Raw genomic sequence first — 112,705 nt, 5'->3', positions numbered from 1 at the left:
CAGGCTGGAGAAAATCACATCGCAGCTGTTCGATTGCAGCGGCAGGCTTTCGGCATCCCCGGCAATAAAATGCTGCGCTCCGCCCAAGGGCCGGGCATACGCCAGCATGCCCTGGGCAATATCCAGCGCCAGCCCCTGGCTGTGGGCATAACGCTGGCCCAGCTCACGGCTGAAATACCCGGTGCCGCTGCCCAGGTCCAGCCAGCGCTGCGGGTTCAGGTGCTGGGGCAGGCGGGCCAGCAACTCATGGCCGACCGCCCGTTGCAGCTCGGCGACGCTGTCATAACTGGCGGCCGCCCGGGAAAACGAGACCGCCACCTGACGCTTGTCCGGCAAACCGGCTGCCAGCAGCGCAATACTCAAATCATTCATCGCCCGACTCGTGTAAAAAAGCCTGGATTGCCGCCGCCAGCTCGTGGGGGGCCTCCAGTAAAAAAGCATGACAGGCCTGTTCAATCAGACCCACTTCGACATCGGGTAACAGCGCCAGCACATCGCTCGCCGCCTGCACCGGCACCAGGGCATCTAGCCCCGCGAACAGGTGCAATTGCGGCCCGTTGAAACGCTGCAAGGCTGCCCGCGTATCCAGCTTGCCCAGCAGTTCAAGGCCGGCCAGCAGGGTATCGGGTTGGGCTTTTGGCGCGCCGCCCAGCAGCAACCCGGCCATTGCCCGGGCTTCGGCCGAGCCCTGGCTGCACAGCAGGCAAAAGCGTTTCAGGGTGGTGTTGGGAGCATCGCGAAAACCGCTCAGGAACGGTTCGAATGTGGATACCGGCATGGCGCTTGGCCAGTCCTCGCGGCTGACAAAGCTCGGGTTGCTGGCCAGGGTCACCAGCCCGCAGCAGCGATCGCCGCGGCGCGCAGCCAGCTCGCTGGCGAGCATCCCGCCCAGCGACCAGCCGCCCAGCCAGATGTTGTCGGGCAAGGTGGCGTCGAGTTCGTCGAGCCAGTCGTCAAGGTCGGCGGACAACAGCACCGGCAACGGTTCGATTTCAACCCGCAGGTGCTCGTCCAGCCCACGCAATGCCACGGCCAGCGGTTCCAGAGGTGACACCCCCAGGCCCCAGCCCGGCAGCAAAACCAAGCGATCACGCATGATCGGCCTCCAACGTGCGCCAACAGTCATCAAGTGCTGTTAACAATAGCTGCACCTGTGCTTCTGTGTGGGCCGCCGACAGGGTCACGCGCAGCCGGGCGCTGCCCGCGGGCACCGTGGGCGGGCGGATTGCGGTCACCAACAGGCCGCGCTCGCGCAACATCTGCGACAGACGAATGGCCTGGCCACTGTCACCGATCATGATCGGCTGGATCGGCGTGAAGCTGTCCATCAACTGCAGGCCGATCTGTTCGGCACCCCGGCGAAATTGCCCGATCAGGCTGTTGAGGTGCTCGCGGCGCCAATGCTCGGTGCGCAACAGCTCAAGGCTTTTGAGCGTTGCACAGGCCAATGCCGGAGGCTGGCTGGTGGTGTAGATATAAGGCCGGGCGAACTGGATCAGGCTTTCAATCAGCTCTTCGCTGCCCGCCACAAAAGCGCCGCTGGTACCAAAGGCCTTGCCCAGCGTGCCCACCAGCACCGGCACATCGTCCATGCCCAGGCCGAAGTGCTCGGCAATCCCGCCGCCAGTGGCGCCCAGCGGGCCAAAGCCGTGGGCATCGTCGACCATCAGCCAGGCCCCTTTGGCCTTAGTTTCACGGGCCAGCGCGGGCAGATCGGCAAGATCACCGTCCATGCTGAATACGCCATCGGTGACCACCAGCGTACTGCCGCTGGCCTTCTCCAGGCGCTTGGCCAGGCTGGTTGCATCGTTGTGCAAATAGCGGTTGAAGCGCGCCCCGCTGAGCAAGCCGGCATCCAGCAGGGAGGCATGGTTGAGACGGTCTTCGAGCACCGTATCACCCTGCCCCACCAGCGCGGTGACGGCGCCCATATTGGCCATGTAACCGTTGCTGAACAGCAGCGCCCGCGGGCGACCGGTGAACTCGGCCAGGGCTTCTTCCAGTGCGTGATGGGGGGTGCTGTGGCCAATGACCAGGTGTGATGCACCGCCGCCCACCCCCCAGTGCGACGCACCGGCCTGCCAGGCTTCGATCACCTGCGGGTGGTTGGCCAGGCCGAGATAGTCGTTATTGCAGAAAGCGAGCAGAGGCTGGCCATCGACCAGCACCTGCGGGCCTTGCGGGCTTTGCAGCAAGGGCCGCTGGCGGTAAAGATTTTCGGCACGGCGAACGGCCAGGCGGGCGTTTAGATCAAATGACATGCTGGCTATAATCCCTTGTAGCCGCTGCCGCAGGCTGCGATGGGCAGCGAAGCGGCCCCGGCTTCGGTATTGAAAGCGAAGGTCCTGCGGACCTTATCGCAGCCTGCGGCAGCGACTACAGGTCTACGCGGTGGTTAAACCACCGCGTTATAGAACTGCTCGCTGGACTTCTGATCCCGCAGTGCATGCTCGATCACCGCCTGATGCACCTCGTCGGCGTGGTCTTCACGTTCTTCCGGCAGGATGCCCAGACGACTGAACAGCTGCATGTCCTTGTCCGCCTGCGGGTTGGCGGTAGTGAGCAGTTTGTCACCATAGAAAATCGAGTTGGCCCCGGCAAAAAACGCCAGCGCCTGCATTTGCTCGTTCATTGCCTCACGACCTGCCGACAGGCGCACATGGCTCAAAGGCATCATGATTCGCGCTACCGCCAGCATGCGGATGAAATCAAACGGGTCGATGTCTTCGGCGTTTTCCATCGGCGTACCGGCCACTTTCACCAACATGTTGATCGGCACCGATTCCGGGTGCTCGGGCAGGTTGGCCAGCTGGATCAGCAGATTGGCGCGATCGTCCAGCGACTCGCCCATGCCCAGGATGCCACCGGAGCAGATTTTCATCCCGCTATCGCGCACATAGCTCAGGGTTTGCAGGCGCTCGCTGTAAGTACGGGTGGTGATGATGCTGGTGTAAAACTCAGGGGAGGTGTCGAGGTTGTGGTTGTAGTAATCGAGGCCGGCGTGGGCCAGCGCGGCGGTTTGCTCCTGATCGAGCTTGCCCAGGGTCATGCAGGTTTCAAGGCCCATGGCCTTCACGCCTTTGACCATTTCCAGCACATAGGGCATGTCTTTGGCCGACGGATGCTTCCAGGCCGCACCCATGCAAAACCGGGTGGCACCGATGGCCTTGGCCCGCTGGGCTTCTTCAAGCACCTTCTGCACCTGCATCAGCTTCTCTTTGGCCAGGCCGGTGTTGTAGTGACCCGACTGCGGACAATATTTGCAATCTTCCGGGCAAGCACCGGTCTTGATCGACAGCAGCGTCGAAACCTGGACCCGGTTGGCGTTGAAATGCCTGCGGTGAACGGTCTGCGCCTCGAAAAGCAGGTCGTTGAACGGCTGGGTGAACATCGCCCGGACTTCGGCTAATGACCAATCATGTCGCAAGTTGGCAAGGCTGCTGGCGCTCATCGGCGTTTCTCTTGTTTATGCTTTGACTAGAACCTGAGGGCGGATCCTCAGGCACGGCACGGATGTCGGCATGTTTAAGGATGTGACATGAACTGTCAACCACAATGGATAAAGCGGGTTTACAACTGGTTATTATCTGATCAATCGTGTTTGTTGTGCGACCTGCGCGCCGACACCGGGCTGGCCCTGTGCGTGGCCTGCGAGCTGGAACTGCCCTGGCTGGGTGACTGCTGCCAGCGCTGCGCTTTGCCGTTGCCGATGGCGGGGTTGATGTGCGGCCATTGCATCAGGCAGCCGCCCGCCTTTGCGCGGGTGCATGCACCCTGGGTATATGGTTTCCCTATAGACAGCCTGATCGTGCGCTTCAAGCACCACAGTAAATGGCCTTATGGCCGGCTTTTAGCCGAAATTCTTGGCCAATCGCTGCTTGATGACTTCAATTCGGGAGAGCCACGACCGGCCTTCCTGTTGCCAGTCCCCCTGTCCCGCAAGCGCTTGCGTGAGCGTGGGTACAACCAGGCAGGCATGCTGGGGGACTGGCTCGGCAAGCAACTGAGTATCCCCTGCCAGCCGCACTGGCTGCTGCGTACCCTGGACACCGCCGCGCAACAGGATCTGGACGCCAAAACCCGCAAACGCAACTTGCGCCACGCCTTTCGCCTTGCATCCGGGGTGCAGGTGCATGGCTTGCACCTGGCCCTGATCGATGATGTGCTGACCACCGGCGCCACGGCACAAAGCCTGGCACTCCTGCTACTCAAGGCCGGGGCACGACGGGTTGATGTGTATTGCCTGGCACGCACACCAAAACCCGACGGGCTTGCTTGACGCCACCCCGCGCAGCAGGCACTTTTCGGGCACGCCCCGCTTTGCGAACCTGCCTTCATGCACCTGCCTGCCCTGCTTGCCCAACATATCGTCCGCCGCCCGCAACGTATCGCCCTGTTGCAACACATCGCCGAACAAGGCTCGATCACCGCCGCCGCCAAAAGCGCAGGCATCAGCTACAAGGCAGCGTGGGATGCCATCGACGAGCTGAACAACCTGGCGCAAACCCCCTTGGTGGAGCGCAGCATCGGCGGCAAGGGCGGAGGTGGCGCCCGGTTGTCCGTGGCAGGCTTGCGGGTGTTGCGCCTTTATCAGCGCTTGCAAGCAATACAGGCCCAGGTCCTGGACGCTGCCGAAGACGCCCGGGATCTCGACCTGCTGGGCCGCCTGATGATGCGCACCAGCGCCCGCAACCAATTGCACGGCAGCGTTGTGGCCATTCACCCTCATGGCCACAACGACCTGATCGAACTTGAGTTGCCCGGCGGCCTGAGCCTTCGCGCGCAAATTACCCGCGACAGCACCCAGCGCCTGGAACTGGCCATCGGCAGCCCGGCGGTGGCGTTGATCAAAGCGGGATGGCTGCAACTGATCGACGCCACCCAGCCGCCCGGCCCGGAATACAACCACCTGCACGGGCACATCGAACAGATCCTGCACACCGAAGACGGCCCCAGCGAAGTGCGCATCAACCTGCCCGGTGGCCAGACCCTGTGTGCGCTGAGCGAACCGCAACACCTTGAAACACTTGGTCTGAGCGTGGGCAGCGCGGCGCAAGTGCAGTTCGCGCCGTCGCTGGTGTTGCTGGGGACAGCGCTCTAGTCCGGCCCCTCACCCCAACCCTCTCCCTTTGGGAGAGGGCTAGGGTGAGGGGCTTTTCAAACAAACACTGAAACATCCCTGTCATACCCGCTGCTTATGGTGTCTGCCAAAACCGTCAGAGCCGAGCCAGCCATGAGCCTATTAGAAGAACATCAACCCACCGACCTTGAGCAGATGGTTGGCCTCAGCCGACGTGGCTTTATCAGCGCTGGCGCCTTGTGCGGCGCAGCGATGTTCCTCGGCGGCGGCCTGCTCGGGCGCAGCGCACTGGCGGCGGGTGTCAGCGCTGCCAACAGTAACTTGCTGGGCTTTGACAGCATCAACGCAGCCACCACCGACACCATCAGCCTGCCACCTGGCTACCGCGCTTCGGTTCTCATCAGCTGGGGCCAGCCGCTGCAAGCCGCAGGCCCGGCGTTCGACCCGGCCGGCAACGGCACGGCCAGCGAGCAGGAAGTGCAATTTGGCGACAACAACGACGGCATGAGCCTGTTCGCCTTCCCCGATGACCCCAACCGGGCCCTGATGGCAATCAACAACGAATACACCAACTATCGCTACCTCTACCCCCACGGGGGCACGCCGGCCAGCGCCGAAGAAGTGCGCAAGGCCCAGGCCTCGGAAGGCGTGTCGGTGATTGAGATTCAGCGCAAGGGCAATGGCTGGCAGTTTGTCCAGGGCTCGCCTTTCAACCGCCGCATTCACGGCAACACCCCTATCCGACTCAGTGGCCCTGCTGCTGGCCACGAACTGCTGCGCACCCAGGCCGACGCCACGGGCACCCACGCCCTGGGCACATTCCAGAACTGCGCCAACGGCAAAACGCCATGGGGCACCTACCTGACGTGCGAGGAAAACTTCACGGACTGCTTTGGCAGCTCTGATCCCAAGCAGGCCTTCGACGCTGCGCAAAAACGCTACGGTGCCGTAGCTGCCAGCAAAGACATCAACTGGCACCAGCACGACCCGCGTTTCGACCTGGCACTCAACCCCAACGAGCTCAACCGCCACGGCTGGGTGGTGGAAATCGACCCGTTCGACCCGCTTTCCACGCCCGTCAAACGCACCGCCCTGGGCCGCTTCAAACACGAAAATGCCGCACTTGCCGAAACCGGCGACGGCCGTGCCGTGGTCTACATGGGCGACGATGAGCGTGGCGAGTTCATCTATAAATTCATCAGCCGCGACAGGATCGACCACCAGAACCCCAAGGCCAACCGCGACCTGCTCGACCACGGCACGCTTTATGTGGCGCGCTTTGACGGTGGTGACAGCAACCCCGATCGCCCCAAGGGCCACGGCCAGTGGGTTGAACTGAGCCACGGCAAAAACGGCGTCGATGCGACCAAGGGTTTTGCCAATCAGGCCGAAGTGTTGATTCATGCTCGCATGGCAGCCAGCGCCGTCGAGGCCACACGCATGGACCGCCCGGAGTGGATTGTGGTCAGCCCCAAGGACGGCCAGGTCTATTGCACCCTGACCAACAACGTCAAACGCGGCGAAGACGGTCAGCCGGTGGGCGGGCCCAACCCGCGCGAGAAAAACGTCTACGGGCAAATCCTGCGCTGGAACGCCCACAAGGGTGATCACGGCGCGGACACCTTCGACTGGGACCTTTTCGTCGTCGCCGGCAACCCGGTCGTTCACGGCCAGCAGGCCAAGGGCGGTTCGGCCAACATCACCGCGCAGAACATGTTCAACAGCCCCGATGGACTGGGTTTTGACGCCGCCGGGCGCCTGTGGATCCTGACCGACGGTGATGTCAGCAACGCGGGCGACTTCGCTGGCATGGGCAATAACCAGATGCTCTGCGCCGACCCGGCCAGCGGTGAGATCCGCCGCTTCATGGTCGGGCCGATTGGCTGTGAAGTCACCGGTATCAGCTTCTCGCCCGACCACAAGACCCTGTTCGTGGGCATTCAACACCCCGGCGAAAATGGCGGTTCCACCTTCCCCGAGCACCTGCCCAACGGCAAACCGCGCTCCTCGGTCATGGCCATCAGCCGTGAAGACGGTGGCATCGTCGGCGCCTGACGCCCGCTCCCACACAGGATTAAGTCGCCTTCCAGGTCCCGGTCTGCGTTAACATGCATGGCCGGACGCGGCAGCCTGCTGCGCGCAGGAGTCAGCATGTCTCATCCGTTTGCAACACTTACCCCAGATCTGGTGCTCGACGCCGTCGAAAGCATCGGTTTCCTGAGCGATGCCCGCGTGCTGGCGCTCAACAGCTACGAAAACCGTGTGTACCAGGTCGGCATAGAAGACTCGCAGCCGCTGATCGCCAAGTTCTATCGCCCTCAGCGCTGGACCAACGAAGCGATCCTCGAAGAGCACCGCTTCACCTTCGAACTGGCCGAATGCGACGTCCCGGTTGTGGCGCCGATGATTCACAACGGCCAAAGCCTATTCGAACACCAGGGTTTCCGCTTTACCCTGTTCCCGCGCCGGGGTGGCCGGGCGCCAGAACCGGGCAACCTCGACCAGTTGTATCGTCTCGGGCAACTGCTGGGCCGCCTGCATGCCGTGGGTGCGACCAAACCGTTCGAACACCGTGAAGCGCTGGGGGTGAAAAATTTCGGTCACGACTCGCTGACCACCCTGCTTGAAGGCAACTTCATACCGCGCAGCCTGCTCCCGGCCTACGAGTCCGTCGCCCGCGACCTGCTCAAGCGGGTTGAAGACGTCTACGCCGCCACCCCGCACACCAATATCCGCATGCATGGCGATTGCCACCCCGGCAACATGATGTGCCGCGACGAAGTGTTCCATATCGTCGACCTCGATGATTGCCGCATGGGCCCTGCGGTGCAGGACTTGTGGATGATGCTGGCCGGTGACCGTCAGGAATGTCTGGGGCAGTTGTCGGAACTGATGGACGGCTACAGCGAGTTCCATGACTTCAACCCCCGCGAACTGGCGCTGATCGAACCGCTGCGCGCTTTGCGCCTGATGCATTACAGCGCCTGGCTGGCCCGGCGCTGGGACGACCCGGCGTTCCCCCACAGCTTCCCGTGGTTTGGCAGCGAGCGTTACTGGGGCGACCAGATCCTGGCGTTGCGCGAACAGCTGTCGGCACTCAATGAAGAGCCGCTGAAGCTGTTCTGACCCCATCTATGTGGCTCTTGTGGGAGCGGGCTTGCTCGCGATCGGGTCGAATGCGGTTTAACTGACAGACCGCAGCGCCTGCATCGCGAGCAGCCCGCTCCCACAGAAAAACCGGGGCCGCTGCTGGTGCAAAAAAACATGTCCGCCTTGCAGATCTCCTGCACGACACGCCTGCAAAACCTGCTTACACTCTTGGCTTCTTCCGTGTCTGTTAGTTGCCTGAGCAAGGATTCTGCATGCAAGCCGCCAACCCGCGTCGCGGGTATATTTTAGGCCTCACGGCCTATGTCATCTGGGGTATTTTCCCGCTCTACTTCAAACTGCTGGCCAGTGTTCCGGCCGCCGAGATCATCGTTAACCGGGTGCTCTGGTCGGCCTTGTTCGGCTCACTGTTGCTGCTGGTGTGGAAGCACCCCGGCTGGTGGCAGGAGCTGCGCGACAACCCCAAACGCCTTGGCGTGCTGACCCTCAGCGGCCTGCTGATTGCCGCCAACTGGCTGACCTACGTGTGGGCGGTCAACAACGACCGCATGGTAGAAGCCAGCCTGGGCTACTACATCAACCCGCTGGTCAACGTGCTGCTCGGCATGTTGCTGCTGGGCGAGCGCCTGCGTCGCCTGCAGTGGATTGCCGTAGGCCTGGCCGCTGCCGGTGTGGCCCAGCAAGTGTGGCAAGTGGGCAGCCTGCCGTGGGTGTCGTTGGTACTGGCACTGACCTTCGGCTTTTACGGGCTGATCCGCAAACAGGCGCCGGTCAAGGCGCTGCCGGGGCTGGTGGTCGAAACCTGGATTCTGGTGCCCGTGGCTATTGGCTGGTTGCTGCTGCACCCCGAGGCCAACAGTGCTCATGTTGATTTCTGGAGCACCTCAGAAGCCTGGTTGCTGGTACTGGCCGGGCCGGCCACGCTGATTCCCCTGGTCAGTTTCAACGCCGCCGCACGGCATCTGCCCTACACCACCCTGGGCTTTATGCAGTACATCGCGCCGACGCTGGTATTGATGCTGGCGGTGTGGGTGTATGGCGAGCACTTGTCCGAAAGTACCTTGATCGCCTTTGCATTTATCTGGGCCGGGCTGGTGGTGTACAGCCTCGATGCCTGGTTCAGCATGCGCCAGCGCGGTTGAAGCTTACTCCTCGGTACTGAACTTGAGGTCCACCAGCAGTTCGTCGGCCAGGGTTTCCAGGCGCTTTTGCAACACATCCAGGGACAGGGTCAGGGGCACGGCCAGAATCGCCTCGGCATGAAACAGAGGCTCGTTGCTCATGGGCGCGGGCCGAACATCGGTCACCAGCCGCTCCAGGCTCACCCCCTGCTCCGTCAGCACCCGGGTAATGTCGCGCACAATACCCGGGCGGTCATTGCCCACCAGCTCCATTGCAATGGGCTTCCAGGTGCAGGACTGCTCGATGCCGCTCTCGGCAATCAATACCCGAATCCCTTCCTTGCCCAGGCGCTGCAACGCGTCCACCAGCTCATCGTGGGCTTCAGCGGGCACACCCACACGCAGGATCCCGGCAAATTGCCCGGCCATGCGCGACATGCGGCTCTCCAGCCAGTTACCACCATGCTCGGCGATGCACTGGGCAATACGCTCAACCTGCCCGGCCTTGTCCTGGGCAAACACCGTAATCACAAGATGGTTCATGGCGGGGGCTCTCTTATTAGGGGGTCGAATGAGTATAGGCAACACCCTCCTTTGTGGGAGCGGGCTTGCTCGCGATAGTCTCGCCACGGTTAGCCTGACAGACCACGTCGCCCGAATCGCGAGCAAGCCCGCTCCCACAGAAGCCATTGCAAATCACAAATTGTGTACTGTTTTTAGAATTATCTGGAACAACCTGCCCGTTTCTTGAGAACATCATGTTCTTGCGTGTGACCGTTAGCGTAAAAACGGTCGCAGAACGACGTGATCAGTCTGATTTTCACATCTGCAATTGATCATGTAGTATGCCTCGGCAACCACTACATAATTTGCAACATGGTCTGCCAAGGCGTCTGCAATCCCCGTACAAACCCGCTCTGGCGGTGTTTTGAGAAGCGCTCCAGGCTTTAAATAAAAATGAGTGAGGCAAGCAATGACTGAACACGTTCACGTCGGTGGCCTGCAGGTCGCCAAAGTCCTGTTCGACTTCGTCAACAACGAAGCTATCCCCGGTACCGGCCTCACCGCCGATCAGTTCTGGGCCGGTGCCGACAAGGTCATCAATGACCTGGCACCCAAGAACAAAGCACTGCTCGCCAAACGCGATGATTTGCAGGCGCGCATCGACGCCTGGCACCAGGCCCAGGCCGGCAAGGCCCATGACGCCGTGGCTTATAAGGCCTTCCTCCAGGACATCGGGTATCTGCAGCCAGAAGCGGCAGATTTCCAGGCAACGACGCAAAACGTCGATGACGAAATCGCCCGCATGGCCGGCCCGCAGCTGGTGGTGCCGGTGATGAATGCGCGCTTTGCCCTCAATGCTTCGAACGCCCGTTGGGGCTCGCTCTACGACGCGCTGTATGGCACCGATGCCATCAGCGAAGCCGACGGCGCCGAAAAGGGCAAAGGCTACAACAAGGTTCGCGGCGACAAGGTCATTGCCTTCGCCCGCGCCTTCCTCGACGAGGCCGCGCCCCTGACCGGTGCCTCGCATACTGATGCCACCGGCTACGCCATCGTCGGCGGTGCCCTGCAGGTAACCCTCAAGGGCGGCGCCAGCAGCGGCCTGCGTGACACCGCACAGCTGATCGGTTACCACGGTTCGGCCGCAGCGCCGACGGCTGTGCTGCTCAAGCACAACGGCCTGCACTTCGAAATCCAGATCGACGCCTCCAGCCCTGTCGGCCAGACCGATGCCGCCGGGGTCAAGGACGTGCTGATGGAAGCCGCCCTGACCACCATCATGGACTGCGAAGACTCGGTTGCCGCCGTCGATGCCGATGACAAGGTGGTGATCTACCGCAACTGGCTAGGCCTGATGAAAGGCGACCTCAGCGAGCAAGTGTCCAAGGGCGGCACGACCTTCACCCGCACCATGAACCCGGACCGCGAGTACACCGCACCCAACGGCGGCACCGTCAGCCTGCATGGCCGTTCACTGCTGTTCGTGCGCAACGTGGGTCACCTGATGACCATCGACGCGATCCTCGACAAAGACGGCAACGAAGTGCCTGAAGGCATCCTCGACGGCCTGCTCACCAGCCTGGCGGCGATCCACAGCCTCAACGGCAAGGCCACGCGCAGCAACAGCCGCACCGGCTCGGTGTACATCGTCAAGCCGAAGATGCACGGTGCTGAAGAGGCCGCGTTCACCAACGAGCTGTTCGGCCGCATCGAAGACGTGCTCAAGCTGCCACGCAATACGCTCAAAGTCGGGATCATGGACGAAGAGCGCCGCACCACGGTCAACCTCAAGGCCTGTATCAAGGCCGCCAGCGAGCGCGTGGTGTTTATCAACACCGGCTTCCTGGACCGCACTGGCGACGAAATTCACACCTCGATGGAAGCCGGCCCGGTAGTACGCAAGGCCGACATGAAAGCCCAGAAGTGGATTTCGGCCTACGAAAACAACAACGTCGATGTCGGCTTGAGCACTGGCCTGCAAGGTCGTGCGCAAATCGGTAAAGGCATGTGGGCCATGCCCGACCTGATGGCCGCCATGCTGGAGCAGAAAATCGCCCACCCGCTGGCCGGCGCCAACACTGCCTGGGTGCCGTCGCCGACCGCCGCCGCCCTGCACGCACTGCATTACCACAAGGTTGACGTATTCGCCCGTCAGGCCGAACTGGCCAAGCGCGCACCGGCCTCGGTGGACGATATCCTGACCATCCCCCTGGCGGTGAACCCGCAGTGGACTCCGGAACAGATCCAGAACGAACTGGACAACAACTCCCAGGGCATCCTGGGCTACGTTGTGCGCTGGATCGACCAGGGCGTGGGTTGTTCGAAGGTGCCGGACATCAATGACATCGGCCTGATGGAAGACCGTGCCACGCTGCGTATTTCCAGCCAGCACATCGCAAACTGGCTGCGTCATGGCATCGTCAATGAAGACCAGGTCATGGCAAGCCTCAAGCGCATGGCACCGGTGGTTGACCGCCAGAACGCCAACGATGCGCAGTACCGCCCGCTGGCACCGAACTTCGACAGCAACATCGCCTTCCAGGCGGCAGTCGAACTGGTGATCGAAGGCACCAAGCAGCCTAACGGCTATACCGAGCCGGTACTGCACCGTCGTCGTCGCGAGTTCAAGGCCAAAAACGGCCTGTAACCCGCAGCAATAAAAAAGCCCCGAATATTCGGGGCTTTTTTATGCCTGCAGGAACAAGCCCTAGATGCCCAGCTCCTGGCGGATCAGCTTGAGCAACTTGTCGGTATCAATGGGCTTGAGCAGAAAGTCCACCACGCTCAGGTGCATGGCATCGATGGCGTCACGCACATTGGCGTCACCCGACATGATGATGATCGGCAAGGCCGCCCGCTCGGACTCACGCACCTTGCGGATCAGATGCAAGCCATCGTGGGGCAGCATGCGCAAATCGGTGAGCATCAGGTTGATCGGCTGGCCCGCTGCCAACAGCGCCAGCGCTTCCTCTTCATTACTGGCCTTGAGGCACTCAATCGCGTTGAGCTCCAGAAACTCGGCCAACAACTCCCGCGCCACGGGGTCGTCTTCAACAATCAACACACATGACGAGGCCGAAGCAGGTGTCTGCATGACCTCTTGCAAGGCCTCTTTTTCGGCGTCAGTCAAAATGTCGTGTTCAGTCATAGGCTTCCCGGAAGCGGACTTGCAGGCGAAATATCCTAACAGCGTAGTCGGTTATCCATTACAGAATGCCAATGTGCGCTCAGCCGTAGGTATTTCCAAGCCTATAAGAACAAGAAACACACAAAAAACCTGTACGAATTTTCTAAAACAGTCATGGCCTGATGCCCCCTAGACTTACGTCCAATGGGCACCCGGACGCAGACCGCCGAGCATGAGGGATAGAAAAACACCACAGGGCGCAGCCCTGGCCGGTCATAACAACAACGGTTCACAACCCACCACGCGGTATCAGTAATGAGTAAATCGGATGCGTTTCTCCAGGCAGGGAAAACCGCGGTGTTGCAGAACATTCACGGCACCATGCAGTTTTTGCAGCGATTCCCGCCGTTCAACCAAATGGAAAACACTCACCTGGCGTACCTGGTCGAGCAGTGCCAACTGCGCTTCTATGCCCCGGGCGAAAGCATCATCCGACCGACTGACGGGCCGGTGGAACATTTCTATATCGTCAAGCAGGGTCGCGTGGTCGGCGAGCGTACCCACGAAGGCCGTGAAGAGGCCCAGACCACCTTCGAGATCACCGCTGGCGAGTGCTTCCCCCTGGCCGCGCTGCTGGGCGAGCGCGCCACCCGCACCGAACACCGCGCCGCCGAAGATACGTTTTGCCTGCAACTGAACAAGCCCGCATTTATCAAGCTGTTTGCCCTGTCTGACGAGTTCCGCGACTTTGCCCTGCGCGGCGTCAGCAGCCTGCTCGACAAGGTCAATCAGCAAGTGCAGCAAAAAGCCGCGCAAACACTCGGCACGCAATACTCGCTCAATACCCGCCTGGGCGAACTGGCCATGCGCCACCCTGTCACTTGCGCCCCGAACGTTGCCCTGCGCGAAGCCGTTCGGCTGATGCACGAACAGCAAGTGGGCAGCATTGTTGTGGTCGACGAGCACAAGGCCCCGCTGGGGATTTTCACCCTGCGCGACCTGCGGCAGGTGGTGGCCAATGGCATTGAGGACTTCGCGCAGGCCATCGATCAGCACATGACCCCCGAGCCGTTCTACCTGAGCCCCGACCACAGCGCTTTCGACGCCGCCATCGCCATGACCGAGCGGCATATCGCCCACGTGTGCCTGGTTAAAGATCAACGCTTGTGTGGCGTTGTTTCCGAGCGCGACCTGTTCTCCCTGCAACGGGTCGACCTGGTGCACCTGGCGCGTACCATCCGCCATGCCCCCCGGCTGGACACCCTGATCAGCCTGCGCGGCGAAATCGGCCAGTTGGTTGAGCGCATGCTGGCCCATGGCGCGTCTTCCACGCAGATCACCCATATCATCACCCAGCTCAACGATCACACCGTTTGCCGGGTGATCGAGCTGGTACTGGCCGACAAAGGCGACCCCGGCGTGCCGTTTACCTGGTTGTGCTTTGGCAGCGAGGGGCGGCGCGAGCAAACCCTGCACACTGACCAGGACAACGGCATCCTGTTCGAGGCCAGGGACGCAGCCGAAGCCGCCAGTATTCGCCAGCGCCTGCTGCCCATCGCCCAGCAGATCAACCAGCACCTGGCGGCCTGCGGTTTTACCCTGTGCAAGGGCAATATCATGGCCGGCAACCCCGAGCTGTGCCTGTCCCGTGCTGAATGGGCGCGCCGCTTTGGCGCCTTTATCCGCGAGGCCACTCCGGAAAACCTGCTGGCCAGCACCATCTATTTCGACCTGCGCGTGGTCTGGGGCGATGAACAGGGCTGCGCGCAGCTGCGCCGCGGCATCCTTGAGCAAGTGGCCGACAACCGCCTGTTCCAGCGCATGATGGCCGACAACGCGTTGCGTCACCGCCCGCCGGTGGGGCGTTTTCGCGAATTTGTGCTGGAGCGCAAAGGCAGCGACAAGGCCACCCTCGACCTCAAGGTCCAGGGCCTCACGCCTTTTGTCGACGGTGCGCGCTTGCTGGCGCTGGCCAACGGTGTCGAAGCCAACAACACCCTGGAACGCTTGCGCCAACTGGTCGCTCTGGACGTGATTGAAGCGCTGGACGGCGCGGCCTACGAGGAGGCGTATCACTTTATCCAGCAAACCCGCATGCAACAGCACCAGTTGCAAACCCGGGAAAACCGCCCGTACTCCAACCGCGTCGACCCCGACAGCCTCAACCAGCTGGACCGCCGTATCCTGCGTGAAGCGCTGCGTCAGGCCCAGCGTCTGCAAAGCAGCCTGGCCCTGCGGTATCAGCTATGAGCCTGTTGTCCTGGTTGTTGCCGCGCAAAAAGCCGCTGCTGAGCCTTGAACAGCAGCAACGCCTGCAGCAACTGGCGCCCGCCCCGGCGTTGAGCGAGGCGCCATTGCGCACGCAACGCTGGGTCGTGGTGGACCTGGAGACCAGCGGCCTGAACCTTAACCGCGATCAGGTGCTGTCGATGGGTGCAGTGGTCATTGAAGACGGCGCGATCGACCTGGGCCAGGCGTTTGAACGTACCCTGCAGCGTCCCGACAGCGCCCTGAGCCCCAGCCTGTTGCTGCATGGCCTGGGGCCTGCGGCTATTGCCGCAGGCAGCGACCCGGTGGATGCCCTGCTCGATTTCATGGACTTTGTGGGTGATAGCCCGGTGCTGGCGTTCCATGCGCCGTTTGACCAGCACATGCTCACCCGTGCGCTCAAGGACAGCCTGGGCTACCGCTTGCAGCACCCGTTTATGGATGTGGCGGCACTGGCTCCGATGCTGTGCCCGCAGGTGCATCAGCGCGAAGCCGGGCTCGACCAGTGGATCAATCACTTCAACCTGCAGGTCGAAGACCGCCACAACGCCAGCGCCGACGCCTTGGCCACTGCCGAGCTGGCGCTGATCCTGTTCAGCCGCGCCCGGGCACAGGGCATCGACAGCCCCCTGGCCTTGCAACAGCGGCTCAACCAGTGGCAGCGGCGCAAGCAGATGCACGGTTTTTAAGAGCCCCCTCACCCTAACCCTCTCCCGGAGGGAGAGGGGACTGACTTATGTTGTTGCACAAAATTGCTTTTGCCTTTAGCCCCCTCTCCCTCCGGGAGAGGGTTGGGGTGAGGGCAACAGACAACAACGTCCAAAAGTCATCCGATGAGCGTCAATTGCGTAGGACCATTCCCTCTGCCACAATCGCGAATAATTATCGTTAGTTAAAACTTGCAGTCGGTGATGCCCTTGTCGTCAGTCCAAAACCCCCACAGTGAGCTGGTTGGAGCGCTTTATCGCGACCATCGCGGCTGGCTGCTGGCGTGGTTGCGACGCAACGTGGCCTGCCCCCAACGGGCCGAAGACCTCAGCCAGGACACCTTCGTGCGCCTGCTGGGCCGCACCGGACTGCAAGCTCCACGCGAGCCCCGGGCCTTTTTGGCGGCCATCGCCAAGGGCCTGCTGTTTGACTACTTTCGCCGCGCCGCACTGGAACAGGCCTGGCTCAACGAATTGATGTTGATACCCGAGGCCGAGCAGCCTTCGCCCGAGGCCCAGCAACTGATCCTCGAAGACCTCAAGGCCATCGACCGCATGCTGGCCAAGCTGTCGAGCAAAGCCCGCGCCGCCTTCCTGCACAGCCGGCTCGACGGCATGACCCACGCCGAAATCGCCGAACGCCTGGGCGTGTCGGTGCCCCGTGTGCGCCAATACCTGGCCCAGGGCATCCGTCAGTGCTATATCGCCCTGTATGGCGAACCGACATGAGCCAGGCCAATACCAAACCGGTCTCGGCCCAGGTGCTGGACGCCGCCATTGCCTGGCAACTGTGCCTGGACTGCGGCAACGGCAGCGCCGTGGAACAGGCCGAATTCGCCAAGTGGTACAGCGCCAGCGAAGAACACGCCCGTGCCTGGTTACAACTGGGCATGCTCGACCAGCGCTTCAGCAACACCGGCATCCCGGCGCGCAACGCCCTGCTCAATGCCCGCAATGGCGTGCAGCAACGGGTACGCAAGCTCGGTAGTGGCCTGGCGAGTGTCGCACTGGTGTGCGGGCTGGCCCTGTTCGCCGGTAAAAGCTACCTGCCCATCGATTACTGGATGGCCGACCAGCGCACCGCCACCGGCGAACAACGCCAACTGCGCCTGGCCGATGGCACGCTGCTCAACCTCAATACCCATAGCGCAGTCGATGTGCAGTTTGACGACAGCACCCGGCGCATCGTCCTGCAAGAAGGCGAGATCATGGTCGAGACCGGCCACGGCGACCCTAGGCCCTTTATCGTGCAAACCCGCGATGGCAGCTTGCTGGCCCTGGGCACGCGCTTCATGGTCAAGCGTGAAGACGACGGCACGCGCCTGAGCGTGCTGCAATCACGGGTGCAGGCCCACCCCCAAGACAGCGGCGAACAGACCATCTACAGCGAAGGCCAGCAAGTGCTCATGCACCGCGACCGTCTGGGCCAGATGTATGCCGTCAGCCCCGGAGCCGATGCCTGGACACGGGGCATGCTGGTGCTGGACAACGTGCGCCTAGCCGACATGGTGGGTGAACTCAACCGCTACCAGCGCGGCCACCTGGGCGTAGCGCCTGAAGTAGCCGACCTGCGCATCACTGGCAGCTTCCCGCTGAACAATGTGGAGCTGGCACTCAACGCCCTGCTGCCGACCTTGCCGGTCGAGATCCGGCAACGTACCCCATGGTGGGTCACTGTCAGCGCCAAGCCTGCGGCGAACTGAATCTAAATTATTTTCAATCAGCCCTATCACTTTTCCAATCTCGTGCGGCAGATAGGCATTAAGAAACATTTCCATTCAGGAACCCGCCGAATGTCCCGCACCCTCGACACGTTTTTGCGTCCCAGCCTGTTGGCTGTCGCCATTGCACTAAGCGCCCCGCTGGCCAGCACCCCGCTGATGGCCGCCGAGCAGGCATCCTCTGCGCGCAGCTACAACCTGCCCGCCGGCCCGTTGGCGGCCACCTTGAACCAGATCGCCAGCCAGGCCGGCATCACCCTGGCCATCGACTCGTCCCTGCTGGCAGGCAAAACCTCGGCACCGGTCGAGGGCACGTTCGAAGCCACGACAGCGATGCGTGAAGCGTTGCAGGGGAGCGGGTTGCAATTGGTGCCGGGCAGTGCGGGCAGCTTCACGCTGATCGAAATCCCCCAGGGCGCATTGGCCCTGGGCGCAACGACCATTTCCGGCCAGGGCACTTACGAAAGTGCCTGGGGCCCGGTGGATGGTTACCTCGCCCAACGTACGGCGTCGGGTACCAAAACCGATACCTCGCTGGCTGAAGCCCCCCGCTCCATCTCCGTGGCCACCCGCAGCCAGATGCAGGATCGAGCGGTGCAGAACCTGGATGATGCGGTTCGTTACATGCCCGGCGTTACGGCCAGCAGCTATGGCAGCGACAGCCGCTCAGAGTGGCTTAAGGTTCGGGGTTTCGAACCGACCCAGTTTCTCGACGGCCTGCCGCTGCCCAAGGGCTCCTACACCATGCCCAAGCTGGAAACCTGGGACCTGGAGCGCGTAGCCCTGCTCCGTGGCCCAGCGTCATCGGTCTACGGCCAGACCCCTGCCGGTGGCTTGCTGGATATGGTCAGCCGTCGCCCGCAAGACACCCCGAGCCATGAAGTGCAGGTACAAGTCGGCAGCTACCAGCGCAAACAAATCAGCTTCGACAGCACCGGCCCGATCGATGATGAAGGCCGCTTTCTGTACCGCATCAGCGGCCTGGTACGCGACAGCAACACCGCGATCGATCACAACGAAGACAAGCGCTACAACCTCGCGCCCAGCCTGACCTGGAACATCGACCCGGACACCAAGCTGACCTTCCTCAGCCAGTTCAACCGTGACGACACGGGTATCACCAGCCAGTTCTTGCCGATCCAGGGCACCAAGGTCGACTCACCGGCGGGCAAGGTGAAGTATCACGAGAACCTGGGTGACCCGAAGTGGGAGTTCTACGACAAGACCTACTACGCACTCGGCTACGCCTTCGAACACCGCTTTGACGATGTATGGCAGTTCCGTCAGAACTTGCGCTACACCAAAAGCGACCTGTCGTTTCAGGGCATCACTGCAGGCGGTTACTACGGCTCCGTTGCCGACGACGGTACCGTGCAGCGCGGCGCCAATATCGTGAACGAAGACATCAGCCAGTTCGCCGTGGATAACAACTTCCAGGCGGACTTCAACACGGGAGCCCTCAAGCACACGGTACTGATCGGCCTCGACCACCAGCGCGTCAACACTAACTACAAATGGCAATACGGCGCCGCTCCGGCCAGCAACATCATCAACCCGATCTACGGGCAGGATTTCAGCAACGTCAAGTACACCGCTTATAACGACTACAACCAGAAAACCCGTGACACCGGCCTCTACCTGCAAGACCAGATGGCGCTGGACAACTGGCGCCTGACCCTGGGCGGGCGCCAGGACTGGCTGCACACCGACACCACGTTCTACAACGAGAACTACGCACGCGACAAACGTGATGACAGTGCCTTCACTGGCAATGCCGCGCTGAGCTATGTGTTCGATTCCGGCTTCACGCCTTATGTGTCCTATGCCGAATCGTTCCAGGCCGAGCCGGGTGGCTTTGGCGGCAAAGCGTTCAAGCCCGGCACCGGCAAGCAATACGAAGTGGGCCTCAAGTACCAGCCACCCGGCACCGAGATGCTGTTCACCGCTGCCGTGTATGACCTGACCCGCAAAAACATCGTGCTCAGCGACACCCTGGGTGTAAGCCGGCCACTGGGTGAAGCCAACGTGCGCGGCGTGGAGCTGGAGGCCGTGGGCAACGTCAACGAGAACCTTAAACTGACCGCTGCCTACACCTATGCCAACACCAAGATGACCAAGGTCTCCGACCCGCTGGACAAGAACCGTCCACTCCCCCTGACACCTGAACATCAAGCCTCGATCTGGGCGGACTACACCTGGCACAAAGGCGTACTGGATGGCTTCGGCGTCGGCTTTGGTGCCCGCTATATTGGCGAGACCGACAACATCGCAATCGGCAGCATGGCTTATGTGCCCGACGCTTCTTATGGCCACACCGACGCTTACACCGTCTACGACGCCGCGGTGCATTACGACTTGGGCAAGGTCAGTACAACGCTCAAGGGCGCCACGGTTTCTGTGAACGCCAACAACGTATTCGACAAGGAATACCTGTCGACCTGCGACGGTTTCTACTGCTACTACGGCGACCGCCGTAACGTCATGGCCAGCGTCAACTACAAGTGGTAACCCGCTAAGGGCTGCACCACCTTCCCCCTGTGGGAGCGGGCTTGCCCGCGATGGCATCACCTCGGTTTTTTCAGACACCCCGAGTTGCCTGCATCGCGAGCCAGCCCGCTCCCACAGGGGGTTTACGCATTCAGGATCTTCATGAAAAGCAAAACCATCCGCCGCTGGTCCTTTATCCACACCTGGACCAGCCTGATTTGCACCGCGTTCTTGCTGATGCTGGCACTCACCGGCCTACCGTTGATTTTTCATCATGAAATCGACCATCTGCTGGGCGATGCGCCGCAGGTCAAGGCGCTGCCTGCCGATACCCCGACCCTCGACCTGCAACAGCTGGTACGCGCCGCCGAAGCCCATCGCCCGGGCGAGGTCATGCAGTATTTCGGCTGGGAAGAAGACGAACCCAATGCCGTCCTGACCATCATGGCACCCACCGCCGGCACTGAACCCAACTCTTCCCACACCTTTATGCTCGATGCCCGCACGGGCGAAGCCATTGAGGTGCCGTCAGCCAATGGCGGGCTGATGATGGTCATGCTGCGCCTGCATGTGGACATGTTCGCCGGGCTGCCCGGCAAGCTGCTATTGGCCTTTATGGGGCTGCTGTTTGTGCTGGCGATCATCTCCGGCACAGTGCTGTACCTGCCCTTTATGCGCCGCCATGAATTCGCCACCGTGCGCACCGACAAATCCACCCGCTTGCGCTGGCTCGACCTGCATAACCTGATTGGCGCCGTGACCCTGACCTGGGCCTTGGTGGTGGGTGTGACCGGGGTGATCAGCGCCTGTGCCGACCTGATTATCGCCGCCTGGCGCAATGACAGCCTCAGCGCCATGATCGAACCCTACCGCGATGCCCCGCCGCTGACCCACCTGGCCCCGGCCAGCCAACTGCTGGAGATTGCCGCCAGGGCCGCACCCGGCATGCGCCCGGACTTTATCGCTTTCCCCGGTACGCGGTTCTCCAGCGAACATCATTACGCGGTCTTTATGAAAGGCAGCACGCACCTGACCTCGCACCTGCTGACCCCAGTCTTGATTGACGCCAGCACCCTGGAGGTCACCGCCGTGGCCGGACGACCGTGGTACATGGACGCCATGGGCATGTCGCAGCCGCTGCATTTTGGCGACTACGGCGGCATGCCGATGAAAATCCTCTGGGCAGCTCTTGATGTACTGACCATCGTGGTGCTCGGCAGCGGGTTGTACCTGTGGTGGGTGCGCAGACGCGCAGCCAAGGAGAGCGCACGATGAGGCCGCGTCAGTCGAACTTCTGGAAAGTGTTTGCCATCCCGTTAGCTATCGGGCTGGTCAGTGTGACGGGGCTGTTCAGTGCGCTATTGGGTGAAGGCGCCTGGGATGTGCTGAGCTGGATTGGCTTGGGGATTCCTGTGTGGATCAGTGTGCAGGGCTTGCTCAAGCGTTGAGGGCCACAATTGACACCCACAAAAAAGCCCGCATCGCTGCGGGCTTTTTAGTACGCGCCGGTCTTAGTTGACCTTGGCGTTCAGCTCACCCTTGAGGTAACGCTGGTACATGGCTTCCAGGGAGATCGGCTTGATCTTCGAAGCATTACCGGCAGTACCGAAGGCTTCGTAACGGGCAATACACACGTCACGCATGGCCGTTACGGTGGCGCCGAAGAACTTGCGCGGGTCGAACTCGCTCGGGTTGGTTGCCATCAGGCGACGCATGGCGCCAGTCGATGCCAGACGCAGGTCGGTGTCGATGTTGACCTTGCGCACGCCGTGCTTGATGCCTTCAACGATTTCTTCAACCGGCACACCGTAGGTTTCTTTGATGTCGCCGCCGTATTCGTTGATGATCGCCAGCCACTCTTGTGGCACCGAAGACGAACCGTGCATCACCAGGTGAGTGTTCGGAATGCGCTTGTGGATCTCTTTGATCCGGTCAATCGCCAGTACGTCGCCAGTAGGTGGCTTGGTGAACTTGTAAGCGCCGTGGGAAGTACCGATGGCTATGGCCAGGGCATCTACCTGGGTGCGCTTGACGAAGTCAGCCGCTTCTTCCGGGTCGGTCAGCATCTGGCTGTGATCCAGAACGCCTTCTGCACCGATGCCATCTTCTTCGCCAGCCATACCGGTTTCCAGGGAACCCAGGCAGCCCAGCTCGCCTTCAACCGATACACCGCAAGCGTGCGCCAGGGCAACAGTTTGCTGGGTAACGCGAACGTTGTAGTCGTAGTCAGTCGGGGTTTTGCCGTCTTCGCCCAGCGAGCCGTCCATCATCACCGAGCTGAAGCCCAGCTGGATCGAGCGCTGGCACACGTCAGGGCTGGTGCCGTGGTCCTGGTGCATGCACACCGGGATATGCGGGAATTCTTCGATTGCAGCCAGGATCAGGTGACGCAGGAAGGGAGCACCTGCGTACTTGCGCGCACCGGCCGAAGCCTGAACGATCACCGGGGAGTCGGTCTTGTCAGCGGCTTCCATAATGGCGCGCATCTGCTCAAGGTTGTTTACGTTGAAGGCTGGAACGCCGTAGCCGAATTCGGCGGCGTGGTCCAACATCTGGCGCATGCTGATAAGTGCCATTGTGTGTGTCTCTCCCGGACAAGGGTCGTTAATCGTGCAAGCCTGCCGTAGCGGCGGCTGCTATTCAAGTTATTGCAGATCGGGGGTTTGCCCCGATTTGCCCAGTTCGATTTAGCTGAAACGTTACAGCTTCAGCTATAGCTATGCGGCCCATCAAGTGGGCCGCATTTCAAATCAAGGGCACCCGCGCTCTTGTGAAGCCTTGGGCGACTCGTATTTTTCCAGCGCCTCAGGCCCTGAGCGTTTATTGACCAGCGGCACGCTTTGCGCCTGCCAGTCAGCCTGGTAGCAACCACTCTCTTCAGGGGTTGCAGCCTCGGGCGCCGGCTTGCTCGAGCCGGCGCAACCGGCCAAAAAGCCCGCGATCATCAACAGCGGTAACAACTTGACCATGTCCATGCTTCCTTTCAGGGCCTGAAACACCTTCAGGCTTTGGCGCGGCTTTCCAGGATCTCGACGGCAGGCAGTACCTTGCCTTCGACGAACTCCAGGAATGCACCACCGCCGGTGGAGATGTAGGAGATTTGATCAGCAATGCCGTACTTGTCGATCGCTGCCAGGGTGTCGCCACCGCCCGCAATCGAGAACGCTGCACTGTCAGCAATGGCCTGGGCCAGAACCTTGGTGCCGTTGCCGAACTGGTCGAACTCGAACACACCGACCGGGCCGTTCCACAGGATAGTCTTCGAAGACTTGAGCAGCTCGGCGAAATGCGCCGCGGTTTGCGGGCCGATATCCAGGATCATGTCGTCAGCAGCCACGTCGGCAATCAGCTTGACGGTTGCAGCGGCACTTTCAGCGAATTCCTTGGCCACTACCACATCAGTCGGCAAAGGCACGTTGACCTTGGCAGCGATGGCGCGGGCAGTTTCCAGCAGATCAGGTTCGTACAGCGACTTGCCCACCGGGTGACCGGCAGCAGCCAGGAAGGTGTTGGCGATGCCGCCACCCACGATCAGCAGGTCGCAGATCTGGCTCAAGCTGTTCAGCACTTCCAGTTTGGTCGATACCTTGGAGCCGGCAACAATCGCCGCCATCGGTTTGGCCGGGGCGCCCAGGGCCTTGCCCAGTGCTTCCAGCTCAGCAGCCAGCAAAGGGCCTGCGGCTGCAACCTTGGCAAACTTGGCCACGCCGTGGGTCGAACCTTCGGCGCGGTGAGCGGTGCCGAAAGCGTCCATCACAAACACGTCGCACAGGGCGGCGTATTGCTTGGCCAGCTCGTCGGCGTTTTTCTTTTCGCCCTTGTTGAAGCGCACGTTTTCAAACAGCACGATGTCGCCGGCTTTGACGTCGACGCCATTGAGGTAATCGCTGACCAGCGGCACTTCACGGCCCAGGGCCTTGCTCAGGTAATCGGCTACAGGCTTGAGGCTGTTTTCAGCAGAAAACTCGCCTTCAGTCGGGCGCCCCAGGTGCGAGCAGACCATGACCGCCGCGCCTTTTTCCAACGCCAGCTTGATGGTCGGCAGCGAAGCGAGGATACGCGCATCGCTGGTGACTACACCGTCCTTGACTGGGACGTTGAGGTCTTCGCGGATCAGTACGCGTTTACCTTGCAGATCGAGGTCGGTCATCTTCAACACGGTCATGGGTCGCAATTCCTGAGTTTCTAATGTTAGAGAACGGATTTTGGGTGGGTAACGTGCAAGTAGTGCTCTGCCACATCGATCATTCGATTGGCAAAACCCCATTCGTTGTCGAACCAGGCCAGCAGGTTCACCAGGCGGGGGCCGGAAACGCGGGTCTGGCTGGCATCGACTATGGCCGAATGCGGGTCATGGTTGAAATCACAGCTGGCGTGCGGCAACTCGGTATAGGCCAGCAAGCCTTTGAGCGGGCCGCTGGTGGCAGCCTCGCGCAGTATGCGGTTCACTTCTGCGGCATCGGTGTCCCGCGCCGTGGTCAGGGTGATGTCCAGGCACGACACGTTCAAGGTCGGCACCCGTACCGCTTTGGCCTGAATCCGGCCAGCAAGTTCCGGCAACAGGCGCTCGATGCCCTTGGCCAGGCCGGTAGACACCGGAATCACTGACTGAAATGCCGAGCGCGTACGACGCAGATCTTCGTGATGGTAGGCATCGATTACCGGCTGATCGTTCATCGCCGAGTGAATCGTGGTGATCGACACATACTCAAGGCCAAGGGCCTGATCCAGCAAACGCAACAGCGGCACACCGCAGTTGGTGGTGCAGGAGGCGTTGGAGACCAGGCGTTCTTCGCCGGTCAGGCTGTGCTGGTTGACGCCATAAACGATGGTGGCGTCGACATCGGCGTCGCTGGCCATCGGTTGCGAAAAGAGCACGGCGGGCGCCCCGGCATCCAGGAAACGCAGGCCGTCGGCGCGGGTGTTGTAGACGCCGGAGCATTCCAGCACCAGGTCAACACCCAGGGCAGCCCAGTCGATCCCTTCGGGGGTGGCACTGCGGAACACTTTCACGCAGTCGCCATTGATATGCAGGCAGTCGCCTTCGATCCGTATCTCGCCGGGGAACCGGCCATGAGTGGAGTCGAAGCGCGTCAAATATTCGAGACTGGCCATATCGGCCAGGTCATTGAGTGCAACAATTTCAAACCCGGCTTCTGCCCCTCGCTCAAACAACGCACGCAAGACGCAACGACCAATTCGGCCGTAGCCGTTGAGTGCAACTTTGTAAGGACGCGGTTGAGGCATGGGGGTTCTCTTGTTTTTACGGGTGAATCAGTCACCACAGCATCAATGCCACTTATGCCATCGCGGGCAAGCCCGCTCCCACATGGACAGTGCATATCCTGTGGGAGCGGGCTTGCCCGCGATGGAGCCAAGCGCTAATGCCGAATCAGTCTTCCAGCAGTTCGTCAGCCTGACCCAGGATGTTTTCCAGGGTGAAGCCGAACTCTTCGAACAAGGCAGGCGCAGGCGCCGACTCGCCGTAGGTGGTCATGCCGATCACGCGGCCTTCCAGGCCCACGTACTTGTACCAGTAGTCAGCGTGGGACGCTTCGATGGCGATACGGGCGCTTACCTGCAGCGGCAGAACCGACTGCTTGTAGCCTGCATCCTGAGCTTCGTACACGCTGGTGCATGGCATCGACACCACACGAACCTTGCGGCCCTGCTCGGTCAGCTTTTCCCAGGCCTGAACAGCCAGGCCCACTTCGGAACCGGCCGAGATCAGGATCAGCTCAGGCTCGCCTGCGCAGTCCTTGAGCACGTAGCCACCACGGTTGATATCGGCAATCTGGCCAGCATCACGGGTCTGGTGGTTGAGGTTCTGACGCGAGAAGATCAACGCGGACGGACCGTCGTTGCGCTCCAGGGCGTATTTCCAGGCAGCTGCGGATTCCACCGCATCGGCCGGGCGCCAGGTGTCCAGGTTCGGCGTAGTACGCAGGCTGGTCAGTTGCTCGATTGGCTGGTGAGTCGGGCCGTCTTCGCCCAGGCCGATGGAGTCGTGGGTGAACACATAGATCACGCGCTGCTTCATCAGGGCCGACATGCGGATGGCGTTGCGGGCGTATTCCATGAACATCAGGAAGGTCGCGCCGTAAGGCACCAGGCCGCCGTGCAGGGCAACGCCGTTCATGATGGCGCTCATGCCGAACTCGCGTACACCGTAGTACACGTAGTTGCCGCTGGCGTCTTCAGCCGATACGCCTTTGCAGCCTTTCCAGAGGGTCAGGTTGGAACCGGCCAGGTCAGCGGAGCCGCCCAGCAGTTCTGGCAGCAACGGGCCAAAGGCGTTCAGGGCGTTCTGGCTGGCTTTGCGGCTGGCGATGGTTTCGCCTTTGGCAGCGACTTCAGCGATGTAGGCGTTGGCCTTGGCATCGAAGTCAACTGGCAGCTTGCCGCTCAGGCGACGGGACAGCTCGGCGGCCAGTTCCGGGAACTCGGCAGCGTAGGCAGCGAAGCGCTTGTCCCACTCGGACTCAACCGCAGCACCGACTTCCTTGGCATCCCATTCGGCGTAGATGTCAGCCGGGATTTCAAACGGGCCGTGGTTCCAGTTCAGGGCCTTGCGGGTCAGGGCGATTTCGTCGTTGCCCAGCGGAGCACCGTGGCAGTCTTCCTTGCCCTGCTTGTTCGGCGAACCAAAACCGATGGTGGTCTTGCAGCAGATCAGCGTTGGTTTGTCGCTTTTGCGTGCGGTTTCGATGGCAGTCTTGATTTCTTCCGGGTCGTGACCGTCAACGTTGCGGATCACTTGCCAGTTGTAGGCTTCGAAACGCTTTGGCGTGTCGTCGGTGAACCAGCCTTCCACTTCGCCATCGATGGAGATGCCGTTGTCGTCGTAGAACGCGATCAGTTTGCTCAGGCCCAGGGTGCCGGCCAGCGAGCCAACTTCGTGGGAAATGCCTTCCATCATGCAGCCATCACCCAGGAACACATAGGTGTGGTGATCGACAACATTATGGCCAGGACGGTTGAACTGCGCGCCCATGACTTTTTCGGCCAGGGCAAAGCCCACAGCGTTGGCCAGGCCCTGACCCAACGGGCCAGTAGTGGTTTCAACGCCCGGCGTGTAGCCCAGCTCCGGGTGGCCCGGGGTGCGGCTGTGCAGCTGGCGGAAGTTTTTCAGGTCGTCGATCGACAGGTCATAGCCGGTCAGGTGCAACAACGAGTAGATCAGCATCGAACCATGGCCGTTGGACAGCACGAAGCGGTCACGGTCAGCGAACGAAGGATTGCTCGGGTTGTGCTTCAGATAATCGCGCCACAGTACTTCGGCGATATCAGCCATACCCATAGGGGCACCTGGATGGCCGCTGTTGGCTTTTTGCACGGCATCCATGCTGAGTGCACGAATGGCGTTGGCACGCTCACGACGGCTGGGCATCGCTGTTCTCCTGGGTATTGAAAGTTAAATCGAAACGGAAAAAAGGCGAGCATTTTCCCTCACCCACCCCCTTGGGGCAATGACAGATAGTCAGCTGAAACGTTTTTCCTTTGTTCAGGCGGCCAATCTGTTAAGGATCGGACATTTCATTTCGTTAATACGCACATCTGACCCGACAAACGCGCCATTTATCGACCAATATCAAAAAGTTTTGATATTGAACTTGCGGGGGCTTGAGCGGGTAACTAGACTGCGGCCCCATGAACTTACGCGTGCCTTCAATCCGCCATGACGATTGCGACGAGCTCTCCGCCCTGTGCAAGGCTGGAGGCGATCCGCTGCGACTCAATGTGCTGCGCGCGTTGGCCAACGATTCGTTTGGTGTGCTGGAGCTGGCGCAGATTTTCGCCACCGGCCAGTCCGGCATGAGCCACCACCTCAAGGTGCTGTCCCAGGCGCGGCTGGTTGCAACCCGGCGCGAAGGCAACGCGATTTTTTATCGCCGCGCCCTGCCCCATACCGAACAACTGGGCGGCAAATTGCATGCAGCACTGCTGGAAGAGGTCGATAACCTGACCTTGCCCGCTGAAGTACAGGCGCGCATCAGCGCCGTACACGGCCAACGTGCAGCCGCCAGCCAGGACTTTTTCTCACGCATAGCCGAGAAATTTCGCGCTCAACAGGATTTGATCGCTGGCTTGCCGCAATACCGGGACAGTGTTTTAACCCTGCTCGACAAGCTGAGTTTCAGCCCGGCGGCCACGGCCCTGGAAGTCGGCCCCGGCGATGGCAGCTTTTTGCCCGACCTGGCCCGCCGCTTTCAGCAGGTCACGGCGCTGGACAACAGCCCGGTGATGCTGGAGCTGGCCCGTCAGGTATGTGAACGCGAGTCACTGAACAACGTCAGCCTGATCCTGGCCGACGCGTTGCACGAAGCACCGCTGCAGGTCGACTGCGTCGTGGTGAACATGGTCTTGCACCATTTCGCCGCGCCGGCCGAGGCACTCAAGCAACTGGCAACCTTGCTGCAACCGGGCGGTAGCCTGCTGGTAACAGAGTTGTGCAGCCATAATCAGGCGTGGGCCCGCGAGGCCTGCGGGGATTTGTGGCTGGGTTTTGAACAAGATGATCTGGCCCATTGGGCCACCGCTGCGGGACTCGTTCCCGGGGAAAGCCTCTATGTAGGCTTACGTAATGGTTTCCAGCTTCAGGTCCGCCACTTTCAGCGGCCAGCTGGCGACACTCACCATCGGTAAATATTAGGAAACCGTCGAGATGAGCGAATACTCCCTTTTCACCTCCGAGTCCGTGTCTGAAGGGCATCCGGACAAAATCGCCGACCAGATTTCTGACGCGGTGCTGGACGCCATCATTGCTGAAGACAAGTTCGCCCGTGTGGCGTGCGAGACTCTGGTGAAAACCGGCGTAGCAATCATCGCCGGCGAAGTTACCACTTCGGCCTGGGTTGACCTGGAGCAGATCGTTCGTGACGTGATCACCGACATCGGCTACACCAGCTCCGACGTCGGCTTCGACGGCGCGACCTGCGGCGTGATGAACATCATCGGCAAGCAGTCCCCTGACATCAACCAGGGTGTTGACCGTGCCAAGCCTGAAGATCAGGGCGCCGGCGACCAGGGCCTGATGTTCGGCTACGCCAGCAACGAAACCGACGTGCTGATGCCGGCACCGATCACCTTCTCCCACCAGTTGGTGCAGCGCCAGGCCGAAGCCCGCAAGTCCGGCCTGCTGCCGTGGTTGCGCCCGGATGCCAAGTCCCAGGTCACTTGCCGCTACGAAGGCGGCAAGGTTGTGGCCATCGACGCCATCGTGCTGTCGACCCAGCACAACCCGGAAGTGTCGTACAAAGACCTGCGCGAAGGCGTGATGGAACTGATCGTCAAGCATGTGCTGCCAGCCGAGCTGCTGCACAAGGACACCCAGTTCCACATCAACCCGACTGGCCAGTTCATCATCGGTGGCCCGGTTGGCGACTGCGGCCTGACCGGTCGCAAGATCATCGTTGACACCTACGGCGGCATGGCCCGTCACGGTGGCGGCGCGTTCTCGGGCAAGGATCCGTCCAAGGTTGACCGTTCGGCAGCCTACGCCGGTCGTTATGTAGCCAAAAACATCGTGGCTGCAGGCCTGGCTGATCGTTGCGAGATCCAGGTTTCCTACGCTATCGGCGTCGCTCAACCGACTTCGATTTCGTTGAACACCTTCGGCACTGGCAAAATCAGCGACGACAAGATCATCAAGCTGGTGCGTGACGTGTTCGACCTGCGTCCATACGCCATCACCACCATGCTCGACCTGCTGCACCCGATGTACCAGGAAACTGCCGCTTACGGTCACTTCGGCCGCACGCCGCAGACCAAGACAGTGGGCAACGATACCTTCACCACGTTTACGTGGGAGCGTACCGACCGCGCTGAAGAACTGCGCGCCGCTGCTGGTTTGTAAGTAAAACCTGCTGCACCAAAAGCCCCGCACAGGCAACTGTTCGGGGCTTTTTGCTGCTGGCGGGCAACGCCCGACGGATTGCTTGCGTGCGGATGCTGCTAACATCCACGGTTTGGATCCGCCAAAACGCTCTTGTGTAGCGTTTTTTTCAGCCTTATTTAATTGTCATCTTTGGTCATGGAGCTATTTATGAAATTACTTTCACCGCTCGCCCTGTTTACTGTTTGCGGCCTGTTGGCTGCCCCGCTGATGGCCGCTGATGCAGCCCCGGAACTGACCGGCTGTGCGGCCAAGAAGCAGGCCATTACCCTGCAACTGGAGCAGGCGCGTGCCCACGGCAACAGCAACCAGGTGGCCGGTCTTGAAAAAGCCCTGAGCGAAGTTGAAGCCCATTGCACCGACGCGGGCCTGCGCAAGGAACGCGAAAACAAGGTGCTGGAAGCCAAGCATGAAGTCAGCAAGCGCCAGGCAGACCTGGACAAGGCCATGAAAAAAGGCGACCCGGAAAAAATCGACAAGCGCAAAAACAAGCTGGCCGAATCGCGCAAAGAGTTGCAGGAAGCGCTGGATCAGCTGGACAAGTAATACGCCCTGTAGGAGCGGGCTCGTTGTGGGAGCGGGCTTGCTCGCGATGGGATCGCTGCGGTCTGCCTGACAGATCGCGTCGCCTGCATCGCGAGCAAGCCCGCTCCCACAGCAGGTGGGTACCGGCTCAACTTTACTCAGTGATTCCTGAATGCCTTGTGGCACGCACTGCAGGTGTCTTCGACCTTCTGCACCGCCGGCATCAGGTTGCTGGCTTTGTAGGGCTGCACCTGGCTGGCGATCACCAGCTCACCCGTAGCAGCCTCCAACTGGCGCGCCAGCTCCTGAAAACGTGCCTGCTTTTGCCAGACATCATCAGTAGCGCTGGTTTGATCGCTCTCTTTGACTTGAGGGAAATGCTTCCACGGTTCGTAAGCCAAGGCATCCAGCTTGATCGCGCCCTCGGTAAAGCGCGGGCCATCGAACGGAATTCGACCCCGCAACATGCCGCCCAGGTCTTCACTGGTCTTTAGCATTTGCTTGAAAATCGCTTTACGCTGGCCCAGCGGCGAATCGGGATCAACCCCGCCACACGCCGTCAGCGTCAGGCAGGCCAGCACTACAACAGTCAATCGTTTAAGAGTCATGGTGGCTTCAGGTCACGGAAATCGGCCGCCAGTATCCTCGTGTCACCTGCAAAGACCAATACCCTTATTAAATATACGGTTTGCCTTGACGGCCATCAGACCTCGGCAGCCTTGAAGGAACAGCGTCAATGAACAGATTTTTCAAACCACTGGCCTGGGCGCTGCCCGTTGTCATGTTGCTGGCCGGATGCAACGGCACCGACAAGGACGCAGACAAGAATGCCGTCAAGCCTGTGCCGCACACCACCTACAGCAAAGCCGACTGGAATGCGCTGCCGGAAGTGACGGGCAGTGACCTGCAAAGCGGCTTCGCCTCTTGGCGCAGTGCCTGTACCCGCCTCAAGGCGGATGCCAACTGGGGACCGGTCTGCACCGACGCTGCGGCATTGCCTGCCAGCCCGAGCGTGGCCGAAATCAGCAACTTCCTGCAAACCCACCTCGACGTGTACAGCCTGCGCTCGGCCGAAGGCAGCAGTGACGGCCTGATCACCGGTTATTACGAACCCGTTTACCCGGGCAGCCTCAAACCCACCCAAGCGGCCAATGTGCCGATCTATGGCGTGCCCACTGACCTGATCGTGGTCAATCTGGACAGCATTTACCCCGAGCTCAAGGGCAAGCGCCTGCGCGGTCGCCTCGATGGCCGCGTACTCAAGCCTTACGACACCGCCGAGACCATCAACAGCAAAGGCCTGGACGCCCCGGTACTGGCGTGGCTGACTGACCCGATGGACCTGCAGTTCCTGCAGATCCAGGGTTCTGGCCGGGTCCAGCTCGACAATGGCCGTCAACTGCGCATCGGCTACGCCGACCAGAACGGCCACCCCTACAAACCGATTGGCCGCTGGCTGGTCGAGCAAGGCGAACTGAAGAAAGAAGACGTGACCATGGGCACCATTCACGCCTGGGCAATGGCCAACCCGCAGCGTGTCCACGAGATGCTGGCCAGCAACCCGAGCTACGTGTTCTTCACTCAGAACCCCGACAGCAACGAAGGCCCGCGCGGCTCGCTGAACGTGCCGCTGACCGCCGGTTACAGCGTGGCAGTTGACCGCAAGGTGATCCCGCTGGGCAGCCTGTTGTGGTTGTCGACCACTCAGGCCAACGGCCAGCCCATCGTGCGCCCGGTTGCCGCCCAGGACACCGGCGGCGCGATTGCCGGCGAAGTGCGTGCCGACTTCTTTGTAGGCACGGGCCCCGAGGCAGGGCAAATTGCAGGCGACATGAAACAGAAAGGCAATATCTGGCTGCTGTGGCCAAAAGGGGCGGCGTTGCCGTTGTAAGAGCACCTGCAGGCAATAGAATCCGACTTTTGTGGGAGCGGGCTTGCCCGCGATGCAGACGATGCGGTTCGCCTGATGCACCGCGTTGAGGCCATCGCGAGCAAGCCCGCTCCCACAGGCAGTGTGGAGATTGCGTTACATCGACACAAAAAAGAAGCTGACCACCAGCCCCATGCCGATAAACCACACGATCGAACGCAGCAGCGCCCAGTCGGCCAGGTAACAGATGATGTAGAGCATGCGGCTGGTGACAAACAACACCGCCAGCACATCGATGGTCACCGGCTGGGCGTTGCCCACGATATCGGCAATGATCACCGCCGCGGCAAACGCCGGGGTTACTTCAAAGCTGTTGAGCTGGGCACTGTGGGCGCGCTTGGCAAACCCTTGCAGGCCGTCGAGAAACGTACGCGGATCATGGTTCTGTTTAGGCCCGAACTTGCCATCACTGAACTTGGCAAACGCAGTGCACACATAGGTCAGGCAGAAGGCAATCAGTACACACCAGAAGGCAACCGTCATTGGAATTTCCTTTTTAGAGTTTCATCACGAGCATGCCGATCAGCACCAGCCCACAGGCTAAGAGCCTCGGTCCGCCGAAAGGTTCTTTGAGGTAACGCATACCGAACAGCACCACCAGAATCACGCTGACTTCACGCAGCGCCGCCGCCTCGGCAATCGAGCCCAGTTGCATGGCCCACAGCACCAGCGCATAGCTGGCCAGCACGCAAACCCCCACCGCCACACCCAAGCGCCATTGCGTGCGCCAGAACAGCTGGAACGCAGCACGCTTGCGGGTAACGGCCAACAGCGGAAACGGCCAGGCACTGAGCAATGTGACCCATACCAGATAATCCAGCGGATGGGGCCAGCGCCGGATCGCCTGCCCGTCCAGGAAGGTATAGCAACCGATGCACAGGCCGATCAGCGCCACCACCGGCAACATCGACCAGGGCAGGCGATCACCGCCACCGCCCTGCCACAACAAGCAGGCCATGCCGCACGGAATCAGCAGAATGCCAATGATCTGCTGCCCGCTCAGCACTTCACCGGCAAAGGTCAGGGTCAGCGCCAGCACCACCAGCGGCGAAAGCCCGCGCATCAACGGGTACACCAGCCCCAGGTCGCCCACCCGATAAGCGCGGATCAGCAGCACCCGGTACACCAGCTCGAAAAACACCGAAGCCAGAATCCACGGCCAGATATCCGCTGGCGGCCATTGCGCAAAACCCACCAGCACCGCCACGACCACCAGCGCCACCGTGTCCATGCAGGCGATCACCAGCAAACGCTCGCCGCTGAACTTGATCAGCGTGTTCCAGATCGCATGCAACACCGCCGCGACCAACACCAATACCGTTGCCAGCACCGCAGACTCCTTATTGTTATCAACCTGCGACAGCCGCAAGCGCCACCATGCAACCTCAGAGCTACATTGTGGTCAATGACCTCGCACTTCGCGTCCCTTTGCCACACCCCCGGGATGTGCCCCTGGTGCCCGTTTTTGCATCCAAACATGACCCGAACCCGTCGGGTTTCCATTCACTCTCGCCACCACAGGATCCCGGATGCTTGAGCTTGTTGCTGCGTTTATCTGCCTGACTTCACTACTGACTTATGTGAACTTCCGCTTTATCGGCCTGCCGCCGACGATTGGCGTGATGGTCACCGCCCTGATGTTTTCCCTGCTGTTGCAAGGCTTGAGCTTCCTCGGTTACCCGGGGCTGGAAGAGCGCGTGCAGGAGCTTATCGGCCAGATCGACTTCGGCGACCTGCTGATGAACTGGATGCTGTCGTTCCTGCTGTTTGCCGGTGCGCTGCATGTGAATTTCAATGACGTGCGCAGCTATCGCTGGCCCATTGGCCTGCTGGCCACGGTCGGCGTATTGATCGCCACCACGGTGATCGGCAGCCTGGCGTACTGGATTTTCGGCCTGTTCGGCTGGCATATCAGCTTCCTGTACTGCCTGCTGTTCGGTGCTCTGATCTCCCCCACCGACCCGATTGCCGTGCTCGGTGTGCTGCGCACCGCCAACGCTTCCAAGCCGCTGAAAACCACCATCGTCGGTGAGTCGCTGTTCAATGACGGCACCGCCGTTGTGGTGTTCACCGTGTTGCTGGGTATCGTGCAGCTGGGTGAAACCCCGAGCCTGAGCGCCACGGCCATGCTGTTTGCCCATGAAGCCATTGGCGGCGTGGTGTTCGGTGGCCTGATCGGTTACCTGGTGTACCGCATGATCAAGAGCATCGAGCAATACCAGATCGAAGTGATGCTGACGTTGGCCCTGGTGATTGGTGGCTCGGCTATGGCCAGTGAGCTGCATGTCTCGGCGCCCATTGCGATGGTGGTGGCTGGTTTGATCATCGGTAACCTGGGCCGCAACAAGGCCATGAACGAAATGACCCGTCGCTATATGGACGGTTTCTGGGAACTGCTTGACGACATGCTCAATGCCCTGTTGTTTGCGCTGATTGGCATGGAGCTGTTGCTGCTGCCGTTCTCGTGGCTGCATTTGCTGGCTGCCAGCGGCCTGGCCGTGGCCATTTTGCTGTCGCGCCTGCTGACCGTTGCACCGGCCATTGTCTTGCTGCGTCGCTGGCGCACCGTGCCCCGCGGCACCATCCGCATCCTCACCTGGGGCGGCCTGCGTGGCGGTGTTTCGGTGGCGCTGGCCCTGGCCTTGCCACTGGGCCCGGAACGCGACCTGATCCTGAGTATTACCTATATCGTGGTGCTGTCCTCGATCCTGTTCCAGGGTTTGACCATCGGCAAACTGGTCAAGCATGTGACCAAGGATGCGCCGGTGGAGGCTGAGCAGGCGCACTGACACTCACATTTCTTGTGGGAGCGGGCTTGCCCGCGATGGCAGCTACTCGGTCTGTCAAAGAGACCGAGCCGCCTGTATCGCGAGCAAGCCCGCTCCCACAAAGATTCCTGCGGTTTGCATCATCCCGGCGATTTCCCCCGCCTTGGCTACACTCACTCTCCGTAATGCCCTCGGGCATGTATCGCTAAGGAGAAAGGGATGAGTACTTCTGCTGCCTACGCACCGCCCAGGCGCCAACTGGGCGCCCATATCATGATCATCGCGGCTCTGGCCGCCCTGGCCATTACGGCAGGGCGATTCTTTATGCCCCTGTCCGGCGTGACTGGCTCCGGCGGAGCGATGACTACGATGTTTGCCGAATTAGTGTTGTTCGTTCTGGGCGTGCTGCTGGTCAAGACCGGTGCAGGCGGCTTGCGTAACTTCATCCTGTTCCTGGGTTGGGCCGGGGTCATCGGCACCCTTTTTGCCGCCAGCCTGCTGCATGGTTGGTGGACGGTGATCGCCCTGCTGGTCTACGCCGTGGGTGTTGTCATCGAAACCTTTGGCCCCAAGCCATCAAGGAGCGCGCTATGAACGGGATCAAGAAGCACTTTTTGACAGCACCGACACTGTGCTTGCTGGCCGGGGTATCCAATGCCTATGCCCAGGACACCTACACCGTACCGCCGCCGTTGCTGGCTCCGTCGAGCATATCTGCCGAAGCTGCCAAAATTCCGATCCCCAGCGGTAAAGAATGGGACAGCTTCCACGGCCAGCTCAGCTCGCAGAAGTACTCGCCCCTGACTCAAATCAACAAGGACAACGTCGGTAAGCTGACCAAGGTCTGGCAGTATTTTACCGGCGACATGTCCACCGGCACCGGCAAAATCCCGCCATCGGTGTGGTCTGCCACGCCCATTTTTGCCAATGACACGCTGTACGTCGGCACGCCGTTCTACCGGATCATCGCCCTTGAGCCCGAGACCGGCAAAGAGAAGTGGACCTACGACACCAAGTCGCCCCTGGTGGCCGAAACCCAGCCCGCGCTGAAGTCACGCGGCGTGGCCTACTGGCAGGAAAAAAACCCGCAAGCGGGGGTGGCCTGTCAGAAGGTCGTGTACCTGGGCAATATGACCGCGCAGCTGTACGCGGTGGATGCCGATACCGGCAAACCCTGCGAAGGCTTCGGCAAAAACGGCGTGGTCGACGTCAACCAGTGGAACAAGGTCAACGCCAAATGGCCGTTGTCGCAGCTGCAGCCACCCACTGTTATCGGTGACAAGCTGATCGTCGGCTGGGCCGGTAAAGACTGGGAATACGAAGTTGAATCACCGGGCTCGCTGTTTGCCCTCAATGCCCGTACCGGCGAGCTGGAGTGGGAGTTCAAGCCGATCCCGGATGAAGAGGCCGGCAAAACCGGTACCGCCAATATCTGGACCGCGATGTCCTATGACCCAGCCCTTGGCCTGCTCTACATTCCTGTGTCCTCGCCTTCGCCCAACTACTGGGGCGGCAACCGGGCCAAACCGATTCCGCTGGGCACCTCGACCACCGCGCTGGATATCAATACCGGCAAGGTCGTCTGGTCTCGTCAGTGGGTTCACCATGACCTGTGGGACTACGATATCAACTCCGCGCCGACGCTGATGGACATTAACGTCAATGGCAAGCCTGTAGCGGCGTTGGTGCAAGCGACCAAAATGGGCTTCCTGTTCACCGTTGACCGCCGCACCGGCGAAGACGTATGGCCGATCGAAGAGCGCCCGGTGCCAAAAGGCGACGCCGACGGCGAGGTGTATTCGCCAACCCAGCCGTTCCCGACCAAGCCTGCGCCGCTGCTGGACCAGTCGAAAAAACCGGCCATCTGGAAGATCGCCGACATCGTCGGGTTTGGCCAGTGCAGCAAAATGTGGGACGGCCTGGAATACAACGGCATGTACTCGCCGCCATCCACCAAAGGCAATGGCGTACTGGCCTACCCGGACAGCGCCGGTGGTGTGCAGTGGGGCGGTGTAGCGTTTGACCCGGTGAGTCAGGTGGCGATCGTCAACACCTCGCATATCGTGCAGATGATCAAGCTGTGGGATCGTGCTTCCTACGATAAACAGCCTAAAGATTCTGGCAACGAAAACGGCTTCTACCCACAGATCGGCGCGCCTTATGGCATGAGTTTGCTCAATGCGCAGAACTGGGCAGGCATGCCGTGCTGGGCACCGCCTTTCGGTGAAATCGTGGCAATCAACATGAACACTGGTGACGTGAAATGGCGTCGGCCGATGGGTGCCGTGCAGCAGTGGGGCTGGTACATGCCTGAAAGCATGGGCTCACCGACCATTGGTGGTCCTGCGGTGACCGCAGGTGGCCTGGTATTTATCGGCGCGTCGATGGATGCCAAGGTGCGCGCTTACTCCCTGGATGACGGCAAGGAGCTGTGGTCGGATATCGTCATGGCCCCTGCAGTCGCCAACCCCGCCGTGTATGAATACAAGGGCCGGCAGTACGTGGCGTTTGTGGCGGGTGGCAACTCGATCCTGAAAGATCAGGTGGGCGATCAGGTGGTGGTGTACGCCTTGCCGAAATAACTCCCGCCCCACCTGTGGGAGCGGGCTTGCTCGCGATGGTATCGATGCGGTTCAACAATAAAACCGCGCCGCCTGTATCGCGAGCAAGCCCGCTCCCACGAGGTTAATTCGCGTTATCAACCCGCCAACCGCTGCAACTGTTCACTGGCATGCTCTGCGAACAGTTGCAGCAACCCTTCCAGCGTATGCGCCGGGGCCTCATCGGCCCGGGTCAGCGCATACAGCGTAATCGGCAGCGCCGGGCTCAAGGGCCGGATCACGGTACTCGCCCGCGATGCACCCAACGCGGTAAACGGATCGATCACCGCCAGCCCCGCACCCGACTCCACCATCGCCCGCGCCAGTGAATAGGTCTGCACCGCAATGCTGATGCGTGGTGGCGGCTCCACCGCCTGCAGGTAATTGTCCAGACGGGCAAACAGCGGATCGGCACTGCTCAGCCCGATCAACGGCGCATCCGCCAACTCATTCAGGGCCAGGGGCAGGCCTTCGCTTTCATCCGCCCAGTAGCCCCGCGGGGCCAGCGCCACCAGCACACCGTGGGCCAACGCCCGAGCCTTGAGCCCGGGGTGATCAGGCAACTTGAAGGTCAGGGCCACATCCAGCTCGCGCATCAACAGGTTTTGCACCAGTTCCCGACTATGGGCACTGGCCAGCTCACAGTTGATATCGGGGTAACGCCGCGTCCACTCACTGATCACCGGCGGCAACAGCGCCAACGCCAGCGCCGGCGTACTGCCGATCCGCAAACGCTGGCCCGGCTCACGGCGCAGGCTTTGCGCCAGGCGCTGCACGCCTTGCAGGCTTTCGGTCACCTTGTCGACTTCGCGCTCCAGCAGCAGCGCCTCGGGGGTGGGCTGCAACTTGCCGCGCACGCGCAAAAACAGCGGGAAGCCCAAGCGCTGCTCGGCGTGTTGCAGCACCTTGCTCACCGCAGGCTGCGATACATGCAGCAACTGCGCAGCCGCACTGACAGAACCGGTTTGGCGAATCGCCTGGAACACTTCGATATGACGCAAGCGCATGGCAGCAGTCCATAACCTTTGTTTATGGGAGGTCCATCTTTATTCATTGTTCGCCGCCTGTCACCTGCCCCTACTCTGAAGCCCGAACAACAAGGGTTAAGGACTGACATGGCACAGCGAGTTTGCATCATCGGCGGGGGCGTCATCGGGCTGGCCACAGCGTATGCCCTGGTGCGCGACGGCTTTGAAGTGACGCTTATCGAGGCCCGACCGACCCTGGGCAGCCAGACCAGCTTCGCCAATGGCGGCCAACTTTCCTACCGCTATGTAGCACCGCTGGCCGATGCCGGCGTGCCGTGGCAAGCGATGGGCTGGATGTTGCGCGGTGACTCGCCCCTCAAGCTGCGCCCACGCATGGACCCGGCCCAATGGCGCTGGCTCGCCTCGTTTATTGCTGCCTGCCGTGGCTCGGTGAACCAGCGTAATGGAGCACATTTGCTGCGCCTGGCATTACTCAGCCAGGCCACGCTGCAACAATGGCGCGAAGAAGATCAGCTGGGCGATTTCGCCTGGCAGCGCAACGGCAAACTGGTGGTGTTCCGTGAACGCGGCAACTTTGAAAAGGCCCGCAAAAAAGTTATCCACAGCTCATTTCAACAGGCGCTGACTGCCGGCGAGTGCGCCAGCCTGGAACCCGGCCTGCAAGGCTCGGCATTTGTCGGCGGTATCTACACCCCCAGCGAAGAAGTCGGGGATTGCCATGCGTTCTGTCAGCAACTGGCCGCCCGTTTGCTGGCCAGTGGCCGTTGCACCTTTATGCTGGGCAAGACCGTTACCCGCCTTCGTCACGCCAACGGTGCCGTAGAGGCAGTAGAAATGGGCAACGAGGTTCTGCCCGTGGACCAACTGGTGCTCGCCGCCGGGCACAACAGCCCGGCCCTGCGCCTGCCGGGGCTGCACTTGCCGTTGTACCCGCTCAAGGGTTACAGCCTCACGTTGGCCCTGACCGACCCGCAAAAAGCACCACATGTGAGCATCACCGACTACGATCGCAAAATTGTCTATGCGCGTATCGGCGAACAACTGCGCATCGCCGCGATGGTCGACATCGTCGGCTTCGACCCCGCGCCGGACCCCAGGCGCCTGGCGCAAATGCGCCAACTGGCCAGCAGCACCTTCCCGGATGCGGGCAACTATCGAACCGCGATCGAATGGGCTGGCATGCGCCCTGCAACCCCCAGCGGCGTGCCCATCCTGGGTGCCAGCGGTTATCGCAACCTCTGGCTCAACCTGGGCCACGGCGCCCTGGGCTTTACCCTGGCCTGTGGCAGCGGGCGCTTGCTCAGCGAGCTGATTGCACAACGCAAAACCTCCATTGACATGCAAGGCCTGGCCGCCTGAGTGCGCCATCCCGTCCAGAAGGAAAGCCCTATGACCATTCAACGCATCAACAGCAATGACCGTTTGAGCGCCGCCGCAACGTTTGAAGCCCTGGTATTCCTGTCCGGACAGGTGCCCACGCAAAGCGAGGACATTACCGCGCAGACACAAGAAGTGCTGAGCAAGATTGACGCCCTGCTGGCCGAAACTGGCAGCGACAAAGACCACATCGTTAACGCCACCATTTACCTGCAAAACATCCAGCGCGACTTTGCGGCGATGAATGCCGTGTGGTCAGCCTGGCTGTCGGCAGGCAAGGCACCCACCCGCACCACCCTGCAGGCGGAGCTGGCGCGGGCTGAGGTATTGGTGGAAATCAGCGTGATTGCAGTTCGTCATTAACCTGAGTGAGGGGAAAACAACAATGAAAAAACTGACCTTGATCGGTTGTACTCTGGGCCTGTTGATCAGCCATACCGTGCACGCCAACGAAGCCCCGCTGCAGGGCACGCTGAAAAAAATTGCCGACTCGGGAAGTATTACCCTGGGTTATCGCGATGCGTCAGTGCCGTTCTCCTATGTCGGCGATAACAGCGGCAAGCCCATGGGCTATTCGGTGGAGCTGGCCAACAAGATTGTCGAACGCATCCAGCAGCAAGTCGGCGGCAAGCCGCTGAAGATCAAATACAACCTGGTAACCTCGCAAACCCGCATCCCGCTGGTGCAAAACGGCACTGTCGATCTGGAATGCGGCTCAACCGGCGTGACCGCCGAACGGCAAAAGCAGGTGGCATTTTCCTATGGCTTTATTTACGTCAAAGGCCAACTGCTGACCGCAAAGGACAGCGGCATCAAGGGCTTCGATGATTTGCGTGACAAAAACGTGGTGACAACAGCGGGCACCACCAACGAGCGCTTTATCAAAAGCTACAGCGCCGACCACAAAATGGGCATGAACGTGATCAGCGCCAAAGATCATGGTGAAGCCTTCAAGATGCTCGAAACCGGTCGCGCCGTGGCGTTTTATATGGACGATGCGCTGCTCTACGGCGAGCGGGCCAAAGCCCGTGATCCGCACAAATGGGTAGTTGTAGGAGATGAGCAATCCCGGGAAATCTACAGCTGCATGGTGCGCAAGGACGACCCGCAGTTCCTGGCCGTGGTCAACAAGACCCTGGCCGATCTGTATCAGTCCGGGGAAATCACCGGCATCTACCAGCGCTGGTTCGAACAACCTATCCCGCCTAACGGCCTGAACCTGGAGTTCCCGATGACCGCCGAGCTGAAGCAGATCATCGCCACACCGGTCAGTGATCCGGTGGAGTAGGTGTGAAGCTGAAAGGTGCAAGCGAGCGAAATCTTCTCGGATGCTTTACGAGAGTGAAGGCCACGCCTTTGTGGGAGCGGGCTTGCTCGCGATGCAGGCGCCGCGGTATGTCTGGATAATCGCGTCGATTCCATCGCGAGCAAGCCCGCTCCCACAAAAACAAAAAAACGCTAAGGCTGACTTAAAAGTCACCCCACAACTGCTGCGCCACGGCCAGGGCTACCACCGGTGCGGTTTCAGTGCGCAGCACCCGTGGGCCAAGGCGTGCAGGCTGGTAGCCGGCGGCCTGGGCCTGATCGACTTCGTTGTCGGTCAGGCCGCCTTCGGGGCCGATCAGGAACGCCAGGCGCGCAGGTTTCGCGTGGCTGGCCAGGGGTTCTGACACCGGGTGCAGCACCAGCTTGAGGTCGGCTTCGGTGGTTTTGATCCAGTCGCCGAGTAGCACCGGCGGATGGATCACCGGCACCCGCGAGCGACCGCATTGCTCACAGGCGCTGATCGCCACTTGTCGCCAGTGGGCCAGGCGCTTATCGGCGCGTTCGTCCTTGAGCCGCACTTCGCAGCGCTCGCTCATGATCGGGGTGATTTCAGTCACACCCAGCTCGGTGGCCTTCTGAATCGCCCAGTCCATGCGCTCGCCACGGGACAGGCCCTGACCAAGGTGGATGGCCAGGGGCGACTCGACTTGCCCGGCAAAGGTTTCGTCGAGCAGCACACGCACGCGTTTTTTGCCGACTTCCAGCAAACGCCCCAGAAACTCCTGACCCGAGCCGTCGAACACTTGCAGGGCATCGCCCTCGGCCATGCGCAGCACGCGGCCAATGTAGTGGGCCTGGGCTTCAGGCAGTTCGTGCTCACCGAGACTCAAGGGGGCGTCGATAAAGAAGCGGGACAATCTCATTTAAATTCTCTGAAAATTCGGGTGCTAATGTGGGAGCGGGCTTGCTCGCGATTGTATCTACGCGGTGATTCAAACACACCGCGCAGCCTGCATCGCGAGCAAGCCCGCTCCCACAGGAGATACAGTACGGCCCGGTTTAACCCGGATCGCGGAAGTCCGGGTGAAAGTTCGACGGCACGGCCACGCTGATGTCGCTGCGGGTCGCGATGTCGATCCCTTCACTGGCCACTTCGGCCAAAAAGTCGATCTGCTCGGGGGTGATCACGTATGGCGGCAAGAAATACACCACGCTGCCCAGCGGACGCAACAGCGCACCGCGTTCCAGGGCGTGCTGGAAGACTTTCAGCCCGCGGCGTTCCTGCCACGGGTAGGCGGTTTTGCTGGCCTTGTCCTGAACCATTTCAATGGCCAGCACCATACCGGTCTGACGCACTTCCGAGACATGGGCATGGTCTGCCAGGTGCGCCGTCGCACTCGCCATGCGTTGAGCCAGGGCCTTGTTGTTTTCGATGACGTTGTCTTCTTCGAAAATATCCAGCGTGGCCAATGCAGCTGCACAAGCCAGCGGATTGCCCGTGTAGCTGTGGGAATGCAGGAAGGCGCGCAAGGTCGGGTAGTCGTCGTAGAACGCGCTGTACACCTCGTCCGTGGTCATGCAGGCCGCCAACGGCAAGTAACCGCCGGTCAGGGCCTTGGACAGGCACAGGAAGTCCGGCGTGATGCCCGCCTGCTCGCAGGCGAACATAGTGCCGGTGCGGCCAAAGCCCACGGCGATTTCATCGAGGATCAAGTGCACGCCGTAACGGTCACAGGCCTCACGCAGCAGCGTGAGGTACACCGGGTGGTACATGCGCATGCCGCCCGCGCCCTGGATCAGCGGCTCGACGATCACCGCAGCCACCGTGTCGTGATTTTCGGCGAGCGTCTGTTCCATCGCCAAAAACATCGTGCGCGAATGCGCTTCCCAGCTCACGCCCTCAGGGCGCAGGTAGCAGTCGGGGCTCGGCACCTTGATGGTGTCGAGCAGCAACGCCTTGTAGGTTTCGGTGAACAGCGGCACATCGCCCACCGCCATCGCGGCCATGGTTTCGCCGTGGTAGCTGTTGGTCAGGGTCACGAAGCGTTTTTTGTTCGGCTGCTCGCGGTTGAGCCAGTAGTGAAAGCTCATCTTCAGCGCGACTTCGATGCACGACGAACCGTTATCGGCATAGAAGCAACGGGTCAGGCCTTCAGGTGTCATCTTGACCAGGCGCTCGGACAGCTCGATCACCGGCTGGTGGCTGAAACCTGCAAGGATCACATGTTCCAACTGATCGACCTGATCCTTGATGCGCTGGTTGATCCGCGGGTTGCAGTGGCCAAACACGTTGACCCACCAGGAACTCACGGCATCGAGGTAGCGCTTGCCTTCAAAGTCTTCCAGCCACACGCCTTCGCCGCGCTTGATCGGGATCAAGGGCAGTTGTTCGTGATCTTTCATTTGGGTGCAGGGATGCCACAACACGGCAAGGTCGCGTTGCATCCACTGGTTATTCAGGCCCATTTCCACTCTCCTGGCGCTGGCTCCCGGCGTGTGCGGGCAAACAAGAGTGCAAGCCTATGCAATGCGCAGGCGTGTAACAACCTATTACGTTTACTCCGTATTCAAAGACGGCCTTGGGCACCCACAGGCAACACAAATATTGTTAACGTTTGCTTAACGTTTGACTCTCAGGCTCCAGATCGTATTTATCGATAGCTTGCAGCAAAAAAATGCGCTTTCAATCGATAGGTAAACCATTAGTCTTAGGCCCAAGTTCCTACAGGATGTTGGTCATGCAGCTACGTAACTCTTCTTCTCGCTATGGTGCCGTCAGCATCTTCATGCACTGGTCTGTTGCGTTGGCGGTGTTCGGGTTGTTCGCACTGGGTTTGTGGATGGTCGGTCTGGACTACTACAGCCCTTGGCGCAAAGAAGCGCCTGACCTGCATAAAAGCATTGGTCTGACGCTATTCGCTGTAATGCTGCTACGCGTTGTATGGATCTGGTTCAGCCCGGCACCACCGGCACTGGCCAGTTACAGCCGGGCAACACGAATCGGTGCCAAACTCGGGCATGGTTTTTTGTATCTGGGTTTGTTTGCCGTGATGATCGCCGGTTACCTGATTTCCACCTCTGAAGGCGTGGGCATCCCGGTTTTCGGTCTGTTTGAAGTGCCTGCACTGATTTCTAACCTGCCTGACCAGGCCGATGTGGCGGGTGTCGTGCATCTTTACCTGGCATGGGCCGTGGTAATTTTTGCAGGGCTTCATGGTCTGGTTGCTTTGAAACACCACTTTATTGATCGTGATGCGACCCTGACTCGTATGCTGGGGCGCAAAGCCTGATGCTCAACCTCAACTCAAAAGGAATAGAACGCATGTTGAAAAAGACCCTCGCTGCGCTGGCTCTCGGTACTGCAATGCTGACCGCAGGTCAGGCCATGGCTGCTGACTACACCATCGACAAGGAAGGCCAGCACGCCTTTATCGACTGGAAAGTCAGCCACCTGGGCTTCAGCTTCATTCACGGTACTTTCAAGGACTGGAGCGGCACTTTCTCGTGGGATGCAGCCAAACCTGCCGACAGCAAGATTGACGTGACCCTGAAAACCGCCAGCCTGTTTTCCAACCACGCCGAACGTGACAAGCACATCGCCAGCAAAGATTTCCTGGACGTGAGCAAGTACCCGGAAGCAACCTTCAAGTCGACCAAGGTTGTGCCGACTGGCGAAAATACAGCTGACGTGACAGGCGACCTGACCCTGCACGGTGTGACCAAGCCTGTAACCTTCAAGGCAACGTTCAACGGTGAAGGCAAGGATCCGTGGGGCGGCGAGCGTGCTGGTTTCAACGCGACCACCACCATCAACCTGCAGGATTTCGGCATCAAGTCCCCAAGCAAGGACCAGACTCTGAGCCTGGATATCTCGCTGGAAGGCGTGAAAGCCAAGTAATAGCGCTTTTATACGGCTAAAAAAAACGCCCCGGCTTGTGAAAGCCGGGGCGTTTTTTTGTGCTGTCGTAGGAGCGGGCTTGCTCGCGATTGGATCGCCTCGGTGTAGCCGTTAACCCGAGGTGCCTGAATCGCGAGCAAGCCCGCTCCCACAATTTTTAGCGGTTGCGAGTCAGCAGCGCTGGCTTCTCGCCACGAGGACGGTTCGGCAGTTGATCGAGCTGCTCAGGCGTCGGGAAGCGATCGCTTTTCGACTCTTTGTGCATGATCTTTGGCTGGTTCTCGCGTGGGCCTTTTACCGCGGGCTCTTGACGGGCATCGTCACGGGCCGGGCGGTTTTCGCGACGGGCCTGGCCGTCACGTGGAGCGCCACTGCGTGGACCGCTGCGCTTGGCAGGCGGAGTGCCAGTGCTGGCGCCGCTGCCGGTACGCGGACCGTTCTGACGACCACCGGTACGACCAGCTGGCGCAGCGCCAGTACCTGTACCCTGTGCCGGCGCGCCCGGGCGACGGCCACGGCTCTGGTTGTTCTTGTTCTGGTACGGGCTGACGTAATCAGCGCGGTTACCAAAATTATCCACATCATCATCCCGGAACTCGTCCGGCGCGCGGTTGGCGTCGGCACGAGGGGTTGGCTGACGCTGTTCACGGGCAGGCTGAGCTTCGCGTGGCTTTTGCTCACGAGCTGGACGCTCGCTGCGAGCAGCTGCCGGCTTCTCTTTGCTCTTTTCCTTGCCCTTGTCCTTGCGGCCACCGCCGCCGCCATTACCCGGGCCATCACCACGCGGGCCGCGCGGCGGGTTGCGCGGGTTACGCACATCCGGACGCTCGCGCACTTCAGGCTTCTCGGCCTCAACGCTGCTGGCGTCAAAACCCATCAGGTCGCCATCGGCGATTTTCTGCTTGGTCATGCGCTCGATGCTTTTCAGCAGTTTTTCTTCGTCCGGAGCCACCAGCGAGATCGCTTCGCCCGAACGACCGGCACGGCCAGTACGGCCGATACGGTGAACGTAGTCTTCGTCGACGTTTGGCAGCTCGAAGTTGACCACATGTGGCAACTGGTCGATATCCAGGCCGCGAGCGGCGATATCGGTGGCTACCAGGATGCGTACGGAACCGGCTTTAAAGTCGGCCAGGGCCTTGGTCCGTGCGTTCTGGCTCTTGTTACCGTGGATGGCCACAGCGCTGAGGCCGTGTTTGTCCAGGTACTCGGCCAGGCGGTTTGCGCCGTGCTTGGTACGCGTGAACACCAGAACCTGTTCCCAGGCGCCAGCGGTGATCAAGTGCGCCAGCAAGGCACGCTTGTGCGTGGCAGGCAGGCGGAACACCCGTTGCTCGATACGCTCGACCGTGGTGTTCGGCGGCGTAACTTCGATGCGCTCCGGGTTGCGCAGCAGCTTGCCGGCCAGATCGGTGATGTCCTTGGAGAACGTCGCCGAAAACAGCAGGTTCTGACGCTTGGACGGCAGACGGGCGAGGACTTTTTTCACGTCATGGACGAAGCCCATGTCGAGCATCCGGTCGGCTTCGTCGAGCACCAGAATTTCAACGTGGGACAGGTCAACGCTGCCTTGGCCGGCCAGGTCGAGCAAACGACCCGGGCAGGCAACCAGTACGTCAACACCGCGGGCCAGGGCCTGAACCTGCGGGTTGGTACCCACACCGCCGAAAACGCAGGCACTGACGAACTTCAAGTCGCGGGCATAGAGCTTGAAGCTCTCGTGCACCTGGGCGGCGAGTTCGCGGGTAGGCGTCAGGACCAGCACGCGTGGTTGGCGTGGGCCGTGGCGCTGGGATTTGTCCGGGTGGCCATTGGGAAACAGCTTTTCCAGGATCGGAAGAGCGAAGCCGCCGGTTTTACCAGTACCTGTCTGAGCCGCAACCATCAGGTCGCGACCTTGCAACACGGCGGGAATGGCCCGCTGTTGCACCGGAGTAGGCTCGGTATAGCCCGCAGCTTCAATGGCGCGGACTAAAGCCTCGGAGAGACCGAGGGAAGCAAAGGACATGAGAAATCCTGTTCTAGTTAGGGCTTGGCCCAAAGGGATAGTCTTGCCTGGCGTGAATGGCGTTTAAGATGACGCAATCCCGTCCGGTCCTGCTCCAGTCCACAAGGCTCATTCGCACCGCTCGCGCGGGCAAGAGCTGCGCAGTAGCGGGGTTGAGTGGCTTGTACAAGGACGAGCGGCCGGGCGTAAGCCTGGCGGAAAACCCGGAGTATAACAGAGCAATCACGGCGCGCCGATTTCATGCTGCCCAACGGCTAATGGAGGTGATGGACAACTCCAGGAGCGGTAAGCCTTGTGGGAGCGGGCTTGCTCGCGATGCAGGCGACGCGATTCCTTGACAGACCGCAGCGATGCCATCGCGGGCAAGCCCGCTCCCACAAAGGCAGATCAGCGTGGCAGCTTGAGGTTGTTCCAGATCGCCAGGCTCGGATCAGCCTGGTTCAGGGTGTAGAAGTGCAACCCCGGGGCGCCGCCGTCGAGCAGGCGCTCGCACATTTCGCTGATGACCTGCTCACCAAACGCCTGGATGCTCTGCGTATCGTCGCCGTAGGCTTCAAGTTGCTTGCGGATCCAGCGCGGAATTTCAGCGCCACACGCGTCAGAAAAACGCGCCAGCTTGCTGTAGTTGGTGATCGGCATGATGCCGGGCACGATAGGGATCATCACACCGGCTGCTTCTACGCGCTCGACAAAACGGAAGTAGCTGTCGGCGTTGAAGAAGTACTGGGTGATCGCACTGTCAGCGCCAGCATGGGCCTTGCGCACGAAGTTGTTGATATCGTCTTCGAAGTTGCGCGCTTGCGGGTGCATTTCCGGGTACGCAGCCACTTCGATATGGAAGTGGTCGGCGGTTTCTTCACGAATGAAGCTCACCAGGTCATTGGCATAGCGCAGTTCGCCGCTGGCCATGCCCATGCCCGAAGGCAGGTCGCCACGCAGCGCAACGATGCGCTTGATGCCCGCGGCCTTGTACTGGGCCAGCAGGCCGCGCAAATCGGCCTTGCTGTCACCCACGCACGACAGGTGCGGAGCCGCAGGTACTTTTACTTCGCTCTCCAGCTGCAGCACGGTATTGATCGTGCGGTCGCGGGTCGAGCCACCGGCACCGTAAGTGCAGGAGAAAAAATCGGGGTTGTAGGTCGCCAGTTGGCGAGCCGTGCTCATCAGTTTTTCATGTCCAGCATCGGTCTTGGTCGGGAAGAACTCGAAGCTGAAACGACGGTCTTGAGACATGGGAATACCCTTGCGTACGCGAAGGGGGTCAGTACTAACCCCTGACGCTGAACTCACACACAAAAAAAAGGCGGTCAGTGCAAGCCTGACCGCCTTTCTTAATCAGTAACGGTAGGTTTCTGGCTTGAACGGGCCTTCGACGGTAACGCCGATGTAGTCAGCCTGTTGCTTGGTCAGTTGGGTGACCACGCCGCCGAAGCCGCGAACCATTTCCAGGGCTACTTCTTCGTCGAGTTTCTTCGGCAGGACTTCTACGGTCAGACGCTCGGCTTGCAGCTCGGCCGGCAGGTCAGCGTATTTCTGCGCGAACAGGAAGATCTGCGCCAGTACCTGGTTGGCGAACGAACCGTCCATGATGCGGCTTGGGTGACCTGTGGCGTTGCCCAGGTTAACCAGACGGCCTTCGGCCAGCAGGATCAGGTAGTCGTCGTTCTGTGGGTCGAATTCGCCCAGGCCAGTACGGTGAACCTTGTGAACCTGTGGCTTCACTTCTTCCCATGCCCAGTTCTTGCGCATGAAAGCAGTGTCGATTTCGTTGTCGAAGTGACCGATGTTGCACACTACCGCGCGTTTTTTCAGCGCAGCCAGCATGTTCTTGTCGCACACGTTGACGTTACCGGTGGTGGTCACGATCAGGTCGATCTTGCCCAGCAAGGCAGCGTCGATGCTGGCAGCGGTGCCGTCGTTCTGGCCGTTGATAAACGGCGAAACCACTTCAAAACCGTCCATGCACGCTTGCATGGCGCAGATCGGGTCAACTTCGGACACTTTAACGATCATGCCTTCCTGACGCAGGGACTGGGCCGAGCCCTTGCCCACGTCACCGTAGCCGATCACCAGTGCTTGCTTGCCGGACAGCAAGTGGTCAGTACCACGCTTGATGGCATCGTTCAGGCTATGACGGCAGCCGTACTTGTTGTCGTTTTTGCTTTTGGTTACCGAGTCGTTCACGTTGATCGCAGGGATCATCAGCTCGCCTTTGGCCAGCATGTCCAGCAGACGGTGAACACCGGTGGTGGTTTCTTCAGTCACGCCGTGGATCTTTTTCAGCATGGCCGGGTATTTCTTGTGCAGCAGCTCGGTCAGGTCGCCGCCGTCGTCGAGGATCATGTTGGCATCCCATGGCTCGCCATCTTTAAGGATGGTTTGCTCCAGGCACCACTCGTACTCTTCTTCAGTTTCGCCTTTCCAGGCGAACACCGGGATACCGGCAGCAGCGATAGCGGCAGCAGCCTGGTCCTGGGTCGAGAAGATGTTGCACGACGACCAACGCACTTCGGCACCCAGGGCAACCAGGGTTTCGATCAGTACGGCAGTCTGGATGGTCATGTGGATGCAGCCCAGAATCTTCGCGCCCTTGAGCGGTTGTTCTGCGGCATAACGGCGGCGCAGACCCATCAGGGCCGGCATTTCGGACTCGGCGATAAAGGTTTCGCGACGGCCCCATTGGGCGAGGGACATATCGGCGACTTTAAAGTCGTTAAAACCTGCAGGCGTGTTTACAGCGCTCATCAAGAGCCTCCATTCGTTTAATCGCGAATGGGCGCCGTTGTGCGTTTAGTGCCTGAACAGGGAGCCCTGAACAAACAACGCCCCATCCGAGCCTGACAGGTTGAACCTGCTGCAGCGCCCCTCGGACAGGTGGCGGGAACGGTACTGGGTAAATATGACCGTTTTGAAGCGGGGGTGATTATAGCCATCCGCGCCGATGTTCCCAAGGGTTTATCCGCGGCATTTTGATTTGCTTAATCGAGACCATAGTCGAAGCTCAATAGAGCTGAGTGCCGGTGTCTGACATCATGGTCGGCATCCAAGTCACGACGGTCAGGAGCGAATATGAATTTTCACACCCGCAAATGGGTTAAACCCGAAGACCTCAACCCCAACGGCACCCTCTTTGGTGGCAGCCTGTTGCGCTGGATCGACGAAGAAGCGGCGATTTACGCCATCGTTCAATTGGGCAACCAGCGCGTGGTCACCAAGTACATCTCCGAAATCAACTTTGTCAGTGCCTCGCGCCAGGGCGACATCATCGAACTGGGCATCACCGCCACCGAGTTCGGCCGCACCTCGATCACCCTGACCTGCGAAGTGCGCAACAAGATCACCCGCAAAAGCATCCTGACCGTGGACAAGATGGTCTTCGTCAACCTGGGCGAAGACGGCCTGCCGGCTCCGCACGGGCGTACCGAGATCAAATACGTCAAGGACCAGTTCCAGGATGACAGCCAGGCTTGATGCCGGGCTCCCATAACAGCTGCCGAAGGAACGAGGCTGCGTTCGCGTGATGCGGCACTCCGACGAAGCCGTCGCAAATCATATGGCGCGGTTTTACTGAAAATCCGTGCGTTCAGGTTCTGCGATCGCTTCGCAATCGAACGCAGCCTCCGGCAGCTGCTACGAGTTCCATAGTGAACAGCTACAGTCCATGCGTGTCGTACATGCACACGCCAACGGTTCTGGAGCCTTATGGACACTCAAAAATCAGGCAAGACCCCCAACCTGTCGGCTGAAGAAGAGCACGACGTCATCAAGAACCAGCCACCGCGCGCCGCGGTGCTGCACGAAATCATCCGCCAGCAGGGCGATCAGGAACTGGAACGCAGCATCGCCGCGCTGTTCTGGTCGGCACTGGCCGCCGGGCTGACGATGGGCCTGTCGCTGATGGCTATGGGCTTGCTCAATTCGCGCCTGCCCAGCGCTGAAGGCTTCAAGGTTATCGCCAGCTTCGGCTACTGCGCGGGGTTTCTGGCGGTCATCCTGTCCCGTCAGCAGCTGTTTACCGAAAATACCCTGACCGCCGTGCTGCCAATCATGAGTAAACCCACGCTCAAGAACGTCGGGCGCCTGCTGCGGCTCTGGACGGTGGTGCTGGTGGGCAACCTGATGGGCACCCTGCTGGTGGCTTATGTGATGCTGCATTTGCCGATTTTCGACACGCAGACCGACAAGGCCTTCCTGGAGATCGGCCGCAAGGTCATGGAAAACGACGCCAGCCAGATGTTCGCCAAGGGCATCATCTCGGGCTGGATGATTGCCACGATGGTGTGGATGATCCCGTCCATGGAAAGCGCCAAGATGTGGATCATCATCCTTATCACCTACCTGATGGCCCTGGGTGACTTCACCCATATCGTGGTCGGTACCGCCGAAGTCTCATACCTGGTTTTTGCCGGCGAATTGCCCTGGAAGGACTTCTGGCTGATCTTTGCCGGCCCTACCCTGGCCGGCAATATCATCGGTGGCAGTTTTATCTTTGCCCTGATCAGCCACGCGCAGATCCGCAGCGACACCCAAAAGCCCAAGCCCGAGGCGCAGTTGCCCTGAGTCAGATCACATAATGCGCGATGGCCACAAAATGCAGCAGGCTGCCGGCTATCACGAACAGGTGCCAGATGCCGTGGGCATGGCGCAGACGGTGATCGAGGGCAAAAAAGATGATCCCCACGGTGTACATCACCCCGCCGGTGGCCAGCCATATAAAGCCAGCGGTGCCCAGCGCCGCCAGCAACGGCTTGACCGCCACCAGCACAATCCAGCCCATCACGGCATAAATCACGATGGACAGGATGCGGGCTTCGGAACGTGGCTTGATCTCCTGCAGCATGCCGATCACCGCCATGCCCCAGACGATCCCGAACAACGACCAGCCCCAGGGCCCGTGCAGCGTGACCAGGCAAAACGGCGTGTAACTGCCGGCGATCAACAGGTAAATGGAGAGGTGATCGAACTTCTGCATGATCACCTTCGAGCGCCCGCGCACGCTGTGGTACACGGTCGACACGCTGTACAGCAACACCAGCGTGACCCCGTAGATGGCCACACTGACAATCTTCTGCGGGCTGCCATCGAGGCAGGCCATTACCAACAACCAGATACTGCCCACTGCTGCCGCCACGGCACCCACCAGGTGGGTCCAGGCGTTGAGTTTCTCCCCGTGATACATGTGCAAAATCCTCAAAAGCCGAGAGTGCGACTGTGTCACCTGGTTACGAGATAAGGGTCAGGGTTGCGAAGTTAAAGGGCAATGCGGCGTTCGTCGAGCAGGGCAACCTGCACCACCGCTGTGGGAGCGGGCTTGCTCGCGATAGCAGCACCGCGGTTTAACTGACTGACCGCATCGCCTGCATCGCGAGCAAGCCCGCTCCCACAAGTGCTGCTTAATCCGCGCTGCCCCGCACCAGCCTTTCCAGCGCCAGCAAGTCCGGGATTTTCGCCACATGATCGCCCACTTGCACCGCCGCTCGCTCCAGCGGGCACAGCGGTACGTCGACGAAGCTCAGTTGGCTGTCGACTTTGTAGGAACGCGGGATGCCCTGAACCACCATCGCCATGAATTTGAAATCCGGGTCACCGCCCAGGGTGTTGAGGATCACGATCCGCGCCCGTTCACCGATCACCAGCGGCCCGCCGCATGCGGCTTCAAAGCTGATCAGCGGCAGTTGGTGGTCGCGCCAGGTGATCTGGCGCAGGTGCCAGGGCGGGGAGTCGCTGCTGGGTTCGCCGAGCTGCCAGCCGATCAGTTCGGCGATGGCGACGTTGGGCAGCAGCAGGTAACGGTCGGCCAGGGGCAGCAACAGGGCGGTCAGGCTGCCCACGCGATGGTCAAGCATGGAAGTTGCTCCAGTAGGCGATGCGCTCCAGCAGCACCGACTCTTGATATGGCTTGCCCAGGTAATCGTTGACGCCAATGGCCATCGCCCGGTTCTGGTGCTTTTGCCCGGTGCGCGAGGTAATCATGATAATCGGCAGGTCCTTGAGGCGCGGGTCGTTGCGCACGCGGGTGGCCACTTCAAAGCCGTCCATGCGCGGCATTTCGATGTCCAGCAGCATCAGGTCCGGGATGTGTTCTTCCAGTACGCTCATGGCGTCGACCCCGTCCTTGGCCGTGATGACGTTCATGCCGTTGCGTTCGAGCAGGCGGCTGGTGACTTTGCGCACGGTGACCGAGTCGTCCACCACCAGCACCAGCGGCGGACGCACGGCCGGGGTGAATTCCAGTGCGCCGACGGCTTCATGATGCGCCCGCTGCAACGGCTGGCGCGCCTGATGGGCGCGGATATAGGCCAGCAGATCAAGGATCAGCACCACTCGCCCGTCGCCCAAAATGGTCGCGCCCGACAGGCCCTGCACCCCGGTAAACTGCGGGCCGAGGCTCTTGACCACAATCTCCCGTGAACCCGCCAGCGCATCCACCTGCAACGCTACGCGCTGGTCCTGGCAATGCACCAGCAGCACCGGCAGCGAATGGCTTTCGCCCACCAGCTTGGGTTTGCCCACGGTTTGCAGCAACTCGCCCAGGTAGCGCAGTTCGTAGGTTTGCCCGCCGTAGTGATACAGCGGCGGGTTGAGCTGGTAGTAGCCCTCCAGTTCGTTGGGCATGACACGCACGATGCCTTCAACGGTGTCCAGGGCAATGGCGTATTGCTCGTCTGCGCACTGCACCATCAAGGCCCGGTTGAGCGATACGCTGAACGGCAGGCGAATCTGAAAATGCACGCCCTGCCCGGCCACCGAGTCGATGGTCATGCTGCCGCCCAACTGCCGCACTTCTTCGTGTACCACGTCCATGCCGACGCCACGCCCGGAGATCTGAGTAATTTTTTCGGCGGTGGAGAACCCCGGCTGCAGGATGAACTGCAACACTTCACGGTCGCTGATGCTCACTTCGGGGTCCAGCAAGCCCCGCATGATAGCTTTGCGGCGCACGGCTTCCAGCGGCACGCCAGCACCATCGTCGTGCATGTCAAAGACCACGTCGCCACCCTCGTAAGACAGCTCCAGGCTGATTAGCCCCTGCTCCGGCTTGCCGCTGGCATGGCGCACGTCGGCGGGTTCCAGGCCGTGGTCAACGGCGTTGCGCAGCATATGTTCCAGGGGCGCGACCATGCGCTCCAACACGTTGCGATCGATTTCGGCCTCGGCATTGATCACGCTGAATTCAACCTGTTTGCCCAGCTCGCTCGCCACCTGGCGCACCACGCGCTTGAGGCGCGGCAATACCCGCTCGAATGGCACCATGCGCGTGCCCATCAGGCCCTCTTGCAGTTGCGTGTTCACCCGCGCCTGCTTTTGCAGCAAGCCGTGGGCGTCCTGGTAGCGTGCCGTCAGGGTGGCCTTGAGGTCGAGCAAGTCGGAGGCCGACTCGAACAGGGCGCGGGACAGTTGCTGCAGCAGGGAATGGCGGTCCATTTCCAGCGGGTCGAATTCGTCGTAGGCCACGCCATCGGCTTCGGTGTGTGCACGGTTGTACAGGCGGCCCTGGGTTTCGCTGTCGAGGCGCCGCAGTTGGTCCTGCATGCGCTCAAGGGTGGTCTGCATTTCGTTGAGGGCGACCTGACCGTCGTTGACCTGCTGCTCCACGCGCCCACGAATGATCGAGGCTTCGCCCGCCAGGTTGACCAGGTCTTCCAGCAGCTCGGCCGGCACCTTGAGGGTGTCCAGCCCGGTGCGTTCACCTTCGGGCAGCGGCGCCGGTGCGGGCTCTGGCTTGACCGGGGCAGCGGGCGCCTGCCGGGCGTTGCGCTCAATCTGGCGGATCTTCTCGATCAGCACCGAAGGCGAAGGCAGCGACTGGCCACTGCGCAGTGCGTCAAACATCTGCGCCAGCTGGTCGTGGCAGCGCTGCAACAACACAAACAGCTCATCGCTGGGGGTGATGGTGCCTATCGAAATATCTTCAAAAAGGGTTTCAAGTTCGTGGGCAAAATCGCCAATCGCGGCGACTTCCACCATCCGCGCTCCGCCTTTGAGGGTGTGCAGGTCGCGCAGCAGGTTTTCCACTTCAAGGTGGTTCTGCGGCTCGGCTTGCCAGCGTGCCAGGGCCGCACCCGAACTTTCGAGAATATCGAAGGCTTCATCGAGGAAGATGTCCTGCAACTGCGGATCTTCATTGCTCGCTGGCGCTTGCGGGGCAACACTGCCGGGCGCAGGCAAGGCTGCACTGTACAAACGAAAGCCGCGAATGGCTTCGATCAGTTCATAGGGCTCGCTCAACGGTTGCTTGTGCAGCAGTTTTTCAAGCATCAGCGCCAGCTGTTCGTGGCTGCGCTCCAGCAGGCGAGCCAGTGCCGGGCTGTCACTCAGGCGCCGGTCCAGCAGGCCTTCGTACAAGTGTTCAAGCTCATGGGCCAATTCGGCTATCGGCTCGATGCCGGCCATGCGCGCACCACCCTTGAGGGTGTGCAAGTCACGCTGCAGGGACGACAGTGATGCCAGGCTGTCGGGCGCACTGAGCCAGCGCTGCAGGGCCTGCGCGGCACTCTCGAGAATATCCACCGCCTCTTCGAGGAAAATCTCGACGATTTCCTCGTCGAAGTCCTCATCCTGGCCGCCCCCCAATTGCTCGGTGGCCGCGCCCAGCTCGGTCGCCTGCCCGCCATCACGGCGAATCAGCCCCGTGGCATCGGGCGCCAGCCCCTCGTGCAGGAGTGCGTGCAGGGTCTGGACCAATTGCGGCTGTGGGGTGATCTCCTGCCCCGCGGCCAACTGGTCGAGCATGTTGATCAGCGCTTCATGGGCGTCATCGGCCGCCTCGAAAAACCGCTCGCTGGGCGCCAGGCTGCTTTCTTCAACCGCGCCATAAAGGTCCAGCAAGGCTTCGCACAGCGCATCCATCGGCTGCAAGTCGAGCAGGTGGGCAGACTCGCCCAGCGTGGTCAGCTGGTCCAGCAGGGTGTCCAGGCCATCGCGCTCATGGGGGTTCTGGTGCCAGGTTTTCAGCAGCTCCTGGGCATCGAACAGGATGTCCATGCTTTCGCCCAGAAACTCGGCCGTGCGCTGCGGGTCGCGCTTGGCCACCCAACTGCTCGCAGGGCTGTTGAGCAAGGTATCCAGGCGGTCGGCGATCAGCTGCTCGGTGCGTTCGATCAGTGACCGCGCGCCCTGTATCTCGGCCAGCGGATCGCTGTCCAGTTGCTTGAGCCCCGCATGCAGCAAAGTGCCAGCCTCCTGCAGCAGGTCAATTTCTTCCGCGCCCAGGGCCAGGGTGTGCGCCTTGTATTCACGCACCAGGTGGTCCAGCGGCGCGGCCAGCTCGGCCATCGGCGCCACGCCCGCCATATGTGCGCTGCCTTTGAGGGTATGCATGGCCAGCTGCAAATCGTCACTGGCGTGCAATGGCCTATGTACCCGGGCCTGGGCCAGAAAGCGGTCGAGGCGCTCCAGGTGGCTTTGTGCTTCCTGGCGAAAGATATCCAGCAACTGGGGGTCGAAACTGCTGGAGTCCTGGGCGATCAGCAGCGGTTGCGGCTCGCCTTTGGCCAGGCGCTGGGCGCGTGCGGCCAGTTGGTCGACGTCTTCGCGCTGGCGCTGGCTTTGCTCGGCAAACGCCTGAATCAACTCAGGCAGCATGACCAGCACTTCTTCAAGCAGCTGGAAGATCTGCGCAGACGCTGCCACGCTGCGCTCGATCACCCGGTTAAGCAGGTTTTCGACCGCCCACGCCAGCTCCGCCAGCACTAGCGCACGCACCATGCGCCCGCTGCCCTTGAGGGTATGAAAGCCACGCCGCAACTCGGCCAGCGCAGCACTGTCCGCCGGGTTGGCAGCCCATTGCGGCAGGCAGTCGTGCAGGGTGATCAGGACTTCATCCGTTTCTTCGAGAAACACTTCCAGCAGTTCTTCGTCCAACGGTGCCTCATCTACCGGCGGTGGCAGCAAACTGGCAGGCATGTGTTGCGCCGGCGGGTTGAGCGCCGACAGCGGGCTGGCCAGGGCATCGGCCAGGCTTTGTGCCTGCCGGTCCGGCATCAGCCGTTGCGTTGGGTGCCCGGGGCTGTCATCGGGCAACGCCACGGGGTTTACCGCTGGCGCATAGCCCAACTCGGCCAGGCTGTTTTCGGCCCGATCCAGCACCTGTTCGCTCGAAGCGCCAGGGTCCTGGGCCAGACGCTCCAGGTAATATTCGATGCTGACCAGTGCATCGGCCAAGTGATCAAGCTGTTCATCCGCGGGCTGGCCGGGGCCTTGCAACAAACACTCGTTCACATATTGATTGCAGGCTTGCAGCAAGCTGGCCGCGCGATTGAGGGGGATCATCGCCAACGCACCGCGGATTTGCGTCAACAGCGCCGGCACGGGCTGCAGGTGCTGGCGGTCGTGGTCAGCCGCCAGGTAATCGCCGATCAGGTCTTTGACTTCTTCAAGACTGATGCGCGCTTCCTTGATCACCAATTGGTGAATCTGCATCAGGTCGGTGGTGGGCAAACGGCTTTCTTCGCGCTGCGAAGGCTCGACACTGCCGACCATGCCCGCCAGGGTGGCTTCGACATACAGCAAGGCCGAAGCCACATCCATCAACACCGCATCGGTGGGTTCGCGCTGGCCCTGGGCCAGGCTTTGCAGCACCGCCAGTTGATCGATGATGACTTTACGCGGTTGCCCGAACCCCAGCACAGCCAGGGTGTCGGCAATCTGGCGCAGCGGCGCCATCAGGCTGCTCAGCTCCGAGACATGCAGGCGGTCACTGCGCACAAACAGGTCGAGGCGCTCCTTGACCCGTACCAGCTCTTCGCACAACGCGGCCACCACCGAGCGCATGGCGTCGCGGTCAGGGCCGGCCAGGCGCGCCCGCTCCTCATCGACCATCGCCGCATCGGGCATGGCCTGGTCCAGCTCGTAGTGATTTTTCAACGCGAGCATTTTCGTGGTCGGGTGCTCGGCCTTGGCAATATAAAACAGCAGGCTGGTCAGCAGTTCTTCGGGGGCTGGCTGATTGATGGCCTCGATGCCCTGTGCCAGCAGGCGCTTGAGCTCCCTGTCAGACTTTTTCAGCAGGCTGCGCAGGGCCGGGCTATTGGGCACCCGGCCTTTGAGCATGCCGTCGACCAGCGCAGCGGCAATTTTCCACAGGGCATTGAGCGGCGAGCCCTGGCACAGGCCTTGAAGATTGGCGAACACCCCCGCCATGATTTCCAGGTTGGCCTGCACCGCTTCGCCACGGCGCAAGCCCAGGAATGCGGCCTGCAGGCTATGGCGCAGCACACGCAATTCGCGCGGCAAATCTTCAGGCTGCAAACGGACCAGGGCCTCTGCATCCAGGGCGGGCACCTCCTGCAAGGACGGGCTGAACAGGCTGGTTTCCGACAACAGGGCCTGGCCACGGGCGCTGCGCAAATCGTTGAGCAGCGGCAACACCACCAGAGGCCAGTCGCGCCGGGCACTGTGGACGCGGTCCAGATACAGCGGCAATTGGCTGAAGGCTTGCTGCAACAGGCGCAGGGCTTCATCAACCTGGCTGACGCGGCCTTGCTGCAGGGCAATCACCAGTTGCTCCATCTCTTCGGCCAGCAAGGCCGCGCCGTAGAACTCGACCATCAGCAAGCTGCCATGCACCTGATGAATGCAGGCCAGGCATTGTTCCAGTGGTCCCGCCGCCGGTTGCAGCGCATAGGTCTCCAGCGCCGCGCGGGCCTGCTTCAGGGTGTGGGCAATTTCGCCTTTAACCCACTCAAGGGCCACATAGTCGTGCCGGTCAACCATAACGACTCCAGTCAGAATTGCAGCGCATTACTGTGGCTCATGGTCTTTGGACGGAGCAGGGAGCGTGAAGCCGGACACCGAGCGCCGCAATTGGCTGGCCATTTTGGCCAGGTTGCCAATGCTTTCGGCCGTCGCCGTGGAACCGGACGAGGTCTGATTGGTGATTTGCTGAATGACATTCATGGTCAGGGAAATCTGCGCCGCCGAAGTGGTCTGCTTTTGTGCCGCGTTGGAGATGCTTTGAATCAGATCCGCCAGGTTTTGCGACACGCCTTCGATCTCTTCCAGCGCGACCCCGGCGTCATGGGCCAAGCGGGCACCGCGCACCACTTCAGTGGTGGTTTGTTCCATGGAAATCACCGCTTCGTTGGTATCCGCCTGAATGGCCCGCACCAGCGTCTCGATTTGCCGTGTCGCTGCCGACGAGCGCTCAGCCAGGCGCTGTACTTCGTCGGCTACCACGGCAAAGCCGCGTCCGGCATCACCGGCCATCGATGCCTGGATGGCGGCGTTGAGTGCCAGAATATTGGTCTGGTCGGCAATATCATCAATCAGGCTGACAATATCGCCGATTTCCTGGGAAGACTCGCCCAAACGTTTGATCCGCTTGGCGGTGTCCTGGATCTGGTCGCGAATGTTGTCCATGCCGTGGATGGTGTTGTGCACCACTTCATTGCCCTTGTTGGCAATCGCCACGGAGCGCTCGGCCACCGCCGAAGATTCGGAAGCGTTGGCAGACACCTGATCGATGGAATGGGCCATTTCCTGGATCGCCCCCGAGGCCTCGGCGATTTGCTGGGCCTGATGCTCGGACGCTTCGGCCAGTTGCATGGCGGTGGCCTGGGTTTCCTGCACCGCTGCGGCCACCTGGCCTGCCGTCAGGTTGATGGTGGCCACCAGTTCGCGCAGTTGGTCGATGGAATAATTGATCGAATCGGCAATGGCACCGGTAAAGTCTTCGGTCACCGAGGCGGTCACGGTCAGGTCACCGTCAGCCAGATCGGCAATTTCGTCGAGGAGCCGCATGATCGCATTCTGGTTTCTTTCGTTCTTTTCAGCCGTTTCACGCAACTGGCGGTTGGTTTCGCGCACCATCACCAAGCCGATCAGGATAATCGATGCCAGGGCCAGCAAGCCCAGAACGTAGCCACCGATAATGTCCAGCGAGCGACCGCTGGCGAGGTTTTCAAAGCCATTGGCCAGGGTCGAGGCTTCGTCGAGCAAGGTTTGCGACAGGCTGAAAATGGTGTTTGCCGCTTCGCGCACATGGAACAGCTGCGGCGAGGTTTCGAGGATTTCGTCCACGGAACCGGAGACAAACTGGAACAGTTCGGAAATTTCCTGCAGGCGGGCGCGGGCATCCTTGTCTTCAACCTGGGTAATACGTAACCCTTCATTGCCTTCAAGCATGCCGTTGAGCACTTGCCCGAAACGGTTGGCATCACGCCCAAAGGCACCTGCAGCCTGGGCGGCATTTTCGTCGCCGGCCAGCACCGTATTGACCGCTCCCAGAATACGCTCGGCCAGTAACGACTGGCGCTGGGCCAGGGCCACCTGGCTGGCTGGCGCGCCGCGCTGCAACAGGATTTCGACGACTTTCTCGTATTCAACCTGCAACTGCGGCACGGTCTCGGCCAGCGTGGCGGCCACCTGATGCAGCGACAGCACGGTTTGTTCACTGGCCAGGATGGCGTTGGCGTTATTGAGCAGCAGCTCCCAGTCACGCTGCACCGCCTGCATTTCCTTGTGTACGGCCGCAGGTGCAGGAGGCAGGCCGGTGGCCGGGTCACCTTTTTTCAGATAGCCCCAGCGCTGGCTGAAATCATTGCGCGCATCGATCAGCAACTTGAATGCGGCGGCTTTGCCGGCAGCGGCTTCGGTGGCGTTCTTGGCAATGCGCTGGGACAACACCCGCAACTCGCCCGCATGGCTGATGTACTGCTTGTCGTAGTTGGACTGGGTATTGAGGTACGCAAAGTTGGCGAACAACAGCATGATGAACACGATCAGGGCGATAAACAGCACGATGATCTGCGAACGACTGCGCGACCCTTCCATTGGCTTAGCGGTATTGGCTGTGGTCATCGATCAGGTCCTGAGATCCCGTATTAAAGCTGAAAGCCTGTTCACACGGCTACCGCCCAGAATTGTGGAGCCCGGGCCAGGGCAAACGGGCTAAAAACCCACCACAGCTGCTCAGCGGCAAAGTGCCCTTGCACATAAGGCGCAAACACCGGATGGGGCAGGGTTTGTGTATCAGTATTGAGGTCGGCGTGGGCAAAGTGCTGCATGCCTTGCACTTCATCGACCTGCAGGCCGACAAACACGTCTTTGTATTCCAGCACCAATACGCGGCGCTGTTTGCGCAAGGGTGACAGCTCAATGCCGAAAAACCCGCACAGGTCCATGATCGGCAACAGTTGCCCGCGCAAATTGGCCACGCCCTTGACCCAGGGCTTTACCCCGGGCAACAGGGTAAACCGCGGCTCATGCAGGATTTCGGCAATTTCGCCCATCGGCGCCACAAAACACTGCTCGCCGATGCGAAAACCAATACCGCTCCAGGTATCGAGCTGTGCCTGGGCAGGCACCAGGCCTGCCGCCAGCGAGCGACAACGCTGGTCGATCTCAAGCAGCAGTTCAAAGGCTGTCAATGCGCCGGGCATAGGGTGACCGTCATTTTGGAGGGTTTTCTTCCAGGACTTTTTTCACCTTGAGGATCAACTGCTCTTCATCAACCGGCTTGGTCAGGTAGCCCTTGGCACCCTGACGCTGGGCCCAGACCATATCGGTTTCCTGATCCTTGGTAGTCACTACGATAACCGGGATGTAGCTTGTTTCCGGGTCTTTTGTAAGCTGACGCGTAGCCTGAAAGCCGTTGAGGCCCGGCATCACGATATCCATCAACACCAGGTCGGGTTTTTCCAGACGTGCCAGGGCGACGCCGTCTGCGCCGTTTTCTGCCTTGAGCACTTCATGGCCGTGCTTTTCGAGCATGCCGGTCAATTTGTACATTTCAGTCGGCGAGTCATCGACGATCAGAATGCGAGCCATGGTGTTCCCCATTTATCAGGTGGTTGGCCGGCTGGCCGGGTGTTATTGGGCACTGGGTAGAATATTGAAGGCTGGCACATGAGCCTTGATCGCGCTCAGCAATTCGTCGCGACTGAACGGTTTGGTCAAAAATTGATCAGAACCCACGATCCGCCCCTTGGCCTTGTCGAACAGGCCGTCCTTGGACGACAGCATGATCACGGGGATCGACTTGAACGCCCGGTTGCTCTTGATCAGTGCGCAGGTCTGATAACCATCCAGACGCGGCATCATGATGTCGACAAAGATAATGTGCGGAGGGTGGTCGACAATCTTGGCCAGCGCATCGAAACCATCGATGGCGGTAATGACCTCGCAGCCCACGTTTTTCAGCAGCGTTTCGGCGGTGCGGCGAATGGTTTTCGAATCATCGATCACCATCACCTTCAAGGCGCTGGAATGCTTTTGCATATGTGCTTTACCATCGCCACGGCGACCAATTTTGTTACAACTGTGCGGCTTATAACCCCAACTCCTTGATGGACAAGGGTTGCAAGCACTGTGCGAGCCTTTTTAGCACAGTCACGACCTTCAATCTATCGAAGGGTCCAAGCGGTGGTTTTTCCTTGACCGAGGCCACACTCAGCGCCACTCTGGCGCCACTTTTCAGGTCATACCGATCCCTGTGTGGGAGCGGGCTTGCTCGCGATACAGGCGCTGCGGTCTGTCAGGCAAATCGCAGTGATGCCATCGCGAGCAAGCCCGCTCCCACACGATCAGATCGTCACTCACTTTATTTGAGGAATTTGCCATGAGCGTTCGAGTCGGGATTGTCATGGACCCCATTGCGGGCATCTCCTATAAAAAGGACAGCTCGCTGGCCATGCTGCTGGCCGCCCAGGATCGCGGCTGGACCCTGTTCTACATGGAACAGCAAGACCTTTACCTGAATGAAGGCAAGGCGCGGGCACGCATGAAGCCGCTCAAGGTGTTTGCCAACCCGGAAAAATGGTTTGAGCTGGACGCCGAGACCGACACGGCCCTGAGCGATCTGGACGTGATCCTGATGCGCAAGGACCCGCCCTTCGACATGGAGTTCGTCTACTCCACCTACCTGCTGGAACAGGCCGAGCGTGATGGCGTACTGATCGTCAACAAGCCGCAGAGCCTGCGCGACTGCAACGAAAAACTGTTCGCCACCCAATTTACCCAATGCACGCCGCCGACCGTGGTCAGCCGCCGCGCCGACGTGCTGCGTGAATTTGCTGCCTTGCACGGTGACGTGATCCTCAAGCCGCTGGACGGCATGGGCGGCACCTCGATTTTCCGTCACCGGGTGGGCGACCCTAACCTGTCGGTGATCCTCGAAACCCTGACCCTCAACGGCACCCAGCAGATCATGGCGCAAGGCTACTTGCCGGCGATCAAGGATGGCGACAAACGCATCCTGATGATCGACGGCGAGCCGGTCGATTACTGCCTGGCACGGATCCCGGCCCAGGGTGAAACCCGCGGCAACCTCGCCGCAGGCGGTCGTGGCGAAGCTCGCCCGCTGAGCGAAAAGGACCGCTGGATTGCAGCCCAGGTTGGCCCGACCCTGCGTGAAAAAGGCCTGTTGTTCGTAGGTCTGGACGTAATCGGTGAGCACCTGACCGAAATCAACGTCACCAGCCCGACCTGCATCCGCGAGATCGACAATGCCTTCGGCACCAATATCGGCGCCCTGCTGATGGATGCAATCGAGCGCAAGCTGGCGGCTCGCTGATCTGCAACAGCCTGTAATAGACCAACATTGCGCTATCATGCGCACCCTGTGAAACCCGCGATGTTGGTCTTTTTGCCATGACACTCCCCAGCGACCTGCCCCCCGAACTCAGCCATAAAGGCGTGCGCGCGGCCGATCGCCTTGGATTTGCCCTGTTTGTGGCGGCGTTGCTGCATATCGCCGTGATCGTCGGCGTGGGGTTCAGCATGGAAGCGCCCAAACCGGTCAGCAAAACCCTGGAAATCACCCTGTCCACCTTCAAAAGCGAGAAAGCCCCGGAAAAAGCCGACTTTCTGGCCCAGGACAACCAGCAGGGCAGCGGCACGCTGGACAAGAAAGCCGTGCCCAAGACCACCGAGGTCGCCCCTTTCCAGGACAACAGCGTCAAAAAGGTCACCCCACCGCCTGCCGCCAAACCCGAGCAGACCCAGACCGCGCCCAAGGCCGCCGTGACCACCGTGGCACCCGCAGTGAAAAAAAACCCGAGCCAGCCGCAGAAGGTCAAGACCGAGGCGGCGCCCAAGGCCAGCATTCCAACGTTCGACAGCTCGCAGCTGTCCAGCGAGATTTCCAGCCTCGAGGCCGAACTGGCCAACGAGCAGCAGCTGTACGCCAAGCGTCCGAAGATCTACCGCATGAGCGCGGCCTCGACCATGCGCGACAAGGGCGCCTGGTACAAAGAGGACTGGCGCAAGAAGATCGAACGCATCGGCAACCTCAACTACCCTGAGCAGGCACGGCGGGAAAAGATCTACGGCAAGCTGCGCCTGCTGGTGTCGATCAACCGCGACGGCTCGCTGCATGAAGTGCTGGTGCTTGAGTCTTCGGGCCAGCCGCTGCTGGACCAGGCCGCACAACGCATCGTGCGCCTGGCGGCACCTTTTGCGCCGTTTACCGGTGACCTGGCGGATATCGACCGGCTGGAGATTATCCGCACCTGGAAATTCGCCGAAGGCGACCGCCTGTCCAGCAACTGATCCACAGGGCAACGGTGGGAGCGGGCTTGCTCGCGATTGGATCGCTGCGTTTTAACGTTAAACCGCGCCGCCTGTATCGCGAGCAAGCCCGCTCCCACAAAGACCCAGGAATCTTGATCGCCCAACTTGTCAGTTCACGTTGCCAGCGCCACACTAAGACTCATGAAAAAACACGCGCCGACTTACCTCAAGCATCAATTCCTGATCGCCATGCCCCATATGGCCGACCCGAACTTTGCCCATTCCTTGACCTACATCGTCGAGCACACGGCCAATGGTGCCATGGGGCTGATGATCAACCGCCCGCTGGAGCTGAGCCTGGCGGATGTTCTTGAGCAGTTGCGCCCGGAACAACTTTCTTCACCGCTGTGCCAGCATGTACCGATCTTCGGTGGCGGGCCGGTCATGATCGACCGTGGTTTTGTCCTGCACCCGGCCAGCATGAACTTTGACGCCACCGTCGAACTCGACGACGGGCTGGCCCTGAGCACCTCTGCCGATGTGTTGTTCAGCATTGCCGATGGCCGCGGCCCGAACCGCAGCCTGATCTGCCTGGGCTATGCCGGCTGGGATGCTGGCCAGCTTGAAGCCGAACTGGCCGACAACGCCTGGCTGACCTGCCCGTATTCGGCGCATATCCTGTTTGATACCCCAAGCGAGCTGCGCCTCGACGCGGCCGCCAAACACCTCGGAGTGAACCTCAATTTGTTAAGCACCCAAGCAGGCCATTCCTGATGGCCAGCCTTCGTTTATTGCTGGGCTTCGACTACGGCACCCGCTCCATCGGCGTGGCTGTAGGCCAGATGATTACTGGCCAGGCCCGCGAGCTGTGCAACCTGAAAGCCGAGAATGGTATCCCCAGGTGGGAAGAGATCGAAAAGCTGATCAAGGAATGGCAGCCCGACGCGATGGTGGTCGGCATGCCCTTGAACATGGATGGCACCCCGAGCGACTTCTGCGCCCGGGCACAAAAATTTGCCAATCGCCTGAATGGCCGCTTCAATCTGCCGGTTTTTACCCATGACGAACGCCTGACCACCTTCGAGGCCAAGGGCGAACGCCGGGCCCAGGGCGGCCAGCGCGGCAGTTACCGCGACAACCCCGTCGATGCCATCGCCGCCAAACTGGTGCTGCAAGGCTGGCTCGACGAAAACCCGGCGCACTCTCAAGACTGACCCGGCGCTTGTACCATTGACCCGCCTCATTGTTTGCGCCCGCCGCCGCACGTTGTGCTGCGCGGGCCTTTTAAGGAGCCACCATGATCCTGCCTGTTCCCGCTGAACTGATCTCCCAGATGGCCCTTGATCTGAAGGCCCATCTGGCCCGTCGCGGCATCACCGAGCCGCGTTATATCGGTATCCGCACCGGCGGCATCTGGGTTGCCCAGGCGCTGCTCAAGGCGCTCGGCAGCGATGCACCGCTGGGCACGCTGGATGTATCGTTCTACCGCGATGACTTCAGCCAGAACGGCCTGCACCCGCAAGTGCGCCCTTCCGAGCTGCCGTTCGAAATCGAAGGCCAGCACCTGGTGCTGATAGACGACGTGCTGATGAGCGGTCGGACCATTCGCGCAGCGCTGAACGAGTTGTTCGACTATGGTCGTCCGGCCAGCGTGACCCTGGTCAGCTTGCTGGACCTTGACGCCGCCGAACTGCCGATCCGCCCGGATGTGGTGGGCGCAACCTTGTCGCTCAAGCCGAGCGAGCGGGTAAAATTGTCCGGCCCTGCGCCACTGACACTCGAACTTCAAGACCTAGCCCCTTAAGAGACCATTGCGATGACGCCGACTGACACCAAGCGCCCGCTGCAGCTCAATGACCAGGGCCAGCTGCGCCACTTTCTGTCGCTCGACGGTTTGCGCCGCGAGCTGCTGACAGAGATCCTCGACACCGCCGACTCGTTCCTCGAAGTCGGCGCCCGGGCGGTGAAAAAAGTCCCGTTGCTGCGCGGCAAGACCGTATGCAACGTGTTCTTCGAAAACTCCACCCGCACCCGTACCACCTTTGAAATGGCCGCCCAGCGCCTGTCGGCCGACGTGATCACGCTCAACGTGTCGACCTCGTCGGCGAGCAAGGGCGAAACCCTGCTCGACACCCTGCGCAACCTTGAAGCGATGGCCGCCGACATGTTCGTGGTACGCCACGGCGATTCCGGCGCCGCGCACTTTATTGCCGAGCACGTATGCCCGCAGGTGGCGATCATCAACGGCGGCGACGGCCGCCATGCCCACCCGACCCAGGGCATGCTCGACATGCTGACCATTCGTCGGCACAAGGGCGGCTTCGAAAACCTGTCGGTGGCCATCGTCGGCGACATTCTGCACTCGCGGGTAGCGCGCTCGAACATGATCGCCCTCAAGACCCTGGGCTGTAAGGACATTCGCGTTATCGCGCCGAAAACCCTGCTGCCGATCGGCATCGAGCAATACGGCGTCAAGGTCTACACCGACATGACCGAAGGCCTCAAAGACGTCGACGTAGTGATCATGCTGCGCCTGCAGCGTGAGCGCATGTCCGGTGGCCTGCTGCCGAGCGAAGGCGAGTTCTACCGCCTGTTCGGCCTGACCACTGCACGCCTGGCCGGGGCCAAGCCTGATTGCATCGTCATGCACCCGGGGCCGATCAACCGTGGCGTCGAGATTGAGTCCGCGGTGGCCGATGGCCCGCACTCGGTGATCCTCAACCAGGTGACCTACGGCATTGCCGTGCGCATGGCGGTGTTGTCCATGACCATGAGCGGGCAAACCGCCCAGCGCCAATTCGAACAGGAGAACGCCCAGTGAAGCTCAGCATTCTCGGCGCCCGCGTAATAGATCCGACCAGCCAGCTGGATCAAGTGACTGACCTGCACCTGGAAGCCGGCAAGATCGTTGCCATCGGTGCAGCGCCAGCCGGTTTCACCCCGACGCAAACCATCGAGGCCAAGGGTCTGGTGGCCGCCCCCGGGCTGGTTGACCTCAACGTTGCCCTGCGCGAGCCGGGCTACAGCCGCAAAGGCACCATCGCCAGCGAGACCCGCGCCGCTGCGGCAGGTGGCGTCACCAGCCTGTGCTGCCCGCCGCACACCAAACCGGTGCTGGACACCTCGGCCGTCGCCGAACTGATCCTGGACCGCGCCCGTGAAGCCGGCAACTGCAAGGTGTTCCCGATCGGTGCGTTGAGCAAAGGCCTGGACGGCGAGCAACTGGCCGAGCTGATCGCCCTGCGCGACGCGGGCTGCGTGGCATTTGGCAACGGCCTCAACAGCTTCACCAACACCCGCACCCTGTGCCGGGCGCTGGAGTATGCGGCCACGTTCGACCTGACTGTGATCTTCCACTCCCAGGACCGTGATCTGGCCGAGGGCGGTATCGCTCACGACGGCGCGATGGCAGCGTTCCGAGGTTTGCCGGGCATCCCGGAAACCGCCGAAACCGTAGCCCTGGCCCGTGACCTGCTGCTGGTTGAGCAAAGCGGCGTGCGCGCGCACTTCAGCCAGCTGACCAGCGCCCGTGGCGTGGCCCTGATCGCCCAGGCCCAGGCTCGCGGCCTGAAAGTCACTGCCGATGTAGCGTTGTATCAGTTGATCCTGACTGACGAAGCGCTGGTGGATTTCTCCAGCGTTTACCATGTGCAGCCGCCACTGCGCACCCGCGCCGACCGTGACGGCCTGCGTGAGGCCGTGAAGTCGGGTGTGGTGCAAGCCATCTCCAGCCATCACCAGCCCCACGAGCGTGACGCCAAGCTCGCCCCGTTCGGCGCGACCGAGCCGGGCATGAGCAGCGTTGAAGTGCTGCTGCCGCTGGCAATGACCCTGGTAGAAGACGGCTTGCTCGACTTGCCGACGCTGCTCAGCCGCCTGAGCGCTGGCCCGGCTGACGCCCTGCGCCTGCCAGCCGGCAAGCTGGCGGTGGGTTCGGCAGCAGACCTGGTGCTGTTTGACCCGGCGGCCTCGACCCTGGTTGGTGAGAAATGGCATTCCAAAGGCGACAACTGCCCGTTCCTCGGCCATTGCCTGCCGGGTGCCGTGCGTTACACGCTGGTGGATGGGCGGATCAGCTACGAAGGCTAAGCGCGGCCCTCCCCCCAACCCTCTCCCGAAGGGAGAGGGAGCTGATTGGATGCGTTGCGCAGATCTGCTTTTGCCTTTAGTCCCCTCTCCCTCCGGGAGAGGGTTAGGGTGAGGGGCTTTTGATCTTTACCGGCGCTCTGCGTTCTTGATCGAGATCTGCTCGTTCAAGGTCCAGAAGTCATACAGGATACCGATCAGGAACAAACCACCGGTAAACAGGTAGATGATCCCCGTGATCCATTTGCCCATGTACATGCGATGTACACCAAACACCCCCAGAAACGTCAGCAGAATCCATGACACGCTGTAGTCAGTGTCACCTGCGGTAAACCGCAAGTCGGCTTCACGGTCCATGCTCGGGATCAGGAACAAGTCGATCAGCCAGCCAATACCCAGCAAGCCCAAGGTGAAAAACCAGATCGTCCCGGTCATTGGCTTGCCGTAATAGAAGCGGTGCGCACCCAGGAAACCAAAAATCCACAGCAAATAGCCCAGCACTTTGCTGTGAGTATCGCGCTGTACATCGTCTCGATAGCCGCTCATAAATGCCCTCTTTGCTGCTGATAGAAAAATATTGTGAAGTTTTTTGTGACTTTTTTACTGTCGTGCAAAAGGTAAAAGTGTCTTACAAGAATTGGCGCAAAGCCTTGTACTACCTGACCTGCACCCTCGCCATGCGACAATTTGCCATCACCTTTGCGGAAATTGACCCCACAGTCCACCTGACAAATGGCCTGAGAAAGGACAAAAAAGCTGTTATAAAGTTTCGCGTTTATAACCATTGAGCCCTGCCGAATGCGTCCTATATTCAAGACATGGCTAACCATTTGCCTATTATTGCCACTGGCCGCCCACGCCACCAATCGTGAGCAACATCTTCCTTCGGGCTTCACCGGCTACACCGCAAAGTCATCTGCGGCTGCACCCTATGTTGCCTCTACCAGCAAGACCGTAGCACGTCCTGCCACCAGTAAAGCCCACCGCAAGGCCCCGGGCAAAATGGCAGCGGCGTCCCTGGCCGCCGCCAACAAGCAGAGCAGTACGGTCCTGAGCCGCGCTGTAAACGTGTTGGGCACCCCTTATCGTTGGGGCGGCAGCAGCCCAAGTAAAGGGTTCGACTGCAGCGGGCTGGTCAAATACGCCTTTAATGACGTAGCCGCCGTTGATTTGCCGCGCACTTCCAGCGAAATGGCCAGTGGTCATGGGCAAAAAGTCGAGCGCAAGGATTTGAAACCCGGCGACCTGCTGTTTTTCAACATCAAGAGCCGCAAGGTCAACCACGTTGCCATTTACCTGGGCAACGACCGCTTTATCCACGCCCCGCGACGCGGCAAGTCGGTGACTATCGACACGCTGCAAAAGCCGTACTGGCAGAGCCACTATGTGGTCGCCAAACGTGTGCTGCCTAAAGAGAAGTCCACGCTGCAGGTTGTGCAACGCTAAAAACGCTTTTGCTTTTGATTCTGTGGGAGCACCGCCGCTCCCACAGCGTTATCGCTGCCAACTCCCGGCCTCTGCGCTTCAATCTTCGCTCCCTCCCCCGGCGACAGGCCGGCGATATCCATCCCCCCTGCCAATTCCAGTAGAATGCCGCTGACTTTCACAACGGCGGGCTTAAACGAATGTCCACGATAGCAGGCAACATTGCCCAGGTTGAGGCGCGCATCCGTGCCGCTGCACTGGCTGTTCACCGTGATGTAACCAGCATTCATCTACTCGCGGTCAGCAAGACCAAGCCTGCCGCCGCGCTGCGTGAGGCCCATGCCGCCGGGGTTCGCGACTTTGGCGAGAACTACCTGCAGGAAGCCCGCGCCAAACAGATCGAATTGGCCGACCTGCCCTTGTGTTGGCACTTCATCGGCCCCATTCAATCGAACAAGACGCGTGATATCGCCGAGCATTTTGCGTGGGTGCATTCCGTCGACCGGCTCAAGATTGCCCAGCGTTTGTCTGAACAACGCCCGGCCGACTTGCCACCGCTCAATATCTGCATCCAGGTCAATGTCAGCGGTGAAGCCAGCAAATCGGGCTGTACCCCGGCAGACTTGCCTGCGCTGGCGGCCGCCATCAGCGCCCTGCCACGCTTGAAGCTGCGCGGCTTGATGGCGATTCCGGAGCCCACTGAGGACCGCGCCGAGCAGGATGCTGCTTTTGCGCAGGTGCGCTCGCTGCAAGAGCGCCTGAACATGGGCCTCGACACGCTTTCAATGGGCATGAGCCACGACCTTGAGTCGGCGATTACCCAAGGCGCCACCTGGGTGCGCATCGGCACTGCATTATTTGGTGCCCGCGACTACGGCCAGGCCTGAAAGGGCCTATCTCATTTTTTATAAGGATCGGTTATGAGCAAAACGCGTATTGCCTTTATCGGCGCCGGCAACATGGCTTCCAGCCTGATCGGCGGCCTGTTGGCCAAAGGTCTGGATGCAGCACAGATCCGCGCCAGCGATCCGGGTGCCGAGACGCGGGCCAAAGTGGCCGCCGAGCATGGCATCGAACTGTTTGCCGATAACGCGCAAGCCATCCAGGACGCCGACGTGATTGTCATTGCGGTCAAGCCACAGGCCATGAAAGCCGTGTGCCAGGACCTGCGCCCGCATCTGCAGCCCCATCAATTGCTGGTCTCGATTGCTGCCGGCATTACCTGCGCCAGCCTGCTCAACTGGCTGGGCAGCCAGCCGCTGGTGCGCTGCATGCCCAACACCCCGGCCCTGCTGGGCAAGGGTGTGAGCGGCCTGTTCGCCACTGCCGACGTCACCGCCGAGCAACGCCAGCAGGCGGAGCAACTGCTCAGTGCCGTGGGCATTGTGGTGTGGGTGGACAGTGAAGCGCAGATCGATGCCGTGACGGCCGTGTCCGGCAGCGGCCCCGCGTACTTTTTCCTGCTGATCGAAGCCATGACCGACGCCGGCGTCAAACTCGGCCTGCCGCGTGACGTGGCCAAGCAACTGGCCGAGCAGACCGCGCTGGGCGCCGCACACATGGCCGTGGCCAGCGATGTCGACGCCGCCGAACTGCGCCGCCGCGTGACCTCGCCAGCGGGCACCACTGAAGCTGCGATCAAATCATTCCAGGCCGACGGCTTTGCCGCCTCGGTCGAAAAAGCATTGAGTGCCGCCGCGCACCGCTCGGCCGAAATGGCCGAACAACTGGGTCAATAAAGGAGCACATGATGTCCGGACTTAATGGCGCAGCCATTTTCGTGATTCAAACCCTGGGTAGCCTCTACCTGCTGATCGTACTGCTGCGGTTTATCCTGCAGCTGGTGCGGGCCAACTTCTACAACCCGCTGTGCCAGTTCATCGTCAAGGCCACCCAGCCGCTGCTCAAGCCGCTGCGCCGGGTCATCCCGAGCGTGTTCGGCCTGGACATGTCGTCGCTGGTGCTGGCGATTCTGGTGCAGATGGTGATCTTCGCCGTGGTCCTGACACTCAGCTACATGTCCTTCAACATTCTGGGCCTGCTGCTGTGGGCGATCATTGGCGTGACTGCGCTGTTTTTGAAAGTGTTCTTCTTCGCCATGATCATCAGCGTGATCCTGTCGTGGGTAGCACCGGGCAGCGTCAGCCCTGGCGCTGAACTGGTCAACCAGATCACCGAACCGGCCCTGGCACCGTTCCGCCGCTTCCTGCCAAGCATGGGCGGCCTGGATATCTCGCCGATCCTGGCGTTCATGGTGATCCAGCTGATCCAGAGTTTCGTGATCCCGCCATTGGCCATGTATGTCGGCATGCCGGTTATCTTGTTCGGCCTGATCTGATGAGCTACTTCCGGTGGGACGGCGAGGATCTGATTCTCGACTGTCACCTGCAACCCAAGGCCAGCAGCGACGAGTTTGCCGGCCTGCACGGTGACCGTCTGAAAATCCGCCTCACCGCCCCGCCGGTAGAAGGCAAGGCCAACGCCCACCTGATGGCCTTCCTGGCCAAGGCGTTCGGCATTGCCAAAAGCCAGGTGAGCCTGATCAGCGGCGAACTCAACCGGCAGAAGCGCGTGCGTTTGCATGCGCCGAAAAAACTGCCGGATTTGCCGGGTTTGGTCCGACCCTGAACCTGTGGGAGCGGGCTTGCCCGCGATCCTGGCACCGCGGTCTGTCGACAAACAGCGGTGATGCAATCGCGAGCAAGCCCGCTCCCACCGAGTTTGGCTACAGGTCATAAAATCAGCCCAGACCATTGCTTGCTGCTGCGCCCCCCGCTCATTAGACTTACGCCTCATTTAAATGAGAGCAGGGTCGATGCCAGCTGCCTTTCCCCCCGATTCCGTTGGTCTGGTCGTGCCGCAAACAGCGCACTTCAACGAGCCCCTGGCGCTAGCCTGCGGCCGCTCACTGCCTGCCTATGAACTGATTTACGAAACCTACGGCCAGCTCAATGCCACGGCCAGCAATGCCGTGCTCATCTGTCACGCGCTGTCAGGGCATCATCACGCGGCGGGCTACCACAGCGCCGACGATCGCAAGCCCGGTTGGTGGGACAGCTGCATCGGCCCCGGCAAGCCCATCGACACCAACAAGTTTTTCGTCGTCAGCCTCAACAACCTGGGCGGCTGCAACGGTTCTACCGGCCCAAGCAGCCTCAACCCGCAAACCGGCCGCCCGTTTGGCGCCGACTTCCCGGTACTGACCGTTGAAGACTGGGTGCACAGCCAGGCGCGCCTGGCTGACCGCCTGGGGATCAACCAGTGGGCCGCCGTGATCGGTGGCAGCCTGGGCGGCATGCAGGCGTTGCAATGGAGCATCAGCTACCCGGATCGCCTGCGCCATTGTCTGGCGATTGCCTCGGCGCCCAAATTGTCCGCGCAAAATATCGCGTTCAACGAAGTCGCCCGTCAGGCCATCCTCACCGACCCCGAGTTCCACGGTGGTTCGTTCCAGGAAAAAGGCGTGATTCCCAAGCGCGGCCTGATGCTGGCGCGCATGGTCGGGCACATCACCTACCTGTCCGATGACTCGATGGGTGAAAAATTCGGCCGCGGCCTGAAGAACGAAAACCTCAACTATGACTTCCACAGCGTCGAGTTCCAGGTCGAGAGCTACCTGCGCTATCAGGGTGAAGAGTTCTCCGGGCGTTTCGACGCCAACACTTACCTGCTGATGACCAAGGCGCTGGACTACTTCGACCCGGCAGCCAACTTCGATGACGACCTGGCCAAAACCTTTGCCGGGGCCAAGGCGCGCTTCTGCGTGATGTCGTTCACCACCGACTGGCGCTTCTCGCCGGCCCGTTCGCGGGAGCTGGTGGATGCATTGATGGCCGCGAAAAAAGACGTCTGCTACCTGGAAATCGACGCTCCGCAGGGCCATGACGCCTTCCTGATCCCGATCCCGCGTTACCTGCAAGCCTTCAGCAACTACATGAACCGCATAGAACTGTGAGAACGCCATGAGAGCCGACCTGGAAATCATCCAAGACTGGATCCCCGCCGGCAGCCGCGTGCTCGACCTCGGTTGTGGTGATGGCGAACTGCTGAGCTGGCTGCGCGACAACAAGCAAGTCACCGGCTATGGCCTGGAAAACGACCCGGACAACATCGCCGAATGCGTCGCCAAAGGCATCAATGTCATCGAGCAGGACCTGGACAAGGGCCTGGGCAACTTCGCCAGCAACAGTTTCGACATCGTGGTCATGACCCAGGCGCTGCAGGCCGTGCATTACCCCGACCGGATCCTCGACGAAATGTTGCGCGTCGGCCGCCAGTGCATCATCACCTTCCCCAACTTCGGGCACTGGCGCTGCCGCTGGTACCTGGCCAGCAAGGGGCGGATGCCGGTTTCCGAATTTCTGCCGTACACCTGGTACAACACGCCGAACATTCACTTCTGTACTTTCGAAGACTTCGAAGCGCTGTGCCGCGAGCGCGAAGCACAAGTGATCAACCGCCTTGCCGTAGATCAACAACACCGACACGGGTGGGCGAGCAAGATATGGCCTAACCTGTTGGGCGAGATTGGCATTTATCGTGTCAGCAGTCCTGGCCTTCAGGATCATCAAGTCGCGGTCTAAACCGGCAAGTTCAAGGAGAGTGACAATGGGTCGTATTGGATTACTACTGCTTTCGATGTGTTTTGGCATGCAGGCGTTTGCCGCTGACGGCACCTCTGCCCAGCGTCAGCAGACGTTTGGCGACACAACGGTGTATTACAACGCGTTCCCGTCGACTTTCCTGACGCCGGACATCGCGCGTGAATTTGAAGTCACCCGCAGTAAAACCAACGGGGTGCTCAACATCACCCTGAACAAGGGCGGCAAGAACATTGCCGCCAACGTTCAAGGCACGGTGCAGACCGGCGATGCCAAGCCAACGCCGCTGACGTTCCGTCAGGTGGGCAAGAACGGCGAAATCAATTACCTGGCCCAGTTCCCGGTGGCCGGACCGCAAACCTTCACCTTCAAGGTGGATGTGAAGGCTGGCGGCGCAACGTCTGAAACCATCCAATTTTCTCAAATGGTCGCTCCAATCGAATGATGAACCTTACGCAACTGGTACTGGCTAGCCACAACGCCGGCAAACTCAAAGAACTTCAGGCCATGCTCGGCGAGTCGGTGCAGTTGCGCTCGATTGGAGAATTCAGCAGCGTCGAGCCGGAAGAAACCGGCTTGTCGTTTGTTGAGAACGCGATTCTTAAAGCCCGCAATGCGGCACGTCTCTCGGGTTTGCCGGCACTGGCCGACGATTCGGGGCTGGCGGTGGACTTTCTTGGCGGCGCGCCGGGCATCTACTCGGCCCGTTACGCGGACGGCAAAGGTGATGCGGCGAACAACGCCAAACTGCTCGACGCCCTCAAGGACGTGCCTGAAGCCGAGCGCGGCGCGCAGTTTGTCTGCGTGCTTGCACTGGTGCGCCACGCCGACGATCCGCTGCCGATCATCTGCGAGGGCCTGTGGCACGGGCGCATCCTGCCTGCCGCCAGTGGCGAACATGGTTTCGGCTATGACCCGCTGTTCTGGGTACCTGAGCGCAACTGCTCCAGCGCCGAACTGAGCCCCACTGAGAAAAACCAGCTAAGCCATCGTGCTCGCGCCATGGTTCTGCTGCGTCAGCGTTTGGGCCTGAAATGACCCACGACACACCTCCACAGCCGCTCTATCTGGGCGCGGCTGGCTTTACCCAGCAGGCGCCGCGTGCGCCGCTGAGCCAATTGCCACCCCTGTCGCTGTATATCCATATTCCGTGGTGCGTGCGCAAATGCCCGTATTGCGACTTCAACTCCCACACCGCCAGCCCGGTGCTGCCCGAAGAAGAATACGTCGACGCACTGTTGGCCGATCTCGATCAGGACCTGCACGCGGTTTATGGCCGCGAGCTGAGCTCGATCTTCTTCGGTGGCGGCACGCCAAGCCTGTTCAGCGCGCAGGCTCTGGGGCGCCTGCTCAAGGGCGTTGAGGCGCGCATCCCGTTTGCCAGTGATATCGAAATCACCCTGGAAGCCAACCCGGGCACTTTCGAGCAGGAAAAATTCGTGGCTTACCGCAAGCTGGGGATCAACCGCCTGTCGATCGGTATCCAGAGCTTCCAGCAAGAGAAGTTGCAGGCCCTGGGCCGCATCCACAATGGTGACGAAGCCGTGCGTGCCGCCGGTATGGCGCGCCTGGCGGGCTTTGACAACTTCAACCTGGACCTGATGCACGGCCTGCCCGATCAGTCCCTGGACGACGCCCTGAGCGACCTGCGCCAGGCCATCGCGCTCAAGCCGACCCACCTGTCGTGGTATCAGCTGACACTGGAGCCCAATACGGTGTTCTGGAACCAGCCGCCGGTGCTCCCCGAAGACGACACCCTGTGGGACATTCAGGAAGCCGGCCAGGCGCTGCTCGCCGAACATGGCTACGCCCAGTATGAAGTGTCGGCCTATGCCCAGCCTGGCCGCCCGGCGCGGCATAACCTCAACTACTGGAGCTTTGGCGACTTTATCGGCATTGGCGCTGGCGCCCACGGCAAACTGAGCCATCCTGATGGTCGCATCGTGCGCACCTGGAAAACCCGCCTGCCTAAGGACTACCTGAATCCGGCGAAAAACTTTCAAGCAGGCGAGAAAACTCTTACAGCTGAAGAACTGCCTTTTGAGTTTCTAATGAACGCCTTGCGCCTGACCGACGGCGTTGATTCGGCGCTGTACCCTCAGCGCACCGGGCTGACACTGGACAGCTTGAGCATTGGACGCAAAGCAGCCGAACAAAGTGGCTTATTGCAGGTCGAACCGTCACGCCTGGCGGCAACCGCCCGGGGCCAGCTGTTTCTCAACGACTTGTTGCAGCACTTTTTGATCTAAGGAACTCGAATGGACTTGGTACTTGACCTGCTTGCCAACGTATCGCGCTGGAGCCGCAGCCATCTCTCGGAGATTGCCCTGGCGTTGATTGGCTGTGTGCTGGTGCTGTTTGGTGCCGACTTCAAGGGCTGGGTCGAGCAGCGTCTGGGCAGTATTGCCGGGGCTTTGCGCGTGCCATTGATGGCATTGCTGTGCCTGATCGGCAGCGGTGCGGCCCTGATCTACGCCACGCCGTGGGTGGAACGCGGGCTGAGCCAGTTCAACAACTACAGCCTGGCGCCAGTGTTGTTGGTGGTGCTGGTGTTGATCGGGGTTGTGGCGGATCGGCGCTGAGGAACACCCAGGATATCTTGTGGGAGCGGGCTTGCTCGCGATACAGGCAACGCGGTGCAGCTGATTCACCGCTGTGATGCCATCGCGAGCAAGCCCGCTCCCACAGATACCGTACGAACTTCACCGACCCCAAAGCAGGGTGAGATCGGTGATTGAAAAACCGCTTAAGCCAGTTTTTCGAACTTCAAATCCCACACGCCGTGCCCAAGACGTTCGCCGCGGCGTTCGAACTTGGTCACCGGGCGCTCAGGCGGTCGTGGCACGCACTTGCCGTCTTCAGCCAGGTTGCGATACCCCGGTGCGACGTTCATCACTTCCAGCATGTATTCGGCATAGGGTTCCCAGTCGGTCGCCATGTGCAGCACGCCGCCAACCTTGAGCTTGGAGCGCACCAGTTCCGCGAAGGACGCTTGCACGATCCGGCGCTTGTGGTGACGGCTCTTGTGCCAAGGATCCGGGAAGAACAGCAGCAGGCGATCAAGACTGTTATCCGCCACGCAACGGGTCAGGACTTCGATCGCATCGCAATCGTAAACCCGCAGGTTGGTCAGGCCTTGAGTCAGCACGCCATTGAGCAGTGCACCCACACCCGGGCGGTGAACCTCAACCCCGATAAAGTCCTGTTCAGGCGAAGCCGCGGCCATTTCCAGCAGGGAATGGCCCATGCCAAAACCGATTTCCAGGGTGCGCGGCGCAGAGCGGCCGAACACCTGGTCGAAATCGACCGGCGCGTCAGCCAGCGGCAGCACATACAGCGGCGTGCCTTGATCGAGGCCGCGTTGCTGGCCTTCGGTCATGCGCCCGGCGCGCATCACAAAACTCTTGATGCGACGGTGTTGGCGATCTTCGCCTTCTTCCGGGATTGGGGTGTCTAGTGATTCAGTCATCAGTGGCTCTTACTTGATCAGACCATCCAGCGGCGAAGAGGCGCTGGCATAGAGTTTTTTCGGCATGCGCCCGGCCAGATACGCCAGGCGGCCCGCCACAATGGCGTGTTTCATGGCTTCGGCCATGATGATCGGATGCTGGGCGTTGGCGATGGCCGAGTTCATCAGCACCGCTTCACAGCCCATTTCCATGGCGATGGTCGCGTCGGAGGCAGTGCCCACGCCCGCATCGACCAGCACCGGAATTTTGGCTTCTTCAAGGATGATGCGCAGGTTGTAGGGGTTGCAGATCCCCAGGCCAGTGCCGATCAGGCCGGCCAGCGGCATCACGGCAATACAGCCCATCGCCTCGAGTTCACGCGCAATGATCGGGTCATCACTGGTGTACACCATCACGTCGAAACCGTCTTTGACCAGAATCTCGGCGGCCTTGAGGGTTTCAATCACATTGGGGAACAGGGTTTTCTGATCGGCCAGCACTTCCAGCTTGACCAGCTTGTGGCCGTCGAGCAATTCACGGGCCAGGCGGCAGGTGCGCACGGCTTCGACTGCATCGTAGCAACCGGCGGTGTTCGGCAGGATGGTGTAGCGATCCGGCGGCAGCACGTCGAGCAGGTTAGGCTCGCCAGGATTCTGACCGATGTTGGTGCGACGCACGGCAACGGTGACGATCTCGGCACCCGAGGCTTCGATGGCCAGGCGGGTTTCTTCAAGGTCACGGTACTTGCCGGTGCCCACCAGCAGGCGCGACTGGTAAGTACGGCCAGCCAGGGTAAAAGGCTTGTCGTTGCGAACGTTGCTCATCGGGAATCCTCTTTGATTATGTGCACTGCGGGGTGAGCGTGACGCGTGTGGCAATACTTAGCCGCCACCGATGGCGTGCACCACTTCGACCTGATCACCTGCTTTGAGTACCGTTTCGGCATGCTGGCTGCGCGGGACAATGTCCAGGTTCAGCTCCACCGCAACCCGACGGCCGGTCAGCTCCTGACGGGCCAAAAGGTCGGCGACGGTCTCGCCGTCCGGTAGTTCAAAGGATTCACCGTTCAACTGAATGAGCATGCGCGACGCTGCCTTCATTTTAAGGGGCCAGCATTCTAGCCCGATCAGTCAGGTCGACCCAAGCCATTCATCTTGTCGGCTCAGCTCAGGCGCCAGGCGGCGAGCCCCAGGCACAACCAGCCGGCCAAAAAGGCCAGGCCGCCAAAGGGGGTGATGATCCCCAGCTTGCTGATGCCGGTCATGGTCAGCAGGTACAGGCTGCCGGAAAACAGCACGATCCCGAGGGTGAAGCAGACACCTGCCCAGGTCACCAGGCGTCCGGGAAGGTGGGTGGCCAGCAGAGCCACGCCAAACAGGGCCAGGGTGTGGACCAGTTGGTAGGTCACGCCTGTATGAAAAATAGCCAGATACTGCTCAGTCAGGCGGCCTTTCAGGCCGTGGGCAGCGAATGCACCCAGAGCAACACCGGTAAAGCCGAAAAAGGCAGCCAGCATCAGGTAAACGCGCAGCATGGGTAACTCCCGTCAGGATCATGGAATGGCGCAGGGTCTGTATAATGGCCCGCTCAACGGGTTCGGCCAAGTCATCCATGCTGCGTATTCTGGTTCATCGCTTTCTCAAGGTCCTGCTCTGGTTCGCAGTGGGCAGCGCATTGCTGGTGCTGGTTTTTCGCTGGGTGCCACCGCCAGGTACGGCGCTGATGGTCGAGCGCAAGGTCGAGTCTTGGCTTGATGGCCAGCCGATTGACCTGCAACGCAGTTGGCGGCCGTGGGATGAAATATCCGACGAACTGAAAGTTGCGGTCATGGCGGGTGAAGATCAGAAATTCCCCGAGCACTGGGGCTTTGACTTCGGCGCAATCAAGGCTGCACTAATCCACAACGAACAGGGCGGTACGTTGCGCGGCGCCAGTACGCTGAGCCAACAGGTGTCGAAGAACCTGTTTTTGTGGTCTGGCCGCAGTTGGCTGCGCAAAGGCCTGGAAGCCTGGTTTACCGGGTTGATTGAGGTGTTGTGGCCCAAGCAGCGAATTCTTGAGGTGTACCTCAATAGTGCGGAGTGGGATGAAGGCGTGTTCGGCGCCGAGGCTGCAGCGCAGCATCACTTTGGCGTGAGCGCGAAAAACCTTTCGCGCCAGCAGGCCAGTTATCTGGCGGCCGTGTTGCCCAGCCCGCTGAACTGGAGTGCCAGCCACCCCAGCACCTATGTCAGCCGCCGCGCCGGCTGGATTCGTCAGCAAATGAACCAGCTGGGTGGCGACAGTTATCTCACCACACTGAACAACTCACGCAAGGCGCCCTGGTCCAGTTAACCTGAAAGCCCCTCACCCCAGCCCTCTCCCTCCGGGAGAGGGCTGGGGTGAGGGCCAGGGATTGACTCAGCAATCCGGCTTGTCCGCTGTATACCGCCGCGCCGGGTTTACCGCCGCGCCAAACTCACGCAATGCCTTGGCGCCAATCAACAGCGGGTAGTTAAAGCTGCTGCGGTCGGTCAAATTGACCTCCACGGTACGCTTGACGTTACCCAGGCACATTTCCAGATCCACCACCGGGCGCTTGGCGCTTTCGGGCGTGTCCCGGTCTTCATCCTCATCGGCGCGGCTTTTGATTTTGCTGATGCGCGCCACCTTGTGTTCATACACTTTGCTGCTTGCGCCTTCGGTGGCCAGCTGGAAGCGCACCCACTCTTCACCGTCACGGGTAAAGGTCTGGATATTTTTGGCCGACAACGACGCGGTCAAGGCACCCGTGTCCATCTTGGCTTTAAGGGTCTCGCCGATTTCCGGCAATTTGATGTACTCGTAACGCCCATAAAGGGTCGGCTCGGCGGCCATCACCGGCAACGCCAATACAGACAGCAACGCAAGAACAGACTTCATGCAGGCATTTCCTTTCAAAGAGTGCAGGTTAGACCACGGCCCCGCAGTAGGTTCACAACGCTTTTTTCTGTGGGAGCGGGCTTGCTCGCGATAGCATCACTGCGGCCATGTCTGATAAACCGGGTTGTCTGCATCGCGAGCAAGCCCGCTCCCACAAAGACGGGTCATTGATTTGGCGTTCTACGCCAGTCTGCTTATCATGACCAGTCCTTAAACGTTCAAGAGTTGCTTATGCGCCGCCTGCTCACCGGCTGTCTGGTCACCCTGTTATTGCTGTGCAACACCCTGATTCTGTTCGGGCCGTTGATGCTGTTTGCCCTGCTCAAACTGGCATCGTCGGGGCGCCTGCGCGATTACAATTCGCGGGCGGTGATGTGGATCGCCGAAACCTGGTCCGAAATCGACAAACGCATTTTTGCCCTGTGCCTGCCCACCCAATGGGACATTCGCGGCGCCGAAGGCCTGAGCCGTGATACCTCGTATCTGGTGATCAGCAATCACCAGTCGTGGGTCGATATCCCCGCCCTGATGCAGGGCCTGAACCGACGTACGCCGTTCTTCAAATTCTTCCTGAAAAAAGAACTGATCTGGGTGCCCTTCCTCGGCCTGGCCTGGTGGGCCCTCGACTACCCGTTCATGAAACGCTATTCCAAGGCCTTTCTGGCCAAACACCCGCAGCTCAAAGGCGAAGACCTGAAGATCACCCGGGCCGCCTGCGAGCTGTTCAAGCGCCAGCCGGTCACTATCGTCAATTACCTCGAAGGCACGCGCTTTACCCCGGCCAAACACGCGCAGCAACACTCACCCTATACCTGGCTGCTCAAGCCCAAGGCAGGCGGCGTGGCGTTTGTGCTGGCGGCGATGGGCGAACAACTGGATGCCGTGCTCGACGTGACCGTGGTGTATCCACAGGCAAAGATTCCGGGCTTCTGGCAGTTGATCAGCGGGCAGGTGCCCAAGGTGATTGTCGACATACAGACCCGCGAACTGGATCCGGCATTGTGGCAGGGGGATTACGAAAACGACCCGGTGTTCCGTGAACAGGTCCAGGGCTGGGTCAACCAGCTCTGGACCCTGAAAGACCAGCGCATCAGCACTTTGCGTGCCGAGCGCGGCTAGCCTTTAAACGCCCCAGGCGCTGCTCAGTTTGCTCAGCAACGAAGTGCTGACGTTCTGGCCTTTGAAGTAGTCCAGCAATACCGGTGCGAACTTGGCAACCATGCCGTCCTGCATGCCCAGCGCAGTAAAGGCGCTGTTGAGCTGGTCGGTGTTGGCCACGTTGCTGACAGCGCTGGTCGCGGTCTCGGAAACGCCATTGGACTTGCCCAGCAGGCCGCCCAACTGGCTCAGTTGGCCCAGGGCACCGGCGCCGGCCAGCTTGTTCACGCCTGGCACTTGCTTGGTCAGTTCGGAGTAGTCGCTGGAGGTCAGCTGGTTTTTCGCCAGGCTCAACATTGCGCCAATACCGCCCGCGGCCTGCTCAGGCTTGACGCCCAGCTCGTTGACCTTGGTCAGCATTTGCACGGCCTGCGCCGACTTGTCCGTGGTTGCGCCATTGCCGTTGCCGCCCTGCACTTGCGCAGCCACGTTGGCCACGTCGCTCAGGCTGAAACCTGCAAACACCGGGCTCGCTGCCACGGTCATCAATGTTGCCAGTGCCACGCCGCTCAACTTTTTCATCGCTTCAACCTCTAGAACCAAAATGCCGCCCGCAATGGGGCGGTAAAACTATGGGTTTGACCCGAAACCCGGGCAGATGTTCCCAAGTGCCACTATCGGATCAAACGGCCCGCAATCTTAATTGAAAACAGGTGCATCCGCTGAGCCCTTGCCTGCGTATACCGGGTAGCGAGGTGCCTCACATGATTGGAACAACCCCACACCCTGAACTACCCTCAACCGACAACTGGTCTGAAGTCCTGGCTTTTTTTGAGGGGAGAACAGCTATTTTAACTGCCAATACCGATTACCTTGAAAAGCTCCTGGCCCAATGTTCATTGGGTAATCGGCGTGCCTTCGAAACCCTCTATCGCAGCGTGGCCCCGCGCTTGTACAGCGTGGCTTTGCGCTGCATGGGGCGCAGCGATCTGGCCGAAGAAGTGGTGCAGGAAAGTTTTGTGCGTATCTGGCACAACGCCTCGCGTTACCAGGCCCATTTGTCGTCACCGCTGACCTGGATGATCACCATCACCCGCAACCAGGCCATCGACCAGTTGCGCAAACACCGCGAATTGCCCTTGAGTGACCTGCAGCAGGACGCCGTGGCCGATGACAGCCCCAGCGCCCTCGACCAACTGGGCAGTGCCCGCGAGGCCCGTGCTCTCAACCAGTGCCTGGAAGGCCTCGAAAGCATGCAGCGCCAGAGCATCACCAGCGCCTATTTTCATGGGCTGAGCGCCAGTGAACTGGCACAGCAATTGGCCGCGCCCCTGGGTTCGGTCAAATCCTGGATTCGCCGGGGCATGGAGCGACTGCGCAGGTGCCTGGAATCATGAACTATCAAACCCCCGAACGGCGCCGTGCGCTGGCCGCCGACTACGCCATCGGCCTGATGCCGCCCACCGCCCGCAAACGCTTCGAGCATCTGCTGCAAGATGATGCGCCGCTGCGCGCCGAACTGGCGCGCTGGAACACCCACCTCAGCCAGTTGACCGAGCCTTTGGTCGAGCAACCCGTGCCCGACCATGTGTGGCAGGCCATCGTGGCGCGCATCGAACCGCAAACCCTGCATGTGCCGGCCAGGCGGCCGTTCTGGAGCTGGGTACGCCTGAGTGCGCTGGCCTGTTCCTTGCTGATTGCCCTGACCGTGGGCCTGCTCTACAACCGCGACAGCGTGCAGTACAAGGCCACCCTGCTCAGCGGCACGGCGCAGCCGGGCCTGAGCATCGAGGCCCACAGCGACTACCTGAAGGTGCGGCCACTGGAACTGGCGGCGGTGGATGGCGGCCGCAGCCTGGAGTTGTGGGCGATACCGGTCGAAGGCAAACCGGTGTCCCTGGGTCTGATCCCCCGCGATGGCGATGGGCGGATAGTGCTAAGCCAAAGCCAGCAGCAATTGATCAGGATTCCGGTGGTGCTGGCGGTCAGCCTTGAACCGCAAGGCGGCTCGCCGACCGGGCAACCGACGGGCCCGGTGCTGTATCAGGGGCCGCTGGCCAGCCTGTAAAAACAATCCACGCACTTGTGGGAGCGGGCTTGCTCGCGATGCAGACAACTCGGTACACCTTAATAACCGAGGTGCTGCAATCGCGGGCAAGCCCGCTCCCACAGGGTTGGTGGTGGTGTTTAGCCCTTGCTGAACATCCGGTGCGGGTCGATCACGAATTTCTTCGGCACACCGGCATCGAACTCGCCATAGCCCCGTGGCGCTTCGTCCAGGCTGATGACTTCTACACCCACAATGTCAGCAATCTTGATCCGGTCCCACATGATCGCCTGCATCAGCTGGCGGTTGTATTTCATCACCGGGGTCTGGCCGGTGTGGAAGCTGTGGGACTTGGCCCAGCCCAACCCGAAGCGGATGCTCAGGCTGCCCTTTTTCGCTGCCGCGTCCACCGCACCCGGGTCTTCGGTCACGTACAAGCCCGGAATGCCGATCTTGCCCGCTACCCGCACCACACCCATCAACGAGTTGAGCACTGTGGCCGGCGCTTCGTGCTTGACCCCGTCATGGCCATGACCACGCGCTTCAAAGCCCACGGCATCCACTGCGCAATCCACTTCAGGCTCGCCCAACAACTCGGCGATCTGTTCGTGCAGCGGCGTGTCCTTGGACAAATCAGCAATCTCAAAACCCTGCGCCTTGGCGTGGGCCAGGCGAATCGGGTTAACGTCGCCGACAATCACCACCGCCGCCCCCAGCAAGCGCGCCGAGGCCGCAGCCGCCAGGCCCACCGGGCCAGCGCCGGCGATATACACCGTGCTGCCCGGGCCAACGCCTGCGGTAACGGCACCGTGATAACCGGTGGGCAGGATGTCGGAGAGGCAGGTCAGGTCGCGGATTTTTTCCATCGTCGCATCACGATTGGGCAGCTTGAGCAGGTTGAAATCGGCATACGGCACCAATACATATTCAGCCTGACCGCCAACCCAGTCGCCCATGTCCACGTAACCATATGCGCCGCCGGGACGGGCCGGGTTGACGGTCAGACACACACCAGTGTTCTGCTCCTTGCAACTGCGGCAGCGGCCGCACGCCACGTTGAACGGCACCGACACCAGGTCGCCGACTTTCAGGTGTTCCACATCGCGCCCGGCCTCGATCACCTCACCGGTGATCTCATGGCCCAGCACCAGCCCGGTTTGCGCCGTGGTGCGGCCACGCACCATATGCTGGTCGGAGCCGCAGATATTGGTCGATACCACCCGCAGGATCACGCCGTGGTGGATGGGCTTGCCCTGGGGGTTCTGCATCTTGGGGAAAGGAATGCTTTGCACTTCGACCTGGCCATTGCCCAGGTACACCACACCGCGATTGTCAGCCATCGTATTCACCCTTGTTGTTATTGGAGGGATTAACTTGCTGCTTGCAGCTTAGAAGGTGGCGCGGGCTCACAGCACCACCGTACGACCTCCATTTAGGAAAACGCGCCGTTCAATGTGATAGCCCACGCCTCGGGCCAGGGTTTGCGCTTCGATATCGCGGCCCTTGGCGATCAGGTCTTCGGGGTAGTGGCTGTGGTCTACCACCTCGACGCCCTGGGCAATGATCGGGCCTTCGTCGAGGTCGTTGTTGATGTAGTGCGCGGTGGCGCCCACCAGCTTGACGCCCTTTTCATAGGCCTGGTGATAAGGCTTGGCGCCCTTGAAACCGGGCAGCAGGGAGTGGTGGATATTGATCGCCTTGCCGTCGAGCTTGCGGCACAGCTCGGGGGACAGCACTTGCATATAGCGGGCGAGGATCACCAGTTCGGCACCGGTGTCTTCGATTACTTGCCAGACTTTGGCCTCCTGCGCAGGCTTGTTAGCCGGGTCGAGGGCGAAGTGGTGGTAGGGGATGCCGTGCCATTGCGCCAGCGGCTCCAGATCGGGGTGATTGGAGACCACGGCCACCACGTCCATCGACAACTGGCCGATACGCTGGCGATAGAGCAGGTCGTTGAGGCAGTGGTCGGCTTTGGACACCATGATCAGTACTTTTGGCCGATGGTGTGGCGGTGTCAGTTCGAAAGTCATGCCGAACGCCTGACCGCGTTCGGCCAGGCCTGCGCGAAATTCGTGCTCATCGAAGCCGTCGGGCTGGCGGAATTCGACGCGGATAAAAAACCGCGCTGAACGCTGGTCGTCGAAGGAATGGTGCTCGGTGACGTAGCAGCGATGTTCGAACAGATAGCGGGTAACCGCGTCCACCGTGCCCAGCAGGCTCGGGCAGTCGGCGGTGAGGATCCAGGTGTCGGGGGCGCGGCTCATGGGGAGTTCCTTGTTGTTTTTTAGGTGAAAAGCAAAGAGCCCCTCACCCTAACCCTCTCCCGGAGGGAGAGGGAACTGACAGCCCGCGCATTCAAGAACACCGACAATCAGCCCCCTCTCCCCCCGGGAGAGGGTTGGGGTGAGGGCAGGCAGCAACTCAGGCCTCGACGCTCAACCCGTATTCCGCCGCCGCATCCTGCAACCATAACCACCAGTAATCCGAAAAGCTGCGGCGGATCAGCAGTTCCCAGGTGTCTTCAGCCGTGTGGCGGATCACCAGTTGCGACTTGGCGAACACCGTGCCCACGGCCTTGCCCACCGGGAAGTTGTCCGGGTGTACGTCATAGCTGGTGGACTTCATCAGTACCTCGCGCACCTTCGGCCCGCTCAGTTCCAGCAGTTGTTGCCCGCCACTGACATTGACCACCGAAATATGCAGCCCCGCCAGCGCTGCCCGCAGTGCTTGTTCCACGGCAAACTCCTGGCCGCCGGGCACAATCAGCAGCCATTCATCGGGGCCCATCCATTGCAGCGAGGTATCAGCGTTGGCCACCAGGCTCAGGGCCACGGGCAGTTCCAGGCCCAGGGCCTTGTGCACGCCTTCGGCAAAGACCGGATCCTTGCCGTCGCCGCGCAGGGTCAGGTGGCCCAGCAGTTTTTTCTCGCGCACGGTCACGCCGGGGTTTTTGCGGCCCTTGCCAATCAGGCCGGCGAGGTTGGCATGGTGCAGCGATGACTCGGCTTTGGCGCCCGAACCCGGGCGCTGTTGGTATACGTTGGCTGTGGTCATGAGATCACCCATTCAAATATTCTGCCGGTCGCCTTTCGGGTCGAAGAACACCGAAGACACAATTTCCGCTTCGATCACGCTGCCATCCGCCTGGGGCGAAAACACCCGCTCGCCGATGCGCTTCAAGCCGCCCTTGACCACGCCCATTGCAAACGAATACCCCAGCGAGTTGTGCGCATAGCTGGAGGTCACATGGCCGACCATCGTCATCGGGATCGCCTGTTTGGCGTCGAACACCAGTTGCGCCCCTTCGGGCAGCCATTGGGTCGGGTTAACGGGCTTGAGCCCCACCAGTTGCTTGCGCTGTTCACGCAGGCAGTCTTCACGGTTCATGCCGCGCCAGCCGATCCACGAGAACGGTTTGGTGCGGCCCACGCACCAGCCCATGTTCAAGTCGTCGGGGGTCATGGAGCCGTCGGTGTCCTGGCCCACAATGATGAAACCCTTCTCGGCTCGCAACACGTGCATGGTCTCGGTACCGTAGGGCGTGAGGTTGTACTGCTTGCCCGCTTCGACGATTTTTTCCAGCACGCCCATCGCGTAATCGGCCTGGATATTGACCTCATACGACAGCTCGCCGGTAAACGAGATACGGAACACCCGCGCCGGCACGCCCGCCACCAGGCCTTCTTTCCAGGTCATGAACGGGAACGCATCGCGGTCCAGGTCGATATCCGTCACTTCGCTCAGCAACTTGCGGCTATTGGGGCCGGACAAGGTCAGGGTCGCGTAGTGGTCGGTGACCGAAGTGAAGTACACCTTCAGCTCTGGCCATTCGGTCTGCTGGTAAATTTCCAGCCATTGCAACACGCGGGCCGCACCGCCGGTGGTGGTAGTCATGACGAAATGGTTGTCGGCCAGGCAGGCCGTCACGCCGTCGTCGAAGACCATGCCGTCTTCCTTGCACATCAGGCCGTAGCGGGCCTTGCCCACGTCGAGCTTGGTCCAGGCGTTGGTGTAGATGCGGTTGAGAAACTCCCGCGCATCCGGGCCCTGGATGTCGATCTTGCCCAGGGTCGAGGCATCGAGGATGCCGACGCTGTCGCGCACCGCCTTGCACTCGCGCTTGACCGCCGCATGCATATCTTCGCCGTTACGCGGGAAGTACCAAGGGCGTTTCCACTGGCCGACATCTTCAAATTCAGCACCCTGCTTCACATGCCAGGCTTGCAGCGCGGTGTAGCGCACCGGCTCGAAGATATGCCCGCAATGCCGACCCGCCACCGCACCGAACGTCACCGGCGTGTAGTTGGGACGGAACATGGTGGTGCCCATCTGCGGGATGGTCACGTTCAGCGAGCGTGCAGCGATGGCCAGGCCGTTGACGTTGCCCAGCTTGCCCTGGTCGGTGCCGAAGCCCAGCGCGGTGTAGCGCTTGACGTGCTCCACCGACTCGAAGCCTTCGCGGGTTGCCAGTTCGATGGCCGCTGCAGTGACGTCGTTTTGCAGGTCGACAAATTGCTTGGGCGCCCGCGCCGTACCTTTTTCATGGGGCACATGGAACAGCGCCAGGGTGGGTTCCTGCAACTGGTTCAGGGCTTTGGGCAACACGCCTTCCACCGCCTTGAAACCCGCTTCACTGGCTGCACGCACGCCGCCTTCAAAGCCATCGGCCAGGCTGTCGCCCAGCGGATAAACGCCGTTGATGCCGCCTACGCATACACGCTTTTGCGGGGCTTCGCCGGGGACGAAACCGAGAATGTCTTCGCGCCAGGTCGGCTTGCCGCCCAGGTGCGAGGCCAGATGCACCACCGGGCTGTAGCCGCCCGAGGTGGCCAGCAGGTCGCAGTCCAGCCATTCACCGGGGCTGGCGACGCTCAGCGCCTTGACGTCAATTGCCGCCACCCGGGCGCCGGTTACATGTTTGCTGCCACGGGCTTCGATCACCGCGCTGGCAGTGAGGATGCGAATGCCCTTGGCCCGCGCTTCTTCGACCAGCGCACCCCGCGGGTTGCTGCGCGCATCGGCCACGGCGACCACTTGCTGGCCTGCATCAAGCCAGTCCAGGGCCACGCGGTAGGCGTGGTCGTTGTTGGTGCTGAGCACCAGCTTTCTGCCCGGCGCCACGCCATAGCGGCGCACATAGGTGGACACCGCACCGGCGAGCATATTGCCCGGTACGTCGTTGTTGCCATACACCAACGGCCGCTCGCAGGCACCGGTGGCCAGCACCACGCGCTTGGCGCGTACCCGGTGGATGCGCTGGCGCACTTGACCGATCGGGGCACGGTCGCCCAGGTGGTCGGTGAGGCGTTCGTGAATGGTCAGGAAGTTGTGGTCGTGATAGCCGTTCACCGTCGCCCGGGGCAACAGGATTACGTCCGGCAGTGACTTGAGTTCAGCGATAACCTTGGCCACCCATTCCATCGCCGGTTTGCCGTCCAGGCTTTCGCGGCTGTCGAGCAGGCTGCCGCCGAACTCTTCCTGTTCGTCGGCGATGATCACCCGTGCACCGCTGCGGCCCGCAGCCAATGCTGCTGCCAACCCCGCAGGGCCAGCGCCGACGATCAGCACGTCACAGTGGTGGTTCATATAGTCGTAGGTATCAGGATCGTTCTGGGTCGGCGAACGCCCAAGACCTGCCGCCTTACGGATGTACTTCTCGTAGGTCATCCAGAACGACTGCGGGTACATAAAAGTTTTGTAGTAAAAACCCGGCGGCATCAGCTTGCCGCCGACCTTGCCGAGGATGCCCATCACGTCGTTATTGACGTTGGGCCAGCCGTTAGTGCTGGTGGCGACCAGGCCTTGGTACAGCGCCTGTTGCGTGGCGCGCACGTTGGGAATTTGCGTGGCTTCGGTGGCGCCGATCTGCAGCACTGCGTTGGGTTCTTCGGCACCGGCGGCATAGATGCCCCGGGGCCGGGAATATTTGAAACTGCGGCCGATCACGTCAACGCCGTTGGCCAGCAAGGCGGCCGCCAGGCTGTCGCCTTCGTAGCCTTTATATTGCTGACCGTTGAAGGTGAAGCTCAGCACTTTGGTGCGGTCTACGCGGCCGCCGTTGGGCAGGCGATGGGTCTGGCTCATACTTTTTCTCCCAGCTCGCGGGTGGCCGTGGCGGCCGCTGGCGCCGCCTGTTCAGTGAACTGCGGCTTGCTACCGATCAGGTAGGTTTCGAGAATTTCGTACGTCACGGTGTTGCGCGTGGCATTGAAAAACTGCCGGCAACCGGCGACGTGGTTCCACAGTTCGTGGTGCAGGCCGCGGGGGTTGTCGCGAAAGAACAGGTAGTCGCCCCACTCGGCGTCGGTGCAACTGCCAGGGTCAAGCGGGCGCGGGATATGCGCCTGGCCGCTGGCGTGGAATTCCTCTTCGGAGCGAAGCTCGCCGCAATGGGGACAGAAGATATGCAACATGGGTATTTCTCCTGTTAGTGGGCGACAGCGGCTGCGCCGTGTTCGTCGATCAGGGCACCGGTGTGAAACCGGTCAATGGAAAACGGCGCGGCCAGCGGGTGCATTTCGCCCTTGGCCAGGCTGGCGGCAAACACGTTGCCCGAACCCGGGGTGGCCTTGAAGCCGCCGGTACCCCAGCCGCAGTTGAAGAACAGGTTCGGCACCGGGGTTTTCGAGATGATCGGGCAGGCATCGGGCGTGGTATCGACGATGCCGCCCCACTGACGGTTCATGCGCACGCGGGACAGCACCGGGAACATCTCCACAATCGCCTGAATGGTGTGCTCGATCACCGGGTACGAGCCGCGCTGGCCGTAGCCGACCCAGCCGTCGATCCCGGCACCGATCACCAGGTCGCCCTTGTCGGACTGGCTGATATAGCCGTGAACGGCGTTGGACATGATCACGCTGTCGATAATCGGCTTGATCGGCTCGGACACCAGCGCTTGCAGCGGGTGCGATTCGATGGGCAGGCGAAAGCCCGCCTGGCGGGCCATATGCCCCGAGTTGCCAGCCGTGACCACACCGACGCGTTTGGCGCCGATAAAGCCCTTGCTGGTTTCGACGCCGATGCACACGCCGTTTTCCTTGCGAAAGCCGAGCACTTCGGTTTGCTGGATCAAGTCCACGCCCAGGGCATCGGCGGCGCGGGCAAAGCCCCAGGCCACGGCATCGTGGCGGGCCACGCCGCCACGCCGTTGTACGGTGGCGCCGATGATCGGGTAACGGGTGTTTTTCGAGCAGTCGAGGTACGGGATTTCATCCGCCACCTGCTTGCCGTGGAGCAGTTCGCCGTCTACGCCGTTGAGGCGGTTGGCGCTTACCCGGCGTTCGGAGTCGCGCATGTCCTGCAGGGTATGGCACAGGTTGTAGACGCCGCGCTGGGAGAACATGACGTTGTAGTTCAAGTCCTGGGACAGACCCTCCCACAGTTTCATGGCGTGTTCATACAGGTGCGCCGACTCGTCCCACAGGTAGTTGGAGCGCACGATGGTGGTGTTGCGCGCTGTGTTGCCGCCGCCCAGCCAGCCCTTCTCGACCACGGCCACGTTGGTGATGCCGTGTTCCTTGGCCAGGTAGTAAGCGGTCGCCAGCCCGTGGCCGCCACCGCCGACGATAACCACGTCATAGACCTTTTTCGGGGTCGGTGTGCGCCACATCTTCTGCCAGTTTTCGTGGTGGCTGAGGGAGTGCTTGAAGAGGCCGAAGCCTGAATACCGTTGCATAGGATCTACTCCAAAAACGCGCTCAGCGATAAACCGGGAAGTCTTGGCACAGCGAAGTCACCTGGCGGGCCACATCGGCCTCGATATCGGCATCGCCGAGGTGATCGAGGATGTCGCAGATCCAGCCCGCCAGCTCCGTGCATTGCGCCACCTTGAAACCGCGGGTGGTCACTGCCGGAGTGCCGATGCGCAGGCCCGAGGTGACAAAGGGTGATTGCGGGTCGTTGGGTACCGCATTTTTATTGACCGTGATATGGGCGCGGCCCAGGGCCGCGTCGGCGTCCTTGCCGGTCAGGCCCTGACGGATCAGGCTGAGCAGGAACAGGTGGTTGTCAGTACCGCCCGAGACCACGTCATAGCCGCGCTTGATAAACACCTCGGCCATGGCCTGGGCGTTATCGATGACCTGTTTTTGATAGGTCTTGAAGCCCGGCTCCAGTGCTTCCTTGAAGCACACGGCCTTGGCAGCAATTACATGCATCAACGGCCCGCCCTGGCCGCCGGGGAACACCGCCGAGTTGAGTTTTTTCTCCAGCGCTTCGTTGGCCCTGGCCAGGATCAGCCCACCACGGGGGCCGCGCAGGGTTTTGTGGGTGGTGGTGGTCACCACGTCGGCATACGGCAGCGGGTTGGGGTACAGCCCGGCCGCCACCAGCCCGGCAACGTGGGCCATATCCACAAACAGATATGCACCGACCTTGTCCGCAATCTGACGAAAGCGTGGGAAATCGAGGAATTTGGAGTAGGCCGAGAATCCGGCAATGATCATTTTTGGTTGATGTTCAACAGCCAGACGCTCGACTTCGTCGTAGTCGATCAAGCCGGTGCTGGTGTCGATACCGTACTGCACGGCGTTGTAGAGTTTGCCCGAGAAGCTGACGCTGGCGCCGTGGGTCAGGTGGCCGCCGTGGGCCAGGCTCATGCCCAGCACGGTATCGCCAGCATTGAGCAACGCCAGGTACACCGCTGCGTTGGCCGAGCTGCCCGAATGCGGCTGCACGTTGGCGTAATCGGCGCCGAACAATTGCTTGGCGCGGTCGATGGCCAGCTGTTCGACTTTATCCACATGCTCGCAGCCGCCGTAGTAGCGCTTGCCCGGGTAGCCTTCGGCGTACTTGTTGGTCAGGCCGCTGCCCTGGGCTTGCATCACGCGCTGGCTGGTGTAGTTCTCGGAGGCGATCAACTCAATGTGATCTTCCTGGCGCTGGTCTTCGGCGTTCATGGCCGCCAACAAGGCGTCGTCGTAACCCTGGATCTGATCCTGCTTGCTGAACATTGCGTTCTCCCAGCGCCAGCGCGCCTTTTGGTCTCGGTGGGGCTGATGCCCTTTGAGCCAGATGGTAGAGCTGGCGCAGGCAGACCAAATGCCCATGGACGCCACGCAATGGTGCGTTTACGACATGGTTTCCCATAACCCTGTGGGAGCGGGCTTGCTCGCGATACTGGCTGCGAGGTTTGCCTGGCGAAACCGGGCGATGCCATCGCGGGCAAGCCCGCTCCCACATTTTGTTATGGGGCTTTGGGCTATTCTTTTGTAAGGTATTTCCGCACTTCACGTCGTGCCTGTGCACCTGCCTGAATGTTGGATAAAGTGCACCCACACAATTGGACCATGGAACCGGGAAATGACTGATAAGAGCCAACAATTCGCCAGCGACAACTACTCCGGTATCTGCCCTGAAGTCTGGTCCGCCATGGAAAAGGCCAACCACGGCCACCAGCGCTCATACGGTGACGATGAGTGGACGCTGCGCGCCTCCAACGACTTTCGCAAACTGTTCGAAACCGACTGCGAAGTGTATTTCGCCTTCAACGGTACGGCGGCTAACTCCCTGGCGTTGTCGTCCCTGTGCCAGAGCTTTCACAGCGTGATCTGCTCCGAAACCGCCCACGTCGAAACCGACGAATGCGGCGCCCCGGAGTTCTTTTCCAACGGTTCCAAACTGCTGATCGCGCGCACTGAAAACGGCAAGATCACCCCCGAGTCGATCCGCGAAATCGCCCTCAAGCGCAAGGACATCCACTATCCAAAACCGCGGGTGGTCACCATCACCCAGGCCACCGAAGTCGGCAGCGTGTACCGCCCCGAAGAAATCCGCGCCATCAGCGACACCTGCAAGGAGTTGGGCCTGCTGCTGCACATGGACGGCGCCCGCTTCTCCAATGCCTGCGCCTTCCTGGGCTGCACCCCGGCAGAGCTGAGCTGGAAAGCCGGTGTGGATGTGCTGTGTTTTGGCGGCACCAAAAACGGCATGGCGGTGGGCGAGGCGATCCTGTTTTTCGACCATGCCTTGTCAGTGGATTTTGACTACCGCTGCAAGCAGGCCGGGCAACTGGCCTCGAAAATGCGCTTTCTATCGGCGCCGTGGGTGGGCCTGCTGGAAAACGACGCCTGGCTCAAACACTCGCGCCACGCCAACCACTGCGCGCAGTTGCTGAGCCAGTTGGTGAGTGACATTCCGGGGGTCGAGCTGATGTTTCCGGTGGAGGCCAATGGCGTGTTCCTGCAACTGTCGGAACCGGCCGTGGCTGCATTGACCGCCAGGGGCTGGCGCTTCTACACCTTTATCGGCAAGGGCGGCGCACGCTTCATGTGCTCGTGGGACACCGAAGAAGCCCGAGTGCGGGAACTGGCGGCGGATATTCGGGAAGTGATGTCAGCTTAATTAAACGCACCCGCAATACTGTGGGAGCGAGCTTGCTCGCGAAGGCATCAGCGCAGTCGTTGAGACACACCGCGTTGCCTTAATCGCGAGCAAGCCCGCTCCCACAGGGGATGATTGATGGGCGAAGCGTCAGGATTGCCCTAACGTTCGTTCAATCACATCGACCGTGGCGCTGACTTGCTCTTGATAACGGTCGAGTTCCTGTTTGTGGCTCAGTTGCAACTCAATCTGTTGTGAACACAGATTCAGTGCTGCCAGCACCAGCAGTTTGTCCCCGATCAGGCTCGGGTACTTTCTTTTCGTTTCGGCCAGGGCGGCTTTCAACATGACCGTAGCCGCCATCAGGGTCTTTTGCTCCCCCTCCGGCGCCTTGATCGTGTAGTCGTTACCCAGAATCGAGACGACATTTACTCCGTCTCTGTCAAGGCTCATGCGCTGACAGGGCTCGCGCGCTCAACCAGTGCCTGGATGCGGGCGGCGGTCGCGCCTTGCTTTTCTTCCTGTTCCATCAGGGTTAGTTGCAGGCTTTCGTTTTCGTCACGGGCCTGGGCCAGTTCGGTGTTCAGTTGCTCGTTGGCGTCCAGCAGTTCCTGTTTTTGCTGTACCAGGTCGCTGACCAGTTGTTCCAGTTTGCTAAGGGATGACTCAATCATGGTGGTGTTCTCAAGCAGTTTCGAAGGGCGCGTACGATAAAGAAAAGTCACCGGCTAAGCTAGCGGCAACCGGCCTTATCAGACCCCTAATGACTCTGCTTTAGAGCCTTTGTTCCCGGTCTCGCCTTTCAAACAGCAAAAGCCCCCCACCCTGACCCTATCCCGAAGGGAGAGGGGACTGACCGCGCGCGCCTTCAAGACCACTGACAATTAGCTCCCTCTCCCTCAGGGAGAGGGTTGGGGTGAGGGTAAAAACCTCAAAACTCAATGCGCACATCGCCTTTGGGCACGCTGCAACACGACAGGATGTAGCCCTCGGCGACGTCTTCATCGGTGATGCCGCCGTTGTGCTCCATCTCCACCTCGCCGCCCAGTTTCAGCACCTTGCATGTCCCGCAAATGCCCATGCCGCAGGCCTTGGGGATCATCAGCCCGAGTTTGGCTGCAGCGGCATGTACCGTCTCGCTTGGGCCCACACGGATGCTTTTGCCGGAAGCGGTGAATTCCACCTGATTCAAGTCTGCCACGTCCAGCTCCGGCGCGTCGGCCGCCTGCTCGGCCTGTTCCACCGCCTCGGCCCGCACTTCGGGCGGCGTCGCGCCAAACGACTCTTCGTGATACCGGCTCATGTCAAAGCCGTTGCTTTCCAGCAGGCGCTTCACGGCATTCATATAAGGCGTCGGCCCGCAGCAAAACACTTCGCGCTCCATAAAGTCGGGCGCCATCAGGTCGAGCATCTTGTGGTTCAGATAGCCGCGATACCCGGCCCAGGGTTCGCCCAGCCCATGCTTCTCGCAGATCAGGTGCAGGCTGAAGTTGTCGATACGCGAGGCCATATGCTCCAGCTCGCGGTGGTAAATGATGTCCTTGGGCGAACGGGCGCTGTGGATAAACACCATGTCGACATTGGCGTTGGTGTCGTAGAACCAGCGCGCCATCGACATCACCGGGGTAATCCCGACACCACCGCTGAGGTACAGCACCTTGGGGCTGGGCGCATCGATGGCGTTGAACAGCCCGACCGGGCCGTGTACCGCCAGCTCCTGGCCTTCCTGCAGGGTGTCGTGCAGCCAGTTGGACACCCGCCCGCCGGGCACGCGCTTGATGGTCACCGAGAAGCTGTACGGCACCGACGGCGAACTGGAAATGGTGTACGAGCGCATCACCGGGTCACCGTCGATTTCCAGCTCCAGGGTCACGAACTGCCCCGGCTTGAAAAAGAACAGGATTGGCTGGTCGGCCATAAAGCAGAAGGTGCGCACATCCCAGGTTTCCTGAATCACTTTGACGCATCGCACGATGTGTCGGCCATTGGCCCAGGTCTGGGTGGTTACCGGGTTCAGAAAGCTGTTGGACATGCGCTTCTCCACGGCCGACAGCCGGCCTCTTGCTGGCGATTCTGCGCATGCCCTGAGACGGCCATTTATCCATTCGCGACATCCACATACTTATCGCGACCAGCCCCTGAGAGTGGGCGCTTGCGCGTCGGGAACAGATTGGGCCATGTCGCCCGCAGATATGGCCCCGACGCACTTCGAACGCACACTCAGCGCCACTCATTGCATGTATTGCTTTGCCTTGCGTCGCACCCCTGATCAGCCATTTTTAGGCCACATCCGATGGCCATGAGGACTACAACGATGGACGTCACCGCAAACCTGAGCCTGGGCGATCCACTGGAACCCGCACGCAAGGCCACCGCCGAGATGCTGCAGAACCGCGAGCGCACCTATTCGCTGCCGCAGCCGTTCTATAACGACGAGCGTCTGTTTCAGATCGACATGCAGGAGATCTTCCAGAAGGAGTGGCTGATTGCAGGCATGACCTGCGAGATTCCGACCAAGGGCAACTTCCTGACCCTGCAGGTGGGCAACAACCCGATCATCGTGATCCGCGGCGCCGAAGGCCAGGTGCATGCCTTTCATAACGTGTGCCGCCATCGCGGCTCGCGGCTGTGTACCAGCGAAAAGGGCAAGGTGGCCAAACTGGTGTGCCATTACCACCAGTGGACCTACGAGCTGGACGGGCGCCTGCTGTTTGCCGGCACCGAAATGGGCGCCGATTTCGACATGAAGCAATACGGCCTCAAGCCGGTGAACGTCAAAACGGCGGGCGGCTACATCTTTATCAGCCTGGCCGAACACCCGCCGGCCATCGACGAGTTCCTGGCCACCCTGAACCACTACATGGAACCTTACGACATGGAAAACACCAAGGTGGCGATCCAGACCACCCTGGTGGAAAAGGCCAACTGGAAGCTGGTGCTGGAAAACAACCGCGAGTGCTACCACTGCAATGCGTCGCACCCCGAGTTGCTCAAGACCCTGCTGGAATGGGACGACGTCACCGACCCGCGCGCCGACCAGGCATTCAAGGATCACGTCGCGGCTTCGGCCGCCGCCTGGGACGCCGAAAAAATCCCCTACGCCCATGCAAGCTTCGGCCTGCGCAACCGCATCGTGCGCATGCCACTGCTCAAGGGCACCGTGTCGATGACCCTGGATGGCAAACAAGGCTGCGCAAAGCTGATGGGGCGCATCAAAAACCCGGACCTGGGCTCGATGCGTATCCTGCATCTGCCCCACTCCTGGAACCACTGCATGGGCGACCATATCATCGTGTTCACGGTGTGGCCGATCAGCGCGCAGGAAACTGTGGTCACCACCAAATGGCTGGTCCACAAGGACGCGGTCGAAGGCGTGGACTACGACGTGGAACGCATGCGCAAGGTCTGGGACGCCACCAACGACCAGGACCGCCGCCTGGCAGAAGAAAACCAGCGCGGTATCAACTCGATCGCCTATCAACCAGGGCCGTACTCACAAACCTACGAGTTTGGTGTGGTCAACTTTGTCGACTGGTACAGCGAGCGGCTGCTGAACAACCTGGGGGCGGCGCCGGCGGCGTACCTCAAGGGTGTAGTTGCCCAATAAATACACATCAACCTGTGGGGGCGGGCAAGCCCGCTCCCACATTGAGGGGCTTATCTGACAGGTTTGGACGATCTCGAACCCATGACGCTCATAAATGCGCTGGGCCAAGTTGTTTATAATCGGACATAGCCAGCACTGATCACTTTTCGATCAAACCTCTACACGCCACGCACGGCAAGGGCCACAGCCCTCCGCTAACAACTTGTCCACAGGCACACCCACAGCAATTGTGGGGAAGTGGACAAGTCGTGCGGATAATCACGATTGAGCGTTTTTTGTACAACACCCTGCAAGCCACGATTCTAAAGGTCTGTAGCCAGCCGCGAACACCTTATCCACATATCCACCAACAGAGATTGTGCGCAACTTATGCACTGGCCGCCCAGACTGTGGAAAACCGCGCAATCAACCGATTATTCAGGGGTTTAAAGGCTGGCCAGTGGATAAAACAGCAGATTGATCGTTTTTTGACCAGAACCTTGCAAGGCCCGGTTTATATGGCTTACGGACGATAGCAAACAACTTATCCACATAAGCGCTAACAGACTTTGTGGGCAAGTGTCAGCGCACCACACCTTCTTCAATCAACAGCTTCAAAATGGCCTGGGCACCCTCTTCGGCACCGATGCCCTTGAGCACTTGCCCGGAACCGCCAGCGGACTTGGCCGTAGCGGCTTTCATACGATCTGCGCCACTCTTGGCCTTGATCACCTTCAAGCGCTTGGGCCGTGGTCGCGCAGGTTGCAGGCTCCCCGTTGTGGATAACTCATCGGCGACGATTTCAACCACTTCGGCGTTGACCAAACCCCGCGTGGCAGGGCCGTAGGCGCTTTGCCGCGCCTTGGGAGCAGCGTTATCCACAGTGACCAGAAACGGCAGCCGCACCTGCAGCCGGCGTCGCTGGCCCCGGGGCAAGGCTTGCAGCACCTGCGCCACGCCGTTGTGGACAGATTCGATCTGCGCCACGCCCACCAGCAGCGGCCAGCCCAGCTCCTCGGCCAGCAGGTACGGGAGCATGCCCGAGCCTTCGCCGGTTTCGGCCTGGCTACCGGTGAGCACCAGTTGCACACCGGCCTCGCGGATGTAATCGCGCAACACCGGCACGGCATCGGCGCCGTCCGCTTTTTCCAGCACATGCAGTTCGTCCAGGCCCATGCCCAGATAGGCGCGCAAGGCCGGCTCATGGGGGTTGCCCGCATGCAGCACATGCAGATTATCCCCAACCAGCTCCAGGCCCAGCTCGACGGCACGCGCGTCCTGCTCGGCGCGACGAGTGCGGCCTGAAGCGGGATGGGTGCCGATTGAAACCAGTGCAACGGTGGCGATGGTCATCTATAAATCTCCAGACTGAACTCAATCCTGTGGGAGCGGGCTTGCTCGCGATGGGATCACTGCGGTGGATCAGGCAGACCGGGTCGCCTGAATCGCGGGCGAGCCCGCTCCCACAGAGTTTGCGTTGCGCCAGTTATCCACAGCCACGATCAGCGCTTCAAGCACCGCCGCCCCGTCACCGATGACCGACAAATCAGCGCGTTTGATCATGTCGCAGCCCGCATCCTGGTTAATCGCCACCACCTTGTCGCACGCGCCAATCCCTTGCAGGTGCTGGATCGCACCGCTGATGCCGACCGCCACATAGACCCGCGCCGTGACCCAGGTGCCACTGGCACCCACCTGCCGGTCACGCCCCATAAAGCCGTCATCCACCGCCACCCGCGACGCACCTTCGGTGGCGCCCAGTGCCGCCGCCGCCCTGTGGAAAAGCGCCCAGTCTTTAACCCCGTTGCCGCCGCTGAGGATAAATTCGGCCTCGGCCATAGGCACCGCGGCCGGGTCGACCTCCACCGCGCCCAAATCATCGATCCGCGCCAGGCACGGCACTGCGGCTGTGGATAACTGCACCACCAAGGCTTCATGACGGGTTTCACTGACCGGTTCGGCGCATTCGGCCGTCGCCAGAATCAACCGGCGCAACGGCTGCGCCAGATCCTGCAGGCCTGCCCCGGCACGGCCGATACAGGCGCCGTCCTTGACCTGCCACACCCGCGTAGCCGGGCGCTCGCCCAGGCTGGCGGCAAAGCGTCGGCCCAGTTCACCGCCCCCCGTGCGGCTGTCAGGTAACAGCCAATGGCGCGGCGCAAACTGGTTATCCACAGCGCGCAAACCCAGCACCCGTTGCTCCGGTGCATAACCCTGGCTGTCGAGCAGCAACAGCCGATCCACCCCGGCCGTGGCAAAGGCCGTTTCCTTGCACTCGCCAAACACCACGGCCAATACGGCGCCATCGCTGCCCGCCAATTGTCGGGCCAGCCCGAGCAGATCGCGGTCGTGACTGCTCAGGCGGCCGCCGACCATGTCCGGCACCACGGCGATATAAAAAGCTGCAGCCGTGATCTGATGCAGTGGCAATTGCACCTCGGCCTGGGCCGGACGCTTGCTCGCCCCGCCCTGCTGCGCACCGCTGCGGTCTATGCGCTTGATGCCATTGGGGCCAATAAAGCCCACACCGTGGACGTTTTTGCGCACTACGCCATTGGGTCCCATCCAGCTCTGCTGCGCGGGTTGCATGGCCGCGTGCAACGGATGCAGACGGTTGCGGGCGATCCACTCGGCACGCGGGTCGCGGCGAATAATGTCACTCATGCGATCACCTCAGCTTCAGGGCGCCGGGCCGGTTTGGCCGCAGCTGAGTCTTCTATCAGCGCATCGGCCACCAGTTCGGCGATGTCCTTGATTTGTGCACGGGGCTCGACCACCCCTTCGAGCATCGCCGTGCATTGCGGGCAACCCACCGCTACGCGTTCGGCGCCCGTCTCGCGGATGTCTTCCATACGCATGTCGGGGATCCGCTGTTTGCCGGGGATGTCAGTAATCGGCGCGCCGCCACCGCCACCGCAGCAACGGGAGCGAAAGCCCGAGCGCTGCATCTCCTTGACCTCAATGCCCAGCGCACGCAACACCGCACGCGGCGCCTCGTATTCGCCGTTGTAGCGGCCCAGGTAGCAGGGGTCGTGATAGGTCACGCTGCCTCCCGCATCCGCAGCGAGATTGAGCAGGCCGGCACTGATCAGCTCGGCCATGTAAGTGCTGTGATGTTGCACAAGGTACTCGCCGCCAAAGGCGCCGTATTCGTTTTTCAGCACATGGAAACTGTGCGGGTCACAGGTGACGATGCGCTGGAAGCGGTACTGCGCCAGGGTCTGGATATTGCGTTTGGCCAGCGCCTGAAAGGTCGCTTCATCGCCCAGGCGCCGGGCCACGTCGCCACTGTCGCGCTCCTCCAGCCCCAGCACAGCAAAGTTGACCCGCGCGGCCTTGAGCACTTTGACGAAAGCACGCAGGGTACGCTGGTTACGCATGTCGAAGGCACCGTCACCGACCCAGAACAACACGTCTGCGGCGGGCTTGTCGCGCATCAGGTCAAGGCTCAGGTCTGCTGCCCAGTTCATTCGCCCGCCGGGGGCAAAACCGCCGGGGTTATCGGTGGCGATCAGGTTATCCAGCACCTGGGCACCGTTGTTCGGCGTCGCGCCTTTTTCCAGGGTCAGAAAGCGGCGCATATCGACGATGGCGTCCACATGCTCGATCATCATCGGGCACTCTTCAACGCAAGCACGGCAAGTGGTGCAGGACCACAGCGTATCGGCATCGACCAGACCGTTGACGATCGGCTGGTGCGGGTTACCGCCATGTTCACCAATCGGTTTGCCAGGGTACGGGCTACCCGCAAAATGGGCATCGGTACCACCCGCCAGCCCAACCACCATGTCCTGAATCAGCTTTTTCGGGTTGAGCGGCTGGCCGGCGGCGAAGGCCGGGCAAGCGGCTTCGCATTTACCGCATTGCACGCAGGCATCAAAGCCCAGCAGCTGGTTCCAGGTGAAGTCCTTGGGCTTTTCCACCCCCAAAGGTGCGCTGCGGTCGCTCAGGTCCAGCGGCTTGAGGCCCGTGGAACGGCCACCGCCAAAGCGTTCGGGGCGGCGATGCCAGGCCAGGTGCAGGGCACCGGCGAAGGCATGCTTCATCGGCCCGCCCCAGGTCATGCCAAAGAACAGCTCGGACACGCCCCACAACACACCAAGCGCCAGCACCGCCGCCAGCGTCCAGCCGCCAAAACCTTCGGGCAACACACCGGCCACCGGCAGGGTGAGGACAAAAAAACTCGCTGAAAACACCAGCAGGCTTTTCGGCAGGCGCATCCACGGGCCTTTGGACAGCCGCGACGGCGGGTTGAGGCGACGCTTGAACACAAACAGCGCGCCCACAAACATCAGCGTCGTGGCCAACAGCAAGACATAGCCGAGGATGCGGTTATGCAAGCCCAGGCCATGCACCAGAATCGCCAGCACGGCCGCCAGCACAAAGCCGCCAGCCGTAGCGACGTGGGTGTTGGCCATGTATTTGTCGCGGGCAACCACATGGTGCAGGTCGACCATGTACCGCCGGGGCATGGCTAAAAGTCCGCCGAGCAAGTCGACTTTTGACGGGCGGCCACGGCGCCACATGTTCATACGACGCACGGCGCCCACTATCGTCAGGGCGAGGGCGGCGAACAGCAGGATGGGAAGAACGATATTGAGCATGGTGAAGCTCCCAAAGACCAGGCAGGTCTGATGTGGGAGCGGGCTTGCTCGCGATTCAGGCGACGCGGTGCATCAACAGCACCGCGTAATCGTTTATCGCGAGCAAGCCCGCTCCCACATTGGTTCGGTGTCGGGTCAAAAATCCTTGCACAACCGCAGCGCGTCATAGATCGCTGCATGCACATTGCGCTGGGCCACGCAGTCGCCGATACGAAACAGCAAGTAGCCATCCCCGGCTTCGCTCAAACAAGGCTGCGGCTTGATCGCAAACAGGGCTTCGACGTCGATCTGGCCTTTGTTGCGCGAATCCGGCTTGAGCCCGTAATACAGCTCTTCGTCCGGGCGCACGCCGTTTTCAATCACCACCTGATCGACCACCCGCTCTTCCCGGGCGCCGGTGTATTCGTTCTCCAGTACCGCAATCACCTTGTCGCCTTCGCGGTAGACCTTCTCCAGCATCATGTCGCCGGTCATGATCACTTCCTTGGGGTACAGGCTGCGGTAGTAGGTGGGGAATGACGTGCCGCCAATGGCCACGCCGGGCTTGGTGTCATCGGTGACGATTTCGACCTGCGCACCTTTGTCCGCCATATAGTCGGCCACCGACATGCCGGTAAATTCGCAAATGGTGTCGTACACCAGCACGTTTTTGCCCGGCTCCACCTTGCCGTCGAGCACATCCCAACTGCTGACCACCAGCCCTTCGGCCGCACCCCAGTGTTCGTTCTGCTCCACAAACGGGTGCCCGCCCACCGCCAGCACCACGATGTCCGGGCGCAAGTCCATGATCGTCGCCGCATCGGCCGCGGTGCCCAGGCGCAGGTCAACGTTCAGGCGCGCCAGTTCCAGTTGAAACCAGCGGGTGATGCCAGCCATCTGATCACGCTGCGGCGCTTTGGAGGCGGTAGTGATCTGCCCGCCGATGGCGTCCTTTTTCTCGAACAGGGTCACGTCATGGCCGCGCTCGGCGGCCACACGCGCCGCTTCCATCCCCGCAGGCCCCGCGCCGACGATCACCACCTTGCGCCTGGCCCCGGTGGATTTCTCGATAATGTGCGGCACGCCCATGTACTCACGGGAGGTCGCGGCGTTCTGAATACACAGCACGTCCAGTCCCTGGTATTGGCGGTCGATGCAGTAGTTGGCGCCCACGCACTGCTTGATCTGGTCAACCTGGCCCATCTTGATCTTGGCGATCAGGTGCGGGTCGGCGATATGGGCGCGGGTCATGCCCACCATATCGACGTAGCCCCCTTCCAGAATCCGCGTGGCCTGGTTCGGGTCCTTGATGTTTTGTGCGTGCAGCACCGGGGCCTTGACCACTTCCTTGATGCCAGCGGCCAAATGCAGGAACGGCTCCGGCGGGAAGCTCATGTTCGGGATCACGTTGGCCAGGGTGTTGTGGGTATCGCACCCCGAGCCGACCACGCCGATAAAATCGAGCATGCCGGTGTCGTCGTAGTACTTGGCGATTTGCTTCATGTCCTCGTGGCTCAGGCCATCGGGGTGAAATTCGTCGCCGCACAGGCGGATGCCCACGCAGAAATCCGGGCCCACTTCGGCGCGCACGGCCTTGAGCACTTCAAGGCCAAAACGCATGCGGTTCTCAAAACTGCCGCCCCATTCATCGGTGCGTTTATTGACGCGCGGGCTCCAGAACTGGTCGATCATGTGCTGGTGTACTGCCGACAGTTCGACACCATCCAGCCCGCCTTTTTTGGCGCGCCCGGCGGCGCTGGCGTAGTTGCCGATCACCCGCCAGATCTCCTCGGGCTCGATGGTTTTGCAGGTGGCGCGGTGCACCGGTTCACGCACGCCGGAGGGCGACATCAGGGTCGGCCAGTTGAAACCGTCCCAGCGCGAGCGGCGGCCCATATGGGTAATCTGGATCATGATCTTGGCGCCATGCTTGTGCATGGCGTCAGCCAGGTTCTGGAAGTGCGGGATAATGCGGTCGGTGCTCAGGTTGACCGAACTCCACCACTCTTGCGGGCTGTCGATGGCCACCACCGACGAGCCGCCGCAAATCGCCAGGCCGATACCGCCCTTGGCTTTTTCTTCGTAGTACTGCACATAACGCTCAGTGGTCATGCCGCCATCAGTGGCATACACCTCGGCATGGGCGGTGCTGAGCACACGGTTGCGGATGGTCAGTTTGCCGATTTGAATCGGCTCAAACATTGCTTCGAACGCCATATCCCGATCCTCGACTTACAACGGCTTGACGATAAACAGGCCGTGGTCGTGGCCTTCTTCCGATCCGCTATAAACCTGTTCTGCCACGGTGCGGATGTTGCTGCCACGGGCGTGCAGGATCTGATCCATTGCCCCGGCAAACCAGCCCGTGAACATGTAGTCAACCTTGCGCCCGACCTTGCCGTACACATAGACGAAACAGGAGTGTTCGAGCTTGATGGTGGCGGTGCCTTTGTCGAGATCGATGTCCTGAATGGTGAACAGGCCCCAGCCACGCTGCGACAGGCGTTTCATGTAGTGCTCGAACACCGCGACGCCTTCAAGGCCGTGGCATTCAGCTTCTTTTTCGCACCAGTGCCAGGCGGATTTGTAGCCGGCCTTGTAGAGAATGTCGGCGTAGGCGTCGGCGCCCAGGACTTCTTCGATGCCCATGTGGTTATTGACGAAAAAGTGGCGCGGCACATAGAGCATCGGCAGGGCGTCGGAGGTCCAGACGCCGGTTTCGCTGTCGACTTCGATAGGCAATTGCGGGGCGATTTTAGCCATGAGTACAACTCCAGAAGATGATCAAGTCCCGTAGCAGCTGCCGAAGGCTGCGTTCGAGCGCGAAGCGGTCGTAAAACCGGTCACCGCGCCTTCACAGGCAAAATGTGCAATATGGGTTTGCGACTGCTTCGCAGCCGGACGCAGCCTTCGGCAGCTGCTACGCAAACAGTGCCTTGGCGTTATTCGCCCCAGACATCCTTGAGCACGTTGACCCAGTTCTCGCCCATGATCTTGCGCACCACGCGCTCGTTATGGCCGCGCTTGAGCAGGGTTTCGGTGAGGTTGGGGAACTCGCCCACAGTGCGGATGCCCAGCGGGTTGATGATCTTGCCGAAGCTGGTCAGGCGGCGGGCGTAGCCCTTGTCATGGGTCAGCATTTCAAAGAAATCCTGGCCGTGGCCCTGGGTGAAATCGGTGCCGATACCAATCGAGTCTTCGCCGACAATATTCATGGTGTATTCGATCGCTTCGGCGTAGTCGTCGATGGTCGAGTCAATGCCCTTGGCCAGAAACGGCGCGAACATGGTCACACCGACAAAGCCACCGTGGTCGGCAATAAACTTGAGTTCAGCGTCGGATTTGTTGCGCGGGTGCTCTTTAAGACCGGACGGCAGGCAGTGGGAGTAGCAGACCGGTTTTTTCGATTCAAGGATCACCTCTTCCGAGGTTTTCGAGCCGACGTGAGAGAGGTCGCACATGATCCCGACACGGTTCATTTCAGCCACCACCTCACGGCCAAAACCCGAGAGCCCGCCATCGCGTTCGTAGCAGCCGGTGCCCACCAGGTTCTGGGTGTTGTAGCACATCTGCACCACGCCAACGCCGAGCTGTTTGAAGATCTCGATATAGCCCAGTTGGTCTTCAAAGGCATGGGCATTCTGGAAGCCGAAGATGATCCCGGTCTTGCCCTGCTCCTTCGCCCGACGGATATCAGCAGTGGTCTTGACCGGGATCACCAGGTCGCTGTTGTCACGGATCAGGGTCTGGCTGGCGACAATGTTGTTGATCGTGGCCTGGAAGCCTTCCCACACCGACACGGTGCAGTTGGCTGCGGTGAGGCCACCTTTGCGCATGTCTTCAAACAGTTCGCGGTTCCATTTGGCAATGATCAGCCCGTCGATAACGATGCTGTCTGCGTGCAACTCGGCTGGGCTCATCAGGCGTCCCCTTATTGGCGTTTGCTGCGCCGAATCGTCTGCCGGCGCTATTGGGGCCAGCATAGGCTCGGGGTCAAAAGCAGCCGGGTGCAAAAGCGACAGCGCAATTGCCGAAAGCGTCAAACCACGACAAAGCGTGGCAGCGGCAAAATCATGACCTGCGCGCCGTGGCTGTTATTTGGCCCACGCTTGAGCCAGAATCGACGCCAACTATGGATTAGGAAGCGGCAATGAAATCGATTCTCCTGGCCTTGGCATTGATCACCGGCGGCGCCCATGCAGCTGAAAATGCCGACTACAACCCGTGCGACGCGGTGGAAAACGACCGGCAGACCCTGGCGTGCTCGGTGTTCAGCAAAAATGCGGCCGAGCAGCTGTTGAGCGAGAACTACGAAGCCCTGCAGGAGCGCATGACTTCGCTGTACGGCAGTAACGCCACCCAGCTCAATAACATCCTGAGCAAGATCAAGACCGCCCAGGCCTTGTGGCTGCACCAGCGCGACGCCGATTGCGCAATTGCCGTGTTCCCCGCCACCGCCGGTACTGAAGCGTTCAACATCGCCCAGAACGATTGCATGGCGCGCATCAGCGACGACCGCTCGGAGTTTCTGGAATCGATCGGGCAGGACTGACCTTTCCCACAAGAACAGTTTCAACTTATCAACCAGGGTTTTTATGACTATTTGCGGTATCGAAATCAAAGGCAGCGAAGCCATTTTTGCCCTGGCCGGTCCCGACCTTGAGCATGTGGCTGTCGCGACCAAAAAAATTGCCCTGGACGACGATGACGAGGCTGCCAACGTCAAAGCCTTCGCAGCGCAGCTTGCAGCCTTTGTGAAAAGCAACGGCATCACCCGTATCGCCATTAAAAAGCGCAGCAAGAAGGGCGAGTTTGCCGGTGGCCCGACCACGTTCAAGATCGAAGGCATCATCCAGTTGCTGGACGATTGCCAGGTGCAGTTGCTGTCCCCGCAAACCCTCAACGCACAGTTCAAAAAACACGCTTTCGACCTGCCCGCCTCGCTGAACAAATACCAGCATGAAGCGTTCAAGGCGGCGTGTGCGGCGTTGCTCAAAGGTTAAAAAAGCCCCGAACCTGCCGTGACAGATTCGGGGCCAAGTGCGTGTGATGCAGGACGGTGACCAAACCATCGAGGATGTTACTGCCCCCAGTGTGCCCAACCCTGCGCCGGGCACTTAGCCAAAAACGACCTGCAGTTAGGCATGCAGGACATCCCGCCAAACCGTCCTTGCCCCTTGGCTAAAGCCCCACCAGAATCAGACTTCGATCGCGCTTTGTAGAAGGATAAAAAGTCATGATGCACGCGGATTTGATTGATGAGCAGGATCTGGTTGGCCAACTGCGCTCGCTGGGTTTTGAAGTGTCTGGCACGGCGGAGCAGGCTTGCACCGCGGCCGTGTGCGGGCTGAACGAGACCAATGCCCGCGCACTCAAGGGGCTGGTTGAAAAGCTCTACACCGGCAGCGCAACCATCTTGCCTGCGGTGCGCGAGGCGATTGACCGCCAGTTGCTGCCGGGGCTGGCGCAGTTCAAGCAGAGCAAGGTCGGGTAAGGCAAAAGCAAAAGCCCCTCACCCCAACCCTCTCCCGGAAGAAGAGAACCAGGATCAGGGCGCTTTTGCCTGTTAAAGCCTCACACTGGCAAACGTCGACTCATTGCGCGCCTGGTTCAACGCCGACATCGGCCCGGCCAGCGGCGCCAGCAGCAGTGATTGCGGGATCTGCACCAGGGTGGTCTGCTGCGCGGTGTTGGAACCCACACGCTCGTCCCGTGGCGGAATGCCAAAGTATTCGCGGTAACACTTGGAAAAGTGCGGCGTGGACACAAACCCGCACACCGCCGCCACTTCGATAATCGACATCGGCGTTTGCTTGAGCAATTGCCGCGCCCGCACCAGCCGTAATTTCAGGTAATAGCGCGACGGCGAGCAATGCAGGTACTTCTGGAACAGGCGCTCCAACTGACGCCGCGACACCGTCACATAAACCGCCAGCTCATCCAGGTCGATGGGCTCCTCGAGGTTGGCTTCCATCAACGCGACGATTTCCTGCAACTTGGGCTGGTTGGTGCCCAGCATGTGCTTGAGCGGTACGCGCTGGTGATCCTGCTCGTTGCGGATGCGTTCATACACAAACATTTCCGAAATCGCCGCCGACAACTCACGGCCATGATCACGGCTGATCAGGTGCAGCATCATGTCCAGCGGTGCGGTGCCGCCCGAGCTGGTAAAGCGGCTGCGGTCGAGAGTAAACAGCCGCGTGCTCATGGCCACCCGCGGGAAGGCTTCCTGCATCGAGGCCAGGCATTCCCAGTGCACGCTGCAATCAAAACCGTCGAGCAGGCCGGCGTAAGCCAGGGCCCAACTGCCAGTGCAGACGGCGCCCAGGCGGCGCGACTGGCGCGCCTGGCTCTGCAGCCATGACACATGCTCACGGGTCACGGTGCGCTGAATACCGATACCTCCGCAAACAATCACCATATCCAGCGCCGGAGCCTTGTGCATGCTGGCGTCGGGGGTCACCTGCAGACCATCACTGGCCCAGACCTGGCTGCCATCGGCGCTGAGGGTGCTCCAGCGATACAACTCACGGCCCGACAACTGGTTGGCCATGCGCAAGGGTTCTATCGCGGAGGCCAGGGAAATGAGCGTGAAATTGTCCAGCAGCAGAAAGCCGATGGATTGAGGCGTACGGTTCTGGGGTTGAACCCCGGAGTTGAACGACGTCATCGCGGTATCTCCTCACACAAAGCGGGTGATGGCCTCAGGCGCAGGCTCTTGTTATGACCCTCGTTTCACGGGGCTTTAAGATGACAACGCAAATGCCATGCCTAAAGTTGAATGGCTATTCAACAAAGCCTGAAAACGACGTCGCAATGTGTCTGGACGGGTGATGGGAAAACGCCGGTTAAACGCAGGTACACAGGTGCTGGCCGATGCTGTTGAGCACATCGGTAGCACTTGTGGGAAGGATGTAGGAGCAGCTCAGTTACAGGATGTCACCAAAAGTACGAGTGCGCCAAAACGGGTCGCCGTGCGCTGAAACAGCGCCGATGCATCAGTCACAGGCTTGTTGTGGGAGCGGGCTTGCTCGCGATGGCATCGACGCGGTGTAGATGTCAAACCGCAGCGACCCAATCGCGAGCAAGCCCGCTCCCACAGATGATGGGGGGGAGTCAGCATTCCACCGCGCTGACCGCCAGGCCGCCGCGCGAGGTTTCCTTGTATTTGTCGTGCATGTCGGCGCCAGTGTCGCGCATGGTGCGGATCACCCGGTCCAGGGAAATAAAGTGCTGACCATCGCCCCGCAAGGCCATTTGCGCCGCATTGATCGCCTTGACCGCTGCAATGGCGTTGCGCTCGATACAAGGCACCTGCACCAGCCCGCCCACCGGGTCGCAGGTCAGGCCCAGGTTGTGCTCCAGGCCGATTTCCGCGGCGTTGCACAGTTGCTCCGGGGTGGCACCGAGGATTTGCGCCAGCCCCGCGGCCGCCATCGCACACGCCGAACCCACCTCGCCCTGGCAGCCCACCTCCGCCCCGGAGATCGAGGCGTTCTTTTTGCACAAAATACCGATCGCCGCTGCGCTCAGCAGGTAGTCCACCACATTGGCCTCGCTGACTTCATCGCTGAATTTCATAAAGTAGTGCAGTACCGCCGGGATGATCCCCGCTGCACCGTTGGTGGGCGCCGTGACCATGCGCCCGCCAGCGGCGTTTTCTTCGTTGACCGCCAGGGCAAACAGGTTGACCCATTCCATCGCGCTCAGGGTCGAGCCGATCACATTGGGTTTGCCCAGTTCCTGCAGGCTGCGGTGCAAGCGCGCTGCACGACGACGCACGTTAAGACCACCGGGCAGGATGCCTTCGTGTTTCAAGCCTTGCTCCACACAGTCCTGCATGGCGCGCCAAAGTTTGATCAGGCCGCAGCGGATTTCGTCTTCGCTGCGCCATGTGCGTTCGTTGGCCAGCATCAAGGCCGCCACGCTCAGGTGATGGGTGCGGCACAGCTCGAGCAGTTCGACGGCGCTGCTGAAGTCATAGGGCAACTCGGTGCGATCCATATCCAGCACACCGCTGGCGGCCTGTGCCGCGTCCACCACAAAACCGCCGCCCACCGAGTAATAAGTGTCGCGATGCAATTCAGCGGTATCGGTGTGCGCGACCAGAGTCATGGCGTTGGGGTGAAACGGCAGGTTCTCGTCGATCAGGCGCATGTCCTGCGCCCACACGAACGGGATCGGCAGGTAGCCATCGAGCAATAAGGTTTCGCTGTGTTGCAGCTCGGCAATGCGCGGCCCGATCAGCGCCGGGTCAATGGCGTCCGGCCATTCGCCCATCAGGCCCATGATCACCGCGCTGTCGCTGCCGTGGCCTATGCCGGTGGCCGACAGCGAACCATAGAGTTGCACTTCGATACGGCGTACCCGTTGCAACTTGTCGCGCTCGCGCAGGCCCTGCACAAACAGCGCCGCCGCCCGCATCGGGCCTACGGTGTGGGAGCTGGAAGGGCCGATACCGATCTTGAACAGGTCAAACACGCTGATAGCCATGAGCACGAGCCTCGGGGGTCAATGCCTTGCATCATGGGGTGTTTGCACGCAGCAAAAACGTCCAGCTACGACCCGCCTTTGCCTGCCAGCGCCCCCGACGTTTTATGGGGTGTAGATGCACGGAAAAGGCAGTTTTCGAACCTCGTTCATCCAGATACGACCTCGCTGGTATCAGATACGACCCTGCCTGTACTGGATGCGACGCCCCCTGTAGGCGTTTGATTTTCGCTGTTACATGATCAGTCCCGACTCGATTGCAAGATGCGCCGGCACAGTCCCCTGCCGACCATCGCCCGACCGCAACTGATACCTGCGGCTTTTCGATCGAAAAACCGCAACCCGGACACACAGGAGTCGATCCATGAAACATTCCTCATCGTTGTTGTTGGCTGCATTGCTGAGTCTGCCCGTCATCACCCAGGCCGCAGAACCGGAGCAATGCAGCACCGTCAATTTCTCGGATGTCGGCTGGACCGACATCACCGTCACCACCGCCGTTACCAGTGAGGTACTCAAGGGCCTCGGCTACAAGACCAGAACCACCATGATTTCCGTACCGGTCACCTACAAGTCGCTGGCCGATGGCAAGAACATGGATGTGTTCCTGGGCAACTGGATGCCGACCATGGAAAACGACATCAAGGCCTACCGCGACGCAGGCACCGTCGAGACCGTGCGCGCCAACCTGGAGAACGCCAAATACACCCTCGCCGTACCCGAAGCGCTCTACAACAAGGGCCTCAAAGACTTCTCCGACTTACCCAAGTTCAAGAAGGAGCTGGACGGCAAGATCTACGGCATCGAGCCGGGCAACGACGGCAACCGCATGATCCAGACCATGATCGACAAGAACGCCTTTGGCTTGAAAGATGCTGGCTTCAAGGTGGTTGAATCGAGTGAGGCAGGCATGCTGTCGCAGGTTGACCGCGCCCAGCGCCGAGGTACCGATGTGGTGTTCCTGGGCTGGGAACCGCACCCGATGAACACCCGCTTCAAAATGAAATACCTCACCGGCGGCGACGAGTTCTTCGGCCCCAATTATGGCCAGGCAACCATCTACACCAATACCCGCAAGGGCTACACCGAAGCGTGCAGCAACGTCGGGCAACTGCTGAAAAACCTGGTATTTACCCTCGACATGGAAAGCACCCTGATGGGCAAGGTGCTGGACGACAAGATCAAACCCGACGCGGCCGCCAAAGCCTGGCTCAAACAGAACCCGCAAGTGCTCGAAACCTGGCTGGCGGGCGTCACCACGGTGGATGGCAAACCGGGGCTTGAGG

Annotated in this window: 107 protein-coding genes and 1 riboswitch (2 of these 108 cut by a window edge); of the genes, 55 read left to right on the top strand and 52 right to left on the bottom strand. The window is 60.8% G+C overall.

Annotation, left to right across the window (positions count from 1 at the left end; translation table 11 throughout):
- From bioC to bioB, 4 genes are all read right to left on the bottom strand, one after another.
- A protein-coding gene (bioC, locus tag AB3G35_RS04925; protein WP_106115588.1) for a malonyl-ACP O-methyltransferase BioC crosses the window boundary here: on the bottom strand, positions 1-372 show its 5' end (the start). 441 nt of this gene lie to the left of the window's left edge; only the first 372 of its 813 coding nucleotides appear in the window; it begins with the start codon at positions 370-372; its stop codon lies off the left edge, out of view.
- Positions 365-1,096, bottom strand: a complete 732-nt coding sequence (locus tag AB3G35_RS04920) for an alpha/beta fold hydrolase (RefSeq protein WP_016782473.1) — start codon at positions 1,094-1,096, stop codon at positions 365-367. The genes bioC and AB3G35_RS04920 overlap by 8 nt, the downstream gene beginning before the upstream one ends.
- The gene (bioF, locus tag AB3G35_RS04915; protein WP_369782355.1) at positions 1,089-2,261 is read right to left on the bottom strand and encodes an 8-amino-7-oxononanoate synthase; all 1,173 of its coding nucleotides are present in this window, start codon (positions 2,259-2,261) and stop codon (positions 1,089-1,091) included. The genes AB3G35_RS04920 and bioF overlap by 8 nt, the downstream gene beginning before the upstream one ends.
- Before the next feature lie 134 nt (positions 2,262-2,395).
- Positions 2,396-3,451 (bottom strand): biotin synthase BioB, encoded by a 1,056-nt coding sequence (gene bioB / locus AB3G35_RS04910; RefSeq protein WP_016782475.1) that lies wholly within the window; start codon positions 3,449-3,451, stop codon positions 2,396-2,398.
- 87 nt (positions 3,452-3,538) lie between these two features.
- Here bioB and AB3G35_RS04905 point away from each other — a divergent pair, with 87 nt between their 5' ends.
- The 5 genes from AB3G35_RS04905 to rarD all read left to right on the top strand — a co-directional run bounded on the left by AB3G35_RS04905 (position 3,539) and on the right by rarD (position 9,330).
- A complete protein-coding gene (locus AB3G35_RS04905; RefSeq protein WP_369782354.1) occupies positions 3,539-4,279 on the top strand; it encodes a ComF family protein in 741 nt (246 codons plus the stop codon).
- A 57-nt stretch (positions 4,280-4,336) separates the two neighbouring features.
- The gene (locus AB3G35_RS04900; protein ID WP_106115590.1) at positions 4,337-5,101 is read left to right on the top strand and encodes a TOBE domain-containing protein; all 765 of its coding nucleotides are present in this window, start codon (positions 4,337-4,339) and stop codon (positions 5,099-5,101) included.
- 132 nt (positions 5,102-5,233) lie between these two features.
- Positions 5,234-7,135 (top strand): PhoX family phosphatase, encoded by a 1,902-nt coding sequence (locus AB3G35_RS04895; protein WP_106115704.1) that lies wholly within the window; start codon positions 5,234-5,236, stop codon positions 7,133-7,135.
- A gap of 96 nt (positions 7,136-7,231) precedes the next feature.
- Positions 7,232-8,206, top strand: coding sequence for a serine/threonine protein kinase (locus tag AB3G35_RS04890; protein ID WP_016782479.1), 975 nt, complete (start codon positions 7,232-7,234; stop codon positions 8,204-8,206).
- 236 nt (positions 8,207-8,442) lie between these two features.
- Complete coding sequence (gene rarD, locus AB3G35_RS04885; protein WP_088378799.1) at positions 8,443-9,330, top strand: EamA family transporter RarD; 888 nt, start codon at positions 8,443-8,445, stop codon at positions 9,328-9,330.
- A gap of 3 nt (positions 9,331-9,333) precedes the next feature.
- Here the strand turns inward: rarD and AB3G35_RS04880 are convergent, their stop codons facing one another.
- Positions 9,334-9,852 carry a glycine cleavage system protein R gene (locus AB3G35_RS04880; RefSeq protein ID WP_016782481.1) on the bottom strand — a complete coding sequence of 173 codons (519 nt, stop codon included), beginning with the start codon at positions 9,850-9,852 and terminating at the stop codon, positions 9,334-9,336.
- Positions 9,853-10,282: 430 nt separating this feature from the next.
- Here AB3G35_RS04880 and AB3G35_RS04875 point away from each other — a divergent pair, with 430 nt between their 5' ends.
- Complete coding sequence (locus AB3G35_RS04875) at positions 10,283-12,460, top strand: malate synthase G (RefSeq protein WP_016782482.1); 2,178 nt, start codon at positions 10,283-10,285, stop codon at positions 12,458-12,460.
- Positions 12,461-12,520: 60 nt separating this feature from the next.
- Here AB3G35_RS04875 and AB3G35_RS04870 read toward each other — a convergent pair whose 3' ends face one another.
- Positions 12,521-12,961 carry a response regulator gene (locus AB3G35_RS04870; protein WP_016782483.1) on the bottom strand — a complete coding sequence of 147 codons (441 nt, stop codon included), beginning with the start codon at positions 12,959-12,961 and terminating at the stop codon, positions 12,521-12,523.
- A 294-nt stretch (positions 12,962-13,255) separates the two neighbouring features.
- Here AB3G35_RS04870 and AB3G35_RS04865 point away from each other — a divergent pair, with 294 nt between their 5' ends.
- From AB3G35_RS04865 to AB3G35_RS04835, 7 genes are all read left to right on the top strand, one after another.
- Positions 13,256-15,190: a putative nucleotidyltransferase substrate binding domain-containing protein gene (locus AB3G35_RS04865; RefSeq protein ID WP_369782353.1), complete on the top strand. Its 1,935-nt coding sequence runs from the start codon at positions 13,256-13,258 to the stop codon at positions 15,188-15,190.
- Positions 15,187-15,897 (top strand): PolC-type DNA polymerase III, encoded by a 711-nt coding sequence (locus AB3G35_RS04860; RefSeq protein WP_369782352.1) that lies wholly within the window; start codon positions 15,187-15,189, stop codon positions 15,895-15,897. The genes AB3G35_RS04865 and AB3G35_RS04860 overlap by 4 nt, the downstream gene beginning before the upstream one ends.
- 222 nt (positions 15,898-16,119) lie before the next feature.
- Positions 16,120-16,644: an RNA polymerase sigma factor gene (locus AB3G35_RS04855; protein ID WP_016782486.1), complete on the top strand. Its 525-nt coding sequence runs from the start codon at positions 16,120-16,122 to the stop codon at positions 16,642-16,644.
- Positions 16,641-17,618, top strand: coding sequence for a FecR domain-containing protein (locus AB3G35_RS04850; protein WP_369782351.1), 978 nt, complete (start codon positions 16,641-16,643; stop codon positions 17,616-17,618). Before AB3G35_RS04855 ends, AB3G35_RS04850 begins: the two co-directional genes overlap by 4 nt.
- A 90-nt stretch (positions 17,619-17,708) precedes the next feature.
- On the top strand, positions 17,709-20,144 hold the full coding sequence (locus AB3G35_RS04845; RefSeq protein WP_369782350.1) for a TonB-dependent siderophore receptor: 2,436 nt from the start codon (positions 17,709-17,711) through the stop codon (positions 20,142-20,144).
- A gap of 141 nt (positions 20,145-20,285) precedes the next feature.
- Positions 20,286-21,398, top strand: coding sequence for a PepSY domain-containing protein (locus AB3G35_RS04840; RefSeq protein WP_016782489.1), 1,113 nt, complete (start codon positions 20,286-20,288; stop codon positions 21,396-21,398).
- Positions 21,395-21,571, top strand: a complete 177-nt coding sequence (locus AB3G35_RS04835; protein ID WP_095040600.1) for a hypothetical protein — start codon at positions 21,395-21,397, stop codon at positions 21,569-21,571. Before AB3G35_RS04840 ends, AB3G35_RS04835 begins: the two co-directional genes overlap by 4 nt.
- A gap of 63 nt (positions 21,572-21,634) precedes the next feature.
- Here the strand turns inward: AB3G35_RS04835 and fba are convergent, their stop codons facing one another.
- The 5 genes from fba to tkt all read right to left on the bottom strand — a co-directional run bounded on the left by fba (position 21,635) and on the right by tkt (position 27,513).
- Positions 21,635-22,699 carry a class II fructose-bisphosphate aldolase gene (fba, locus tag AB3G35_RS04830; protein WP_016782491.1) on the bottom strand — a complete coding sequence of 355 codons (1,065 nt, stop codon included), beginning with the start codon at positions 22,697-22,699 and terminating at the stop codon, positions 21,635-21,637.
- A gap of 174 nt (positions 22,700-22,873) precedes the next feature.
- Entirely contained in the window at positions 22,874-23,092 is a 219-nt protein-coding gene (locus AB3G35_RS04825) for a hypothetical protein (protein WP_016782492.1), read from the bottom strand.
- 32 nt (positions 23,093-23,124) lie between these two features.
- The gene (locus AB3G35_RS04820) at positions 23,125-24,288 is read right to left on the bottom strand and encodes a phosphoglycerate kinase (protein WP_016782493.1); all 1,164 of its coding nucleotides are present in this window, start codon (positions 24,286-24,288) and stop codon (positions 23,125-23,127) included.
- Positions 24,289-24,314: 26 nt separating this feature from the next.
- Positions 24,315-25,370, bottom strand: a complete 1,056-nt coding sequence (epd, locus tag AB3G35_RS04815; protein ID WP_369782349.1) for an erythrose-4-phosphate dehydrogenase — start codon at positions 25,368-25,370, stop codon at positions 24,315-24,317.
- Between the two features lie 145 nt (positions 25,371-25,515).
- Positions 25,516-27,513 (bottom strand): transketolase, encoded by a 1,998-nt coding sequence (gene tkt / locus AB3G35_RS04810; RefSeq protein WP_369782348.1) that lies wholly within the window; start codon positions 27,511-27,513, stop codon positions 25,516-25,518.
- 260 nt (positions 27,514-27,773) lie between these two features.
- Here tkt and AB3G35_RS04805 point away from each other — a divergent pair, with 260 nt between their 5' ends.
- The 3 genes from AB3G35_RS04805 (at position 27,774) to AB3G35_RS04795 (ending at position 30,564) form a co-directional block, all read left to right on the top strand.
- The gene (locus tag AB3G35_RS04805; RefSeq protein WP_029611610.1) at positions 27,774-28,769 is read left to right on the top strand and encodes a metalloregulator ArsR/SmtB family transcription factor; all 996 of its coding nucleotides are present in this window, start codon (positions 27,774-27,776) and stop codon (positions 28,767-28,769) included.
- Between the two features lie 19 nt (positions 28,770-28,788).
- A complete protein-coding gene (gene metK, locus AB3G35_RS04800) occupies positions 28,789-29,979 on the top strand; it encodes a methionine adenosyltransferase (RefSeq protein WP_016782497.1) in 1,191 nt (396 codons plus the stop codon).
- Positions 29,980-30,168: 189 nt separating this feature from the next.
- Entirely contained in the window at positions 30,169-30,564 is a 396-nt protein-coding gene (locus AB3G35_RS04795) for a DUF1090 domain-containing protein (RefSeq protein WP_086795685.1), read from the top strand.
- A 137-nt stretch (positions 30,565-30,701) separates the two neighbouring features.
- Here the strand turns inward: AB3G35_RS04795 and AB3G35_RS04790 are convergent, their stop codons facing one another.
- Positions 30,702-31,151 carry a cytochrome c gene (locus AB3G35_RS04790; RefSeq protein WP_029611611.1) on the bottom strand — a complete coding sequence of 150 codons (450 nt, stop codon included), beginning with the start codon at positions 31,149-31,151 and terminating at the stop codon, positions 30,702-30,704.
- A 128-nt stretch (positions 31,152-31,279) separates the two neighbouring features.
- Here AB3G35_RS04790 and AB3G35_RS04785 point away from each other — a divergent pair, with 128 nt between their 5' ends.
- The gene (locus tag AB3G35_RS04785; RefSeq protein ID WP_106115595.1) at positions 31,280-32,434 is read left to right on the top strand and encodes a murein transglycosylase A; all 1,155 of its coding nucleotides are present in this window, start codon (positions 31,280-31,282) and stop codon (positions 32,432-32,434) included.
- A 135-nt stretch (positions 32,435-32,569) separates the two neighbouring features.
- Here AB3G35_RS04785 and AB3G35_RS04780 read toward each other — a convergent pair whose 3' ends face one another.
- Both AB3G35_RS04780 and AB3G35_RS04775 read right to left on the bottom strand, forming a co-directional pair.
- Positions 32,570-32,956, bottom strand: coding sequence for an MAPEG family protein (locus AB3G35_RS04780; protein ID WP_016782501.1), 387 nt, complete (start codon positions 32,954-32,956; stop codon positions 32,570-32,572).
- Positions 32,957-32,969: 13 nt separating this feature from the next.
- Complete coding sequence (locus AB3G35_RS04775) at positions 32,970-33,803, bottom strand: DMT family transporter (protein WP_016782502.1); 834 nt, start codon at positions 33,801-33,803, stop codon at positions 32,970-32,972.
- Positions 33,804-34,002: 199 nt separating this feature from the next.
- Here AB3G35_RS04775 and AB3G35_RS04770 point away from each other — a divergent pair, with 199 nt between their 5' ends.
- From AB3G35_RS04770 to AB3G35_RS04760, 3 genes are all read left to right on the top strand, one after another.
- Positions 34,003-35,262: a sodium:proton antiporter gene (locus tag AB3G35_RS04770; RefSeq protein ID WP_083369739.1), complete on the top strand. Its 1,260-nt coding sequence runs from the start codon at positions 34,003-34,005 to the stop codon at positions 35,260-35,262.
- A 198-nt stretch (positions 35,263-35,460) separates the two neighbouring features.
- On the top strand, positions 35,461-35,835 hold the full coding sequence (locus AB3G35_RS04765) for a hypothetical protein (protein WP_016782504.1): 375 nt from the start codon (positions 35,461-35,463) through the stop codon (positions 35,833-35,835).
- Positions 35,832-37,823 (top strand): pyrroloquinoline quinone-dependent dehydrogenase, encoded by a 1,992-nt coding sequence (locus tag AB3G35_RS04760; protein ID WP_016782505.1) that lies wholly within the window; start codon positions 35,832-35,834, stop codon positions 37,821-37,823. Before AB3G35_RS04765 ends, AB3G35_RS04760 begins: the two co-directional genes overlap by 4 nt.
- 116 nt (positions 37,824-37,939) lie before the next feature.
- Here the strand turns inward: AB3G35_RS04760 and AB3G35_RS04755 are convergent, their stop codons facing one another.
- A complete protein-coding gene (locus AB3G35_RS04755) occupies positions 37,940-38,848 on the bottom strand; it encodes a LysR family transcriptional regulator (RefSeq protein WP_016782506.1) in 909 nt (302 codons plus the stop codon).
- Positions 38,849-38,956: 108 nt separating this feature from the next.
- Between AB3G35_RS04755 and AB3G35_RS04750 the strand changes: the two genes are divergently transcribed.
- The 3 genes from AB3G35_RS04750 to AB3G35_RS04740 are packed head-to-tail and all read left to right on the top strand — an operon-like array spanning position 38,957 to position 41,495.
- The gene (locus tag AB3G35_RS04750) at positions 38,957-40,189 is read left to right on the top strand and encodes a D-amino acid dehydrogenase (protein ID WP_369782347.1); all 1,233 of its coding nucleotides are present in this window, start codon (positions 38,957-38,959) and stop codon (positions 40,187-40,189) included.
- Between the two features lie 30 nt (positions 40,190-40,219).
- The gene (locus tag AB3G35_RS04745; protein ID WP_016782508.1) at positions 40,220-40,570 is read left to right on the top strand and encodes a RidA family protein; all 351 of its coding nucleotides are present in this window, start codon (positions 40,220-40,222) and stop codon (positions 40,568-40,570) included.
- 22 nt (positions 40,571-40,592) lie between these two features.
- The gene (locus AB3G35_RS04740; RefSeq protein ID WP_016782509.1) at positions 40,593-41,495 is read left to right on the top strand and encodes a transporter substrate-binding domain-containing protein; all 903 of its coding nucleotides are present in this window, start codon (positions 40,593-40,595) and stop codon (positions 41,493-41,495) included.
- 181 nt (positions 41,496-41,676) lie between these two features.
- On the opposite strand, the gene AB3G35_RS04735 is transcribed toward AB3G35_RS04740, so the two are convergent.
- Positions 41,677-42,396, bottom strand: a complete 720-nt coding sequence (locus AB3G35_RS04735; RefSeq protein WP_340079295.1) for a 16S rRNA (uracil(1498)-N(3))-methyltransferase — start codon at positions 42,394-42,396, stop codon at positions 41,677-41,679.
- A 136-nt stretch (positions 42,397-42,532) separates the two neighbouring features.
- Positions 42,533-43,939 (bottom strand): adenosylmethionine--8-amino-7-oxononanoate transaminase, encoded by a 1,407-nt coding sequence (locus tag AB3G35_RS04730; protein WP_086795681.1) that lies wholly within the window; start codon positions 43,937-43,939, stop codon positions 42,533-42,535.
- Positions 43,940-44,211: 272 nt separating this feature from the next.
- On the opposite strand from AB3G35_RS04730, the gene AB3G35_RS04725 reads away from it, so the two are divergent.
- A complete protein-coding gene (locus AB3G35_RS04725; RefSeq protein ID WP_016782512.1) occupies positions 44,212-44,763 on the top strand; it encodes a cytochrome b in 552 nt (183 codons plus the stop codon).
- A gap of 32 nt (positions 44,764-44,795) precedes the next feature.
- Entirely contained in the window at positions 44,796-45,371 is a 576-nt protein-coding gene (locus AB3G35_RS04720) for a YceI family protein (RefSeq protein WP_016782513.1), read from the top strand.
- 157 nt (positions 45,372-45,528) lie between these two features.
- On the opposite strand, the gene AB3G35_RS04715 is transcribed toward AB3G35_RS04720, so the two are convergent.
- From AB3G35_RS04715 to ahcY, 3 genes are all read right to left on the bottom strand, one after another.
- Positions 45,529-47,379, bottom strand: coding sequence for a DEAD/DEAH box helicase (locus tag AB3G35_RS04715; protein ID WP_016782514.1), 1,851 nt, complete (start codon positions 47,377-47,379; stop codon positions 45,529-45,531).
- A 387-nt stretch (positions 47,380-47,766) separates the two neighbouring features.
- The gene (gene metF, locus AB3G35_RS04710) at positions 47,767-48,612 is read right to left on the bottom strand and encodes a methylenetetrahydrofolate reductase [NAD(P)H] (protein ID WP_369782346.1); all 846 of its coding nucleotides are present in this window, start codon (positions 48,610-48,612) and stop codon (positions 47,767-47,769) included.
- Between the two features lie 102 nt (positions 48,613-48,714).
- Complete coding sequence (gene ahcY, locus AB3G35_RS04705) at positions 48,715-50,124, bottom strand: adenosylhomocysteinase (RefSeq protein ID WP_016782517.1); 1,410 nt, start codon at positions 50,122-50,124, stop codon at positions 48,715-48,717.
- 22 nt (positions 50,125-50,146) lie between these two features.
- Positions 50,147-50,253, bottom strand: a riboswitch (S-adenosyl-L-homocysteine riboswitch).
- Between the two features lie 195 nt (positions 50,254-50,448).
- Between ahcY and AB3G35_RS04700 the strand changes: the two genes are divergently transcribed.
- Both AB3G35_RS04700 and AB3G35_RS04695 read left to right on the top strand, forming a co-directional pair.
- A complete protein-coding gene (locus tag AB3G35_RS04700) occupies positions 50,449-50,850 on the top strand; it encodes an acyl-CoA thioesterase (RefSeq protein WP_016782518.1) in 402 nt (133 codons plus the stop codon).
- A 231-nt stretch (positions 50,851-51,081) separates the two neighbouring features.
- Positions 51,082-51,939: a formate/nitrite transporter family protein gene (locus AB3G35_RS04695; RefSeq protein WP_016782519.1), complete on the top strand. Its 858-nt coding sequence runs from the start codon at positions 51,082-51,084 to the stop codon at positions 51,937-51,939.
- A 1-nt stretch (position 51,940) separates the two neighbouring features.
- Here the strand turns inward: AB3G35_RS04695 and AB3G35_RS04690 are convergent, their stop codons facing one another.
- From AB3G35_RS04690 to pilG, 7 genes are all read right to left on the bottom strand, one after another.
- Positions 51,941-52,558: a hemolysin III family protein gene (locus tag AB3G35_RS04690; protein ID WP_086795678.1), complete on the bottom strand. Its 618-nt coding sequence runs from the start codon at positions 52,556-52,558 to the stop codon at positions 51,941-51,943.
- A gap of 214 nt (positions 52,559-52,772) precedes the next feature.
- Positions 52,773-53,225, bottom strand: coding sequence for a chemotaxis protein CheW (locus AB3G35_RS04685; RefSeq protein ID WP_369782345.1), 453 nt, complete (start codon positions 53,223-53,225; stop codon positions 52,773-52,775).
- Positions 53,218-59,094 carry an Hpt domain-containing protein gene (locus AB3G35_RS04680; RefSeq protein ID WP_369782344.1) on the bottom strand — a complete coding sequence of 1,959 codons (5,877 nt, stop codon included), beginning with the start codon at positions 59,092-59,094 and terminating at the stop codon, positions 53,218-53,220. The genes AB3G35_RS04685 and AB3G35_RS04680 overlap by 8 nt, the downstream gene beginning before the upstream one ends.
- Positions 59,095-59,121: 27 nt before the next feature.
- Positions 59,122-61,179: a methyl-accepting chemotaxis protein gene (locus tag AB3G35_RS04675; protein ID WP_016782523.1), complete on the bottom strand. Its 2,058-nt coding sequence runs from the start codon at positions 61,177-61,179 to the stop codon at positions 59,122-59,124.
- Between the two features lie 41 nt (positions 61,180-61,220).
- Positions 61,221-61,760, bottom strand: a complete 540-nt coding sequence (locus AB3G35_RS04670; RefSeq protein ID WP_016782524.1) for a chemotaxis protein CheW — start codon at positions 61,758-61,760, stop codon at positions 61,221-61,223.
- Between the two features lie 10 nt (positions 61,761-61,770).
- Complete coding sequence (gene pilH / locus AB3G35_RS04665; protein WP_016782525.1) at positions 61,771-62,148, bottom strand: twitching motility response regulator PilH; 378 nt, start codon at positions 62,146-62,148, stop codon at positions 61,771-61,773.
- 42 nt (positions 62,149-62,190) lie between these two features.
- A complete protein-coding gene (gene pilG / locus AB3G35_RS04660; protein WP_016782526.1) occupies positions 62,191-62,598 on the bottom strand; it encodes a twitching motility response regulator PilG in 408 nt (135 codons plus the stop codon).
- 340 nt (positions 62,599-62,938) lie between these two features.
- Between pilG and gshB the strand changes: the two genes are divergently transcribed.
- From gshB to AB3G35_RS04625, 7 genes are all read left to right on the top strand, one after another.
- Positions 62,939-63,892: a glutathione synthase gene (gene gshB, locus AB3G35_RS04655; protein WP_029611613.1), complete on the top strand. Its 954-nt coding sequence runs from the start codon at positions 62,939-62,941 to the stop codon at positions 63,890-63,892.
- A gap of 77 nt (positions 63,893-63,969) precedes the next feature.
- Complete coding sequence (locus AB3G35_RS04650; RefSeq protein WP_369782343.1) at positions 63,970-64,869, top strand: TonB family protein; 900 nt, start codon at positions 63,970-63,972, stop codon at positions 64,867-64,869.
- A 162-nt stretch (positions 64,870-65,031) separates the two neighbouring features.
- Entirely contained in the window at positions 65,032-65,604 is a 573-nt protein-coding gene (locus AB3G35_RS04645; protein WP_016782529.1) for a YqgE/AlgH family protein, read from the top strand.
- Positions 65,604-66,044: a Holliday junction resolvase RuvX gene (gene ruvX / locus AB3G35_RS04640; RefSeq protein ID WP_016782530.1), complete on the top strand. Its 441-nt coding sequence runs from the start codon at positions 65,604-65,606 to the stop codon at positions 66,042-66,044. The genes AB3G35_RS04645 and ruvX overlap by 1 nt, the downstream gene beginning before the upstream one ends.
- A gap of 83 nt (positions 66,045-66,127) precedes the next feature.
- Entirely contained in the window at positions 66,128-66,634 is a 507-nt protein-coding gene (gene pyrR / locus AB3G35_RS04635) for a bifunctional pyr operon transcriptional regulator/uracil phosphoribosyltransferase PyrR (protein WP_016782531.1), read from the top strand.
- Positions 66,635-66,646: 12 nt separating this feature from the next.
- On the top strand, positions 66,647-67,651 hold the full coding sequence (locus AB3G35_RS04630; protein ID WP_016782532.1) for an aspartate carbamoyltransferase catalytic subunit: 1,005 nt from the start codon (positions 66,647-66,649) through the stop codon (positions 67,649-67,651).
- Positions 67,648-68,919 (top strand): dihydroorotase, encoded by a 1,272-nt coding sequence (locus AB3G35_RS04625; protein WP_088378772.1) that lies wholly within the window; start codon positions 67,648-67,650, stop codon positions 68,917-68,919. The genes AB3G35_RS04630 and AB3G35_RS04625 overlap by 4 nt, the downstream gene beginning before the upstream one ends.
- A 126-nt stretch (positions 68,920-69,045) precedes the next feature.
- Here the strand turns inward: AB3G35_RS04625 and AB3G35_RS04620 are convergent, their stop codons facing one another.
- Positions 69,046-69,462 carry an NINE protein gene (locus AB3G35_RS04620; RefSeq protein WP_369782342.1) on the bottom strand — a complete coding sequence of 139 codons (417 nt, stop codon included), beginning with the start codon at positions 69,460-69,462 and terminating at the stop codon, positions 69,046-69,048.
- 252 nt (positions 69,463-69,714) lie between these two features.
- Between AB3G35_RS04620 and AB3G35_RS04615 the strand changes: the two genes are divergently transcribed.
- The 11 genes from AB3G35_RS04615 to AB3G35_RS04565 all read left to right on the top strand — a co-directional run bounded on the left by AB3G35_RS04615 (position 69,715) and on the right by AB3G35_RS04565 (position 77,524).
- Positions 69,715-70,362, top strand: a complete 648-nt coding sequence (locus tag AB3G35_RS04615; RefSeq protein WP_029611615.1) for a C40 family peptidase — start codon at positions 69,715-69,717, stop codon at positions 70,360-70,362.
- Between the two features lie 179 nt (positions 70,363-70,541).
- Positions 70,542-71,228 carry a YggS family pyridoxal phosphate-dependent enzyme gene (locus tag AB3G35_RS04610; RefSeq protein ID WP_315246156.1) on the top strand — a complete coding sequence of 229 codons (687 nt, stop codon included), beginning with the start codon at positions 70,542-70,544 and terminating at the stop codon, positions 71,226-71,228.
- A gap of 33 nt (positions 71,229-71,261) precedes the next feature.
- On the top strand, positions 71,262-72,080 hold the full coding sequence (gene proC, locus AB3G35_RS04605; protein WP_016782539.1) for a pyrroline-5-carboxylate reductase: 819 nt from the start codon (positions 71,262-71,264) through the stop codon (positions 72,078-72,080).
- Positions 72,081-72,091: 11 nt separating this feature from the next.
- The gene (locus tag AB3G35_RS04600; RefSeq protein ID WP_016782540.1) at positions 72,092-72,679 is read left to right on the top strand and encodes a YggT family protein; all 588 of its coding nucleotides are present in this window, start codon (positions 72,092-72,094) and stop codon (positions 72,677-72,679) included.
- Positions 72,679-72,969, top strand: a complete 291-nt coding sequence (locus AB3G35_RS04595) for a DUF167 domain-containing protein (RefSeq protein WP_016782541.1) — start codon at positions 72,679-72,681, stop codon at positions 72,967-72,969. The genes AB3G35_RS04600 and AB3G35_RS04595 overlap by 1 nt, the downstream gene beginning before the upstream one ends.
- A gap of 187 nt (positions 72,970-73,156) precedes the next feature.
- Positions 73,157-74,296: a homoserine O-acetyltransferase gene (locus AB3G35_RS04590; RefSeq protein ID WP_016782542.1), complete on the top strand. Its 1,140-nt coding sequence runs from the start codon at positions 73,157-73,159 to the stop codon at positions 74,294-74,296.
- A 7-nt stretch (positions 74,297-74,303) separates the two neighbouring features.
- Positions 74,304-74,924 carry a methionine biosynthesis protein MetW gene (gene metW / locus AB3G35_RS04585; RefSeq protein ID WP_016782543.1) on the top strand — a complete coding sequence of 207 codons (621 nt, stop codon included), beginning with the start codon at positions 74,304-74,306 and terminating at the stop codon, positions 74,922-74,924.
- Positions 74,925-74,949: 25 nt separating this feature from the next.
- Positions 74,950-75,387 (top strand): DUF4426 domain-containing protein, encoded by a 438-nt coding sequence (locus AB3G35_RS04580; RefSeq protein WP_016782544.1) that lies wholly within the window; start codon positions 74,950-74,952, stop codon positions 75,385-75,387.
- A complete protein-coding gene (gene rdgB / locus AB3G35_RS04575; protein WP_094999848.1) occupies positions 75,384-75,980 on the top strand; it encodes an RdgB/HAM1 family non-canonical purine NTP pyrophosphatase in 597 nt (198 codons plus the stop codon). Before AB3G35_RS04580 ends, rdgB begins: the two co-directional genes overlap by 4 nt.
- Complete coding sequence (gene hemW, locus AB3G35_RS04570; RefSeq protein ID WP_095039763.1) at positions 75,977-77,191, top strand: radical SAM family heme chaperone HemW; 1,215 nt, start codon at positions 75,977-75,979, stop codon at positions 77,189-77,191. The genes rdgB and hemW overlap by 4 nt, the downstream gene beginning before the upstream one ends.
- A 9-nt stretch (positions 77,192-77,200) precedes the next feature.
- Positions 77,201-77,524, top strand: coding sequence for a DUF3392 domain-containing protein (locus AB3G35_RS04565; protein ID WP_016782547.1), 324 nt, complete (start codon positions 77,201-77,203; stop codon positions 77,522-77,524).
- A gap of 164 nt (positions 77,525-77,688) precedes the next feature.
- Here the strand turns inward: AB3G35_RS04565 and trmB are convergent, their stop codons facing one another.
- The 4 genes from trmB to AB3G35_RS04545 all read right to left on the bottom strand — a co-directional run bounded on the left by trmB (position 77,689) and on the right by AB3G35_RS04545 (position 79,925).
- On the bottom strand, positions 77,689-78,411 hold the full coding sequence (gene trmB / locus AB3G35_RS04560; protein ID WP_016782548.1) for a tRNA (guanosine(46)-N7)-methyltransferase TrmB: 723 nt from the start codon (positions 78,409-78,411) through the stop codon (positions 77,689-77,691).
- A 9-nt stretch (positions 78,412-78,420) separates the two neighbouring features.
- Positions 78,421-79,215: a thiazole synthase gene (locus AB3G35_RS04555; protein WP_086795669.1), complete on the bottom strand. Its 795-nt coding sequence runs from the start codon at positions 79,213-79,215 to the stop codon at positions 78,421-78,423.
- A gap of 57 nt (positions 79,216-79,272) precedes the next feature.
- On the bottom strand, positions 79,273-79,473 hold the full coding sequence (thiS, locus tag AB3G35_RS04550; RefSeq protein WP_016782550.1) for a sulfur carrier protein ThiS: 201 nt from the start codon (positions 79,471-79,473) through the stop codon (positions 79,273-79,275).
- Positions 79,474-79,553: 80 nt separating this feature from the next.
- Positions 79,554-79,925, bottom strand: coding sequence for a DUF423 domain-containing protein (locus AB3G35_RS04545; protein WP_134050207.1), 372 nt, complete (start codon positions 79,923-79,925; stop codon positions 79,554-79,556).
- Between the two features lie 44 nt (positions 79,926-79,969).
- Here AB3G35_RS04545 and mtgA point away from each other — a divergent pair, with 44 nt between their 5' ends.
- The gene (mtgA, locus tag AB3G35_RS04540; RefSeq protein WP_016782552.1) at positions 79,970-80,725 is read left to right on the top strand and encodes a monofunctional biosynthetic peptidoglycan transglycosylase; all 756 of its coding nucleotides are present in this window, start codon (positions 79,970-79,972) and stop codon (positions 80,723-80,725) included.
- A gap of 66 nt (positions 80,726-80,791) precedes the next feature.
- Here the strand turns inward: mtgA and AB3G35_RS04535 are convergent, their stop codons facing one another.
- Positions 80,792-81,292: an ATP-dependent zinc protease gene (locus AB3G35_RS04535; protein WP_095027515.1), complete on the bottom strand. Its 501-nt coding sequence runs from the start codon at positions 81,290-81,292 to the stop codon at positions 80,792-80,794.
- A gap of 231 nt (positions 81,293-81,523) precedes the next feature.
- Here AB3G35_RS04535 and AB3G35_RS04530 point away from each other — a divergent pair, with 231 nt between their 5' ends.
- On the top strand, positions 81,524-82,411 hold the full coding sequence (locus tag AB3G35_RS04530; protein WP_095036171.1) for an acyltransferase: 888 nt from the start codon (positions 81,524-81,526) through the stop codon (positions 82,409-82,411).
- Between the two features lie 3 nt (positions 82,412-82,414).
- Here AB3G35_RS04530 and AB3G35_RS04525 read toward each other — a convergent pair whose 3' ends face one another.
- Positions 82,415-82,972, bottom strand: coding sequence for a DUF2780 domain-containing protein (locus AB3G35_RS04525; protein WP_016782555.1), 558 nt, complete (start codon positions 82,970-82,972; stop codon positions 82,415-82,417).
- A 182-nt stretch (positions 82,973-83,154) separates the two neighbouring features.
- Between AB3G35_RS04525 and AB3G35_RS04520 the strand changes: the two genes are divergently transcribed.
- Together AB3G35_RS04520 and AB3G35_RS04515 are read left to right on the top strand one after the other, a co-directional pair.
- Positions 83,155-83,787: a sigma-70 family RNA polymerase sigma factor gene (locus tag AB3G35_RS04520; RefSeq protein WP_169844991.1), complete on the top strand. Its 633-nt coding sequence runs from the start codon at positions 83,155-83,157 to the stop codon at positions 83,785-83,787.
- The gene (locus AB3G35_RS04515; RefSeq protein WP_369782341.1) at positions 83,784-84,458 is read left to right on the top strand and encodes an anti-sigma factor domain-containing protein; all 675 of its coding nucleotides are present in this window, start codon (positions 83,784-83,786) and stop codon (positions 84,456-84,458) included. Before AB3G35_RS04520 ends, AB3G35_RS04515 begins: the two co-directional genes overlap by 4 nt.
- Before the next feature lie 119 nt (positions 84,459-84,577).
- Here AB3G35_RS04515 and fdhA read toward each other — a convergent pair whose 3' ends face one another.
- From fdhA to glyA, 7 genes are all read right to left on the bottom strand, one after another.
- Complete coding sequence (gene fdhA, locus AB3G35_RS04510; RefSeq protein WP_369782340.1) at positions 84,578-85,777, bottom strand: formaldehyde dehydrogenase, glutathione-independent; 1,200 nt, start codon at positions 85,775-85,777, stop codon at positions 84,578-84,580.
- Between the two features lie 66 nt (positions 85,778-85,843).
- A complete protein-coding gene (gene purU / locus AB3G35_RS04505) occupies positions 85,844-86,701 on the bottom strand; it encodes a formyltetrahydrofolate deformylase (RefSeq protein ID WP_016782559.1) in 858 nt (285 codons plus the stop codon).
- A gap of 157 nt (positions 86,702-86,858) precedes the next feature.
- Positions 86,859-87,491, bottom strand: a complete 633-nt coding sequence (locus AB3G35_RS04500; protein WP_106115706.1) for a sarcosine oxidase subunit gamma — start codon at positions 87,489-87,491, stop codon at positions 86,859-86,861.
- Between the two features lie 12 nt (positions 87,492-87,503).
- The gene (locus tag AB3G35_RS04495) at positions 87,504-90,521 is read right to left on the bottom strand and encodes a sarcosine oxidase subunit alpha (protein ID WP_106115617.1); all 3,018 of its coding nucleotides are present in this window, start codon (positions 90,519-90,521) and stop codon (positions 87,504-87,506) included.
- Entirely contained in the window at positions 90,518-90,850 is a 333-nt protein-coding gene (locus AB3G35_RS04490; protein WP_106115618.1) for a sarcosine oxidase subunit delta, read from the bottom strand. Before AB3G35_RS04490 ends, AB3G35_RS04495 begins: the two co-directional genes overlap by 4 nt.
- A gap of 14 nt (positions 90,851-90,864) precedes the next feature.
- Positions 90,865-92,115: a sarcosine oxidase subunit beta family protein gene (locus tag AB3G35_RS04485; RefSeq protein WP_369782339.1), complete on the bottom strand. Its 1,251-nt coding sequence runs from the start codon at positions 92,113-92,115 to the stop codon at positions 90,865-90,867.
- Between the two features lie 22 nt (positions 92,116-92,137).
- Positions 92,138-93,391 carry a serine hydroxymethyltransferase gene (gene glyA / locus AB3G35_RS04480; RefSeq protein WP_086795664.1) on the bottom strand — a complete coding sequence of 418 codons (1,254 nt, stop codon included), beginning with the start codon at positions 93,389-93,391 and terminating at the stop codon, positions 92,138-92,140.
- Between the two features lie 349 nt (positions 93,392-93,740).
- On the opposite strand from glyA, the gene AB3G35_RS04475 reads away from it, so the two are divergent.
- Positions 93,741-94,781, top strand: coding sequence for a low specificity L-threonine aldolase (locus AB3G35_RS04475; RefSeq protein WP_094999835.1), 1,041 nt, complete (start codon positions 93,741-93,743; stop codon positions 94,779-94,781).
- A gap of 129 nt (positions 94,782-94,910) precedes the next feature.
- Here AB3G35_RS04475 and AB3G35_RS04470 read toward each other — a convergent pair whose 3' ends face one another.
- The 3 genes from AB3G35_RS04470 to gbcB all read right to left on the bottom strand — a co-directional run bounded on the left by AB3G35_RS04470 (position 94,911) and on the right by gbcB (position 96,792).
- On the bottom strand, positions 94,911-95,213 hold the full coding sequence (locus AB3G35_RS04470) for a cell division protein ZapA (RefSeq protein WP_016782567.1): 303 nt from the start codon (positions 95,211-95,213) through the stop codon (positions 94,911-94,913).
- Positions 95,210-95,434 (bottom strand): hypothetical protein, encoded by a 225-nt coding sequence (locus AB3G35_RS04465; RefSeq protein WP_016782568.1) that lies wholly within the window; start codon positions 95,432-95,434, stop codon positions 95,210-95,212. Before AB3G35_RS04465 ends, AB3G35_RS04470 begins: the two co-directional genes overlap by 4 nt.
- 257 nt (positions 95,435-95,691) lie before the next feature.
- The gene (gene gbcB, locus AB3G35_RS04460) at positions 95,692-96,792 is read right to left on the bottom strand and encodes a glycine-betaine demethylase subunit GbcB (protein WP_016782569.1); all 1,101 of its coding nucleotides are present in this window, start codon (positions 96,790-96,792) and stop codon (positions 95,692-95,694) included.
- 282 nt (positions 96,793-97,074) lie between these two features.
- Between gbcB and gbcA the strand changes: the two genes are divergently transcribed.
- Entirely contained in the window at positions 97,075-98,367 is a 1,293-nt protein-coding gene (gbcA, locus tag AB3G35_RS04455) for a glycine-betaine demethylase subunit GbcA (RefSeq protein ID WP_134050219.1), read from the top strand.
- Between the two features lie 561 nt (positions 98,368-98,928).
- Here the strand turns inward: gbcA and AB3G35_RS04450 are convergent.
- The 6 genes from AB3G35_RS04450 to AB3G35_RS04425 form a co-directional block, all read right to left on the bottom strand.
- The gene (locus AB3G35_RS04450) at positions 98,929-99,699 is read right to left on the bottom strand and encodes an electron transfer flavoprotein subunit beta (RefSeq protein ID WP_369782338.1); all 771 of its coding nucleotides are present in this window, start codon (positions 99,697-99,699) and stop codon (positions 98,929-98,931) included.
- Between the two features lie 69 nt (positions 99,700-99,768).
- Positions 99,769-101,010, bottom strand: a complete 1,242-nt coding sequence (locus AB3G35_RS04445; protein ID WP_340079290.1) for an electron transfer flavoprotein subunit alpha/FixB family protein — start codon at positions 101,008-101,010, stop codon at positions 99,769-99,771.
- Positions 101,007-102,950: a dimethylglycine demethylation protein DgcB gene (dgcB, locus tag AB3G35_RS04440; RefSeq protein WP_369782337.1), complete on the bottom strand. Its 1,944-nt coding sequence runs from the start codon at positions 102,948-102,950 to the stop codon at positions 101,007-101,009. Before dgcB ends, AB3G35_RS04445 begins: the two co-directional genes overlap by 4 nt.
- A 135-nt stretch (positions 102,951-103,085) precedes the next feature.
- Positions 103,086-105,146, bottom strand: a complete 2,061-nt coding sequence (dgcA, locus tag AB3G35_RS04435; protein WP_016782573.1) for a dimethylglycine demethylation protein DgcA — start codon at positions 105,144-105,146, stop codon at positions 103,086-103,088.
- A 15-nt stretch (positions 105,147-105,161) separates the two neighbouring features.
- Positions 105,162-105,692 (bottom strand): 4-vinyl reductase, encoded by a 531-nt coding sequence (locus AB3G35_RS04430; RefSeq protein WP_088378751.1) that lies wholly within the window; start codon positions 105,690-105,692, stop codon positions 105,162-105,164.
- Positions 105,693-105,871: 179 nt separating this feature from the next.
- Complete coding sequence (locus AB3G35_RS04425; protein ID WP_016782575.1) at positions 105,872-106,849, bottom strand: dipeptidase; 978 nt, start codon at positions 106,847-106,849, stop codon at positions 105,872-105,874.
- A gap of 230 nt (positions 106,850-107,079) precedes the next feature.
- On the opposite strand from AB3G35_RS04425, the gene AB3G35_RS04420 reads away from it, so the two are divergent.
- The 3 genes from AB3G35_RS04420 to AB3G35_RS04410 all read left to right on the top strand — a co-directional run bounded on the left by AB3G35_RS04420 (position 107,080) and on the right by AB3G35_RS04410 (position 108,423).
- Entirely contained in the window at positions 107,080-107,481 is a 402-nt protein-coding gene (locus tag AB3G35_RS04420) for a lysozyme inhibitor LprI family protein (RefSeq protein ID WP_016782576.1), read from the top strand.
- A gap of 43 nt (positions 107,482-107,524) precedes the next feature.
- Complete coding sequence (locus tag AB3G35_RS04415; RefSeq protein WP_016782577.1) at positions 107,525-107,932, top strand: DUF3010 family protein; 408 nt, start codon at positions 107,525-107,527, stop codon at positions 107,930-107,932.
- A gap of 233 nt (positions 107,933-108,165) precedes the next feature.
- Positions 108,166-108,423 (top strand): hypothetical protein, encoded by a 258-nt coding sequence (locus AB3G35_RS04410; protein ID WP_016782578.1) that lies wholly within the window; start codon positions 108,166-108,168, stop codon positions 108,421-108,423.
- A 72-nt stretch (positions 108,424-108,495) separates the two neighbouring features.
- Here the strand turns inward: AB3G35_RS04410 and AB3G35_RS04405 are convergent, their stop codons facing one another.
- Together AB3G35_RS04405 and AB3G35_RS04400 are read right to left on the bottom strand one after the other, a co-directional pair.
- Positions 108,496-109,599: a GlxA family transcriptional regulator gene (locus tag AB3G35_RS04405; RefSeq protein ID WP_016782579.1), complete on the bottom strand. Its 1,104-nt coding sequence runs from the start codon at positions 109,597-109,599 to the stop codon at positions 108,496-108,498.
- A 446-nt stretch (positions 109,600-110,045) separates the two neighbouring features.
- Positions 110,046-111,422, bottom strand: coding sequence for an L-serine ammonia-lyase (locus AB3G35_RS04400; RefSeq protein ID WP_315246070.1), 1,377 nt, complete (start codon positions 111,420-111,422; stop codon positions 110,046-110,048).
- A gap of 361 nt (positions 111,423-111,783) precedes the next feature.
- On the opposite strand from AB3G35_RS04400, the gene AB3G35_RS04395 reads away from it, so the two are divergent.
- A protein-coding gene (locus AB3G35_RS04395; RefSeq protein WP_086795657.1) for a choline ABC transporter substrate-binding protein crosses the window boundary here: on the top strand, positions 111,784-112,705 show its 5' portion. The gene runs 26 nt beyond the window's last position; the window shows 922 of its 948 coding nt (coding positions 1-922); it begins with the start codon at positions 111,784-111,786; its stop codon lies off the right edge, out of view.

Source organism: Pseudomonas sp. WC2401 (assembly GCF_041200115.1).
Taxonomy (GTDB): Bacteria; Pseudomonadota; Gammaproteobacteria; order Pseudomonadales; family Pseudomonadaceae; genus Aquipseudomonas; species Aquipseudomonas fragi.
Note: the sequence above shows the minus strand (reverse complement) of the source record. Positions and strands in the feature narration are given on the sequence as shown.

Bases quoted from the DNA above. Each gene is read 5' to 3' on its own strand.
- AB3G35_RS04735 (WP_340079295.1), bottom strand. From the start codon at position 42,396: ATGAGATTGTCCCGCTTCTTTATCGACGCCCCCTTGAGTCTCGGTGAG.
- gshB (WP_029611613.1), top strand. From the start codon at position 62,939: ATGAGCGTTCGAGTCGGGATTGTCATGGACCCCATTGCGGGCATCTCC.
- AB3G35_RS04900 (WP_106115590.1), top strand. From the start codon at position 4,337: ATGCACCTGCCTGCCCTGCTTGCCCAACATATCGTCCGCCGCCCGCAA.
- AB3G35_RS04820 (WP_016782493.1), bottom strand. From the start codon at position 24,288: ATGACCGTGTTGAAGATGACCGACCTCGATCTGCAAGGTAAACGCGTA.
- AB3G35_RS04890 (WP_016782479.1), top strand. From the start codon at position 7,232: ATGTCTCATCCGTTTGCAACACTTACCCCAGATCTGGTGCTCGACGCC.
- AB3G35_RS04650 (WP_369782343.1), top strand. From the start codon at position 63,970: ATGACACTCCCCAGCGACCTGCCCCCCGAACTCAGCCATAAAGGCGTG.
- AB3G35_RS04565 (WP_016782547.1), top strand. From the start codon at position 77,201: ATGGACTTGGTACTTGACCTGCTTGCCAACGTATCGCGCTGGAGCCGC.
- AB3G35_RS04865 (WP_369782353.1), top strand. From the start codon at position 13,256: ATGAGTAAATCGGATGCGTTTCTCCAGGCAGGGAAAACCGCGGTGTTG.
- AB3G35_RS04535 (WP_095027515.1), bottom strand. From the start codon at position 81,292: ATGAAGTCTGTTCTTGCGTTGCTGTCTGTATTGGCGTTGCCGGTGATG.
- AB3G35_RS04515 (WP_369782341.1), top strand. From the start codon at position 83,784: ATGAACTATCAAACCCCCGAACGGCGCCGTGCGCTGGCCGCCGACTAC.
- AB3G35_RS04795 (WP_086795685.1), top strand. From the start codon at position 30,169: ATGAAATTACTTTCACCGCTCGCCCTGTTTACTGTTTGCGGCCTGTTG.
- AB3G35_RS04465 (WP_016782568.1), bottom strand. From the start codon at position 95,434: ATGATTGAGTCATCCCTTAGCAAACTGGAACAACTGGTCAGCGACCTG.
- AB3G35_RS04645 (WP_016782529.1), top strand. From the start codon at position 65,032: ATGAAAAAACACGCGCCGACTTACCTCAAGCATCAATTCCTGATCGCC.
- fba (WP_016782491.1), bottom strand. From the start codon at position 22,699: ATGGCACTTATCAGCATGCGCCAGATGTTGGACCACGCCGCCGAATTC.
- AB3G35_RS04555 (WP_086795669.1), bottom strand. From the start codon at position 79,215: ATGAGCAACGTTCGCAACGACAAGCCTTTTACCCTGGCTGGCCGTACT.
- ahcY (WP_016782517.1), bottom strand. From the start codon at position 50,124: ATGAGCGCTGTAAACACGCCTGCAGGTTTTAACGACTTTAAAGTCGCC.
- AB3G35_RS04520 (WP_169844991.1), top strand. From the start codon at position 83,155: ATGATTGGAACAACCCCACACCCTGAACTACCCTCAACCGACAACTGG.
- AB3G35_RS04780 (WP_016782501.1), bottom strand. From the start codon at position 32,956: ATGACGGTTGCCTTCTGGTGTGTACTGATTGCCTTCTGCCTGACCTAT.
- AB3G35_RS04420 (WP_016782576.1), top strand. From the start codon at position 107,080: ATGAAATCGATTCTCCTGGCCTTGGCATTGATCACCGGCGGCGCCCAT.
- AB3G35_RS04740 (WP_016782509.1), top strand. From the start codon at position 40,593: ATGAAAAAACTGACCTTGATCGGTTGTACTCTGGGCCTGTTGATCAGC.
- dgcB (WP_369782337.1), bottom strand. From the start codon at position 102,950: ATGCTCAATATCGTTCTTCCCATCCTGCTGTTCGCCGCCCTCGCCCTG.
- AB3G35_RS04595 (WP_016782541.1), top strand. From the start codon at position 72,679: ATGAGCTACTTCCGGTGGGACGGCGAGGATCTGATTCTCGACTGTCAC.
- AB3G35_RS04895 (WP_106115704.1), top strand. From the start codon at position 5,234: ATGAGCCTATTAGAAGAACATCAACCCACCGACCTTGAGCAGATGGTT.
- bioB (WP_016782475.1), bottom strand. From the start codon at position 3,451: ATGAGCGCCAGCAGCCTTGCCAACTTGCGACATGATTGGTCATTAGCC.
- pilG (WP_016782526.1), bottom strand. From the start codon at position 62,598: ATGCAAAAGCATTCCAGCGCCTTGAAGGTGATGGTGATCGATGATTCG.
- tkt (WP_369782348.1), bottom strand. From the start codon at position 27,513: ATGCCCAGCCGTCGTGAGCGTGCCAACGCCATTCGTGCACTCAGCATG.
- AB3G35_RS04785 (WP_106115595.1), top strand. From the start codon at position 31,280: ATGAACAGATTTTTCAAACCACTGGCCTGGGCGCTGCCCGTTGTCATG.
- rarD (WP_088378799.1), top strand. From the start codon at position 8,443: ATGCAAGCCGCCAACCCGCGTCGCGGGTATATTTTAGGCCTCACGGCC.
- AB3G35_RS04745 (WP_016782508.1), top strand. From the start codon at position 40,220: ATGACCATTCAACGCATCAACAGCAATGACCGTTTGAGCGCCGCCGCA.
- glyA (WP_086795664.1), bottom strand. From the start codon at position 93,391: ATGTTCAGCAAGCAGGATCAGATCCAGGGTTACGACGACGCCTTGTTG.
- ruvX (WP_016782530.1), top strand. From the start codon at position 65,604: ATGGCCAGCCTTCGTTTATTGCTGGGCTTCGACTACGGCACCCGCTCC.
- AB3G35_RS04695 (WP_016782519.1), top strand. From the start codon at position 51,082: ATGGACACTCAAAAATCAGGCAAGACCCCCAACCTGTCGGCTGAAGAA.
- AB3G35_RS04770 (WP_083369739.1), top strand. From the start codon at position 34,003: ATGCTTGAGCTTGTTGCTGCGTTTATCTGCCTGACTTCACTACTGACT.
- AB3G35_RS04450 (WP_369782338.1), bottom strand. From the start codon at position 99,699: ATGACCATCGCCACCGTTGCACTGGTTTCAATCGGCACCCATCCCGCT.
- AB3G35_RS04835 (WP_095040600.1), top strand. From the start codon at position 21,395: ATGAGGCCGCGTCAGTCGAACTTCTGGAAAGTGTTTGCCATCCCGTTA.
- AB3G35_RS04905 (WP_369782354.1), top strand. From the start codon at position 3,539: ATGAACTGTCAACCACAATGGATAAAGCGGGTTTACAACTGGTTATTA.
- gbcB (WP_016782569.1), bottom strand. From the start codon at position 96,792: ATGTCCAACAGCTTTCTGAACCCGGTAACCACCCAGACCTGGGCCAAT.
- AB3G35_RS04825 (WP_016782492.1), bottom strand. From the start codon at position 23,092: ATGGTCAAGTTGTTACCGCTGTTGATGATCGCGGGCTTTTTGGCCGGT.
- mtgA (WP_016782552.1), top strand. From the start codon at position 79,970: ATGGCCCGCTCAACGGGTTCGGCCAAGTCATCCATGCTGCGTATTCTG.
- AB3G35_RS04580 (WP_016782544.1), top strand. From the start codon at position 74,950: ATGGGTCGTATTGGATTACTACTGCTTTCGATGTGTTTTGGCATGCAG.
- AB3G35_RS04750 (WP_369782347.1), top strand. From the start codon at position 38,957: ATGGCACAGCGAGTTTGCATCATCGGCGGGGGCGTCATCGGGCTGGCC.
- AB3G35_RS04855 (WP_016782486.1), top strand. From the start codon at position 16,120: ATGCCCTTGTCGTCAGTCCAAAACCCCCACAGTGAGCTGGTTGGAGCG.
- AB3G35_RS04500 (WP_106115706.1), bottom strand. From the start codon at position 87,491: ATGACCACAGCCAACGTATACCAACAGCGCCCGGGTTCGGGCGCCAAA.
- AB3G35_RS04530 (WP_095036171.1), top strand. From the start codon at position 81,524: ATGCGCCGCCTGCTCACCGGCTGTCTGGTCACCCTGTTATTGCTGTGC.
- AB3G35_RS04425 (WP_016782575.1), bottom strand. From the start codon at position 106,849: ATGAGCCCAGCCGAGTTGCACGCAGACAGCATCGTTATCGACGGGCTG.
- proC (WP_016782539.1), top strand. From the start codon at position 71,262: ATGAGCAAAACGCGTATTGCCTTTATCGGCGCCGGCAACATGGCTTCC.
- AB3G35_RS04765 (WP_016782504.1), top strand. From the start codon at position 35,461: ATGAGTACTTCTGCTGCCTACGCACCGCCCAGGCGCCAACTGGGCGCC.
- fdhA (WP_369782340.1), bottom strand. From the start codon at position 85,777: ATGGCTGACAATCGCGGTGTGGTGTACCTGGGCAATGGCCAGGTCGAA.
- AB3G35_RS04485 (WP_369782339.1), bottom strand. From the start codon at position 92,115: ATGCAACGGTATTCAGGCTTCGGCCTCTTCAAGCACTCCCTCAGCCAC.
- rdgB (WP_094999848.1), top strand. From the start codon at position 75,384: ATGATGAACCTTACGCAACTGGTACTGGCTAGCCACAACGCCGGCAAA.
- gbcA (WP_134050219.1), top strand. From the start codon at position 97,075: ATGGACGTCACCGCAAACCTGAGCCTGGGCGATCCACTGGAACCCGCA.
- AB3G35_RS04730 (WP_086795681.1), bottom strand. From the start codon at position 43,939: ATGGGCCTGAATAACCAGTGGATGCAACGCGACCTTGCCGTGTTGTGG.
- trmB (WP_016782548.1), bottom strand. From the start codon at position 78,411: ATGACTGAATCACTAGACACCCCAATCCCGGAAGAAGGCGAAGATCGC.
- AB3G35_RS04875 (WP_016782482.1), top strand. From the start codon at position 10,283: ATGACTGAACACGTTCACGTCGGTGGCCTGCAGGTCGCCAAAGTCCTG.
- AB3G35_RS04715 (WP_016782514.1), bottom strand. From the start codon at position 47,379: ATGTCCTTTGCTTCCCTCGGTCTCTCCGAGGCTTTAGTCCGCGCCATT.
- AB3G35_RS04760 (WP_016782505.1), top strand. From the start codon at position 35,832: ATGAACGGGATCAAGAAGCACTTTTTGACAGCACCGACACTGTGCTTG.
- AB3G35_RS04475 (WP_094999835.1), top strand. From the start codon at position 93,741: ATGACTGATAAGAGCCAACAATTCGCCAGCGACAACTACTCCGGTATC.
- AB3G35_RS04720 (WP_016782513.1), top strand. From the start codon at position 44,796: ATGTTGAAAAAGACCCTCGCTGCGCTGGCTCTCGGTACTGCAATGCTG.
- AB3G35_RS04610 (WP_315246156.1), top strand. From the start codon at position 70,542: ATGTCCACGATAGCAGGCAACATTGCCCAGGTTGAGGCGCGCATCCGT.
- AB3G35_RS04615 (WP_029611615.1), top strand. From the start codon at position 69,715: ATGCGTCCTATATTCAAGACATGGCTAACCATTTGCCTATTATTGCCA.
- AB3G35_RS04860 (WP_369782352.1), top strand. From the start codon at position 15,187: ATGAGCCTGTTGTCCTGGTTGTTGCCGCGCAAAAAGCCGCTGCTGAGC.
- AB3G35_RS04670 (WP_016782524.1), bottom strand. From the start codon at position 61,760: ATGCCCGGCGCATTGACAGCCTTTGAACTGCTGCTTGAGATCGACCAG.
- AB3G35_RS04805 (WP_029611610.1), top strand. From the start codon at position 27,774: ATGAACTTACGCGTGCCTTCAATCCGCCATGACGATTGCGACGAGCTC.
- AB3G35_RS04445 (WP_340079290.1), bottom strand. From the start codon at position 101,010: ATGAGTGACATTATTCGCCGCGACCCGCGTGCCGAGTGGATCGCCCGC.
- AB3G35_RS04700 (WP_016782518.1), top strand. From the start codon at position 50,449: ATGAATTTTCACACCCGCAAATGGGTTAAACCCGAAGACCTCAACCCC.
- AB3G35_RS04845 (WP_369782350.1), top strand. From the start codon at position 17,709: ATGTCCCGCACCCTCGACACGTTTTTGCGTCCCAGCCTGTTGGCTGTC.
- AB3G35_RS04525 (WP_016782555.1), bottom strand. From the start codon at position 82,972: ATGAAAAAGTTGAGCGGCGTGGCACTGGCAACATTGATGACCGTGGCA.
- AB3G35_RS04495 (WP_106115617.1), bottom strand. From the start codon at position 90,521: ATGAGCCAGACCCATCGCCTGCCCAACGGCGGCCGCGTAGACCGCACC.
- metF (WP_369782346.1), bottom strand. From the start codon at position 48,612: ATGTCTCAAGACCGTCGTTTCAGCTTCGAGTTCTTCCCGACCAAGACC.
- AB3G35_RS04630 (WP_016782532.1), top strand. From the start codon at position 66,647: ATGACGCCGACTGACACCAAGCGCCCGCTGCAGCTCAATGACCAGGGC.
- AB3G35_RS04415 (WP_016782577.1), top strand. From the start codon at position 107,525: ATGACTATTTGCGGTATCGAAATCAAAGGCAGCGAAGCCATTTTTGCC.
- epd (WP_369782349.1), bottom strand. From the start codon at position 25,370: ATGCCTCAACCGCGTCCTTACAAAGTTGCACTCAACGGCTACGGCCGA.
- AB3G35_RS04685 (WP_369782345.1), bottom strand. From the start codon at position 53,225: ATGCTTGACCATCGCGTGGGCAGCCTGACCGCCCTGTTGCTGCCCCTG.
- AB3G35_RS04430 (WP_088378751.1), bottom strand. From the start codon at position 105,692: ATGGCTAAAATCGCCCCGCAATTGCCTATCGAAGTCGACAGCGAAACC.
- AB3G35_RS04725 (WP_016782512.1), top strand. From the start codon at position 44,212: ATGCAGCTACGTAACTCTTCTTCTCGCTATGGTGCCGTCAGCATCTTC.
- AB3G35_RS04675 (WP_016782523.1), bottom strand. From the start codon at position 61,179: ATGACCACAGCCAATACCGCTAAGCCAATGGAAGGGTCGCGCAGTCGT.
- AB3G35_RS04850 (WP_369782351.1), top strand. From the start codon at position 16,641: ATGAGCCAGGCCAATACCAAACCGGTCTCGGCCCAGGTGCTGGACGCC.
- purU (WP_016782559.1), bottom strand. From the start codon at position 86,701: ATGAGCCGCGCCCCCGACACCTGGATCCTCACCGCCGACTGCCCGAGC.
- AB3G35_RS04490 (WP_106115618.1), bottom strand. From the start codon at position 90,850: ATGTTGCATATCTTCTGTCCCCATTGCGGCGAGCTTCGCTCCGAAGAG.
- thiS (WP_016782550.1), bottom strand. From the start codon at position 79,473: ATGCTCATTCAGTTGAACGGTGAATCCTTTGAACTACCGGACGGCGAG.
- metW (WP_016782543.1), top strand. From the start codon at position 74,304: ATGAGAGCCGACCTGGAAATCATCCAAGACTGGATCCCCGCCGGCAGC.
- dgcA (WP_016782573.1), bottom strand. From the start codon at position 105,146: ATGGCGTTCGAAGCAATGTTTGAGCCGATTCAAATCGGCAAACTGACC.
- AB3G35_RS04470 (WP_016782567.1), bottom strand. From the start codon at position 95,213: ATGAGCCTTGACAGAGACGGAGTAAATGTCGTCTCGATTCTGGGTAAC.
- AB3G35_RS04920 (WP_016782473.1), bottom strand. From the start codon at position 1,096: ATGCGTGATCGCTTGGTTTTGCTGCCGGGCTGGGGCCTGGGGGTGTCA.
- pyrR (WP_016782531.1), top strand. From the start codon at position 66,128: ATGATCCTGCCTGTTCCCGCTGAACTGATCTCCCAGATGGCCCTTGAT.
- AB3G35_RS04680 (WP_369782344.1), bottom strand. From the start codon at position 59,094: ATGGTTGACCGGCACGACTATGTGGCCCTTGAGTGGGTTAAAGGCGAA.
- AB3G35_RS04545 (WP_134050207.1), bottom strand. From the start codon at position 79,925: ATGCTGCGCGTTTACCTGATGCTGGCTGCCTTTTTCGGCTTTACCGGT.
- AB3G35_RS04755 (WP_016782506.1), bottom strand. From the start codon at position 38,848: ATGCGCTTGCGTCATATCGAAGTGTTCCAGGCGATTCGCCAAACCGGT.
- AB3G35_RS04590 (WP_016782542.1), top strand. From the start codon at position 73,157: ATGCCAGCTGCCTTTCCCCCCGATTCCGTTGGTCTGGTCGTGCCGCAA.
- AB3G35_RS04690 (WP_086795678.1), bottom strand. From the start codon at position 52,558: ATGTATCACGGGGAGAAACTCAACGCCTGGACCCACCTGGTGGGTGCC.
- AB3G35_RS04410 (WP_016782578.1), top strand. From the start codon at position 108,166: ATGATGCACGCGGATTTGATTGATGAGCAGGATCTGGTTGGCCAACTG.
- AB3G35_RS04880 (WP_016782481.1), bottom strand. From the start codon at position 9,852: ATGAACCATCTTGTGATTACGGTGTTTGCCCAGGACAAGGCCGGGCAG.
- AB3G35_RS04790 (WP_029611611.1), bottom strand. From the start codon at position 31,151: ATGACTCTTAAACGATTGACTGTTGTAGTGCTGGCCTGCCTGACGCTG.
- pilH (WP_016782525.1), bottom strand. From the start codon at position 62,148: ATGGCTCGCATTCTGATCGTCGATGACTCGCCGACTGAAATGTACAAA.
- AB3G35_RS04870 (WP_016782483.1), bottom strand. From the start codon at position 12,961: ATGACTGAACACGACATTTTGACTGACGCCGAAAAAGAGGCCTTGCAA.
- bioF (WP_369782355.1), bottom strand. From the start codon at position 2,261: ATGTCATTTGATCTAAACGCCCGCCTGGCCGTTCGCCGTGCCGAAAAT.
- AB3G35_RS04405 (WP_016782579.1), bottom strand. From the start codon at position 109,599: ATGACGTCGTTCAACTCCGGGGTTCAACCCCAGAACCGTACGCCTCAA.
- AB3G35_RS04840 (WP_016782489.1), top strand. From the start codon at position 20,286: ATGAAAAGCAAAACCATCCGCCGCTGGTCCTTTATCCACACCTGGACC.
- hemW (WP_095039763.1), top strand. From the start codon at position 75,977: ATGACCCACGACACACCTCCACAGCCGCTCTATCTGGGCGCGGCTGGC.
- AB3G35_RS04620 (WP_369782342.1), bottom strand. From the start codon at position 69,462: ATGAGCGGCTATCGAGACGATGTACAGCGCGATACTCACAGCAAAGTG.
- AB3G35_RS04600 (WP_016782540.1), top strand. From the start codon at position 72,092: ATGTCCGGACTTAATGGCGCAGCCATTTTCGTGATTCAAACCCTGGGT.
- metK (WP_016782497.1), top strand. From the start codon at position 28,789: ATGAGCGAATACTCCCTTTTCACCTCCGAGTCCGTGTCTGAAGGGCAT.
- AB3G35_RS04400 (WP_315246070.1), bottom strand. From the start codon at position 111,422: ATGGCTATCAGCGTGTTTGACCTGTTCAAGATCGGTATCGGCCCTTCC.